Source organism: Hymenobacter humi (genome assembly GCF_042665855.1).
Taxonomy (GTDB): domain Bacteria; phylum Bacteroidota; class Bacteroidia; order Cytophagales; family Hymenobacteraceae; genus Hymenobacter; species Hymenobacter humi.
In genome coordinates this window covers 4,055,535-4,164,016 of the sequence record NZ_JBHTEK010000001.1, presented here as the reverse complement: position 1 = coordinate 4,164,016, position 108,482 = coordinate 4,055,535, and the positions used below count along the sequence as shown (strand labels likewise).

General features: G+C 59.9%; 117 protein-coding genes, 3 tRNA genes and 15 pseudogenes (2 of these 135 cut by a window edge). 52 read left to right on the top strand and 83 right to left on the bottom strand.

Going from position 1 to position 108,482, the window contains the following annotated elements; all coding sequences use genetic code 11:
- A protein-coding gene (locus tag ACFQT0_RS23520) for an IS5 family transposase (RefSeq protein ID WP_380199736.1) crosses the window boundary here: on the bottom strand, positions 1 to 126 show its start. It extends 627 nt beyond the left edge of the window; only the first 126 of its 753 coding nucleotides appear in the window; the start codon lies at positions 124 to 126; the stop codon falls past the left edge of the window.
- A 192-nt stretch (positions 127 to 318) separates the two neighbouring features.
- Between ACFQT0_RS23520 and ACFQT0_RS23515 the strand changes: the two genes are divergently transcribed.
- The 3 genes and pseudogenes from ACFQT0_RS23515 (at position 319) to ACFQT0_RS23505 (ending at position 2,241) form a co-directional block, all read left to right on the top strand.
- Positions 319 to 825 (top strand): pectinesterase family protein, encoded by a 507-nt coding sequence (locus ACFQT0_RS23515; protein WP_380205471.1) that lies wholly within the window; start codon positions 319 to 321, stop codon positions 823 to 825.
- Positions 707 to 1,143: pseudogene (locus tag ACFQT0_RS23510) on the top strand (pectinesterase family protein); the annotation flags it as partial. The gene ACFQT0_RS23515 and the pseudogene ACFQT0_RS23510, both read left to right, overlap by 119 nt.
- A 126-nt stretch (positions 1,144 to 1,269) precedes the next feature.
- Positions 1,270 to 2,241 carry a pectinesterase family protein gene (locus ACFQT0_RS23505; RefSeq protein WP_380206117.1) on the top strand — a complete coding sequence of 324 codons (972 nt, stop codon included), beginning with the start codon at positions 1,270 to 1,272 and terminating at the stop codon, positions 2,239 to 2,241.
- 240 nt (positions 2,242 to 2,481) lie between these two features.
- On the opposite strand, the gene ACFQT0_RS23500 is transcribed toward ACFQT0_RS23505, so the two are convergent.
- The 9 genes and pseudogenes from ACFQT0_RS23500 to ACFQT0_RS23465 all read right to left on the bottom strand — a co-directional run.
- Entirely contained in the window at positions 2,482 to 3,369 is an 888-nt protein-coding gene (locus ACFQT0_RS23500; protein ID WP_380205470.1) for an NAD(P)-dependent oxidoreductase, read from the bottom strand.
- Between the two features lie 382 nt (positions 3,370 to 3,751).
- Positions 3,752 to 4,198, bottom strand: coding sequence for an SDR family NAD(P)-dependent oxidoreductase (locus tag ACFQT0_RS23495; RefSeq protein ID WP_380205469.1), 447 nt, complete (start codon positions 4,196 to 4,198; stop codon positions 3,752 to 3,754).
- Positions 4,146 to 4,583: an SDR family NAD(P)-dependent oxidoreductase gene (locus tag ACFQT0_RS23490; RefSeq protein ID WP_380205468.1), complete on the bottom strand. Its 438-nt coding sequence runs from the start codon at positions 4,581 to 4,583 to the stop codon at positions 4,146 to 4,148. The genes ACFQT0_RS23495 and ACFQT0_RS23490 overlap by 53 nt, the downstream gene beginning before the upstream one ends.
- 77 nt (positions 4,584 to 4,660) lie before the next feature.
- Positions 4,661 to 5,014: an MmcQ/YjbR family DNA-binding protein gene (locus tag ACFQT0_RS23485; RefSeq protein ID WP_380205467.1), complete on the bottom strand. Its 354-nt coding sequence runs from the start codon at positions 5,012 to 5,014 to the stop codon at positions 4,661 to 4,663.
- A gap of 137 nt (positions 5,015 to 5,151) precedes the next feature.
- Entirely contained in the window at positions 5,152 to 5,541 is a 390-nt protein-coding gene (locus ACFQT0_RS23480) for an IS1 family transposase (protein ID WP_380205466.1), read from the bottom strand.
- A gap of 263 nt (positions 5,542 to 5,804) precedes the next feature.
- Positions 5,805 to 5,873 (bottom strand): annotated as a pseudogene (locus ACFQT0_RS31730) (hypothetical protein); the annotation flags it as partial.
- Between the two features lie 26 nt (positions 5,874 to 5,899).
- Positions 5,900 to 6,634 (bottom strand): abortive infection family protein, encoded by a 735-nt coding sequence (locus tag ACFQT0_RS23475; RefSeq protein ID WP_380205465.1) that lies wholly within the window; start codon positions 6,632 to 6,634, stop codon positions 5,900 to 5,902.
- A gap of 153 nt (positions 6,635 to 6,787) precedes the next feature.
- Complete coding sequence (locus ACFQT0_RS23470; protein ID WP_380205464.1) at positions 6,788 to 7,759, bottom strand: ABC transporter ATP-binding protein; 972 nt, start codon at positions 7,757 to 7,759, stop codon at positions 6,788 to 6,790.
- A gap of 79 nt (positions 7,760 to 7,838) precedes the next feature.
- Positions 7,839 to 8,093 (bottom strand): annotated as a pseudogene (locus ACFQT0_RS23465) (ABC transporter transmembrane domain-containing protein); the annotation flags it as partial.
- A 681-nt stretch (positions 8,094 to 8,774) separates the two neighbouring features.
- Between ACFQT0_RS23465 and ACFQT0_RS23460 the strand changes: the two are divergent.
- Both ACFQT0_RS23460 and ACFQT0_RS23455 read left to right on the top strand, forming a co-directional pair.
- A complete protein-coding gene (locus tag ACFQT0_RS23460) occupies positions 8,775 to 9,542 on the top strand; it encodes a multidrug transporter (protein ID WP_380205463.1) in 768 nt (255 codons plus the stop codon).
- A gap of 120 nt (positions 9,543 to 9,662) precedes the next feature.
- Positions 9,663 to 10,301: a class I SAM-dependent methyltransferase gene (locus ACFQT0_RS23455; protein ID WP_380205462.1), complete on the top strand. Its 639-nt coding sequence runs from the start codon at positions 9,663 to 9,665 to the stop codon at positions 10,299 to 10,301.
- 106 nt (positions 10,302 to 10,407) lie between these two features.
- Here ACFQT0_RS23455 and ACFQT0_RS23450 read toward each other — a convergent pair whose 3' ends face one another.
- Both ACFQT0_RS23450 and ACFQT0_RS23445 read right to left on the bottom strand, forming a co-directional pair.
- A complete protein-coding gene (locus ACFQT0_RS23450; protein ID WP_380205461.1) occupies positions 10,408 to 10,962 on the bottom strand; it encodes a hypothetical protein in 555 nt (184 codons plus the stop codon).
- A 103-nt stretch (positions 10,963 to 11,065) separates the two neighbouring features.
- A complete protein-coding gene (locus ACFQT0_RS23445) occupies positions 11,066 to 11,551 on the bottom strand; it encodes a hypothetical protein (RefSeq protein ID WP_380205460.1) in 486 nt (161 codons plus the stop codon).
- A 344-nt stretch (positions 11,552 to 11,895) separates the two neighbouring features.
- On the opposite strand from ACFQT0_RS23445, the gene ACFQT0_RS23440 reads away from it, so the two are divergent.
- Entirely contained in the window at positions 11,896 to 12,213 is a 318-nt protein-coding gene (locus ACFQT0_RS23440; RefSeq protein ID WP_380205459.1) for a hypothetical protein, read from the top strand.
- 70 nt (positions 12,214 to 12,283) lie between these two features.
- The gene (locus ACFQT0_RS23435; RefSeq protein ID WP_380205458.1) at positions 12,284 to 13,459 is read left to right on the top strand and encodes a M28 family metallopeptidase; all 1,176 of its coding nucleotides are present in this window, start codon (positions 12,284 to 12,286) and stop codon (positions 13,457 to 13,459) included.
- Positions 13,460 to 13,535: 76 nt separating this feature from the next.
- Here ACFQT0_RS23435 and ACFQT0_RS23430 read toward each other — a convergent pair whose 3' ends face one another.
- From ACFQT0_RS23430 to ACFQT0_RS23390, 9 genes are all read right to left on the bottom strand, one after another.
- A complete protein-coding gene (locus ACFQT0_RS23430) occupies positions 13,536 to 13,832 on the bottom strand; it encodes a hypothetical protein (protein WP_380205457.1) in 297 nt (98 codons plus the stop codon).
- Positions 13,833 to 13,911: 79 nt separating this feature from the next.
- Positions 13,912 to 14,214 carry a dienelactone hydrolase family protein gene (locus tag ACFQT0_RS23425; RefSeq protein ID WP_380205456.1) on the bottom strand — a complete coding sequence of 101 codons (303 nt, stop codon included), beginning with the start codon at positions 14,212 to 14,214 and terminating at the stop codon, positions 13,912 to 13,914.
- A 137-nt stretch (positions 14,215 to 14,351) separates the two neighbouring features.
- Positions 14,352 to 14,768, bottom strand: a complete 417-nt coding sequence (locus tag ACFQT0_RS23420) for a dienelactone hydrolase family protein (RefSeq protein ID WP_380205455.1) — start codon at positions 14,766 to 14,768, stop codon at positions 14,352 to 14,354.
- Positions 14,769 to 14,833: 65 nt separating this feature from the next.
- Positions 14,834 to 15,247, bottom strand: a complete 414-nt coding sequence (locus tag ACFQT0_RS23415) for an ACT domain-containing protein (protein WP_380205454.1) — start codon at positions 15,245 to 15,247, stop codon at positions 14,834 to 14,836.
- A gap of 4 nt (positions 15,248 to 15,251) precedes the next feature.
- Positions 15,252 to 15,623, bottom strand: a complete 372-nt coding sequence (locus ACFQT0_RS23410; protein WP_380205453.1) for a cupin domain-containing protein — start codon at positions 15,621 to 15,623, stop codon at positions 15,252 to 15,254.
- A 250-nt stretch (positions 15,624 to 15,873) separates the two neighbouring features.
- Positions 15,874 to 16,254: a GNAT family N-acetyltransferase gene (locus tag ACFQT0_RS23405; protein ID WP_380205452.1), complete on the bottom strand. Its 381-nt coding sequence runs from the start codon at positions 16,252 to 16,254 to the stop codon at positions 15,874 to 15,876.
- Between the two features lie 27 nt (positions 16,255 to 16,281).
- Complete coding sequence (locus tag ACFQT0_RS23400) at positions 16,282 to 16,566, bottom strand: hypothetical protein (protein ID WP_380205451.1); 285 nt, start codon at positions 16,564 to 16,566, stop codon at positions 16,282 to 16,284.
- The gene (locus ACFQT0_RS23395) at positions 16,560 to 16,811 is read right to left on the bottom strand and encodes a hypothetical protein (protein ID WP_380205450.1); all 252 of its coding nucleotides are present in this window, start codon (positions 16,809 to 16,811) and stop codon (positions 16,560 to 16,562) included. Before ACFQT0_RS23395 ends, ACFQT0_RS23400 begins: the two co-directional genes overlap by 7 nt.
- A 13-nt stretch (positions 16,812 to 16,824) precedes the next feature.
- Positions 16,825 to 17,082, bottom strand: coding sequence for a Kazal-type serine protease inhibitor domain-containing protein (locus tag ACFQT0_RS23390; protein WP_380205449.1), 258 nt, complete (start codon positions 17,080 to 17,082; stop codon positions 16,825 to 16,827).
- Between the two features lie 242 nt (positions 17,083 to 17,324).
- On the opposite strand from ACFQT0_RS23390, the gene ACFQT0_RS23385 reads away from it, so the two are divergent.
- The 3 genes from ACFQT0_RS23385 (at position 17,325) to ACFQT0_RS23375 (ending at position 18,296) form a co-directional block, all read left to right on the top strand.
- Entirely contained in the window at positions 17,325 to 17,504 is a 180-nt protein-coding gene (locus ACFQT0_RS23385) for a hypothetical protein (RefSeq protein ID WP_380205447.1), read from the top strand.
- A gap of 61 nt (positions 17,505 to 17,565) precedes the next feature.
- The gene (locus ACFQT0_RS23380) at positions 17,566 to 17,763 is read left to right on the top strand and encodes a CsbD family protein (protein WP_380205446.1); all 198 of its coding nucleotides are present in this window, start codon (positions 17,566 to 17,568) and stop codon (positions 17,761 to 17,763) included.
- Between the two features lie 179 nt (positions 17,764 to 17,942).
- The gene (locus ACFQT0_RS23375; protein ID WP_380205445.1) at positions 17,943 to 18,296 is read left to right on the top strand and encodes a YtxH domain-containing protein; all 354 of its coding nucleotides are present in this window, start codon (positions 17,943 to 17,945) and stop codon (positions 18,294 to 18,296) included.
- A 412-nt stretch (positions 18,297 to 18,708) separates the two neighbouring features.
- Here the strand turns inward: ACFQT0_RS23375 and lysS are convergent.
- The 8 genes and pseudogenes from lysS to ACFQT0_RS23335 form a co-directional block, all read right to left on the bottom strand.
- A pseudogene (gene lysS, locus ACFQT0_RS23370) lies at positions 18,709 to 20,260 on the bottom strand (lysine--tRNA ligase).
- Positions 20,261 to 20,497: 237 nt separating this feature from the next.
- The gene (locus ACFQT0_RS23365) at positions 20,498 to 21,205 is read right to left on the bottom strand and encodes a hypothetical protein (protein WP_380205444.1); all 708 of its coding nucleotides are present in this window, start codon (positions 21,203 to 21,205) and stop codon (positions 20,498 to 20,500) included.
- Positions 21,154 to 21,582, bottom strand: coding sequence for a hypothetical protein (locus ACFQT0_RS23360; protein ID WP_380205443.1), 429 nt, complete (start codon positions 21,580 to 21,582; stop codon positions 21,154 to 21,156). The genes ACFQT0_RS23365 and ACFQT0_RS23360 overlap by 52 nt, the downstream gene beginning before the upstream one ends.
- Before the next feature lie 402 nt (positions 21,583 to 21,984).
- The gene (locus tag ACFQT0_RS23355) at positions 21,985 to 22,203 is read right to left on the bottom strand and encodes a carboxy terminal-processing peptidase (protein WP_380206116.1); all 219 of its coding nucleotides are present in this window, start codon (positions 22,201 to 22,203) and stop codon (positions 21,985 to 21,987) included.
- A gap of 53 nt (positions 22,204 to 22,256) precedes the next feature.
- A complete protein-coding gene (locus tag ACFQT0_RS23350) occupies positions 22,257 to 24,020 on the bottom strand; it encodes a S41 family peptidase (protein ID WP_380205442.1) in 1,764 nt (587 codons plus the stop codon).
- A 235-nt stretch (positions 24,021 to 24,255) separates the two neighbouring features.
- On the bottom strand, positions 24,256 to 25,104 hold the full coding sequence (locus tag ACFQT0_RS23345) for a hypothetical protein (protein ID WP_380205441.1): 849 nt from the start codon (positions 25,102 to 25,104) through the stop codon (positions 24,256 to 24,258).
- 168 nt (positions 25,105 to 25,272) lie between these two features.
- Positions 25,273 to 25,641: a hypothetical protein gene (locus tag ACFQT0_RS23340; protein WP_380205440.1), complete on the bottom strand. Its 369-nt coding sequence runs from the start codon at positions 25,639 to 25,641 to the stop codon at positions 25,273 to 25,275.
- A 225-nt stretch (positions 25,642 to 25,866) separates the two neighbouring features.
- Positions 25,867 to 27,066, bottom strand: coding sequence for a proline dehydrogenase family protein (locus ACFQT0_RS23335; protein WP_380205439.1), 1,200 nt, complete (start codon positions 27,064 to 27,066; stop codon positions 25,867 to 25,869).
- Between the two features lie 145 nt (positions 27,067 to 27,211).
- Here ACFQT0_RS23335 and ACFQT0_RS23330 point away from each other — a divergent pair, with 145 nt between their 5' ends.
- Positions 27,212 to 28,339 (top strand): chorismate mutase, encoded by a 1,128-nt coding sequence (locus ACFQT0_RS23330; protein ID WP_380206115.1) that lies wholly within the window; start codon positions 27,212 to 27,214, stop codon positions 28,337 to 28,339.
- Between the two features lie 14 nt (positions 28,340 to 28,353).
- Here ACFQT0_RS23330 and ACFQT0_RS23325 read toward each other — a convergent pair whose 3' ends face one another.
- Positions 28,354 to 28,602, bottom strand: coding sequence for a hypothetical protein (locus ACFQT0_RS23325; protein WP_380205438.1), 249 nt, complete (start codon positions 28,600 to 28,602; stop codon positions 28,354 to 28,356).
- 270 nt (positions 28,603 to 28,872) lie between these two features.
- Between ACFQT0_RS23325 and ACFQT0_RS23320 the strand changes: the two genes are divergently transcribed.
- Genes ACFQT0_RS23320 through ACFQT0_RS23300 form a run of 5 tightly spaced genes read left to right on the top strand, consistent with a single transcriptional unit; the run spans position 28,873 to position 31,212 of the window.
- Positions 28,873 to 29,331, top strand: a complete 459-nt coding sequence (locus ACFQT0_RS23320; RefSeq protein WP_380205437.1) for an iron-containing alcohol dehydrogenase — start codon at positions 28,873 to 28,875, stop codon at positions 29,329 to 29,331.
- Positions 29,300 to 29,737: a 3-dehydroquinate synthase family protein gene (locus ACFQT0_RS23315; protein ID WP_380205436.1), complete on the top strand. Its 438-nt coding sequence runs from the start codon at positions 29,300 to 29,302 to the stop codon at positions 29,735 to 29,737. Before ACFQT0_RS23320 ends, ACFQT0_RS23315 begins: the two co-directional genes overlap by 32 nt.
- Positions 29,718 to 29,915, top strand: a complete 198-nt coding sequence (locus ACFQT0_RS23310; RefSeq protein WP_380205435.1) for a hypothetical protein — start codon at positions 29,718 to 29,720, stop codon at positions 29,913 to 29,915. Before ACFQT0_RS23315 ends, ACFQT0_RS23310 begins: the two co-directional genes overlap by 20 nt.
- A 32-nt stretch (positions 29,916 to 29,947) precedes the next feature.
- Complete coding sequence (locus ACFQT0_RS23305; protein WP_380205434.1) at positions 29,948 to 30,115, top strand: hypothetical protein; 168 nt, start codon at positions 29,948 to 29,950, stop codon at positions 30,113 to 30,115.
- Positions 30,112 to 31,212, top strand: coding sequence for a 3-phosphoshikimate 1-carboxyvinyltransferase (locus ACFQT0_RS23300; protein WP_380205433.1), 1,101 nt, complete (start codon positions 30,112 to 30,114; stop codon positions 31,210 to 31,212). Before ACFQT0_RS23305 ends, ACFQT0_RS23300 begins: the two co-directional genes overlap by 4 nt.
- On the opposite strand, the gene ACFQT0_RS23295 is transcribed toward ACFQT0_RS23300, so the two are convergent.
- From ACFQT0_RS23295 to ACFQT0_RS23260, 8 genes and pseudogenes are all read right to left on the bottom strand, one after another.
- Positions 31,196 to 31,849 carry a helical backbone metal receptor gene (locus ACFQT0_RS23295; protein WP_380205431.1) on the bottom strand — a complete coding sequence of 218 codons (654 nt, stop codon included), beginning with the start codon at positions 31,847 to 31,849 and terminating at the stop codon, positions 31,196 to 31,198. The two genes, ACFQT0_RS23300 and ACFQT0_RS23295, sit on opposite strands and share 17 nt — an antisense overlap.
- 288 nt (positions 31,850 to 32,137) lie before the next feature.
- Positions 32,138 to 33,209, bottom strand: a pseudogene (locus ACFQT0_RS23290) (M42 family metallopeptidase).
- Between the two features lie 112 nt (positions 33,210 to 33,321).
- Complete coding sequence (locus tag ACFQT0_RS23285; RefSeq protein WP_380205430.1) at positions 33,322 to 34,890, bottom strand: acyl-CoA carboxylase subunit beta; 1,569 nt, start codon at positions 34,888 to 34,890, stop codon at positions 33,322 to 33,324.
- A 329-nt stretch (positions 34,891 to 35,219) separates the two neighbouring features.
- A complete protein-coding gene (locus tag ACFQT0_RS23280) occupies positions 35,220 to 37,364 on the bottom strand; it encodes a S9 family peptidase (RefSeq protein WP_380205429.1) in 2,145 nt (714 codons plus the stop codon).
- Between the two features lie 125 nt (positions 37,365 to 37,489).
- Positions 37,490 to 37,852 (bottom strand): hypothetical protein, encoded by a 363-nt coding sequence (locus ACFQT0_RS23275; RefSeq protein ID WP_380205427.1) that lies wholly within the window; start codon positions 37,850 to 37,852, stop codon positions 37,490 to 37,492.
- 153 nt (positions 37,853 to 38,005) lie between these two features.
- Positions 38,006 to 40,622: pseudogene (locus tag ACFQT0_RS23270) on the bottom strand (ATP-dependent Clp protease ATP-binding subunit).
- Positions 40,623 to 40,800: 178 nt separating this feature from the next.
- Positions 40,801 to 40,887 (bottom strand): hypothetical protein, encoded by an 87-nt coding sequence (locus tag ACFQT0_RS23265; protein WP_380206114.1) that lies wholly within the window; start codon positions 40,885 to 40,887, stop codon positions 40,801 to 40,803.
- 40 nt (positions 40,888 to 40,927) lie between these two features.
- The gene (locus ACFQT0_RS23260; RefSeq protein ID WP_380205426.1) at positions 40,928 to 41,476 is read right to left on the bottom strand and encodes a WbqC family protein; all 549 of its coding nucleotides are present in this window, start codon (positions 41,474 to 41,476) and stop codon (positions 40,928 to 40,930) included.
- Between the two features lie 92 nt (positions 41,477 to 41,568).
- Here ACFQT0_RS23260 and ACFQT0_RS23255 point away from each other — a divergent pair, with 92 nt between their 5' ends.
- From ACFQT0_RS23255 to ACFQT0_RS23245, 3 genes are read left to right on the top strand one after another with little or no spacing between them, the layout of a single operon-like run.
- A complete protein-coding gene (locus ACFQT0_RS23255) occupies positions 41,569 to 41,787 on the top strand; it encodes a hypothetical protein (protein ID WP_380205425.1) in 219 nt (72 codons plus the stop codon).
- Positions 41,784 to 42,449, top strand: a complete 666-nt coding sequence (locus tag ACFQT0_RS23250) for a hypothetical protein (protein ID WP_380205424.1) — start codon at positions 41,784 to 41,786, stop codon at positions 42,447 to 42,449. Before ACFQT0_RS23255 ends, ACFQT0_RS23250 begins: the two co-directional genes overlap by 4 nt.
- Positions 42,446 to 43,345 carry a lysophospholipid acyltransferase family protein gene (locus ACFQT0_RS23245; protein ID WP_380205423.1) on the top strand — a complete coding sequence of 300 codons (900 nt, stop codon included), beginning with the start codon at positions 42,446 to 42,448 and terminating at the stop codon, positions 43,343 to 43,345. Before ACFQT0_RS23250 ends, ACFQT0_RS23245 begins: the two co-directional genes overlap by 4 nt.
- A 162-nt stretch (positions 43,346 to 43,507) precedes the next feature.
- On the opposite strand, the pseudogene ACFQT0_RS23240 reads toward ACFQT0_RS23245, so the two are convergent.
- Positions 43,508 to 44,139: pseudogene (locus ACFQT0_RS23240) on the bottom strand (L-threonylcarbamoyladenylate synthase).
- A gap of 281 nt (positions 44,140 to 44,420) precedes the next feature.
- On the opposite strand from ACFQT0_RS23240, the gene mltG reads away from it, so the two are divergent.
- From mltG to ACFQT0_RS23215, 5 genes are all read left to right on the top strand, one after another.
- A complete protein-coding gene (mltG, locus tag ACFQT0_RS23235) occupies positions 44,421 to 45,428 on the top strand; it encodes an endolytic transglycosylase MltG (protein ID WP_380205422.1) in 1,008 nt (335 codons plus the stop codon).
- 147 nt (positions 45,429 to 45,575) lie between these two features.
- Positions 45,576 to 46,067 (top strand): acyl-CoA thioesterase, encoded by a 492-nt coding sequence (locus ACFQT0_RS23230; protein WP_380205421.1) that lies wholly within the window; start codon positions 45,576 to 45,578, stop codon positions 46,065 to 46,067.
- Positions 46,068 to 46,344: 277 nt separating this feature from the next.
- Positions 46,345 to 47,145 carry a YihY/virulence factor BrkB family protein gene (locus tag ACFQT0_RS23225; RefSeq protein WP_380205420.1) on the top strand — a complete coding sequence of 267 codons (801 nt, stop codon included), beginning with the start codon at positions 46,345 to 46,347 and terminating at the stop codon, positions 47,143 to 47,145.
- Between the two features lie 111 nt (positions 47,146 to 47,256).
- Positions 47,257 to 47,342, top strand: a tRNA-Ser gene (locus tag ACFQT0_RS23220).
- Between the two features lie 73 nt (positions 47,343 to 47,415).
- A tRNA-Ser gene (locus tag ACFQT0_RS23215) sits at positions 47,416 to 47,500 on the top strand.
- A gap of 71 nt (positions 47,501 to 47,571) precedes the next feature.
- Here the strand turns inward: ACFQT0_RS23215 and ACFQT0_RS23210 are convergent.
- The 7 genes and pseudogenes from ACFQT0_RS23210 to ACFQT0_RS23180 form a co-directional block, all read right to left on the bottom strand.
- A complete protein-coding gene (locus ACFQT0_RS23210; RefSeq protein ID WP_380205419.1) occupies positions 47,572 to 48,246 on the bottom strand; it encodes a DUF4142 domain-containing protein in 675 nt (224 codons plus the stop codon).
- 557 nt (positions 48,247 to 48,803) lie between these two features.
- Complete coding sequence (locus ACFQT0_RS23205; protein ID WP_380205418.1) at positions 48,804 to 49,304, bottom strand: molybdopterin cofactor-binding domain-containing protein; 501 nt, start codon at positions 49,302 to 49,304, stop codon at positions 48,804 to 48,806.
- A pseudogene (locus ACFQT0_RS23200) lies at positions 49,273 to 50,385 on the bottom strand (xanthine dehydrogenase family protein molybdopterin-binding subunit); the annotation flags it as partial. The pseudogene ACFQT0_RS23200 and the gene ACFQT0_RS23205, both read right to left, overlap by 32 nt.
- Positions 50,325 to 50,780 carry a hypothetical protein gene (locus tag ACFQT0_RS23195; RefSeq protein ID WP_380205417.1) on the bottom strand — a complete coding sequence of 152 codons (456 nt, stop codon included), beginning with the start codon at positions 50,778 to 50,780 and terminating at the stop codon, positions 50,325 to 50,327. The gene ACFQT0_RS23195 and the pseudogene ACFQT0_RS23200, both read right to left, overlap by 61 nt.
- The gene (locus ACFQT0_RS23190) at positions 50,722 to 50,886 is read right to left on the bottom strand and encodes a hypothetical protein (RefSeq protein WP_380205416.1); all 165 of its coding nucleotides are present in this window, start codon (positions 50,884 to 50,886) and stop codon (positions 50,722 to 50,724) included. The genes ACFQT0_RS23195 and ACFQT0_RS23190 overlap by 59 nt, the downstream gene beginning before the upstream one ends.
- A 102-nt stretch (positions 50,887 to 50,988) precedes the next feature.
- A pseudogene (locus ACFQT0_RS23185) lies at positions 50,989 to 51,968 on the bottom strand (FAD binding domain-containing protein).
- Positions 51,965 to 52,597: a (2Fe-2S)-binding protein gene (locus ACFQT0_RS23180; protein WP_380205415.1), complete on the bottom strand. Its 633-nt coding sequence runs from the start codon at positions 52,595 to 52,597 to the stop codon at positions 51,965 to 51,967. The pseudogene ACFQT0_RS23185 and the gene ACFQT0_RS23180 overlap by 4 nt, the downstream one beginning before the upstream one ends.
- A 1,144-nt stretch (positions 52,598 to 53,741) precedes the next feature.
- On the opposite strand from ACFQT0_RS23180, the pseudogene ACFQT0_RS23175 reads away from it, so the two are divergent.
- Both ACFQT0_RS23175 and ACFQT0_RS23170 read left to right on the top strand, forming a co-directional pair.
- A pseudogene (locus tag ACFQT0_RS23175) lies at positions 53,742 to 53,819 on the top strand (hypothetical protein); the annotation flags it as partial.
- A gap of 72 nt (positions 53,820 to 53,891) precedes the next feature.
- The gene (locus ACFQT0_RS23170) at positions 53,892 to 54,518 is read left to right on the top strand and encodes an OmpA family protein (RefSeq protein WP_380206113.1); all 627 of its coding nucleotides are present in this window, start codon (positions 53,892 to 53,894) and stop codon (positions 54,516 to 54,518) included.
- 151 nt (positions 54,519 to 54,669) lie between these two features.
- Here the strand turns inward: ACFQT0_RS23170 and ACFQT0_RS23165 are convergent, their stop codons facing one another.
- The gene (locus ACFQT0_RS23165) at positions 54,670 to 55,902 is read right to left on the bottom strand and encodes a cation:proton antiporter domain-containing protein (RefSeq protein ID WP_380205414.1); all 1,233 of its coding nucleotides are present in this window, start codon (positions 55,900 to 55,902) and stop codon (positions 54,670 to 54,672) included.
- Positions 55,903 to 57,747: 1,845 nt separating this feature from the next.
- Here ACFQT0_RS23165 and ACFQT0_RS23160 point away from each other — a divergent pair.
- A complete protein-coding gene (locus ACFQT0_RS23160; RefSeq protein WP_380205413.1) occupies positions 57,748 to 60,030 on the top strand; it encodes a T9SS type A sorting domain-containing protein in 2,283 nt (760 codons plus the stop codon).
- Positions 60,031 to 60,466: 436 nt separating this feature from the next.
- Here ACFQT0_RS23160 and ACFQT0_RS23155 read toward each other — a convergent pair whose 3' ends face one another.
- Entirely contained in the window at positions 60,467 to 61,924 is a 1,458-nt protein-coding gene (locus ACFQT0_RS23155; protein WP_380205412.1) for a family 43 glycosylhydrolase, read from the bottom strand.
- Between the two features lie 426 nt (positions 61,925 to 62,350).
- Between ACFQT0_RS23155 and ACFQT0_RS23150 the strand changes: the two are divergent.
- The 5 genes and pseudogenes from ACFQT0_RS23150 to ACFQT0_RS23130 all read left to right on the top strand — a co-directional run.
- Positions 62,351 to 62,866, top strand: a pseudogene (locus ACFQT0_RS23150) (family 43 glycosylhydrolase); the annotation flags it as partial.
- A 185-nt stretch (positions 62,867 to 63,051) separates the two neighbouring features.
- Positions 63,052 to 63,438 (top strand): family 43 glycosylhydrolase, encoded by a 387-nt coding sequence (locus ACFQT0_RS23145; RefSeq protein ID WP_380205411.1) that lies wholly within the window; start codon positions 63,052 to 63,054, stop codon positions 63,436 to 63,438.
- Positions 63,439 to 63,558: 120 nt separating this feature from the next.
- The gene (locus ACFQT0_RS23140) at positions 63,559 to 64,821 is read left to right on the top strand and encodes a zinc dependent phospholipase C family protein (RefSeq protein ID WP_380205410.1); all 1,263 of its coding nucleotides are present in this window, start codon (positions 63,559 to 63,561) and stop codon (positions 64,819 to 64,821) included.
- A gap of 156 nt (positions 64,822 to 64,977) precedes the next feature.
- Complete coding sequence (locus ACFQT0_RS23135) at positions 64,978 to 65,205, top strand: hypothetical protein (protein ID WP_380205409.1); 228 nt, start codon at positions 64,978 to 64,980, stop codon at positions 65,203 to 65,205.
- 17 nt (positions 65,206 to 65,222) lie between these two features.
- Positions 65,223 to 65,849 carry a T9SS type A sorting domain-containing protein gene (locus tag ACFQT0_RS23130; RefSeq protein WP_380205408.1) on the top strand — a complete coding sequence of 209 codons (627 nt, stop codon included), beginning with the start codon at positions 65,223 to 65,225 and terminating at the stop codon, positions 65,847 to 65,849.
- Positions 65,850 to 66,021: 172 nt separating this feature from the next.
- Here the strand turns inward: ACFQT0_RS23130 and ACFQT0_RS23125 are convergent, their stop codons facing one another.
- From ACFQT0_RS23125 to ACFQT0_RS23105, 5 genes and pseudogenes are all read right to left on the bottom strand, one after another.
- Positions 66,022 to 67,404 carry a TolC family protein gene (locus ACFQT0_RS23125; protein ID WP_380205407.1) on the bottom strand — a complete coding sequence of 461 codons (1,383 nt, stop codon included), beginning with the start codon at positions 67,402 to 67,404 and terminating at the stop codon, positions 66,022 to 66,024.
- A gap of 201 nt (positions 67,405 to 67,605) precedes the next feature.
- Positions 67,606 to 69,992 (bottom strand): annotated as a pseudogene (locus ACFQT0_RS23120) (efflux RND transporter permease subunit).
- Positions 69,993 to 70,029: 37 nt separating this feature from the next.
- Positions 70,030 to 70,683: pseudogene (locus ACFQT0_RS23115) on the bottom strand (efflux RND transporter permease subunit); the annotation flags it as partial.
- Between the two features lie 305 nt (positions 70,684 to 70,988).
- The gene (locus ACFQT0_RS23110; RefSeq protein WP_380205406.1) at positions 70,989 to 71,447 is read right to left on the bottom strand and encodes an efflux RND transporter periplasmic adaptor subunit; all 459 of its coding nucleotides are present in this window, start codon (positions 71,445 to 71,447) and stop codon (positions 70,989 to 70,991) included.
- Positions 71,414 to 72,115 (bottom strand): biotin/lipoyl-binding protein, encoded by a 702-nt coding sequence (locus ACFQT0_RS23105; protein WP_380205405.1) that lies wholly within the window; start codon positions 72,113 to 72,115, stop codon positions 71,414 to 71,416. The genes ACFQT0_RS23110 and ACFQT0_RS23105 overlap by 34 nt, the downstream gene beginning before the upstream one ends.
- 221 nt (positions 72,116 to 72,336) lie before the next feature.
- On the opposite strand from ACFQT0_RS23105, the pseudogene ACFQT0_RS23100 reads away from it, so the two are divergent.
- Positions 72,337 to 72,654, top strand: a pseudogene (locus tag ACFQT0_RS23100) (MGMT family protein); the annotation flags it as partial.
- Between the two features lie 79 nt (positions 72,655 to 72,733).
- Here ACFQT0_RS23100 and ACFQT0_RS23095 read toward each other — a convergent pair.
- On the bottom strand, positions 72,734 to 73,621 hold the full coding sequence (locus tag ACFQT0_RS23095; RefSeq protein ID WP_380205404.1) for a hypothetical protein: 888 nt from the start codon (positions 73,619 to 73,621) through the stop codon (positions 72,734 to 72,736).
- Between the two features lie 35 nt (positions 73,622 to 73,656).
- A complete protein-coding gene (locus tag ACFQT0_RS23090; RefSeq protein WP_380205403.1) occupies positions 73,657 to 74,070 on the bottom strand; it encodes a hypothetical protein in 414 nt (137 codons plus the stop codon).
- Between the two features lie 104 nt (positions 74,071 to 74,174).
- On the opposite strand from ACFQT0_RS23090, the gene ACFQT0_RS23085 reads away from it, so the two are divergent.
- Together ACFQT0_RS23085 and ACFQT0_RS23080 are read left to right on the top strand one after the other, a co-directional pair.
- Positions 74,175 to 74,561 carry a carboxypeptidase-like regulatory domain-containing protein gene (locus ACFQT0_RS23085; RefSeq protein ID WP_380205402.1) on the top strand — a complete coding sequence of 129 codons (387 nt, stop codon included), beginning with the start codon at positions 74,175 to 74,177 and terminating at the stop codon, positions 74,559 to 74,561.
- Positions 74,543 to 76,831, top strand: coding sequence for a TonB-dependent receptor (locus tag ACFQT0_RS23080; protein ID WP_380205401.1), 2,289 nt, complete (start codon positions 74,543 to 74,545; stop codon positions 76,829 to 76,831). Before ACFQT0_RS23085 ends, ACFQT0_RS23080 begins: the two co-directional genes overlap by 19 nt.
- Positions 76,832 to 76,959: 128 nt before the next feature.
- Here the strand turns inward: ACFQT0_RS23080 and ACFQT0_RS23075 are convergent, their stop codons facing one another.
- The 7 genes from ACFQT0_RS23075 to xseA all read right to left on the bottom strand — a co-directional run bounded on the left by ACFQT0_RS23075 (position 76,960) and on the right by xseA (position 80,251).
- The gene (locus ACFQT0_RS23075) at positions 76,960 to 77,091 is read right to left on the bottom strand and encodes a hypothetical protein (RefSeq protein WP_380205400.1); all 132 of its coding nucleotides are present in this window, start codon (positions 77,089 to 77,091) and stop codon (positions 76,960 to 76,962) included.
- Positions 77,070 to 77,375 (bottom strand): response regulator, encoded by a 306-nt coding sequence (locus ACFQT0_RS23070; protein ID WP_380205399.1) that lies wholly within the window; start codon positions 77,373 to 77,375, stop codon positions 77,070 to 77,072. Before ACFQT0_RS23070 ends, ACFQT0_RS23075 begins: the two co-directional genes overlap by 22 nt.
- Positions 77,372 to 77,716 (bottom strand): sensor histidine kinase, encoded by a 345-nt coding sequence (locus ACFQT0_RS23065; protein ID WP_380205398.1) that lies wholly within the window; start codon positions 77,714 to 77,716, stop codon positions 77,372 to 77,374. The genes ACFQT0_RS23070 and ACFQT0_RS23065 overlap by 4 nt, the downstream gene beginning before the upstream one ends.
- Positions 77,716 to 77,937 (bottom strand): hypothetical protein, encoded by a 222-nt coding sequence (locus tag ACFQT0_RS23060; protein ID WP_380205397.1) that lies wholly within the window; start codon positions 77,935 to 77,937, stop codon positions 77,716 to 77,718. Before ACFQT0_RS23060 ends, ACFQT0_RS23065 begins: the two co-directional genes overlap by 1 nt.
- Entirely contained in the window at positions 77,894 to 78,190 is a 297-nt protein-coding gene (locus ACFQT0_RS23055) for a histidine kinase (protein WP_380205396.1), read from the bottom strand. The genes ACFQT0_RS23060 and ACFQT0_RS23055 overlap by 44 nt, the downstream gene beginning before the upstream one ends.
- Before the next feature lie 321 nt (positions 78,191 to 78,511).
- Positions 78,512 to 78,820, bottom strand: a complete 309-nt coding sequence (xseB, locus tag ACFQT0_RS23050; RefSeq protein ID WP_380205395.1) for an exodeoxyribonuclease VII small subunit — start codon at positions 78,818 to 78,820, stop codon at positions 78,512 to 78,514.
- A 234-nt stretch (positions 78,821 to 79,054) separates the two neighbouring features.
- On the bottom strand, positions 79,055 to 80,251 hold the full coding sequence (gene xseA / locus ACFQT0_RS23045) for an exodeoxyribonuclease VII large subunit (protein WP_380205394.1): 1,197 nt from the start codon (positions 80,249 to 80,251) through the stop codon (positions 79,055 to 79,057).
- Positions 80,252 to 80,668: 417 nt separating this feature from the next.
- On the opposite strand from xseA, the gene ACFQT0_RS23040 reads away from it, so the two are divergent.
- The 7 genes from ACFQT0_RS23040 to ACFQT0_RS23010 all read left to right on the top strand — a co-directional run bounded on the left by ACFQT0_RS23040 (position 80,669) and on the right by ACFQT0_RS23010 (position 86,446).
- On the top strand, positions 80,669 to 82,684 hold the full coding sequence (locus ACFQT0_RS23040; protein ID WP_380205393.1) for a M13 family metallopeptidase: 2,016 nt from the start codon (positions 80,669 to 80,671) through the stop codon (positions 82,682 to 82,684).
- 149 nt (positions 82,685 to 82,833) lie between these two features.
- Complete coding sequence (locus ACFQT0_RS23035) at positions 82,834 to 83,118, top strand: hypothetical protein (protein ID WP_380205392.1); 285 nt, start codon at positions 82,834 to 82,836, stop codon at positions 83,116 to 83,118.
- A 22-nt stretch (positions 83,119 to 83,140) separates the two neighbouring features.
- Positions 83,141 to 83,728: a hypothetical protein gene (locus ACFQT0_RS23030; protein WP_380205391.1), complete on the top strand. Its 588-nt coding sequence runs from the start codon at positions 83,141 to 83,143 to the stop codon at positions 83,726 to 83,728.
- Between the two features lie 56 nt (positions 83,729 to 83,784).
- The gene (locus ACFQT0_RS23025; protein ID WP_380205390.1) at positions 83,785 to 84,933 is read left to right on the top strand and encodes a M13 family metallopeptidase; all 1,149 of its coding nucleotides are present in this window, start codon (positions 83,785 to 83,787) and stop codon (positions 84,931 to 84,933) included.
- A 174-nt stretch (positions 84,934 to 85,107) separates the two neighbouring features.
- The gene (locus ACFQT0_RS23020) at positions 85,108 to 85,503 is read left to right on the top strand and encodes a BLUF domain-containing protein (protein WP_380205389.1); all 396 of its coding nucleotides are present in this window, start codon (positions 85,108 to 85,110) and stop codon (positions 85,501 to 85,503) included.
- Positions 85,504 to 85,607: 104 nt separating this feature from the next.
- Positions 85,608 to 85,931: a hypothetical protein gene (locus tag ACFQT0_RS23015; RefSeq protein ID WP_380205388.1), complete on the top strand. Its 324-nt coding sequence runs from the start codon at positions 85,608 to 85,610 to the stop codon at positions 85,929 to 85,931.
- A gap of 92 nt (positions 85,932 to 86,023) precedes the next feature.
- Positions 86,024 to 86,446, top strand: coding sequence for a hypothetical protein (locus ACFQT0_RS23010; protein WP_380205387.1), 423 nt, complete (start codon positions 86,024 to 86,026; stop codon positions 86,444 to 86,446).
- A 71-nt stretch (positions 86,447 to 86,517) separates the two neighbouring features.
- On the opposite strand, the gene ACFQT0_RS23005 is transcribed toward ACFQT0_RS23010, so the two are convergent.
- The 5 genes from ACFQT0_RS23005 to ACFQT0_RS22985 all read right to left on the bottom strand — a co-directional run bounded on the left by ACFQT0_RS23005 (position 86,518) and on the right by ACFQT0_RS22985 (position 89,499).
- Positions 86,518 to 87,255, bottom strand: coding sequence for a peptidylprolyl isomerase (locus tag ACFQT0_RS23005; RefSeq protein WP_380205386.1), 738 nt, complete (start codon positions 87,253 to 87,255; stop codon positions 86,518 to 86,520).
- Between the two features lie 180 nt (positions 87,256 to 87,435).
- Entirely contained in the window at positions 87,436 to 88,305 is an 870-nt protein-coding gene (locus tag ACFQT0_RS23000; protein WP_380205385.1) for a manganese catalase family protein, read from the bottom strand.
- A gap of 138 nt (positions 88,306 to 88,443) precedes the next feature.
- A complete protein-coding gene (locus ACFQT0_RS22995; RefSeq protein WP_380205384.1) occupies positions 88,444 to 88,662 on the bottom strand; it encodes a hypothetical protein in 219 nt (72 codons plus the stop codon).
- Positions 88,663 to 88,703: 41 nt separating this feature from the next.
- Complete coding sequence (locus ACFQT0_RS22990; protein WP_380205383.1) at positions 88,704 to 89,045, bottom strand: hypothetical protein; 342 nt, start codon at positions 89,043 to 89,045, stop codon at positions 88,704 to 88,706.
- Positions 89,005 to 89,499, bottom strand: coding sequence for a hypothetical protein (locus ACFQT0_RS22985; protein ID WP_380205382.1), 495 nt, complete (start codon positions 89,497 to 89,499; stop codon positions 89,005 to 89,007). Before ACFQT0_RS22985 ends, ACFQT0_RS22990 begins: the two co-directional genes overlap by 41 nt.
- On the opposite strand from ACFQT0_RS22985, the gene ACFQT0_RS22980 reads away from it, so the two are divergent.
- The gene (locus ACFQT0_RS22980; RefSeq protein WP_380205381.1) at positions 89,486 to 89,626 is read left to right on the top strand and encodes a hypothetical protein; all 141 of its coding nucleotides are present in this window, start codon (positions 89,486 to 89,488) and stop codon (positions 89,624 to 89,626) included. The genes ACFQT0_RS22985 and ACFQT0_RS22980 overlap by 14 nt on opposite strands.
- 298 nt (positions 89,627 to 89,924) lie before the next feature.
- Here ACFQT0_RS22980 and ACFQT0_RS22975 read toward each other — a convergent pair whose 3' ends face one another.
- On the bottom strand, positions 89,925 to 90,479 hold the full coding sequence (locus ACFQT0_RS22975; RefSeq protein WP_380205380.1) for a CinA family protein: 555 nt from the start codon (positions 90,477 to 90,479) through the stop codon (positions 89,925 to 89,927).
- 353 nt (positions 90,480 to 90,832) lie between these two features.
- Positions 90,833 to 92,107: a metal-dependent hydrolase family protein gene (locus tag ACFQT0_RS22970; protein WP_380205379.1), complete on the bottom strand. Its 1,275-nt coding sequence runs from the start codon at positions 92,105 to 92,107 to the stop codon at positions 90,833 to 90,835.
- 95 nt (positions 92,108 to 92,202) lie between these two features.
- Between ACFQT0_RS22970 and ACFQT0_RS22965 the strand changes: the two genes are divergently transcribed.
- From ACFQT0_RS22965 to ACFQT0_RS22940, 6 genes and pseudogenes are all read left to right on the top strand, one after another.
- Positions 92,203 to 92,457, top strand: coding sequence for an acyl-CoA-binding protein (locus ACFQT0_RS22965; RefSeq protein ID WP_380205378.1), 255 nt, complete (start codon positions 92,203 to 92,205; stop codon positions 92,455 to 92,457).
- 122 nt (positions 92,458 to 92,579) lie between these two features.
- Positions 92,580 to 92,951 carry a four helix bundle protein gene (locus ACFQT0_RS22960; protein WP_380205377.1) on the top strand — a complete coding sequence of 124 codons (372 nt, stop codon included), beginning with the start codon at positions 92,580 to 92,582 and terminating at the stop codon, positions 92,949 to 92,951.
- Positions 92,952 to 93,045: 94 nt separating this feature from the next.
- Entirely contained in the window at positions 93,046 to 94,080 is a 1,035-nt protein-coding gene (locus ACFQT0_RS22955) for a hypothetical protein (protein WP_380205376.1), read from the top strand.
- A 476-nt stretch (positions 94,081 to 94,556) separates the two neighbouring features.
- A complete protein-coding gene (locus tag ACFQT0_RS22950; protein WP_380205375.1) occupies positions 94,557 to 95,567 on the top strand; it encodes a S8 family serine peptidase in 1,011 nt (336 codons plus the stop codon).
- Positions 95,540 to 95,866, top strand: coding sequence for a S8 family serine peptidase (locus ACFQT0_RS22945; RefSeq protein ID WP_380205374.1), 327 nt, complete (start codon positions 95,540 to 95,542; stop codon positions 95,864 to 95,866). Before ACFQT0_RS22950 ends, ACFQT0_RS22945 begins: the two co-directional genes overlap by 28 nt.
- Positions 95,867 to 96,219: 353 nt before the next feature.
- Positions 96,220 to 97,493, top strand: a pseudogene (locus tag ACFQT0_RS22940) (S8 family peptidase).
- Between the two features lie 166 nt (positions 97,494 to 97,659).
- Here the strand turns inward: ACFQT0_RS22940 and ACFQT0_RS22935 are convergent.
- Both ACFQT0_RS22935 and ACFQT0_RS22930 read right to left on the bottom strand, forming a co-directional pair.
- Positions 97,660 to 97,884, bottom strand: a complete 225-nt coding sequence (locus ACFQT0_RS22935; protein ID WP_380205373.1) for a CDGSH iron-sulfur domain-containing protein — start codon at positions 97,882 to 97,884, stop codon at positions 97,660 to 97,662.
- Positions 97,885 to 97,990: 106 nt separating this feature from the next.
- Complete coding sequence (locus tag ACFQT0_RS22930; RefSeq protein ID WP_380205372.1) at positions 97,991 to 98,518, bottom strand: GNAT family N-acetyltransferase; 528 nt, start codon at positions 98,516 to 98,518, stop codon at positions 97,991 to 97,993.
- A gap of 134 nt (positions 98,519 to 98,652) precedes the next feature.
- Here ACFQT0_RS22930 and ACFQT0_RS22925 point away from each other — a divergent pair, with 134 nt between their 5' ends.
- Complete coding sequence (locus tag ACFQT0_RS22925; protein WP_380205371.1) at positions 98,653 to 99,102, top strand: hypothetical protein; 450 nt, start codon at positions 98,653 to 98,655, stop codon at positions 99,100 to 99,102.
- A gap of 3 nt (positions 99,103 to 99,105) precedes the next feature.
- Here ACFQT0_RS22925 and ACFQT0_RS22920 read toward each other — a convergent pair whose 3' ends face one another.
- Entirely contained in the window at positions 99,106 to 99,582 is a 477-nt protein-coding gene (locus ACFQT0_RS22920) for a hypothetical protein (RefSeq protein WP_380205370.1), read from the bottom strand.
- Between the two features lie 125 nt (positions 99,583 to 99,707).
- Between ACFQT0_RS22920 and ACFQT0_RS22915 the strand changes: the two genes are divergently transcribed.
- The gene (locus ACFQT0_RS22915) at positions 99,708 to 100,331 is read left to right on the top strand and encodes a deoxynucleoside kinase (RefSeq protein ID WP_380205369.1); all 624 of its coding nucleotides are present in this window, start codon (positions 99,708 to 99,710) and stop codon (positions 100,329 to 100,331) included.
- Between the two features lie 100 nt (positions 100,332 to 100,431).
- Here ACFQT0_RS22915 and ACFQT0_RS22910 read toward each other — a convergent pair whose 3' ends face one another.
- From ACFQT0_RS22910 to ACFQT0_RS22890, 5 genes are all read right to left on the bottom strand, one after another.
- Positions 100,432 to 100,998 (bottom strand): DUF2461 domain-containing protein, encoded by a 567-nt coding sequence (locus tag ACFQT0_RS22910; protein ID WP_380205368.1) that lies wholly within the window; start codon positions 100,996 to 100,998, stop codon positions 100,432 to 100,434.
- The gene (locus tag ACFQT0_RS22905; protein WP_380205367.1) at positions 100,892 to 101,116 is read right to left on the bottom strand and encodes a DUF2461 family protein; all 225 of its coding nucleotides are present in this window, start codon (positions 101,114 to 101,116) and stop codon (positions 100,892 to 100,894) included. The genes ACFQT0_RS22910 and ACFQT0_RS22905 overlap by 107 nt, the downstream gene beginning before the upstream one ends.
- A gap of 109 nt (positions 101,117 to 101,225) precedes the next feature.
- Positions 101,226 to 101,741 (bottom strand): MOSC domain-containing protein, encoded by a 516-nt coding sequence (locus ACFQT0_RS22900; protein ID WP_380205366.1) that lies wholly within the window; start codon positions 101,739 to 101,741, stop codon positions 101,226 to 101,228.
- 48 nt (positions 101,742 to 101,789) lie between these two features.
- Positions 101,790 to 102,050 (bottom strand): MOSC N-terminal beta barrel domain-containing protein, encoded by a 261-nt coding sequence (locus ACFQT0_RS22895; RefSeq protein WP_380205365.1) that lies wholly within the window; start codon positions 102,048 to 102,050, stop codon positions 101,790 to 101,792.
- A gap of 82 nt (positions 102,051 to 102,132) precedes the next feature.
- Positions 102,133 to 102,714, bottom strand: a complete 582-nt coding sequence (locus ACFQT0_RS22890; RefSeq protein WP_380205364.1) for a hypothetical protein — start codon at positions 102,712 to 102,714, stop codon at positions 102,133 to 102,135.
- Between the two features lie 258 nt (positions 102,715 to 102,972).
- On the opposite strand from ACFQT0_RS22890, the gene ACFQT0_RS22885 reads away from it, so the two are divergent.
- Positions 102,973 to 103,045, top strand: a tRNA-Lys gene (locus ACFQT0_RS22885).
- Positions 103,046 to 103,305: 260 nt separating this feature from the next.
- Here the strand turns inward: ACFQT0_RS22885 and ACFQT0_RS22880 are convergent.
- The 6 genes from ACFQT0_RS22880 to carA form a co-directional block, all read right to left on the bottom strand.
- Positions 103,306 to 104,268: an acetylornithine carbamoyltransferase gene (locus ACFQT0_RS22880; protein ID WP_380205363.1), complete on the bottom strand. Its 963-nt coding sequence runs from the start codon at positions 104,266 to 104,268 to the stop codon at positions 103,306 to 103,308.
- Between the two features lie 79 nt (positions 104,269 to 104,347).
- Positions 104,348 to 104,710 (bottom strand): hypothetical protein, encoded by a 363-nt coding sequence (locus ACFQT0_RS22875; RefSeq protein WP_380205362.1) that lies wholly within the window; start codon positions 104,708 to 104,710, stop codon positions 104,348 to 104,350.
- A 53-nt stretch (positions 104,711 to 104,763) separates the two neighbouring features.
- Positions 104,764 to 105,084, bottom strand: a complete 321-nt coding sequence (locus tag ACFQT0_RS22870; RefSeq protein WP_380206112.1) for a hypothetical protein — start codon at positions 105,082 to 105,084, stop codon at positions 104,764 to 104,766.
- On the bottom strand, positions 105,008 to 107,395 hold the full coding sequence (carB, locus tag ACFQT0_RS22865; RefSeq protein WP_380205361.1) for a carbamoyl-phosphate synthase (glutamine-hydrolyzing) large subunit: 2,388 nt from the start codon (positions 107,393 to 107,395) through the stop codon (positions 105,008 to 105,010). The genes ACFQT0_RS22870 and carB overlap by 77 nt, the downstream gene beginning before the upstream one ends.
- Positions 107,343 to 107,996: a carbamoyl phosphate synthase preATP-grasp domain-containing protein gene (locus tag ACFQT0_RS22860; RefSeq protein ID WP_380205360.1), complete on the bottom strand. Its 654-nt coding sequence runs from the start codon at positions 107,994 to 107,996 to the stop codon at positions 107,343 to 107,345. Before ACFQT0_RS22860 ends, carB begins: the two co-directional genes overlap by 53 nt.
- Before the next feature lie 94 nt (positions 107,997 to 108,090).
- Positions 108,091 to 108,482 carry the 3' end of a glutamine-hydrolyzing carbamoyl-phosphate synthase small subunit gene (gene carA / locus ACFQT0_RS22855; RefSeq protein WP_380205359.1) on the bottom strand. The gene runs 691 nt beyond the window's last position, so the window shows 392 of its 1,083 coding nt (coding positions 692-1,083); its start codon lies off the right edge, out of view; it ends in the stop codon at positions 108,091 to 108,093.

Below are 108,482 nucleotides of genomic sequence, written 5' to 3'. Positions count from 1 at the left end.
CGTCAACCAGAGCACCGCCTCCACGAAACGCCGGTTGTCGTGGCCCCGGCCCCCGCTCGTGCCTTCTCGACCCGGCAGCAGGGGCGCGATGCGTGCCCACTGCGCTTCCGTTAGCAGAAAATCCATGCTCCAATTTACTTCTCACTGTTAACACTTCCTAGCCAGAATACTGAAGAAAAAGCCCGGCCGTCAGGTCGGGCTTTTTTGGTGGCTCTCGTGTTTGCCACCATCGGCAACGTTGCCGGCATCGATTGCGCAGAAAAAACGCGGTTCGAGGCCAAGTAGCTGCTAGGTTTACGGAATACTAACCGCCAATCTATGAAGCAGCTTGTGTTGATGTTGGGCCTAACGTGGCTGGCGCTGGGCCGGGCCTGGGGCTACGATTTTGTGGTGGCGCAGGACGGCAGCGGCAAGTTTCGCACCGTGCAGGAAGCCATCAATGCCGTGCCCGATTTTCGCAAGAAGGTCACGACCATTTTTATCAAGAAGGGCACCTACAAGGAGAAGCTCATCGTGGCGGGCTCCAAAACTTTTGTGAAGCTAATTGGCGAAGACCGGGACAAAACCATCCTGACCTACGACGACTACAACCAGAAGAAAAACATCTTTGGCGAGGACAAAGGCACCTCAGGCTCATCGAGCCTGCTACTTGTACGCCAACGACTTTACGGCCGAGAACCTGACGTTTGCCAATTCGTCGGGGCCGGTGGGGCAGGCGGTGGCCGTGTGGGTGGCCGGCGACAGGTCGGCGTTTGTGAACTGCCGCTTCCTGGGGTTTCAGGACACGCTGTACACCTACGGCCCCGGCAGCCGGCAATTTTATAAGAGCTGCTACATCGAGGGCACCGTGGATTTTATCTTCGGCGCGGGCACGGCGTGGTTTGAAGACTGCGAGATATTCTGCAAAAAAGGCGGCCTGTACATCACGGCGGCTTCCACGCCCGATACCACGCGGTTCGGCTACGTGTTTCGCAACTGCCGCATCACGGGTGATGCGCCCAAGGGCAGCTTCGTGCTGGGCCGGCCCTGGCGCCCCTACGCCAAAACCGTGTACCTGGGCTGCTCGGCCCCATGATTCGGCCCGAAGGCTGGGACCATTGGGGCAAGGAAACCAACAAGAAAACGGCCTACTACGCCGAATACCAGAGCCGCGGCCCCGGTGCCGCGCCCAAGCAGCGCGTGCCCTGGTCGCACCACCACCGACGAGGAAGCGCGCCAGTACACCCGCGAAAACGTGCTCCACGGCTGGAATCCGCAATCAAACTAGCCATGCTCAAAACCAAGCTATTTGGCCTGCTGGCGCTGCTGAGCGCCTTCGCGGCTCAAGCCCAAGTGGCAGCTCCCAAAGCCGGCACCATCACCGTGGCCCAAGATGGCTCAGGAAACTTCCGCACCCTGCAGGAAGCCGTGGACGCCGTACCCAACCAGTCGCAGCAGCCGGTGACCATCTTCGTGAAGAAGGGCACCTACCGCGAAAAGCTGGTGGTGCCCACGCTCAAAACCCGCATCCGGTTGGTGGGGGAGGGGGCCGAGAATACCGTTATCACCTTCGATGACCACACCGGCGATGCCGCGGGCCACAATACCTACAATTCGCACTCGGTGCTGGTGCAGGCCAACGACTTTACGGCCGAGAACCTGACGTTTGAGAACACTGCGGGCTACACCGCCGGTCAGGCCGTGGCGCTGCACCTGGAAGGCGACCGCTGCACCTTCCGAAACTGCCGCATGGTGGGCAACCAGGACGTGCTGTTCCTGGCCGCCGACAACCGCCGCCAGTACTTCAAGGACTGCTACATCGAGGGCACCACCGATTTTATCTTCGGCAGCTCCACGGCGGTGTTCGACCACTGCACCATCAAGAGCAAGAAAAACTCCTTTATCACGGCAGCCTCTACCACGCCCCAGCAGCCGTTCGGCTTTGTATTTCTGAACTGCAAGCTGACGGCCGATACCGCCTTGGCTAAGAAAGTGTACCTCGGTCGGCCCTGGCGACCCAACGCCAAAGTCGTTTATATCAACACCGAAATGGGCAGCCACATCGTGCCCGCCGGCTGGGACAACTGGAAAAACCCCGAGAACGAGAAGACCGCCTATTTCGCAGAGTATAAATCCACCGGTCCCGGCGCCAACCCCAAAGCCCGGGTCGCCTGGTCGCATCAGCTCACTGGCAAAGAAGCCAGGCGCTACACGCTCAAGGCTATATTCGACGCGAAGGAACCGTGGAATCCAGGGAAGTGATGTTGGGCTAGATAATAGCTGCTGATTGAAGCAGAACGGTCATTCGGCATTTGCCGAAACATTCCTGCCACGATGGTTCCCTAATCGTCTGTCATGCTGAGCGGAGCGAAGCATCTTCTCACGTTCGAACGATACGTTCAGCGGTGAGAAGATGCTCCGCTCAGCATGACAGACGGCATGAGCGAGATGCTTCGACAAGCTCAGCATGACCGTCTGAGTAGTATGCTGGGTTTTTAATACTCAATACCCCCGGCTCAATTCCACTAGGTTCTCCAGCGGCTGGCCGTTGCGGAGCAGGGTCAGGTTGCGGAGCAGCACATCCACTTTGCCTTCGTCTTCGAAGGGCTGGCCGCCGCCGGTGTGCTGGGTCAGCAGCACATTGGGCAAGCTCCAGAGCGGGTTGTCGGCGGGGATGGGCTCGGTGGCGGTTACGTCGAGCACGGCGCCGCCGAGGCGGTTGGCTTGCAGGGCGGCGATGAGGGCCGGCTCGTCGGTGGTGTTGCCGCGGCCCACGCTGGCGAAGATGCTGCCGGGCTGCATGGCCGCCACGAGGTCGGCCGAGAAGAAGCCGTTGGCGCTGCCGGGCAGGCAGTTTACCACGATGTCAGTCTTGGGCAGCTCAGCCCGCAACTCTGCTTTGGAGTGGAGCTGGGCCTGTGGGTCGGTGCGGGCCAGGAGCTGCACGTGGCACTCGAAGCCGCTGAGCTGCTGGCGCACCGCCCGGGCAATAGCGCCCGCTCCCAGAATAACCACGTGACGGCCCCGCAGTAGCTGGGCCCGGTTGCGCACGAAGGCGCCACCCACCCATTTCTTCTCGGTCTGGAGCACGGCCAGCTCCGGCAGGTGCCGGTAGAGGGCTAGCAGGCCCGCCACCATGGTTTCGGCGCAGGGCCAGGCGAAGAAGTCGCCCATGTTAGCCACCGGCACGTTCAGGTGCACGCCCTGGTAGCGCTCAAAACCCGAGGAGTCAATTTGCCAGAAGCGCAGGTTGGGCAGGGGCGTGGTAAACCAGGCCGGTGGTGGGTTGCCCAGTAGCACTTCTGCCGCCTGGAATGCGGCTATTCGCTGCTCTTTGGGCAGGTCGTGGCTGCACGTGGGAATAACCTCGGCCGGAAGCTGGTGTTCCAAATGCTGCCGGGCAGCTGCACTCAGCGGGGAATAAACAAATAGACGCATAAGAAGCGGAGCCGCGCCGCGGGATACTAAATATTGAGAGGGGAGTAGTTCTGCTGCAAAGGTGCTGCCGCTGGGCTGCGCTTTCGTTAGGAGCAGTCAACTTTGGGTGGGTGGATTATCAAAAATTGGCTGGTCATTATGATACATCTCCTCGCAGAACCTCACCCCGGCCCCTCTCCAAAAGAGAGGGGAGCCTGACGTTAGTTAGCTCAATTTTTAAGCGAAAGCCCTGGCTCAATATTGAGCCAGGGCTTTTTTGCTTTCAGAATTAACGTCAGGCTCCCCTCTCTTTTGGAGAGGGGCCGGGGTGAGGTTCCGCCGGGGGTGAGGTTCCTCACCGCCTCGAGCGCCCTTGGTGGGCGCTTTCGTCGCCGTCCACGGGCTCGCCCATTTTGTGGAGGTTGGCGGCTACCATGCTATCTGGCGTTACGTTGCTCACTGCTACCTGTACTTTGTTCATAAAGCCGGAAATGACTTTGTCTTTGCCGGCGAGCAGGGCCTCGTAGCCGTCGCGGGCCACTTTGGCGGGGTCAGCTTTGCTGGCGCCGTCGGCCACCAGCTTCGAGCGCTCCATGTCGGCTTTGCGGAAGAAGTCGGTATCGGTGACGCCGGGCAGCAGGGCCGTGATTTTAACGTTGTGGCCTTTTACTTCTTCCCGAATGGCTTCGGTGAAGGAGGTGACAAAGGCCTTGGTGCCGTGGTACACGGTCTGCAGCGGGCCTGGCAGCTCACCACCGATGCTCGACACCTGCAGAATCATACCATCGTTGCGGGCCACCATGTCTTGCAGGAAGAGCTTGGTGAAAATGACGTAAGCCCCAATATTGAGCTGAATGATGTCGAGCCTCGCGGTTGATGTCGGTGGTCGTGAACTGGCCGTACTGGCCCTGGCCAGCGTTGTTCACCAGCGCATCGATGCGGATGCCGCGGTCCCGGATTTCGTCGTAGACTTCAAACGGGGCATCTGGATGGAACAGGTCCTTGGCGATGGGCAGCACCTGCACGCCGTATTGGTGGCGCAGCTCTGAGGCCGTTTGTTCCAGCTCCCGCTGGTTGCGGGCTACGATAACGAGGTTGTAGTGGTCTTTTGCGAAGCAGTTGGCCAGCTCGCGGCCGATGCCACTGGTAGCGCCCGTGATGAGGGCAGCTCTGGGATGGTTTGCCATAGTGTAGAAAGGTTAGGATGAAGGTTATCCTAACGCCGGCAAACCCGTTGCGGTTATCGCCGGGCTTGCCCTGCCGGCTACACCGCGGCGCCGAGCTGCTTGCGCATCTTCAGCGACAGCTTGGCCACGACCGTTTGGTACGAGTGCCGGATGTACTGCTCCCATTGCGCGTGGGTCAGCAAGTGAATGTTATCCATGTTGACCCAGCCGTAGCGCGCCAGGTACTTGTTACGGCTGAAGCCGGGACTGGATTCCAGCGTTTCAAATTCTTCGGGCGGCGCGATAAAGGAGGCCGTGGCCGGTACATCATCGGGAGATGTCACCAAATACATTTTGCCGCCCACATTAAAGCACAAATGCGTGTCCCACTTAATGTCTTCTGTGGTGCCGGGCAGGCGCAGGCAAATGGCTTGGAGCTCTTCGATGGTCATCTAAATCCGTAAAATGTCGAGCTAATTGTTGAGTAGGTAATAGTTGCTCATGTTTACTCGGTGCTATCAATTTGCTTTTCTAATTTATTAATGAATTTAACTGTTGTTGTTACATTATTGAAAATTAAGGCGGTGGTCTAAATTAGTGTGAGGTTATAATTGTCAATGACAATTTTGATTCGGGCCGTGTGCATTTCTAGCTTTTTGCTGAAGGAGCAAGACTTGCGCACGAGCACGCCGCAGCGCTGGCGCAAGGAGCAATTGACGGCTTCGACGATGCTCGTGCCGCCGTCGCCCTTGGGGCAGCGGCGGTGCTGCCAGCGCGGCAGCACGTCCGCGTAGGCGGGGAACAGGTCGGTGAAGTACCAGCAACGCCGGCGGTAGCGGCCCGGCAGCGCTTGCCACAAGCGCCGGGCCGTGGCCGCGTCCCGGCGGCCCAGTACCCAGGCCACGACGCGCCGGCTGGCGCGCTCGACGGCCAGCCAGAGCCACGCCTTGCGCTTTTTGCGGCCCACAAACTTCCACATCTCATCGGCTCAAGTGCCTCCCAGCACTTTCGTTGCTCCTTTTTCGGGCGCAGACGCAGCAAGGGCGGCCCGGGCTGCCGGGCTTTTTTTGCTAGCTTGGCCACCGTCATGCGCGAGACACCCGTGGCCCGCACGATGCTGCGCTGCGAGTTGCGCTCCACCAGCAGCTTTTCCACCTGCGCGTAGCGGGCCGCCCGCGCAGGACCAGCCGGGTGCAGGTATCCCTGGTAGGCGCACGCTTTGCACTGGTACTTGGCGCGGCCTCCGCTGCTGCCGTTCTTGCGCACTTGGTCGCTGGCGCACCGCCCGCATAATTGGCTCGTGAGTATCATAACCCCATTACGTTAATCACACCCAGTTAGACCACCACCAAAATTAATATGCTCTCATCATAATTCAATATTGGGTTATCATGCGCAAAGCTTTGGGAGTTCCGGACTTCATTAAATCCGTCAATTACATTAATTGAAAATTTTAGTATCCGCTCGCTCATTATTGATTTTATATGTCCTTGAGCAACAACATGCTTTACATACTTGCCAAAGATTCCATGAAGAGCTTCGTGAGTTTCAAATTTGATTCCGTGTTTGCCGCATAACTCTCTGACGTACTTGACTAGAAATGTATGCAGTCGGTCTAAAGCAACTTCGGGTTGATTGTCTTCAATACTTTTCCTAATTGTTTCAGATAAAAGGTTAAAGTCTTTGTCTGAATTGATAGGCTGAATAGAATCAAGATTTTCAACTGTTATATTCCTGCTTAACGCAACGGCGGTTTTCAAGCAGTCAGCTATGTTTTCTGTCTCTGCCGTTTCTACAATTACATCGTTCTCCGCATCACGATGCTTCCTGTATTCCAATAAGTCAGTGATTAGCTTGCCGACAGCATGATTCGGGGCTTTTTCCCAAAAGGTTCGTAATCTGTTTGCTTTTGAACCAGAGCCACTGGAATACTTTTCGTCTAAAATATCTAGGCCGGTACTATCATACACAAAGCTTTGCAGGCTTGGATTAGAGAAATCTAGAACGTAGCCATTACCCATTCTTAACGCTTTCTCCAATTTGTGCTTTTTAAACCCTGTTAAATCAGACATTAGATTAAAATCGTTATCAGTTCAGAGCGCGAATGTAATTACGAAGCTATATCCAGCACTTCATCGCCATCATCGGCCATCGTCTTGGCTAGCTTCTCAATATTGAGACTGCGCGCCGAGGCATCGAAAATCTCGCGATAAGTGCCTTTCATATCATACAGGCTCGTCATGGGTGCCGCTTTCCACCATGCGGCCTTTTTTCATGACGTAGATGCAGTCCGAATCCACGATTTGGGCGAGGCTGTGGGAGATGATGACCACCGTGCGGCCCTGCTTGATGGCGTCGAGCGAGTTTTTGATTTGCTCGGTGGCGATGGCGTCGAGGCTGGCGGTGGGCTCGTCGAGGAAGATGATGGGCGGGTTTTTGAGGAACAGCCGGGCAATGGCGATGCGCTGCTGCTGGCCGCCGCTGAGCTGCTGGGCATCCGATTGGTACTGACGGGGCAGGTCCAGAATCTGGTCGTGGAGGTAAGCCTGTTTGGCGGCAGCTTCAATCTGTTCCTGGGTCGAGTTGAAGTCGCCGTAGCGGATGTTTTCTTCAATGGTGCCCTTGAAAATGTGGTTTTTCTGCAGCACCAGCCCAATTCGCTTGCGCAGGGCGTGGGTGTCATAGTCGGCCAGCGGGCGGCCGTCGAGGAGCATGCGGCCCTGGTCGGGCTCGTAGAACTTGCACAGGAGGTTGATGATGGTGCTTTTACCGGCGCCGCTAAGGCCCACCAAGGCAGTGGTTTTCCCTTCTTCGATGGTGAGGCAGACGTCGTGCAGGGCTTGGGTGCCGCTGGGGTAGGTGAAGTCCACGTTGCAGATATCGAAGGTGCCGCGCACGTCGGCGGGCTGCAGGGGGCCGGTTTCCTCGATGGCCGAGTCGGCGTCGAGGATGGCGAAGAAGCCTTCGGAGTAGGTGAGGGCCTCGTTCATCTCGTCGTAGATGCGGTGGAGCTGCCGGATGGGCGCCGACACGTTGTTGAACAGCAGGATGTGGAACATGATGGCGCCGATGGAAATCTGGCGGTCGAGCACGAGGTAGGCCGTGAGCACGATGATGACGACCACGCCAATCTGCTCCACGAAGGTCTTGATGCCATCGTAGCGGAAGTTGGTTTTGCGCGTCACCAGCCTGGGCATTCACCAGCTTTTGCTGGGTGTCGGCCTGCTTTTGGCCCTCGTACTGCTCGCGCACGAAGCTTTTGATGACCACAATGCTGTCGATGATGCTGATGATGCCGTGGTTTTTCTCCTCGCGCAGCTTTTGCAGGCCGCGGCGCACGCCCTGCAGCCGGTCGGCCTGCCGGAAACTGAGCCAGAAGTACACCGGCAGGATGGCCAGCGCCACCAGCCCCACCCACACGTTGGCCACAAACATCACCACCAGGGCCACCAGGGCGTTGGCAAACAGCGGCAGGATGTCGATGAAGAAGTTTTGCACCAGTTTCATCAGGCTCTCCACGCCCCGGTCGATGCGGGTCTGGAGCTTGCCGGTCTGGTTGCCCTCGTCGGAGAAAAAGCCGAGCCTGGTAGCTCAGAATCTTGCCCACCGCCGTCTGCGACAAGGTGCTGGAGATGTTGATGCGGATTTTCTCGCCGTAGTACCGCTGCCCAAAGGTGATGAAGGTGTTCACGATTTCCTTGCCCAGCAGAATGGCGCTCACCCAGCCCAACAGTTCCCAGCCAGCGGCCAGACCCAGGTTCCGGTCGAGCAGGCCCTGCACGCTGTCCACGGTGTAGCGCAGCACAAACGGGGTGACCTGCGCGGTTAGCGAGCCCACAAGCGTGAGCAGCAGCGTGCTGATAACCAGGCGACGGTAGGGCTGCACAAAAGGCAGCAGGCGCTTAATAATCTGCCAAAGACTCATCGGCGAAGAGATAAGTTGAGCCAGTAAGACGGGTAGGGCAGAGGTTAGGTTGTTGCAGAAGCAGCTGCTTGGCTCAACCGAGTGAGTCAGTAATGCCCATGAAAATTAAGACATTATTGTGCCTGTCGTGGAGCTTGAAGCTGATATTTTCTCCTTTAACGAATTAGCATGGAGTAAACAAAAACTTGCACTTTAATTATTGCTATTCATTCCATATTTGTTATGTTTGAATAGTCGCGAAGGCCTATTTCTATTCCGCTGTTTAGAAACCTCAACTGTTAAAGAAGATGGAAACAACTTATAAGCTCAACGTTCCGGTTAGCACAGCAGCGGTTAAAAAAGCAGGGAAACTATCGATTGATCTAGTGCCGTCCAAAGTAACCAAGTGGCTCCTTGCCGTAACCGCAGTGCTGCTGCTAGCCAACATCCTGGTGATTGTGCTCAAACTCACGATGGAGCATCAAACCAGGCTGTCGTGGTACTTCGACCAGTACTTCAATTTTAATTATGAAGGCAATTTCCCCACCTTCTTTTCCTCTCTTATTCTGGCTTTGGCGGCGGGCATTCTGCTCTTCTTATATTTTATTACCAAGCAGCAGAAGAATTCCCAGGCACCGTTTCGCTGGCTTATCTTAAGCCTGATATTTACGTTTCTCGCCATTGACGAGAACATTCAAATCCACGAGCTTATTACCAAAATTGTCAGGCCTCGATTAACCACCGAATTATCGGGGTTTTTGCATTGGGCTTGGGTGGTTCCGTACTCTATTGCCTTTGTATTTATTGTTGGCTATTTCACGCCTTTCGTATTAAAGCTGCCGGCCAAGACCCGAAACATGATAATGCTGGCGGGGTTTATGTACGTTTTTGGAGCGGTAGGATTAGAATTGGTCGAAGGGCATTTATACATGAGCTATGGGGTAGAACATATTTTCAATCAATTGCTTTACTGCGTAGAAGAACTGCTTGAAATGACGGCGGTTATTTTATTTATTCACACGCTGCTGGGTTACATTGTGAGCATCAGGGTTAACTTACGCTTGAGAAGCAGGTAAATGAAGCGGCCTGATAAACTACGGTTTTAATGCGATTGATTAATTGAATTAGAGCCGCTGATTCGGGTTGATTGAAAGCAGGGGAGGAAACCAAACTAATTGCGGCGGCTACATTCGGCCATGAACGTTCAGGACGCATACAACACGTGGGCCGCCAGCTACGACACGGTAACCAATAAGACGCGGGACCTGGAGGCCATTGCTTTCCGGCAGGTGCTGGCAACGGTGCCGTTTTCGCAGGTGCTCGAAATTGGCTGCGGCACCGGCAAAAACACCGAATGGCTGGCCGCGAAAGCAGCTCAGGTAACGGCAGTAGACTTCTCGGCCGAAATGCTAGAAAGAGCTAAGGCCAAGAGTTCTCCTGCCAACGTGCGTTTCCAACAAGCGGACATTACCCAGAAATGGAATTTTGTCGCTGCTGCTTCGGCAGACCTGATTATCTGCAGCCTGATACTAGAGCACATCCAAAACCTGGATTTCGTATTTGGGCAGGCCAGCACGGCTTTGAAGTCCGGCGGCTTTTTCTATATCGGCGAGCTGCACCCCTACAAGCAGTACCAGGGAAGTAAGGCGCGTTTCGACAACGGGGACGGCACAGTTGAGCTGAATTGCTATGTGCACCACGTTTCCGATTTTACCGAAGCAGCCCGGCAAAACGGCTTTGACTGTGTCGCGCTGCAGGAATGGTTTGATGATAACGACCGGGCGGGTACACTACGCATCCTCTCTGTTCTATTCCGGAAAAGGCAGCAGCGCTAATTATTGATTTAACAGCAGGGCGCTTGTATCGCGGTTGAGCTGTTTGTACAATAAAAAAGCCCCGGCCAATCGGCCGGGGCTTTTTTATTGAGCAGCAGTGTCGGGCTTATTTGCTTGCCTTCTTAGCAGCTTTAGCGGCCTTTTTCTCGGCTTTGTCGGCTTTGATTTTAATCTTGCCTTCTTTCATTTTGACTTTGTCTACGCCGCTGCCGTCGGCTGCCTGGCCGTAGCCGCGGCCACGCTCACCGCCACCGCGGTTCATGCGGTCGGCTTGCATGGTGGTGTACTTGGTGTACTGGTCGGCCGTGAGCACTTCCTTAAACTGGGCATCGTATTTGGCGCGGTTGGCTTCCATTTGGGTGCGCATCGCGTCGCGGTTGCCGGCGTCGCGGGCCTGGCCGCGCATGGCTTGCATTTCCTGGCCACGGGCCATCAGAATCTGCTGCACTTTGGCGGTTTGGTCGGCGCTCAGGCCCAACTCCTGGGTCATGCGCTCGCTCTGGCGCTTGGCCATTTCCTCAGGGTTGCCCTGCTGCATGCGGCCGTAGCCGCGGCCTTCCATCTGGCCAGGAGCCGGAGGGGTGGTAGGGGTGGTTTGAGCAGCAGCGGTACCTACGGTAAGGGCGAAAGCGACCAACAGGGGCAAAAAATTGATTTTCATCTTGGGTGATTTTAATTGAATGGGGTGGGAAAGTAGGAAACTAAGTCCCGGCGCCTGGGTAAGACGCCGGGGCTAGTAAGAGGTTTAATGCGTTAGGATTGGGTTAGCGGTGGTCGTAGCGATGAGCGGCTTCCCAGCGGGCGCGCTCCTGGGGCGTCACGCGGTGGTTGCGGTCGTAGCCGTAGTTGGAGGAGTAGCCGTTGTTCTGGCTGGCGCGCTGCTGGGCTTCGCGCTGTTGGGCTGCCCGCAATTCGGCTTCACGCTGTTGAGCTGCCCGTAGCTGAGCTTCGCGCTGCTGGGTTTCCCAGCGGGCGCGTTCGGCCGAGGTCACGCGGTGGTTTTGCTCGTATCCATAGTTCTGGTTACGGTCATAACGGTCGTTGCGTTCGTCCCGGTCGTAGCGGTGGGCGGCCTCCCAGCGTTCGCGCTCCCGGGCCGTTACGCGGTGCCTCTTGTCGTAACCGTAGTCAAAGTCCTTGCTGGTGCGGTCGTTGTACCGGTCGTAAGGGTCGTGGCTGGCTACCGAAACAGCAGCCGGAGCAGCAGCGAAAGAAGTGGAAGAAGCCAACAGCGTGGCGGCAGCAATCAAGGAAAAAGGGAAGCTTTCATGGTTTCTAAATGCAAAAGGACGGGTGAGGGGAGAAGAGGCTGGGCTCGGATGCTGCAGGCAGCGGGCTCCTGAAAAAGCGAATCGACTTGTTCTGCCGGGGTATTTGCAAACCATCGGCCGAAAGCCGCCCAAAATCCGGAAGCTGGACGGGCAGCACCGATGTACCGACCAACTGGCAGATTCAGCAGACCGGGCGTGGGAACGGGCATTCAGCCCAATTCACTCGGCGCCAAATACCCGTGCCTGGACCGTGTGCGAAGCGTTTCAACCGGCCTTCGTTGTGCTTACCTTCGGGACCTGAACCCTTTGCTACAACCATTTCAATGAACAAACTTCTGCTTCTTACGTTGGCCGGTGCCCTGGCCCATGGCGCGCCCGCCGCAGCTCAATCCACCGAAAAACTCGACGCGGCCGCCCTGGCCAAAATCCGGGACGAAGGCATGAACCGCTCCAAGGTGATGGAAACGGCCTTCTATCTCACCGACGTCAGCGGCCCGCGCCTGGCCAATTCCGACGGCCTGAAGCGCGCCAACGAGTGGGCCAAAAGCAGGCGGCCCAATACGGCTTGTCCAATGCCAACATCGAAGCCTGGGGTGATTTCGGCCGCGGCTGGGACATCGAGAAATCGTACGTGGCCATGACGGCACCCTACTACCACACCATGGTGGGCGCCCCCAAAGCCTGGACGCCCAGCACGCCCGGCCCCTGCGCATGCCCGTGGTGGTGATGAAAGCCCCCACCACGGAGGCCGACCTCGACCAGTACAAAGGCAAGCTGCGCGGCAAAATCGTGGCCATGAACGTGCCCACGCCGCCCAAGCCCAGCACCGACCCCGACCTGCGCCGCTACTCCGACGAAGACCTGCAGAAAATGGCCGACCCCGCCGCGCCCCGCCCGGCCAGCAACATGCCCGACGCGGCCGCCATGGCCACCCGCCGGGCCCAGGCCGCCCTGCGCACCAAGGTGTCCGAAATGCTGATTAGCGAAGGCGCGGCTGCCGTGCTCAGCGCCCGCGGCGGCATCTACGGCACCTTCAACACCACCAACGGCGCGCCCTACGCCGCCGACGCCAAGCCCGCGCTGCCCGAAATCGAAATGACCATCGAAGACCAGCTCCGCCTGATTCGGCTGGTGGACGCCGGTATTCCGGTGGAAGTGGAGATGGAAACCAAAACCCGCTTCCAGACCCAGGACCTGAAAGGCTACAACGTGGTGGCCGAAATCCCCGGCACCGACCGCAAGCTGAAAAGCGAAGTGGTGATGCTTGGCGCCCACATCGACTCCTGGCACGCCGCCACCGGCGCCACCGACAACGCCGCCGGCTGCGCCGTGATGATGGAAGCCGTGCGCATCCTCAAGGCCACGGGCCTGAAGCCGCGCCGCACCATCCGCGTTGCGCTATGGGGCGAGGAGGAGCAGGGCCTGCACGGCTCGCGCAACTACGTGAAAAACCACTTTGCCGACCCCGCCACCATGCAGCTCAAGCCCGAGCACGAGAAGCTGGCCGCCTACTTCAACCTCGACAACGGCGGCGGCAAAATCCGTGGCATCTACGCCCAGGGCAACGAGGCCGTAGCGCCCATCTTCTCGCAGTGGCTCAAGCCATTTGCTGACCTGGGCGCCAGCACCGTCACGCTGCGCAACACCGGCAGCACCGACCACATTGCCTTTGACGCCGTGGGCCTGCCCGGCTTCCAGTTCATTCAGGACGGCCTCGACTACTTCCCCCAAACCCACCACACCAACCAGGACACCTACGACCGCCTCATTGCCGACGACCTCAAGCAGGCCTCGGTAGTGGTCGCCTCTTTCGCGTACGACGCCGCCATGCGCGACCAGAAGCTGCCCCGCAAGACTCTGCCAACGCCGGTCAAGCCGGCACAATAGCATTGCCCGTTGGCTCCATAAAAAATCCCGGCCGAATAGCTTTCGGCCGGGATTTTTTATGAAGCTGATTATTGAGCTAGCCCGTTTCAAAGCTGCTGGAAAGGTCAGTCAACCAGGCCCAGCGTTTTGGTGAGCTTGTTTTTGGAACCGTGATGATGATGCTTTGGTCGCCTTTCTGCGAGCGGGCCCGGCGCCGGTCTATCAGGTCCTGCACCTTGTCCTTGTTCGCATCGCGGGAAAGCAGCACCTTGGCCACGTCCGTAATCAGGGATATCGACCGGGGAACCTCCACGCTCACCTGCTGATAGTCGGGGTCGCGGGGCGGGGGAGTGGCGGGGCTTTGGGCCAGGCTACTTGTGGCTTTGAGCAACAACGCAGCAAGTAAAACGGGTAGCTTCTTACTCGGCATGAACGGCGGATGGACGCTGCAAAGATGCCGCTTTGTAACCGCTTTACCCTAGTTTTTCCTTGAAAAGTCGTAACGTGCGCTCCCAGGCCAATTTAGCCACTGCCGGATTGTAGCGCGCCGGTGAAGTGTCGTTGTTGAAAGCGTGGTTAGCGCCTTCGTACACGTAGAGCTCGTACTTGGTGCCGGCTGCCTTCAAAGCCGCTTCGTAGGCCGGAATACCGGCATTTACCCGCTCGTCGAGGCCGCCGTAGTGCAGCATCAGGGCCGCCTTGATTTGTGGAACGTCTTCGGCCTTGGGCTGCCCGCCGTAGTACGCCACCGCAGCGTCGAGCCTGGGGTCGTGCACGGCCAGCCTGGTTGGCCATGGCCCCGCCCCAGCAGAAGCCCACGGCGCCGGTGCGGCCGTTGCAGTCGGGCCGGGAGCGCAGGTATTCCAGGGCCTTGAGGTAGTTGTTCAGGTTTTTGGTTTTGTCGAGTGGCCGATTAGCTCGCGGCCCTTGTCCTCATCGGCGGGCGTGCCGCCGAAGGGGAAAGCGCATCCACTCCCAGAGCCAGGTACCCGGCCTGTGCCACCCGACGCGTCACGTCCTTGATGTGGGGCGTCAGGCCCCGGTTTTCGTGAATCACCACCACGGCCCCGCGTTTCTTGCGACCCTTGGGGTGCACCAGGTAGCCGCGCATGGTCGCACCGTCGCCCATCCAGCTCACTTCCTCAGCCACCAGCTTATCGGCTTCGGGCGCGACGGTAGCAGCCTGAGCATAGCCCGGTTCCAGCACCGAAAGCGCGGCAATGGCCAGGGCCGTGCCGCCCGCCAGCTTGGCCAGCCGGTCCAGAAACTCCTTGCGGGTAAGTGGAGCGTGGGTGTACTCGTCGAAGAGGTTGATGATGCGTTGGTCCATGGAGCTAAATGTACTGATTAGGTGCGAAATGTGGACGGGAGAGTTGGCGTTATTCGCCGGCTCAATTATGAGGCTTGCCCACCTGCTTCGGCGGACAAGGTCTGCAGCGCCGCCAATGCTCGTTGAGCATCGGCCTGAGCCACAAACAGGTGGTCGTGGAAATAAGCGGCCACCACGTTGCAGCTGATGTTTTCCCGCGCCAGGGCCCCGGCTACGGCCGCCGTCAGCCCCACGGCGGCCAGCGACGAATGCACGTTCAGCGTCAGCCAAGCCGATACATAGTCGTAGATTAACCCATGAGCATCGGCCGTTTTCCGGGCCAGAATCAGGGTGAGGCCTTCGGCTTCGCGGAACGAGCCCAACACCAATTCAGCCGGCACAGACGTTCCCGCCCGGGTCGTGCAGAACACGTATTCGCCCGCGTTCAGCACCGGCTGCATGCTAGCCAACAGGCGTGTCAGGTTGGTTTCGCCTGGCATGGCGCTACTCCTCTTCCCGGTTCACGGTGTCGGGGCTGAACGCCGGCACGCAAATCGACCAGTACTCGCACTCTTCCTCAAACGGATTGGAGTACCGCACCCGGGCCCCGCCCTTTATCAGCAAGGCCTGCCCGGCCTGCAGCTCAACCACGTCGCCATCGATTTCAAACCGCTTCCGGCCGCGCACCACAATTGTGATTTCGTCGAAGCTGGGCGTCTGGTGCGGCTCGCTCCAGTGCGGGGGCGCCACCATGTGCGCCAAACTATACGCCGAAGTACCGGTGCTGGCCCCGCCCACATGCTCTTCAATGAGCTTGCCGTCGGTGGTGGGTACTACAAAAGGGGAGGGGTTGAGAACGTAGCGTTTTTCAGCCATGATGTGAGGATTATTGAGAAGTGAGAGTTTGGGAAGTCAGAACAAAAAACTCCCCTCCTTTTTTAAGGAGGGGACGTTGCCGCGCCCGCGGCAACTGGGGTGGTGAAGTCTTTGAACGACACCCGAACGACTGGCAGCAGAACGGCGCAGTAATCCTTGTTCGCCCATCGTTCAACGACTCAACCACCCCCGTCCGAGCTAAAGCTCGAACATCCCCTCCTTAAAAAAGGAGGGGAGTTTTTTGATGTTCTTACGGCTTGAACTTCTCCAGTAACTCGAAAGCGCGCGAATTGTATTTCCAGACAAAGGAATACGGCGTTTGCACGGCTCCAAACTGCACCCGGATGCGCTCCACAGCCGGCAGCATGCTGCCCTCGAAGTCGAAGCACGCCAAGCCCAGCACCTCGCTGGCGTAGCGAATGGCTTCCCAGATGAGCAGGATGCCCGCGCCGCTCTCACGCAGGGCCGGGTCGTCGCCGGAAAGGTGGTAGTAGGCTGCTTGCTGGTCCCAGATGAGATAAGCAGCTGAGTGAATGCGGTCCTGGGCATCCACGGCGAAGAACATCTGCCGGGAGCCATTGGCGGCCAGGGCAGCGTCGTGCTGCTCAAATTGAGCCAACGAGTACGGCATGGGCAAGCCTGGCGGTCGAAACTCATTTTATTGAGCTGATAAAACCGCTCGGCCGGGAAATGGTGCACCACCCGCACCAGCCTGCTGCGCCTTCTGAATGTTGCGCCGAATGTTGCGGTTGAGGCCGTCCTCAATCAGCGAGAGTTGGTGCAGGCCGTTGAGCCGGTAGGTGTAGTAAGTGGTTTGGCGGTAGTTGAGCCAATAAAACGGCAGCCAGTTGGTGGCGGTGGGGTAGAAGTTCTGCTTGAATGCCGCAAAGTCGGGCAGCTGCTTTATCAGCTCCTCCAGCAGCGCGTGCTCCTTTTTCAGCACCCGCGGTACTCGGGCAGGAGGTACGGCCCCAGCATCTTCACGAAGGGCGGCATGGTCACGTACCGAAACGGGCCTTTCTGCTTGTAGAAGTAGGGCAGCGCAGCCACAATGCGCTCCTGGTCGTGGGCCAGCACCACGTCCCAGTCGCCGCCGGTGGCGCAGGCATCCAGATACCACGCCTGGGCAAACACCGGCACGTCGGGCGCCGAGTGGCAGAAGTCGCGGTAGCGGGCTTTGGCGGGCATTAAGGGAACCGGGTTATTTGGGCTTGGCCTCCGGGCAGGGGCCTTTGGTGTAGGTGAGCACGCCGGCATTGTCGGCCACGCAGGCATTGGAGTAGGTTTTGCCGTCGCAGCCGCACACGGGCTCGTACTGCATGGTGCAGATGGCGTCGGGGTTCACCTTTTTGGGGTCGATGCAGGCCGCGGTGCCCACCGCCGTGGTGGATGGCGTGGTCTGGCGTTGGCACGCAGGGCCCAGCCACAGGGCCACCAGGAGAAAGGGGAGCGTTTTCATGAGCAGGCAGGAAAGGAACCGGGGCGAAGCTACGCCGGACCATTCAAACAGGCCTTCGGGAAAATGACTGTCGGGAACGACCTTCAGGACAAAATTTTATTAGCCAACTCAACCCCCTGCGTTGCCATGCGTATAGTCTGCCAGACCAAACGCAGCCGCAACTCAAAATATCTATTTTTGAATTTGACTTTGCGCTTTCTCTGCAAAACTCTTCACCCTCATTCACCCTCATTACCATTACCATGTCGTACCACGAAGAAGACAACAACGCCGGCAAAATTCTCTTAGCTGCACTCGCTGGTGCCGGCGCTGGCATCATTGCCGGTATGCTATTGGCTCCCGACAAAGGCACGGCCACCCGTGAGAACTGGAAAGGCGTTGCCACCAAATACAGCGGCCAGGCTCGGCGAGCAGGCTTCTAAACTTGGTTCCGACCTCGAAGCTAAATTCAAAGAATACGCCGGCAAACTCGAAGACCTCGGTGTGACCCTGCCCGGCAGCAGCCTCAAAATCAAAGGCAACTGGGACGAGGCCAAAGGCAAGCTGAAAGCGCAGTACGCCCAGCTCACCGACGAAGACCTGACCTACGCCGAAGGCCAGGGCGACCAGCTAGTAGGCCGCCTGCAAGAGAAGCTTGGCAAAGGCAAAGCCGAAATCACCAAAATGCTGAACGACTTGTAAGTCGGCGTCAGCCTCTTACTAATAAGCCCCGCGCCGCAAGGTGTGGGGCTTTTTTGTGCGGCGTTTAGCTCAATTTCTCCGGCACGGGGCAGGGCAGTAGCTTTTTCAAATTGAGCTAACAACTGGCCGCTTTTCCCGTTACGTATTACACCGCAAACACCCTTATTTTCCTATATGTCATGAAAGACGACAAAGGCAAAGTCATCCTCTCGCTGCTGGCTGGCGCCACCGCGGGCATTGTAGCCGGCCTGCTGCTGGCCCCCGAAACCGGCGAGGAAACCCGCTCGGGCCTGCGCCGCTCGGCCACCAAGTGGGGCGACGACCTCAGCAAGCTGGTGAAAGACACCCTCGCCAAAGCCCAGGGCAGCCCCGCCGGCCACACCAACCCCGATGCGGCCGTGAGCGAAGACAAAGAAGCCGCCGACCGCCTGCTGCAAGGCCTGGGCAGCAACATTTCTACCGCCAACACCATTAACGACGACCCCGACTACGACGGTTTCGGAGACGATGCCCGCCACCGGGGCCCCATGTAAGCTCCATCAGACGGGACGAAAAAAAGCAAAAAATTTCTTTTCGAATTGTAACCCACCCTGGCGCTTTCCCGTAAAATCGTATATAATCGCCTTGAAAGAAGGCCGTTAATTTTTACCAGTAAAATTGCCGACCGTAGGAGCTTCTATCGAGATTGGTTAAACAGCTCAATAGTAAAATCAGACGTGTCCATCGCAAGCTTCTGTTAAGAACAGCGGTTTGAAGGGTAAGACGGTTATAAAAGAAAAGCCCCGCACGACATTTCGTGTGGGGCTTTTCGATTTTCAGCTATTCTCACACGCCTGTCATCCTGAGCTTGCGAAGGACCTTGTCACGCTTGCAGTAGTTGATTTACTGCCAGTTGTTCAGCGGTGAGAAGGTCCTTCGCAAGCTCAGGATGACAGGCGAATTGATTTACTCTTTCGTCTCCTGCTTGGCCTGCTGCACGTTCTCGGGCTTCATCTGCGGGAAGAACAGCACGTCCTGAATGGAGTGCGAGTTGGTCATAATCATGCTCAGACGGTCGATGCCGATGCCCAGGCCGGCCGTGGGCGGCATGCCGTACTCCAGGGCGCGGAGGAAGTCCTCGTCGAGCACCATGGCCTCGGTGTCGCCGCGCTTGCCCAGCTCCAGCTGGTCTTCGAAGCGCTTGCGCTGGTCGATGGGGTCGTTGAGGCTCGGAGAAGGCGTTGCAGATTTCCTTGCCGTTGCAGATGGCCTCGAACCGCTCCACCATGCCGGGTCGGTCGCGGTGCTTCTTGGCCAGCGGCGACATTTCCACCGGGTAGTCGGTGATGAAAGTGGGCTGAATCAGCTTGGGCTCCACGTGCTCGCCGAAGATTTCGTCGATGATTTTGGCCTTTCCCATGCTGGGGTCCAGGTGCACGTGCAGCTCCTGGGCCGTTGCGCGCTGGGCCTCGTCCATCTCGCCGATGGCCTTGCCTGTGTACTTCTCAATGGCCTCGAACATGGTGTAGCGCTGCCACGGCCGCTGGAAGTTGATGAGGTTGTTGCCCACCTGCACCTCGGTCTGGCCGTGCAGGGCCATGGCCACGCGCTCTACCATTTCCTCCACCAGGTCCATCATCCAGGCGTAGTCCTTGTAGGCCACGTAGAGCTCCATCTGGGTGAACTCCGGGTTGTGAAACCGCGACATGCCCTCGTTGCGGAAGTCCTTGCTGAACTCGTACACGCCATCGAAGCCGCCCACGATGAGGCGCTTGAGGTACAGTTCATTGGCAATGCGCAGGTACAGCTCCATGTCGAGCGTGTTGTGGTGCGTCTTGAAGGGGCGGGCCGCCGCGCCGCCGTACAGCGGCTGCAGAATCGGCGTTTCCACTTCCAGGTAGCCTTTGTCGTTGAGGAAATTCCGCATCGACTGCACCAGTTGGGTACGCTTAATGAAGGTGTCGCGTACGCTGGGGTTCACAACCAGGTCCACGTAGCGCTGGCGGTAGCGCTGCTCGGGGTCGGTGAAGGCGTCGTAGGTTACTTTCTCGCCGGTGGCTTCGTCAATCTTCTCCTTCACTACGGGCAGCGGGCGCAGGGCTTTGGCCAGCAGCTTCAGCTCCGTCACGTGGATGGACGTCTCGCCCACCTGCGTCTTAAACACGCGGCCTTTCACGCCGATAAAGTCTCCCAGGTCGAGCAGCTTCTTGAACACCACGTTGTACAGCTCCTTGTCTTCGCCGGGGCAGATTTCGTCGCGGTTTACGTACAGCTGAATGCGGCCCGAAGTATCCATCAGCTCGGCGAACGAGGCTTTGCCCATCACCCGCTGCGACATCAGGCGCCCGGCCAGGGTCACTTCCTGGAAGTTGTTGAGCTCGGGGTGGTAGTTGTCCTGAATTTCCTTGGCGTAAAACGTCACGTCGAACAGTTCCGACGGGTACGCTTCAATGCCCAGCTTTTCCAGTTCTTCGAGTTTGTGGCGGCGCTGTAGTTCCTGTTCGCTTAAGTGAATCACTGATTTTTCGGATTTAAACGGATTGCACGGATTTTGTGGACGGCGCTTTGACCCAGCTTTTGCGAAGCAAAATGTTCAAAGGGCGTCTTACCGCGTTAACCGGGGGATGAGGTAAAAAATGATTTTACAAAAGTAGCCAACGAAAAACGCCGCCCCTATTAAGGGCGGCGTTAGCCACTAAAGGCTTATCGTTCACAAAATCCGTGAAATCCGTTTAAATCCGAGCTAATCCGTGGTCTAGGCGGCCAGACGGAATTGCTGGCCTTCGGCAGCAATAGCCGGCGCCGTGGGCGGCGTGGGGGCCAGCACCGGCTCCACGCGGGTGCGCAACCGGTCTTCCACAAAGCCTGCCTGCAGGTGCACGGGCAGCTCGGCCACCAGGCGGCGGTAGCGCTCCAGCCCGAGGGCCTTGGCCACGTACGTTTCGTGCACACCGTTGAGGTAGCTCACGATGTTCAGCAGCGAGGCATGGAACAGGCGGAAGTCGATGTCGGCTTCCACGTAGCGCTCAATCTCGCGGCTGGTCTGCGAGATGCGCAGGCGGCCCAGCAGGTCGAAGATGGTGGTGTAGCCCAAGCGCCACGTAATCTGCTGCCAGTGCGCCGCCGTCCACTTATCCAGCGGGCGGCCCGTCTTCTGGCTGCGGATGGCCGTGTTGGGGTTGGCCTGCACTTGCGCGCGGGTCCACTGGGCCTTCATCTTGCGCGTGGTGCGCAGGAACTGCCCAATCTGAGCCTGAGCATCAATCTCCTTGCTGGCAATGTGCAGCCCGGCCTTATAGCCCGCCAACGGCAAGCGGTGAATGCTGAAGTCGCCGTATGCGCCAGCCGCGTAAAACGACACCGGCCGCGGATAGGCATTCTTCACTACGAGCCGCCCCACCTCGCGGCGAATCAACTGACCGTTGTTCGAGCGCACCCCCGTGGTGTATAGGAAGGCCTGCAAGCCCGAGAGGATGGCGTGGTAGGCCTGCGGGAACGTCCAGTGCAGGGCGTTGCGCAGGAAATTGTCGTCGCCCAGCTCGGCCGTGGCCCGCAGCGCGTACTCCGTGCTCCGGTGTGCAGAAGCTTGGTGAGCGTGGCTACGTCGGCGTCGTTCAGCTCCGCCGTGTGGCTGCGGAAGAAGGGCAGGTTCTGGAGCCCGCCGAGCACGTCGTCGTTCTCTTGAATGTGATAGTTGATGGCAAAGAAGTAGTTGAGGAAAACCTGCGCTGGAATGGATTTGCGCCAGGTCTCATCAGCTAGCTTCTGCTGTTGCTCGTCACCGGCAGCTTCTACCGGCGGAATGAGCGGGATGATGCGGGTTTCCTCTGTAGTCTTCATGCTAAGTAAACAGCAATCGGCAGGATTTTAGTTGCCTGATTACTAATTTTTTTGTCAAATATTCTAAGTTATTAGTGAATTGATTTACAGACACTTAGATTAGAAATATTGTAAATTGAGCTAATGCTTTAACACTAGCTGTTTACTAATTTAGTTGTCATGCCAAAAAGGTGCCAAAAAAGCCCCTGTACCAGATGGTGCAGGGGCTTTTGGCTAAGGTTGCTATTCGGGCAATAATGGCTTAAAATTGAGCCAATTAAAGGTTGCAGTGCTTTTACTTCAGTTCGTCCTTAATCACGGCTACCGCCTCGCTGATGGTGATGTCCTTTTTCAGGCCCTTGGTAATGCGCGTGGCCCGGTTAATCTTGACCGTGTCGCCGCCCAGGGCCCGTACATCGGCTGTCAGGGGGCAATATCCAGACCAGTGGTGGTTTTCTGAGCAGCCTCATAGCGGTCCGAAATGGCCTTGGATTGCTGCTGCTCGGCGCGGTAAGCACTCAGCTTAAGCGACACCACCGTCTCATCCTTGCGCTTGCGCATGCTCTTTACCATTTCGTCCATCACCTTGAAGCTCGGGTTAGCTGCCACGCGGGCTTTGCTGTTGGCGCGCAGCTTGTCGATGGCAGGGGCCCCGTTCCAGGCACGGTAGCGCGCTGGTTGAATCTCATCCCACTTCAGGGGTAGTCCGACTCCTTCTCGCCCTGGTCGAGGTAAGAATACAGGTCGGGTACCACGATGTCCGACACCACGCCCTTGAACTGGGTTGAGCCACCGTTCACCCGGTAGAATTTCTGAGTGGTAAGCTTGAGCGAGCCAATGGGCTTTACGCTGTTCAGCTCGGTAGGCAGGGCTTCATCCAAGTCGAAGATGCGCTGCACGGTGCCCTTGCCGTAGGTGCTGGTAGAGCCCATCACCACGCCGCGGTGGTAGTCCTGCACGGCTGCGGCCAGAATCTCCGAGGCCGAGGCGCTGTACTTGTTCACCAGCACCACCAGCGGGCCGCTGTACTGCACACGGGGGTCGTTGTCGGTGAGCACCTGCGTGCGGCCCTGGCCGTCGCGCACCTGCACCATAGGGCCGCTTTCCATAAACAAGCCGGCCATCGAGACAGCATCGCCGAGCGAACCACCGCCGTTGAAGCGCAAATCCAAAATCACGCCTTTTACGCCTTCCTGGTTGAGCTTGGCCAGTTCCTTCTTCACGTCATCCGACGAGCTCCGGCCGCCGTTGTCGTTGAAGTCGGCGTAGAAGCCCGGCAGGCGCAGGTAGCCGATTTTCTGGCCGTTGTCGTTAATGACAGACGACTGGGCATACTTCTCGTCCACTACCACAACGTCGCGGATGATGGGCACCACCTTCGTGCTGCCGTCGGGCTTCTTCACCGTGAGGCGTACTTCGGAGCCCTTTTTACCCCGGATTAGCGTCACGGCTTTGGCCGTGCGCCAGCCTTCGATGCTCACAGGTTCGGCCGCGCCCTGGGCTACCCGCAGAATGGCGTCGCCCTTTTTCAGGTCGCCCTGCCGGGCCGAAGCCGAGCCGGGCATGATTTCTTCGATGTAAATCAAGCCTTCTTTCTCGCGCAGCGTGGCCCCAATGCCCTCAAAGCGGCCGGTCATTTCGTAGTCGAAATCCTCCTTGGCCTTGGGCGCGAAGTATTCGGTGTGGGGGTCGTAGGTATTGGCAATGGTGTTGGCGTAGGTGGCCAGGCGCTCGTTGGCGTCGATGTCGTTGAGGTCCGCAAACTGGTCGTCGTAGTATTTGAGCACGCGCTTGCGGGCTTCGGCTTCCATCTGGGCGGGCGTGCGCACGGGTTCCGCTGCGGTAGGCGCCTCGGTATTGACCGCATTAGGCGCGGCGGTGGCGGTGCTGGGCTTAGCCTCTTTGGCTTTATCCTGCGCTTCCATCATCTCCGATACGCGCGTGAGGGTTTCGTACTTCAGCAGCTTGCGCCACAGCTCGCGCTGGGCTGCTTTATCGGCCGGGAAAGCCGCTTTCTCGAAGTCGGTCTGGAAGGTTTCCTCCGCCGTAAAATCGAAGGGCTTGGCCAGGATTTCGCGGTACAGGCCCTGCATCTCCTTGGTGCGCTCGGATATCAGCTTGGTGCTCAGGTCCAGAAACTCGTGCGAGCCCCGTTTCACCTGCTCGTCGATTTGGGTCTGGTAGCGGCGCAATTGCTCGACGTCGCTGGCCAGCAGGAACTGCTTGCGGAAGTCCAGGTTTTTGAGGTACAAGTCAAACACCCGCTTCGAGAAGGTGTCGTCAATTTTTTCGGGCTGGTAGTGCTGGGACGAAAGGCCCTGCATCATCAGGCCAATCAGCACCTGGTCTTTAGTCGGCACGGCCGAGTCGGCCCGGCGGAACAACCGGTAAGATGCCAGAACGAACACGGCTGCTACCAAAAAGGCATACAGTCCGACTTTCAAGCGGGGAATTGACATTGGCAATAAAATAAAACGGGGATGGAAATCAAATGTACGGAAAGCCTGAGGCACCGCGGCGCCTCATTCTCTACGGTGAAAACGCCCTGGCGGGTGAAATAAGTGCCCCGTTTTGCCAACGGTTACCGGCCACGTCTTATAGACCAGCTGCCACGACCATATGTTGCAACAAAAAAGCCTTTCCCGGATGGGAAAGGCTTTTTTTACTTGTTAGGCCGAAGCCTGGGGGGCAATATTAGTACTTGTAAATCTTGTCGCCTTGGTGGCGGCGGAACTCCTCTTCGAAGAAACGGGCGTCTTCTTCGTTGCGGGGCTTCACGCCCATCACGATGCCGCCTTCTTTGATGCCGCGCTCGTATTCAGCAGCGTGCTCCTCGGGGATGCCCGAGCCTACCAGGGCGCCTACCAGGCCACCTGTGAGGCCACCGGCACCGGCGCCAGCCAGAGCGGCTGCCAAGGGACCAGCGATAATCAGGCCCAGGCCGGGCAGGGCTACTGAAGTACCAATGGCCGCAATGGCGCCAATGATAGCACCGGCCGTGCCGCCAATGGCCGAACCTACGCCAGCGCCTTCCATGGCCTTATCGCCGAGGTCGGTGTGGGCAGTATGGTCGCCAAAGTGGGTTTTGCGGGTTTCGTCCGACATCAACACGTTGACATCTTCTTTGCCGTAGCCACGCGACGAGAGCGACTGATAAGCCTTCTCAGCGCTCTGGCGGTCACGGAACATGCCGGTCATGTTCGTGCCACGGCTCGAGTCATACGGCTGGCCGGTCACGGCGTGAGCAGCATGGTCGGCAGTATTCTGCACGCCGTCGATGGCGCGGCCTACTACGGCACCAGCAGTGCCAGCAGCGGCAGCACCTTTAGCAGTTGCGCTAAAGTCATCGCCGTCGGTTGCGCCGGCACCTGAGCTATTGGTTACGCCCGTGCCGCTGGTAGAGCCGGTGCCAGCGTTGTAGCTGGTGCCTTCGTTGCTCAGGCCGGTGCTGTTGCCCATACCGGTACCCGTGTTCTGGGTGCCATAGTTAGAGCCTGAGCCAGTACCAGTGTTCTGCGGGTTGTTGGGATCGTTGGTATTCATGGTGAAAGATGTGGAAAGGTGGAAATGTAAGCCAACCTATCGGCTGGTTGATGTCCTTAACGGGAGCACCCCGGTAGAGGTTACACACCGCTGGTTTCCCATCCCTTTCTACTTTCTCACGCTAGCAGCTTCCACCTGCTACTTAATTGCCCAAGTTGGGCTAAGCGTTTAGGCGTACTTCTGGAAGTTGCTTTCGTCCTGCCAGAATTCGCGGCACTCGCGAATCAGGTCTTTCAAAAAGTCCTCGTTCTGCTTGAGGCTGCGCCATTCGCCCATGCCCATCTTCTCGCAGAGCTTGTAGAAGTTGTCGCCCTGGCCTTTAGAACCCTGCACTTTCACCAGGCAGCTCAGGGGCGGGCGGCCGTCTTCGTGCTCAGCCATGGAGATTTCGGCCAGCATCTCGTTGAGCCGGGATTTTTCGTGTGATATCTCCAGATTTAACCCCAATTCCGCTTCCTGTACCAGGGTGAGGTAGCTCACCGTGCCGGTTTGTAGCCGGGAATATCGAATTAAGTACGTGCGAATACGACCAATCATGGTGGGGTATCTAGGTAAGCAAAAACCGTTTTGGGGCTGAAAATTAGCGAATTTAAACCAGAAGACACTGCTGCTTCAGGCGGTCTTAATTAGATAATTCAAGCCCTAAAGGCCTGTTTCCTGCCATAATCGTTCCGAAATGTCGCGATGCAGGAGCCAGCTCAATCGTCCCCCGCGCTCGGGAACCTGAAATACTGGTGCGTAGTACAGCCTGCTTTGCGTGGCTTAACGCCCCTGGCGACGGCGGATTTCTTTCTGGATAAGCAGAAACTCGCGGCTGCTCTGGCCCGCAATGGCCGTGTTTTCGTCGGCCCGGCGCAGGAGGTAGGGCATCACGGCGTCTACGGGGCCGTAGGGCAGGTATTTGGCGGTGTTGTAGCCGGCGTTGGCCAAGTTGTACGTGAGGTTGTCGCTCATGCCGTAGAGCTGGGCAAACCATACGCGCGGGTCGCCGGGAGCCAGGCCGGCCTGCTGCATGAGCTGGGTGAGCAGCAGCGAGGCGGCCTCGTTATGCGTGCCGGCACAGATGCTGATGCGGTCGATGTGGGCCACGCAGTAGCGCAGGGCCTCGTCGTAAAGCTCGTCGGTGGCGTGCTTGGTGGGGTTGATGGGGTTTTGGTAGCCGCGCTGTTTGGCCACGCGGGCTTCTTTTTCCATGTAGGCACCGCGCACCAGCTTGGCCCCGATGAAGTAGCCGGCTTCGGCCGCGGCGTCGTGGGCGGCTTTCAGGGCGTCAAGCCGGTCGTGGCGGTAGAGCTGGTAGGTGTTCCAGACGATGGCCGTTTCGCGGTTGTATTTGGCCATCATGTCGTAAGTGAGTTGGTCGATGGTGTGCTGAAACCAGCTTTCTTCGGCATCGACAAACAGGCGCACGCCGTGCTGGTGGGCGCGGGCGCAGAGGGCTTCTACCCGGGCCACGGCGCGGGCATGGGCGGCTTCTTCGGCAGCGGTGAGCAGGCGGCCTGCTTGAATCTTCTCGAGAATGGCCACGTTGGCCACGCCCGTTACCTTGAACACCGAGAAGGGAATGTGCTTGGAGCGGTGGGCCTCGTCGATGGTGGCCAGGATTTCGTCGCGGGTGCGGTCGTAGCTCTGGTCGCTGCCTTCGCCTTCCACCGAGTAGTCGAGGATGGTGCCGATGTTGTACTTGCCCAACTCTTCGGTCACGGCGCGGCACTCGGCAATGGTTTCGCCGCCGCAAAATTGCTCGAAGATGGAGTGTTTGATTAGGAACTTGGTGCCCGGAATGCCCCATTTTAGCGCCGTCTTCATCAGGCCGCTGCCGGTCTTCACGAGGCTGCCGTTGTTCATGGCCGCAAACAGCGCGTAGACTTTGCGCAGCTGGCCGTCCGACTTGGAGGCGAAGGCCACGCGGGTGTCGTCGAAGGAAATGGGCGGGGCCTGGGCGGGGGAAGCAGGGGACATGTTGGGCAACTGAAGGGTGGGAATTGGGGCGAAACAGAGTGGGTGAACGAAGGTAACCGGTAAACAACGTTTCGGGGAAACGAGTTACGTTTGTTCAGCTTTTCGGCAGCGCCCGAGAATGCACCTCCATTTGTTCGATACCGAAATGCCCGCTGTTGCTGATACGTTCTTTACCAAGATACTAGCCCAGAAAGGCCAGCCCCTGCTCATTGCCGGCCCGTGCTCGGCCGAAACCGAAGAGCAGGTAATGGCCACGGCGCACGGGTTGAAGGCCCTAGACAAAATTGATCTGTTTCGGGCGGGCATCTGGAAGCCGCGTACCCGGCCGGGCTCGTTTGAGGGCATGGGCGCCGTGGCGCTGCCCTGGCTGCAGCGCGTAAAGGCCGAAACCGGCCTCCCGACCGCCATCGAAGTGGCCACGCCGCGCCACGTGGAAGAAGCCCTGCGCCACGGCATCGACGTGCTCTGGATTGGGGCGCGCACCACCGTGAATCCCTTTGCGGTGCAGGAGTTGGCCGATGCCCTGGCCGGTACCGGGGTGCCCGTGATGGTGAAAAACCCCGTGAACCCTGATGTGGCGCTATGGGCCGGCGCCCTGGAGCGAATGGAGCGTGCGGGCATTAACGATTTGGCGGCCATTCACCGCGGGTTCAGCACGTTTGCGCCCAGCCGCTACCGCAACGCGCCCACCTGGATTTTGCCAATTGAGCTAAAAACGCGCTTACCGCACATCCCGCTCATCTGCGACCCCAGCCACATTGGCGGGCGGCGCGACCTGCTGCTGCCCATTTCCCAGAAAGCCCTGGACCTGGACTACGACGGCCTCATTATCGAAACCCACCCCGACCCGGACCACGCCCTGAGCGACGCCGAGCAGCAGGTGACCCCCGCGCGCCTGGGCGAAATCCTTAACGAGCTGAAGTACCGTTACCGCTCCTCCAACAACGCCGACTACCTCAACAAAGCCGAGGAGCTGCGCCAGAAAATGGACGTAGCCGACCGCGAGATTGTGGAAGCCCTGGCCCGGCGCATGGCCCTAGTGGAAGAGCTGGCCGAATACAAGAAGGAAAACAACGTCAAAATCCTGCAATTCGACCGCTGGCAGGAAATCTTCAACACCCGCTCCGAATGGGCCGGCAAGCTGAACGTGAACGAGAAGTTTGTGGCCGAGCTATACAAACTCATTCACATCGAAAGCATCCGCAAGCAGACGGAGGTGCTAAACGGCCGGCCGCAGGTAGACGGAATTACGCATATCGGGCCGGGGCTGTAATTCCGGGTGCGAGTCTAAAAGACGCGCTTGTAAGTATTGATGGGAGCATCGCAGGGGCCGCCGTAGTCCAGCACCAGAGTGTTGCCAGTCACGGTTGCCTTAGCTGCCTGTAGTGTCGAATTGGCGTTTACGTAGGCGAAGCGTATCACGGGAACCGAAGTGCTGATTCCGCATATGCTCCCCGTGCCGTAGGTGTAGTTGCCATAGACGGTTCTTTGGCCTTCCCGGTAAAACGTGAATTCGGTATTTGTGAAAACCACCATTTCGTTGGGCACGGGCGTTCTGGGGCAGTAGCACTGTCGGTCAGTAAGCTTCCAGGTACCCGCGAGGCCGGTAGGAGAGTCGGAGTCTTTTTGCAGCCTTGCAGCAGGCCGACAGACAGCAGCACTACTAGGAAGGAACGGAGTAAGGAGTTCATAAAATGTGCGGTAACTCTGAAAAAGTGTGTCTTATTTCCACCTGACCGGCCGCACCACCGGAAAGTTGCGCAATGGGTTAACGGCCCAGCCATTTTTTCTCCTGACTTTTGCCCCATGGATAGTTCCGTTTTTATCGGGCCCGAAGCCCTGCCGGCCCTGGCCGAAATGCTGAGTCGCCCGGCCGTGACCCGGGTGTTTGTGCTGGCCGATGGCAACACTGCGCGCCTGTGCCTGCCCTTGCTGGAAAAGCACCTGCCGCCCGACTATTGCCTCATCGAAATTCCGGCCGGCGAAGAATACAAGACCCTCGAAAGCTGCAACACCGTATGGTGCACGCTCACCGAGCAGCGCGCCGACCGCCACGCTGTGCTCGTGAACCTGGGCGGGGGCGTAGTCACGGATTTGGGCGGCTTTGCGGCGGCGCTCTACAAGCGCGGCATCCGGTTTGCGCAAGTGCCCACCACGCTGCTGGCGCAGGTAGACGCCAGCGTGGGCGGCAAAACGGGCGTCGATTTCCAAGGCTACAAAAACCAGGCTCGGCGTGTTTCAGGCGCCGGCCGGCGTGTTTATTGAGCCGGAGTTTCTGCAAACCCTCGACCCGCGCCAGCTCAAGTCCGGCTACGCCGAGGTACTCAAGCATTGGCTTATTGCCGACGCCGCGGCCTTCGAGCAGCACCGCCGCCTGGGCTGGCTCACCGACGACTGGACGCCCATCATCCGCGAATCGGTGGCGCTCAAGCAGCGCATCGTGGCCCAGGACCCCCTGGAAAGCGGCCCGCGCAAGCTGCTCAACTTTGGCCACACGGTGGGACATGCCCTCGAAAGCTACCTGCTCAACCAGCCCGGCCGGGAGGCCCTGCACGGCGAGGCCGTGGCCGCAGGGCTAGTGTGCGAAAGCTGGCTCTCGGTGCAGCGCGGCCTGCTCAGCGCCGACGAGGCTCGACAAAATCGAAACCTTCGTGTTTTCGGTGTTCGATAAGCTGACCTTGGTGGGCCTCGAAATGCCGGCCATCGCCGAGCTGGCGCTGCAAGACAAGAAAAACGCGGGCAGCACCATCAACTGCACCCTGCTCAACGGCATCGGCAACGGGGTTTACGACCAGCCGGTGACGGTGGCCGAAATCGCCGAATCGCTGCGCTACTACCATCGGCTGTAAAAGCCGCTACTCCTTATAACCGCTACAATCCTTTGGCCATTAACGCTTCCCTTCACCTTACCTGGCCCGGCGGCCCGCTGCGCGGCACTGCCCAGCTCCCGGCTTCCAAAAGCGAAGCCAACCGCGCCCTAATTCTGCAGGCCCTGGCCGGCGGCGGCACGCTGGGCAACCTCTCCGATGCCCACGACACGCAGCGATGAGCCGGCTGCTGGCCGCTGCCCCCAATACGTCCGTGCTCAACGCCGAAGACGCCGGCACGGTGATGCGCTTTCTTACGGCTTACCTCGCCGTTGCCAACTGGCGGGGCCAACTCACCGGCACGGCCCGCATGCAGGAGCGGCCCATCGGCGTGCTCGTCGATGCCTTGCGCCAAGCCGGAGCCAGCATTAGCTACCTGAACCATGACGGTTACCCGCCACTAGAATTGGCAGGATTCAAGGCCGTAGGCGGCACTAGCTCTGGCCCAACCGAGCTGGCTGTGCGCGGCGACATCAGCAGCCAATACATTTCGGCGCTGCTGATGGTGGGGCCACGCCTGCCCGGCGGCCTGCGCCTGCGCCTCACGGGCCACATCGGCTCACGTCCCTACATCAACATGACGGTGGCGCTGATGCAGCTTTTCGGGGCTAACGTTACTGCTGATGGGGATACGCTGCTGGTAGAAGCTGGTGCATACCGGCCCACCGACTACACGGTGGAGTCCGATTGGTCGGCCGCCAGCTACTGGTATTCACTGGTGGCGTTGGCGCCCGCCGGCTCAGAAATTACCTTGCCGGGCTTGCGCCAGCAGTCGCTGCAGGGCGACCAGGCCATCGTGGCCATGATGGCGCCTTTCGGAGTCGAAACTGCGTTCTTGCCCGATGGCATTCAGCTCAAGCAAGTGCCTGCTGCTGAAAGTGTGGCGCCCTTGTCGTTCGACTTCACCGATTGCCCGGACCTGGCCCAAACTGTGGCGGTGGTCGCGGCCGCCCGCGGTATTCCCGTAGAAATGACCGGGCTCGAAAGCCTGCGCATCAAGGAAACCGACCGCATTGCCGCCCTGCAAACCGAGCTGGCAAAATTCGGCGGCGACTTGCAGGACCTGGGAGACGGCCGCTTCCGGGCGGAGTCAAGCGGGTTTGCCGTCAAGGGGCAGTCCGTGGCGACCTACCACGACCACCGCATGGCCATGGCCTTTGCACCGCTGGCGCTGCTGGGGCCCCTCACCGTGGAGGAGCCGCTGGTGGTAAAAAAGTCTTACCCACAGTTCTGGAATGAGTTGGCAAAAGCTGGCTTCACCGTTACCGAAGCTGGCTGAAATAAGCTGCGGATTTCTGGAGCCGGCTGCCGTACCAACTGAATAGCTCACCGTCGACAATTTCAACCCTAGCTCCCGGGCAGATGGCTTGAAATTCGGCCAGGTGCTTTTCCCCGAAAGGGTAGGGCTCCGAAGATAAGAAAATGCGTTGGGGCGCGGCGGCAGCCAGCTGCTCGGGGGTAATTTCCGGGTAGCGGCTCAAGCCAGCGAAGACGTTGGCAAAGCCCGCCCGCTGCAGCATGTCGTCGATAAACGTGCCGCTGGCCGCTGCCATATAGGGCTGTTTCCAGATGAAATACTCCGCTGGTACTTTTGGCTCAAGTTCAGCTAGTGCCGCAAACGAGGCGTTAATCTCTGTCGCCATTGCCTCTGCTTTGTCCTTGGCGCCCGCAATAAAGCCGACGCGTCGAATCATATCCAGCGCCTCGGGCAAGTTACTGATGTCGCTCAGCCACACGGGGTAGTTGGCGGCAAGTTGCTCGATACCGGGCTGGTAGTTTTCTTCCTTGTTGCCGATGATTAAATCTGGCTTTAAAGCGGCAATCTTTTCGAAATCGAAGTTCTTCGTTCCCCCAATTACAGCGGCTTGGTTGCGGGCTTGGGCTGGGTGAATGCAGAATTTAGTGACGCCCACCACCTTTTCTCCCAGCCCTAAATCAAACAGCAGGCTCGGTTTGCGACGGAACGAGGGAGACGATGCGCTGCGGCGGAAACGGCACGGCCACCCGCCGCCCTAACTGGTCGGTAACGGTGAGGGGCAAGGAGGGAGTCGGGGGAAGCTGCATATAAAAACCAGCAATTGCATAAAAAAAACTGTCATCCTGAGCAGAGCGAAGGACCTTATCAACGCTGAACGATTACTGTTCTAAGGTGATAAGGTCCTTCGCTCTGCTCAGGATGACAGACGTTTAATTCGATTACAGATTTAGCTAAAATACCGGAAATCGTGGCCGTCTTCGAGGCGCAGCAGCGTCTCGTAAATCAAGCGGGTCACGCTTTCCACGTCGTCCTTGTGCACGGTCTCCACCGTGGTGTGCATGTACTTGAGCGGCAGCGAAATCAGGGCCGAAGCGACGCCCGAGCCGGAGTAAGCGAAGGCATCGGTATCGGTGCCGGTGGCGCGGGTGGCAGCGGCACGCTGGAAGGGAATGTCGCTCTTTTTGGCGGTGTCGATGATTAGGTCGCGCAGGCTGGTTTTGCACGGCTGGGCCGTAGGTAATCACCGGGCCTTTGCCGCAGGAAATGTCGCCTGCGGTCTTCTTCTCATACATCGGCGACTGGCTGTCGTGTGTCACGTCGGTGATGATGGCCACGTCGGGGTTGATGCGGTGGGCCACCATCTCGGCGCCGCGCAGCCCAATTTCCTCCTGCACCGCATTCACAATGTACAGGCCGAAGGGCAGCTTTTTCTTGTTCTCCTTCAGCATGCGCGCCACCTCGGCTATCATGAAGCCGCCCACGCGGTTGTCGAGCGCCCGGCCCACGTAGAACTTATCGTTGAGCACGGTAAACTCGTCTTCGAACGTGACCACGGAACCCACGTGCACGCCCATCTCCTCCACCTCCTCGGCGCTACTAGCCCCGCAGTCCAGAAACACGGTTTCGATGGTGGGCGCCTTGTCCTGCTCCACCTTGCGCACGTGAATGGCGGGCCAGCCGAACACGGCTTTCACAATGCCTTTTTCGCCGAAGATGTTCACCCGCTTGCTGGGGGCCACCAGGGGGTCAGAGCCGCCGTTGCGCCGCAGGTATAAGTAGCCTTCTTTGGTGATGTAATTCACGAAATAGGAAATCTCATCGGCGTGCGCTTCGATGACCACCTTGTACTTCGCTTTGGGGTTAATAACGCCCACCACCGTGCCGTAGGTGTCCACGAAGTACTCGTCGATGTACGGCTTGATGTACTCCAGCCACAGTTTCTGGCCTTCTTTTTCGAAGCCGGTGGGCGAGGGGTTGTTGAGGTAGGTTTGGAGGAACTTGAAGGACTCGGGACGCATGGTAGTGGAGTTGTTTCGCACAGAGTTAGGAGAGGTAAAGGAGTTTCACTGAGTAGAAATAAAAAGCTCTGTGTGACTCCTTTTACCTCCTTTTACTCTGTGCGAAAAGAAATTACAGTGGAATGTTGCCGTGCTTCTTACGAGGCATGGTGTCGACTTTATTCTCCAGCATCTTGAAAGCGCGGATGAGCTTCTGCCGGGTTTGCGAGGGCAAAATCACCTCATCTACGAAGCCACGGTGGGCGGCGCGGTAGGGCGTAGCAAATTTCTCCTGGTACTCGTCTACCTTCTCCTGCAGCTTGGCGGCAGGGTCTTCGGCGGTGGCGATTTCGCGCTTGAAGATAATTTCGGCCGCGCCCTTGGCGCCCATCACGGCGATTTCGGCGGTGGGCCATGCGTAGTTCATATCGGCGCCGATGTGCTTGGAGTTCATCACGTCGTACGCCCCGCCGTAGGCTTTGCGGGTGATGACGGTGATGCGCGGCACGGTGGCTTCGCAGAAAGCGTAGAGCAGCTTGGCGCCGTTGGTGATGATGCCGCGCCACTCCTGGTCGGTGCCGGGCAGGAAGCCGGGCACGTCCTCGAGCACTAGCAACGGGATGTTGAACGAGTCGCAGAAGCGTACGAAGCGGGCAGCTTTGGTGCTGGCATTGATGTCGAGCACGCCGGCCAGCACCGCGGGCTGGTTGCCCACAATGCCGATGCTGCGGCCGGCCAGGCGGGCAAAGCCCACCACAATGTTTTCGGCGAAATTCTGGTGGACTTCGAGGAAGGAATTGGCGTCGATGATGCCCTCAATCACCTCGCGCATGTCGTAGGGCTGGTTGGCATTGTCGGGAATCAGCTTGTCGAGCACGGGGCGGCTTTCGTCGCTGCTGGCGTCGTAGGGTTGAGCCGGCGCAGTTTCCTCGCAGTTCTGCGGCATATAGCTCAACAGCTGCTTGAGGTGCGTGATGCAGGCTACTTCGTTGGCGCAGGCGAAGTGCGTGACGCCGCTTTTGGCCGAGTGGGTGCTGGCGCCGCCCAGCTCTTCGCTGGTTACTTCCTCGTGGGTCACGGTCTTCACAACGTTGGGGCCGGTCACGAACATGTAGCTCGTGTTTTCCACCATCAGAATGAAGTCGGTGATGGCCGGCGAGTACACCGCGCCGCCCGCGCACGGCCCCATGATGGCCGAGAGCTGCGGCACCACACCCGAAGCCAGGGTATTCTTATAAAAGATGTCGGCGTAGCCGCCCAGGCTCACCACGCCTTCCTGAATGCGCGCACCACCCGAGTCGTTTAGCCCAATAACCGGGGCGCCGTTCTTCATGGCCAGGTCCATGATTTTAACGATTTTCTCGGCGTGGGTTTCGCTGAGCGAGCCACCAAACACGGTAAAGTCCTGGGAGAAAACGTACACCAAACGGCCGTTTACGGTGCCGTAGCCGGTCACCACCCCGTCGCCGAGGTAGTGCTCTTTATCGAGGCCAAAGTCTTTGGCCCGGTGCATCACAAACTTGCCAATTTCTTCGAACGAGCCTTCGTCCATCAGCAAATCAACCCGTTCGCGGGCGGTGAGCTTGCCTTTTTGATGCTGGGAATCGATGCGGGCCTGGCCACCGCCGAGCAGGGCTTCTTCGTTTTTACGGGCCAGCAGTTCGGTTTTGGAAAGGTGGGCGTGAGCGTGCGGGTCGGGCATGAGTCAGGGTAAGCGCGCTGGTGAGAATGGAGCGCGGGAGTGGGAAGCCAAAGGTAGGTTACAGGGGAATTACCGTCGCGTTATGAGAAGGTTTAAATAGCAGAACGACTTGCGGCGCGCAGCCAAAGGAACCTCACCCCGGCCCCTCTCCAAAAGAGAGGGGTGCCTGACGTCGATTCAATAAAACAGAAAAAGGCCCAGCTCAATTGAGCCGGACCTTTTTGCTTAAAATTGAGCTAAAACTTATGCCGTGGCTCCCCTCTCTTTTGGAGAGGGGCCGGGGGTGAGGTTCCGCTCTGCATGACTTTTGACGAGGTTCTTAAAATGGCCTACAGGTTCTTACCCAGCAGCATGAGCATAAATGCGTACTGCCGCGCTGTATCGTCGATGGACTTAAAGCGGCCGGAGGCGCCGCCGTGGCCGGCGCTCATGTCGGTGTGCATCAGGAGTAGGTTCTTGTCAGTCTTCATGGCGCGCAGCTTGGCTACCCACTTGGCCGGCTCAAAGTACTGCACCTGCGAATCGTGGAGGCCGGTGGTAACCAGGGTATTGGGATAAGCCTGGGCCTTTACGTTGTCGTAAGGCGAGTAGGAGAGCATGTACTTGAAATACTCCTCGTCGGCGGGGTTGCCCCACTGGTCGTACTCGCTGGTGGTGAGCGGGATGCTGGGGTCCGACATGGTAGTCACCACGTCTACGAACGGCACGGCCGCAATCACGCCCTTGTAGAGGTCGGGCCGCATGTTCATCACGGCGCCCATGAGCAGGCCGCCGGCGCTGCCACCCATGGCAAACAGCTTGTCGGGAGCGGTGTACTGCACCTTGGTTTTAGCCCCCGCCACGGGCGACTCCTGCGGCTTGGTGAGGTAAATGGAGCAGTCGATAAAGTCGTTGAAGCTGTTTTTCTTGTTCAGCATGCGGCCGTTTTCAAACCACTGCCGGCCCATTTCCTGGCCGCCGCGAATGTTGCAGAGCACGTAGATAAACCCGCGGTTGAGCAAGCTCAGGCGCGCCGCGCTGAAGGTGGGGTCCTGCGAGAAGCCGTAGGAGCCGTAGGCGTATTGTAGCAGTGGGGCAGTGCCATCCAGCTTCGTGCCCTTCTTATACACGATGGACATGGGGATGAAGACCTTGTCGCGCGACTTCACAAACACCCGCTCCGTCACGTAGTCCCGCTTGTTGAAGCCTCCCAGCACGGGCTGCTCCTTGAGCAGCTTGCTGGTGCGCGTGCTCATATCATACTCGAATACCGAGGGCGGCGTGGCCAGCGAGGTGTAGTTGTAGCGCAGCAGGGGCGTGTCCTGCTCGGCGTTGATGCCGATGGTGGCGGTGTAGGCCGGCTCGTCAAACTGCAGGTAGTGTTCCTGCTTGTCTTTCCAGCTCACCACGCGCAACTGGCGCAGGCCGCCTTTGCGCTCGTTGAGCACGAGGTAGTCGCGGAACAAGTCGAAGTTGTCGAGGAAAATTTCCGGGTGCCGGGTCAGCGCGTCCTGCCAGGCGGTTTTGGCGGTGTTGGCCACGGGCGTCACCATCAGGCGGTAATTGGGGGCCTGCCAGTTGGTGCGCACGTAGAACTTGTCGCCGAGGTGCTCCACGTTGTAGAGGTGGTTTTTCTCGCGGCCCAGGAAAGTCTTAAACTGGCCCGTGGGCGTGGCGGCGTCCAGGTAGCGGTATTCCGATGAGAGCGAGCTCACCATCTCAATGCCAATGAATTTCTTGGATTTCGAGCGTCTCACGTGCACGTTGAAGGTGTTGTCGCGCTCCTCAAAAATCAACGCGTCGGCCTTGGGGTCGGTGCCCAGCGTGTGCCGGTACACCTGGTAGGGCAGCAGCGTGGTCACGTCCTTTTTGGTGTAGAAAACCGTCTTGTTATCGGCTGCCCACACCACTTCGCCGCCCGTGTTGGCAATGCGCTCGGGGTAGAGCTTGCCGGTAGCTAAGTTTTTGAACCGTAGCGTGTATAGACGGCGGCTCACAGTGTCCGCGGTGTAGGCCAGCAGCTGGTTATTATCGCTCACCGCCCAATCGCCGATTTGGAAATAAGACCGGCCCGCCCCCATTTCATTGGCATCGAGCAGGACTTCTTCTGCTTCGATGGTGCTGCCTTTCTTGCGGCAATACACCGGGTACTCGGCCCCGGGCTCGAAGCGGGAATAGTAGTAATAGCCGTTGTCGCGGTACGGCACCGAGGCATCTTCCTGCTTGATGCGGCCTTTGATTTCGGCCACCAGCTTTTGCTGCGTGGCTTTTGTGGCCGCCATCTGCTTGTCGTAATAAGCGTTTTCGGCGTTGAGGTACTTGAGCACCTCCGGGTCGGTGGGCTGGTTCAGCCAGTAGTAATTATCGGTGCGCGTGATGCCGAAGTTGGTAAAGACCTTGGGCTTGATGGGGGCTACCGGAGCTCCTTGGCCCAGTGCGCTGCTAGCGAGTGCGGCACCGGCACTGGTTAGAACGGCTCTTTGCACAAAATTCATGACGAGTGAGTTAGAGGTATTTCAAATTTTGGAAGGGCAGCATTCGAGCCCAAGGAAGCGGGGTAAGCACAACTGCTGATTCTAACCAAGGCCTACTGCGAGCTCAAGAGGAAGGCGCGTGTCAGTTAATCGCGTTGCACGTCGCTCTTGGATACTTTGCCGGTATCGGCATTTACCTCGGCAAACGTGCGGTCTCCTACCGTGACGAAAATCGTTTTGGAGCTCAACACCACTTTCCGGATTTTTGGCTGCCCAATAATAGTGGAGCAGGCGGCTACCACGTCGGTTTTCCAAGCCAGCCGGTTGCCCTGATACGCCAGCAGTTGCCGGTTGTCAGACGAAACCCAGTAGACGGTGCCATCGGCCAGGGACTTCATGCCCCGGACCTGCGGCGAGGGCACAAAGGATGGACTCCCCAGCCCAACCTCGGGCTGGCGCACCACCAGCTTGGCGTTGTAGGGCAGCTCAGGCTTTTGGTCTTGGGCCACAACAGTGGCAGGAATTGCAATCAATAAGGCTAAGGCCAGCAGGTTAGTAAGCGGTTTAGACATCGGTTATGAATTAAAATAGATAACAGCAGCACCAATGTAAAGCAAAAACGGCTGGCTCCCTTTCGGAAACCAGCCGTTCTCATGCATTTTCTACTTGATTACTTCTTCGCGTCCGTGTCGGGCGCTTCCGGCGTTTCGGCCGGGCGCTCGTCGCTGGCGAGGTTCTGGTCCTCGCCGCTCTTGGTTACACTGAACACCAGGCTCCTCAGCACCATCCACATAGTCGGCCGTGATGACGTCGCCGTGCACCACTTGGGCTTTGAGGATTTCCTCGGCAATTGGGTCTTCGATGTACTTCTGAATGGCGCGGTTCAGGGGCCGGGCACCGTACTTCGGGTCGTAGCCTTTGTCGGCCACAAAATCCTTGGCCTTTTCGGTCAGCTCAACACGGTAGCCCAGGGCCTGCACCCGCGAGAGGAGCTTGCTGAGGCTGATGTCGATGATTTTGTGGATGTCCTTTTTCTCCAACGAGTTGAAGACGATAACGTCGTCCAAACGGTTGAGGAATTCGGGCGAGAACGTCTTCTTCAGGGCGTTGGTGATGGTGCCCTTGGTCAGCTCGTCCATGTTGTCCTGGCGGGCCTTCGTGCCGAAGCCGATACCGGCGCCGAAGTCCTGCAGGTCACGCGCCCCGATGTTCGAGGTCATGATGATGATGGTGTTCCGGAAGTCCACCTTGCGGCCCAGGCCGTCGGTCAGGATGCCATCGTCCAGCACTTGCAGCAGCAGGTTGTACACGTCCGGGTGCGCCTTCTCAATCTCGTCGAGCAGGATTACCGAGTATGGCTTGCGGCGGATTTTCTCCGTTAGCTGGCCGCCCTCTTCGTAGCCCACGTAGCCGGGAGGCGCGCCCACCAGGCGCGATACACTGAATTTCTCCATGTACTCCGACATATCGACGCGCACCAGCGCATCTTCCTTGTCGAAGAGGTAGGTAGCGAGCACCTTGGCCAGCTCCGTCTTACCCACGCCCGTTGGGCCGAGGAATACGAACGAACCAATTGGCTTCTTGGGGTCCTTCAAACCCACCCGTGTGCGCTGAATAGCTTTCACGAGCTGCTTGATGGCTTTTTCCTGCCCGATTACCTTGCCCTGCAGCTCCTCGTTCATATTGAGCAGCTTCTGGCTTTCGTTCTGAGCCACGCGCGAAACGGGGATGCCGGTCATCATGGCGATAACCTCGGCCACGTTCTCCTCTTTCACCGTGTAGCGCTTCTTCTTGGTCTCCTCTTCCCACCCTTTTTTGGCGGCTTCAAGTTGGTCCAGAAGTTTCTTCTCGGTGTCGCGGAGCTTGGCGGCCTCCTCGTATTTCTGCGATTTCACCACGCGGTTTTTCTCGCCCTTGATGTTCTCAATCTGCTCTTCGAGCGTGAGAATGTCCTCGGGCACCACGATGTTGTTGATGTGCACACGGGCACCGGCTTCGTCGAGAATGTCGATGGCCTTGTCCGGCAGGAAACGGTCGCTCATGTAGCGGTCGCTCAGCATCACGCACTGCTCAATGGCCTTGTCGGTGTACACCACGTGGTGGTGGTCCTGATACTTGTCCTTGATGTTGTGCAGGATTTCGATGGTCTCCTCGGGCGTGGTGGGGTCCACCATCACCATCTGGAAACGACGGGCCAAAGCACCATCTTTCTCGATGTACTGGCGGTACTCGTCCAGCGTGGTAGCGCCGATGCATTGAATCTCGCCCCGGGCCAAAGCCGGCTTGAACATGTTGGAAGCGTCGAGCGAGCCCGAAGCACCGCCAGCGCCCACAATGGTGTGCAGGCTCGTCGATGAACAGAATCACATCGGGCGACTTCTCCAGCTCGTTCATCACGGCCTTCATGCGCTCTTCGAACTGGCCGCGGTACTTGGTACCAGCCACTAGCGAAGCCAAGTCCAGCGTCACCACGCGCTTGTTGAAGAGCACGCGGCTCACCTTCTTCTGGATAATGCGCAGGGCGAGGCCTTCGGCAATGGCCGTTTTGCCCACGCCGGGCTCACCAATGAGGATGGGGTTGTTCTTTTTGCGGCGGCTCAGAATCTGGGCCACGCGCTCAATTTCTTTTTCGCGGCCCACAATGGGGTCGAGCTTGTCGTCTTCGGCCAGCTTGGTGAGGTCGCGGCCGAAGTTGTCGAGCACCGGGGTGCGCGATTTTTCGCCCGGCTTCTTGGCCGAAGCGCTGCCGGAGCTGCCGCGTCCGCCGGGGCCCGACGAGCCAAACAGCTTGTCGTTGTCGTCGTCGTCGGTATCGGGGCCGGCTTTGGGACTCGGCGAGGCGTTACCATGGTAATCCAGCGAGTCGCGCACAGTTTCGTAGTTCACGTTAAACTTGGAGAGAATTTGAGAGGAAATGTTGTCCTCGTCCCGCAGAATGGACAACAGCAGGTGTTCGGTGCCGATGATTTCGGACTTGAAGATTTTAGCCTCCAAATAGGTTATTTTCAACACCTTCTCGGTCTGCTTCGTGAGCGGAATCGAGCCGGTGATGCTGGTGCCCTGGGTCGCGGTGTTGCGCGTGGCCTGCTCCAGCGAAAACTTGAGCTCGTCGATGCTCACGCCCAGCTTGCGCAAGAGCCCAAGAGCAGTGCCCTCCGCTTCGCGAATCATGCCGAGCAGCAAGTGCTCGGTACCGATATAGTCGTGGCCGAGACGGATGGCCTCTTCCCGACTGAGGGAAATAACCTCTTTGACGCGGTTTGAGAATTTAGCTTCCATGCCAATAAACGTAGTAAAAAAATCAAATAGCCCCGCGTCGGGAGTAATACACGCAAAACGGGTTGGGCCGATGTTGCTTGAAAACAAGCTGGCTCGGGCGAAGGTTCGGGCCGGTTACGGCACGTAAGTACTTAATTTAACGTCGGCACAATTTGCGGGTTGCTGTAATAAATACAGATTACAGCAAAAAGGCACCGGCCGCCGGACCCTGCGAAAACAACAGGTCCAGGACACTTAGCCCAGGCTCAAAACCTGGGCCAAACACTTGGGGGTACGGCCGCACCACGGGAGGGGCTGCCGGACTGTCAGGTTCTGCCGCATTTGCGTGGCCTTTGGGTGTCAGCCAGTCGCGCCGGTCGGCCAGGAGCAGGCTGGGCACTAGGAAGACCGAATTTTTGCAAAGAAGGTTGCGCGGAGTTGTGGGGCAGGTATTCGTCGGTGAGGTGGAGGGGCAGGGTCAGTCGAAAACAGCGCAGCAGTAACCGGAGGAATTGCAGGTTTAGGTCAAAAAGCAGAGCAGGCTTGCCTACGTAAATATCGTGCAAATAGTCGGCATAATACTCAAAATAAGGACTATTGCCGTAGGCGGTTTGCAGGGTGCGCCAGTGCCGGTGAATCCAATTCTGACGGTAATCGATTTCGATGGCCGAAGATTTCACTTTTTCGGCCCGGTTGCCGTCGATAACCGGCACCGTGAGCGGCTGCACGCCCTGGGCCGTGCGGATGAGGCAGCGGTTGCGGTACGTTTGCTTGCGGTAGTGCTCGTGGGCTTCCAGCAAAATGCCGTCGGCCCGGAGCAGCTCGGCAAACAGGGCAGCCGGCGGGTGGTAATGAAGTTCGGTAAGGATAATCACGGCAGGAGCGGGGATAATTGGCGGATGGCACGGATTTTCGGTAAAGAACGGGCTGCGGGCAGGGCCCGCCTTCAACTCCTTACTTTTGTGCCATGCGTTTCTTCCTACTAATTACTGCCTTCGTGCTTTCGTGGGCCATTGTGCCAGTGGCTCAAGCGGGCCCGCCCCAAATTCTGCTCGACGTGGCCCGGTTCCGCAACCTCAACAAGGTAGAGAAAGGCGCCGAGGTGGAAATCTACGTGACCGTGCCCACGCAGTCGCTCACCTACCGGCAGCGGGCCCCCGGGCCTTCCAGTCGTCGGCCACAGTGACCCTGGAAATCCTGAAAGCCGACGGCAAGCCCGCCTACCGGGAGATTATCACCCTGAAGCCCCCGGTGCTCAACGACACCACCATCGCCATCAAAAACCCGCAGAGCTTCCTCAAGCGCGTGCTGCTGCCCGATGGCAAGTACACCCTGCGCGGCACCGTGCGCGACCAGTACCGCAGCGCCGGCGGCAAAACCACCGTGGAAAAGCCCCTGGTACTGGAAGCGCCCGCCGGGCCGTTTCTGTCCGATATCGTGCTGCTGGCCCGGCCCGCCGTGCGCAGCGGGGGCGACGACAACTTTGCCCGCGGCGGCTACCGCCTCACTCGCACGCCCGGCAACGGCTATGCCCGCGGAGCCGAGAACCTGTTTTTCTACACGGAGCTGCACAACGCGCCCGCCGGAGGGCCTCTGCGCGTGCATTACCACCTGACTACGCCCGACGGCTCGGCCGCTGACGCCGACGCCACGCTCACGCCCCAAACCGGGCGGCCCACCACCATCATAGGCCAGCTGCCCATGGGCCCGCTGCCCGATGGGCCTTTCACGCTGTTTGTGGAAGTATATGGCGGCCCGGGTACCAAAAAGCTGATAGCCGGCCACCGGGCCATTGGCGAGCGCAGCTCGGGCGAATACGCGCCGGCCGGCGCCGCCGTGCCGCGATGAGCGGAGTAAGAACGGCGACACGGCCGTATTCCTGGGCCTATGTGCCGCTGCGGTGGCTGCTGCTGGCTTTGGCGCACCTGCCCCTGCCGCTTCTGTATGTAGTGGCCGATGGCGTTTACCTGCTGCTGGCCTACGTGGTGCCGTACCGCAAGCGGGTGGTAGTTGAAAACCTGCGCAACTCTTTTCCTAAAAAGCCGGAAGCCGAAATCCAGCGCATTTGCAAGGCTTTCTACCGGCACTTCTCGCAGGTAGTGGTGGAGATAGTCCGGCTGCCTGCAATGCCCCGGGCCGAGCTGAAGCAGCGCATGGTGCTGCTGAACCCGGAAGTGGCCGACCGGCACTTTGCCGAAGGCCGCACGGTGCTTGGGCTGGCCTCGCACGCCGGCAACTGGGAATGGGTGCTGGCCGCAGGGCCGCTTTGGCTCGCTGCGCCCATCGATGGCGTGTATAAACCGCTCAGCAATCCTTTCTTTGAAGAGTTTATGCGGTTTGTGCGCTCCCGCACGGGCGCAGGCCTGGTGCCCATGAGCCAAGTGATGCGTGAAATGGTGGCCCACCGGGGCGAAGCCCATTTGCTGAGCCTGGTGTCGGACCAGGCCGCGGGGCCCGAAGACCGGCCTTACTGGACCCAGTTTCTCAACCAGGATGCCGGCTTCTATACCAGTACCGAGCGCCTGGCAACCCGCTTTCAATGCGCCGTGCTCTCGGTCAGCATTCGGCGCCGGCGCCGCGGCTACTATGAGTTTGAATTCACAGAGCTATACGACGGCACCTCGCCACTGCCACCCACAGAGGCTCCCATTATGGAGGCCTTCGCCCGGAGGCTGGAAAAGGATATTCAGGCCGCGCCCGAACAGTACTTGTGGACGCACCGCCGCTGGAAGCACAAGCGTTAACCTCACCCCTGACCCCCTCTCCAAAAAAGAGGGCACCAGTTCCGAAGTTTAGCCTACCGACAACACAAAAGCCCCCTACTGATGCAAGGGCCTTTTAATTTAAACGAGGACAAGACAGGTGCCCCCTCTTTTTGGAGAGGGGGTCAGGGGTGAGGTTAACGCTTACAAATACTGCTCAATATCCCCAGCGCCCTGGCGAATCAGCTCAAAGTCATCGTTGGTGCAGTCGATGATGGTGCTGGGGGTGTTGCCGCCGAAGCCGCCGTCGATAACGAGGTCCACCAGCAGGCGGTATTTCTCGAAAATCAGGTCGGGGTCGGTTACGTATTCGTCGAGCGTGTTTTCGTCTTCGCGCACCGATGTGCTCACGATGGGGTTGCCCAATTCCTTCACCAACTGAAGGATAATCTGGTTGTCGGGCACGCGGATGCCGACCGTTTTGCGCTTGGTGCCACCGAAACGCGGCGCATTGGCGCTGGCTTCGAAGATGAACGTGAAAGGCCCGGGCAGGGCTTTTTGATAACCTTATAGGTCGACGTGGTGATGCCGTGGGCGTAGTCGGAGATGTGCGACAGGTCGTGGCAGATAAAGCTCAGGTTGGCCTTCTCGGGGAAAAGTTTTTTGATGCGGCACACCTTGTCCACGGCCTTGGCATTGGTTACATCACAGCCGATGCCATACACGGTATCGGTGGGATAGATGATGACTCCACCCTTGCGCAAAACGTCAACTGCTTGCTGAATACGGCTATGAGGTGGATTCTCGGGGTGGATGCGGAGGAGGGTGGCTGGCATAGATTGAGCTGAGAAATAGAAAAATAACGGCGTGCAATGACCGGCTATAGACGGCTGGGGCCCGCAACGAGTTACCGGCCCCCAGCCGAAAGGCGCGGGCAAGGTACTACGCCCGGCCGAAACGAAACAACTAACCCCGGCTTGCGCGCTACGGTTGCCGGCTTTCGTACTTTTGATGTTGCTCCCCCGATTCTCTTATTCATTCCCATGTCCCAGCCTGCCAAAAAGTCGGCCATCGAATACCGCGACCAAGCCTGAAACGCCGCCGGCGGTGGGCTACCGTGAGCGTCATTTTCACGCTCGCACTGGTGTGCTTTTCTTATTACTTCTACCAGGTGTTCTTCACCGCTAACATCGAAACCAAGGGCAAGCCGACCTACGTCATCGTGCACCGCGGCGACGACTGGAAAGCTGCCCTGAAGACTATCGACGCCACCGGCGTGGTAGTCGACAAGCTTTCGCTGCACTTCGTGGCCAAGCTGATGAAGTACCCCGAGCACGTGAAGCCCGGCCGCTACGAGCTCAAGGACGGCTACACCAACCGCCAGCTCATCAACGTGCTCAAGGCCGGGCTGCAGTCGCCGCTCAAGCTCACCTTCACCAACGTGCGCCTCCGGCGCGAGCTCGCCGACAAGCTCTCGAACCAGATTGACGCCCAGCCGCGCCAAATCGACTCCCTGCTGAGCAGCCCCGCCTACACCCGCAGCCTGGGCTTCGATACCACCAGTGTGCTCGGCATGTTCATCCCGAACACCTACGAGCTCTACTGGAACACCTCCGCCGACAACCTAATGAAGCGGATGAAGAAGGAGTACGAGAAGTTCTGGACGCCGGCCCGCGACGCCCAGCGCGAAAAGCTGAACCTCTCCCGTGCGCAAGTGAGCACCCTCGCCAGCATCGTGGAAGCCGAGCAGCAGCAGCACGCCGACGAGCGGCCCCGCATCGCGGGCGTGTACCTCAACCGCCTCAAGCGCGGCATGAAGCTACAGGCCGACCCCACCGTGGTGTACGCCAACCGCGACTTCACCATCAAGCGCGTGCTCAACGTGCACCTGCAGAAGGACTCGCCTTACAACACCTATAAGTACAACGGCCTGCCGCCCGGCCCAATCAACCTGCCCAGCATCACCAGCATCGATGCTGTGCTCAAGCCGGAAAGCAACAGCTACCTCTACTTCTGCGCCAAGGAAGATTTCAGCGGCTATCACGCCTTCGCCGCCAACGAGCGCGACCACATCATGAACGCCCGCCGCTACCAAGCGGCGCTGACCCGGGCGGGAATTAAGTAAAGTGCTTAATACAGCCCGTCATGTCGAGCGCAGCCGAGACATCTCGCTAGCGGTAGTAGCCATTAATTAGTGTTGGCACGCAAGATGTCTCGGCTGCGCTCGACATGACGTTCTAACCGTGCCGACACAACGGTCTAAACCTTTCTCATGTTTACCTCCGATATCCAAATCCGCGTGCGCTATGCCGAAACCGACCAGATGGGCTACGTCTATCACGGCAACTACGCGGCGTTTTTTGAAGTCGCCCGCACCGAGGCCTTCCGCAAGCTGGGCATCAACTACAAGGACATGGAGGCGGATGGGGTAGGGATGCCGGTGGGCGAAATCCGCACCCGGTTTCGCCGGCCCGCGCGCTACGACGACCTGCTCACCGTGCGGCTGCTGCTGCGCCAGCCGCCCGAGGGCACGCGGGTGCTCTTCGAGTATGAGATTTACAACGAAGCCGGCGACCTGCTCACCGAAGGCCACACCCTGATGGTGTTTGTGAAAACCACCACCGGCCGGCCCGTGACTATGCCCGTGAGCATACAGGAGCGCCTGGCCCCGTACTTTTCCGACGACGACCTGGAGAGCCCCGTGCTGCCCACGCCCGGCGCCATCCCGCCGGATGCGCCCGCCCCGGCCGCGTTCCGGAAGTAGCCAATGAACATTTGACGGGCCAGCACGTGTTTTAAGCACGCACTTGCCCGTGCTGCGAGTACCTTGCCTTTCGCCCTTGTTCCCACCGCTTTGAAAGCTCCCGCCGCCATCCAACGTGCCCGCTTCCCCGATGTGCGCAAACAGCGGCCCTACCGGCGGCTGATTGTGGGGCTGAAGCGGCTGCGGCTGCCCGGCGGCCACGCCTCGGTGTACGACGTGCTCGACCGCATCATGCACGAGCCTGCGCCTCGACAGCCTGGAAAAGCGGGCGGCCTACATGGCCTTCAACCTCACGGTGGCCCTGTTCCCGACCATTATTTTCCTGTTCACGCTCATTCCGTACATCCCCGTGCCGAACCTGAACGTGGACATCTTGCTGTTTCTGAGCGACTTTATGCCGCGCGAGCTGTATGCGGCCACGGCCTCCACCATCGAGGACATTGTGAACATCCCGCACGGCGGCTTGCTCTCCTTCGGTTTCGGCACGGCGCTAGTGCTCAGCTCCAACGGCATTATGGCCCTGCTCGACGCCTTCGAGAAGAAGTACCCGTGGTTTAAGCACCGCAGCTACCTACGCAAGCGCATGATTGCCACGGCCCTCACCTTTGTGCTGTCCTTGATTCTGGTGCTGGCCATTGCGGGCATCTTCTTCGGCACCTACCTCATGGACTGGCTGGTGTTCTATGAGATTGTGCCCGAGCGGTTCACCGATTTGGTGCTGACGCTTATCCGCTACGGCTCCCTGGTTGGGCTGTTCCTGAGTACTACGTGCGTCATTTATTATTTCGTGCCGCCCGTGCACGACAAGTGGCCGCTGCTGTCGGTGGGGGCCATCGTGGCCACGCTGCTCATCTTCCTTGTGTCGTTTCTGTTCACGCTCTACGTCCGTATTTTCGATTCCTACAACACCTTTTATGGCTCAATCGGGGCGCTGGTGGGCTTTATGGTGTGGCTCGAGTTTGTGTGCATGACCTTGATTATCGGCTTCGAGGTGAACGTGAGCATGGACGCCGTGACGGGTCGCCGCCGCGAGATGCTGAAGGAGCAGCTCGCCCTGCGAACCCACGAGCAGCATTAGGGATTGGTGCTGAGGCCGGTAGAAGAAATTTTGCAAATATTCCGCATTCCCGCTTTCTCATTCCTCATTCTTTCCTACTTTTGCACTCCCCAATCACTCGGGGAGCCTGTTAGAGAGGTGGCAGAGTGGTCGAATGCGACGGTTTCGAAAACCGTTATACCGGCAACGGTATCGGGGGTTCGAATCCCCCTTCTCTACAAAAGGCTTTTTCTGCGCTGGGAAAAGCCTTTTTTGTTGATTTGAATACCACAGCGCAAGCGTTGTTGACCCAGAGAGCTGGCAGAGTGGTCGATTGCGGCGGTCTTGAAAACCGTTGAGGGTCAAACCTCCGGGGGTTCGAATCCCTCGCTCTCTACATAAAAAGCCCCGTTTCCTAAGTGGAGACGGGGCTTTTGCTTTTTGCGCGTGCCAGGCCATGGGCCTGGGCTAATCGGCTCTTTTCTCCAGCTCGCTGGCCATCGTGAGGTGAGATTGCAGGACGGGCAGGTTATTGGCCGCAAATGTCTGAACACTGGGGTTTTCGGCCGCCTTGCTCTTCACTTCGAACATGGCAACGTCCAGCTTATGGGCGGTTTCCATGAGGTCCATGTAGGCCTCGTCGAAGTTCTTGCCGCTCTTATTCATCAGCTGGTCGGCCAGGGCCTGGTGAACCGGCAGCATGGTTTGCGGCATTTTTACGCCCAGCGGCATGGCCACGGCTTTCACCTCCTGAGTTGAGCTGGAATGGTGGCTCACCATCATCTGCGCAAACTTTCGCACGTCGGGCCGCGTGGCTTTCTGGGCAGCCATTTGGCCAGCCCGGACTTCCAGCATGTTGCTGCTGGCCGCATTCATTAGAAAAACGGGGTCCTGCATGGTGGCAAATGTGGCCATGAAGGCTGTTACGTCGGTCGAAGCATCGGTGCCTGTACCGGCGGCCCCGCTGGGCGCTACCCCAGCGTTGGCATCAGGGGCAGGAGTGGGGTTCATGTCCGTGCCCGTGCGGGCGCCCATGGCGGCGCTTTCGGCCGTGCCATCGGCGTTGGCACCGGTCTTGGTGCTGCTACAGGCTGTGCCAATCAACAGCAGGCAGACTACCAGGAAATGAGAAAGAGTTTTCATCGTCTTCGGGTGGTTTAGGGTTTGTAATCAACGGGCTTTTATACGACGAGCCTGGAAATTGGGAGATTCTGCGTGAAGTTGCTCAGTAAAAAATGCTAAGGTTGAGCTGGTTTGCCATGCTCGGCGGTAATGGTTTCAGGCTGAGTAAGCAGCTGCTTTTTCAGTTGAACAGTCGGGGAGGATGGCGCCTACGCCAGCGTTCCGCTCAAGCAAAAAGCCCCAGTTTCAATTATGGAACCGGGGCTTTGCGCGTGTAAAGACTAGAATCCGTCCCCATTACATGGAGCGGCTTTGCGGTTGTTAGAAATGTAGCGTGGACTCTGCGAGTCCGCGCGTGGCGATGCGGACCAAACAACGCGCGGACTCGCAGAGTCCGCGCTACACTACACTATCCCGAAAAGCGCTCTAAATCAGCTTGTCGGGGGTGATGGGCAGCTCGCGAATGCGCTTGCCGGTGGCATTGAAAACCGCATTGGCAATGGCCGGGGCCACGCCGATGATGGCGATTTCGCCTATGCCTTTCGTGCCCAGCGCGTTGACGTGCGGGTCGGGCTGGTTTACAAAAACACTTCCACGGCCGGCGCGTCGGCGTGCACGGGCACGTGGTAGTCGGCGAGGTCTTTGGTGACGTAGCGGCCAAACCGGTCGTCCATCACCGCGGCCTCCATCAGGGCCATGCCGATGCCGCCGACCGCGCCGCCTTTCATTTGGTTGCCGGCCGTTTTCTGGTTCACAATGGTACCGGCATCGGCGCAGGACACAAGCTTACTCACGCGCACCTCGCCCGTGAGCGGATGCACCCGCACCTCGACAAAATGCACCGAGTACGAGTACATAGAATACTTCTTCTGCTCGTCGCCATCGGGCTTCGACTCCACGGTAACCAGGCCGCCATCCGCTTGCTTGAGCAGGTCGGCGTAAGTGGCCTTGGAGGCGGGGTTGCCGGCCAGGGTCAGGTGGCCATCGGCGAACACGATGTCTTCTTTTAGCTGCCGCGAAGGCCGCGTTGCCCGCGCCGGCCAGGGTACGCAGCTTTTCCTTGAGGGCCATACAAGCATCCTGTACGGCCGGGCCCACCGTGTTCACAATGGCCGAGCCGCCCTGCGTGGGCGCTGGCGCGTACTGCGAGTTGCCCCACTCGAATTTGATTTTATCGGGCGAGAGGCCCAGGGTGTCGGCTGCAATCTGGGTCATGGCCGTGCCCGTGCCGGGGCCGATGTCGGTCACGGCGCTTTGCAGCAGCACCGTGCCATTGGGCAGCAGCCGCACGTTGGCCTGGGAGGTGCCGCGGTGCGCTCCGAAGGTGCCCACGCCCATGCCGTAGCCCACCAGCCACTCGCCGTCGCGCAGGCTGCCGGGCTTGGGCTGGCGTTTGCTCCAGCCAATGCGCTCGGCCCCCATCTGGTAGCACTCCTTCAGGAATTTGCTCGACCAAGGCAGGCCTTTTTCCGGGTCCTTGTCGGTGTAGTTGCGCAGGCGAAACTCCATCGGGTCGAGGTTGAGCAAATGGGCCATTTCGTCCATGGCCGACTCCAGGGCAAAGGCGCCGGTGGCCTCACCGGGGCCGCGCATCCAGATGGGCGTGCTCACGTCCAGCGCCGCCAGGCGGTAGCGGGTGGTTACGTTGGGCGCGGTGTACATCATGCGCGTCTGCTGCACCGTCGACTCCGTGAACTCCTCGTAGCTCGACGTCTGTCCCGTGGCTTCGTGCGTGATGGCCGTGATTTTACCGTCGGGCGTGGCGCTCATCCCGATTTTCTGCCAGGTGTGGGGGCGGTAGCCCACCATGGTCGTCATCTGCTCGCGGGTGAGCACCAGCTTCACGGGGCGGTTCACTACCCGGGCCGCGATGATGGCCGCCGACTCGTGCGGCCAGCTGTGCAGCGCGTTGCCGAAGGCACCGCCCACGAATGTGGCGATGACCTTCACGTTGGCTTCGGGCAGGCCCCACTCTTTGGCGAAGTCGCGCCGCGTGGCCATGGTGCCCTGCGTCTTGTCGTAGATGGTGAGGCGGTCGGGCGCTTCCCAGTGCGCCACAATGGACTGCAGCTCCATGGGATGGTGCACTTCCGTCGGAATCACGTACTCCGATTCAAGCTTGAACGCGCCCGTTTTGTAGGCATCGGCCGTGCCGCGCACGTAGTCGGCCACCGCCGACTTGGGGTTTTCTTGGCCTGAGCGGGCACAAAGCCCTGCTTTACGCCCACCGCCATGTCGGTTTCGTGCTTTTCCTGCTCGTACTGCGTTTTCACCAGCCGCGCCGCGAAACGGGCGCGCTCCAGCGTGTCGGCCACCACCACCGCAATGGGCTGGTCGTTGAAGCGCACCTTGTCGTCGTTGAACACCTTCAGCCGCCCGCCCAGGGTCTGGGGCTGCGAGGGGTCCTTGCCCGTGGGCACGAAGCCCGGTACCTTGGGCGAGTTGAGGTGCGAGATAACCGCCAGCACGCCCGGCGCGCCCGCGGCTGCCTTGGTATCAATGCTTTTGATGCGGCCCTTGGCAATGGTGCTGCCCACGAGCACGGCGTAGCTCATGTTGGGCAGGCTGGTACTCGGCCGAATACGTGGCCGCGCCGGTTACTTTCAGGCGGCCATCAACGCGGTTCATGCCGGCTCCGATGTGCTTATTTGGCTCTTTCATAACTGAGTAAGATATAGCGAGGACAGTAGCGCGGAGTCTGCGAGTCCGCGTGTAGAAGAACGTTCCTCCACACGCGGACTCGCAGAGTCCGCGCTACTGTTTTCAGGCGGCGGCCGCGGTTTTCAGGGCCTGAATAAGGGTGTTGGGCGCCAGCTTCAGCTTGTATTCGTTGTGCTTGAAGGCTTTGGCGCCTTGCATGGCCACGGCGGCCGCCTGCCGGAAAGTTGCTTCGGTGGCCGGCTTGCCCACCAGCATCTGCTCGGCGGCCGTGAGGCGCCAGGGCTTATGGGCCACACTCCCAAAGGCCAGCCGCGCGGCCTTGATGGTGGTGCCGTCCAGGTCCAGCGCCGCGGCAGCCGACACCAGCGCAAAGGCGTAGGAGGCGCGCTCGCGCACCTTGTAGTAGCTCACGTGCTTGGTAAAGGGGCTGTTGGGCACGTCCACGGCGGTGATGAGCTCGCCGGGCTCGAGCGTGGTGTCCTTCTCGGGGGTGTCGCCGGGCAGGCGGTGCAGCTCGCCGAAGGGAATGCGGCGGTCGCCTTTGGGGCCACTCACCAGCACGGTGGCGTCCAGGGCCACCAGCGCCACGCTCATGTCGGAGGGGTGCACGGCAATGCACTTATCCGAGAAGCCGAAGATGGCATGCATGCGGTTGATGCCTTCCAGGGCGCCGCAGCCGGTGCCGGGCTCGCGCTTGTTGCAGGGCATGGCCGTGTCGTAGAAGTAGGGGCAGCGGGTGCGCTGCAGCATGTTGCCGCCCACGGTGGCCATGTTGCGCAGCTGCGCCGACGCGCCGGCATTGAGGGCCTGCACCAGCAGGGGTGCTGCGCTTGCACCTGGCGGTCGTCGGCTACGGCAGCGTTCAGGGCCAGCGCGCCGATGCGCAGGGCGCCCTGCTGCGGCTCAATTTTGGCCAGCGGCAGGCGATTGATGTCGACCAGCTTTTGGGGTGCCATCACGCCGCGCTTCATCAAATCGACGAGGTTGGTGCCGCCGGCGATGAACCTGGCGTTGGCGTCTTTGGCCACGGCCTCAATGGCCGCCTGCTGCTTGGTGGGGCGGAGGTACTGGAACTGGTTCATACTTTCTGGCCTCCGTTTTTCACTTCCTGAATGGCCGCCACAATGTTGGTGTAGGCGCCGCAGCGGCAGATGTTGCCGCTCATGTACTCCCGGATTTCGGCTTCTGAGTCGGCGTGGCCCTCGCGCACGCAGGCCACGGCCGACATAATCTGCCCCGGAGTGCAGTAGCCGCACTGGAAGCCGTCGTGCTTCACAAAGGCCTCCTGCATGGGATGCAGCTTGTCGCCGTCGGCCAGGCCCTCGATGGTGGTGACTTTCTTGCCGTCGTGCATCACCGCGAAGCTCAGGCAGCTGTTCACGCGCTGGCCGTCGACGTGCACGGTGCAGGCGCCGCACTGGCCGTAGTCGCAGCCCTTTTTGGTGCCGGTGAGGTTGAGCTGTTCGCGCAGGAGGTCGAGCAGCGTGGTGCGCGGCTCCACTTTGAGCTTGTACTTCTTGCCGTTGATTTCGAGCTTGAGGGGTACTTTTTCGAAGGCGGCGGCTACTTTTTCATCAAAGTTGGCCGAGGCGGCGTGCACCACCGGGCCGGGCACCATCGCCATGGCCGTGAGCAGCGACGACTGCTTGAGAAAACTGCGTCGGGCCTCGTCGTGGTTGGCCGGCGTATCGGGTTCGGGATTCATCGCCATGGGAAGGGAAGAAGGGAATAAGGAAGTAATTTAACCAACGGCGGGCTAGTGGCTGGCTTGACTACCATTCGGCAGCGAAGCCGTGGCCTACCGGGGCCGCGCAGGTTAGTCAGCCAAAACTCTCGCCGCCGAGCGCCCGGCAGATGCTTTGGGAGCCGGGTTGAGCTGGAAGCAAGACCACCACGGGAAGCATTCTGTTTTGGAGCAAAGGCTTCTTATACGCGCCCGACTTTTTAGCGGCCGATGGGGCATGGTTCATTTATCCCGCTTTTCACAGCCCAAAACGCGCCTACTGTTAATCAATGCGCCCGAAAGCCCGGGGCCTGCTTGGGACTGGGGCGGCTATTTCTTTTATAACAATCTCAGCCATAACCTTCTGGAAAAGTCCAAGTATATACCTATATCCTGACTAGTGCGGACCTTTTTGGGTCCGGCAATCGGGCATACTAATCACCAAAAAACGGTTTTGTATGAGACACTTTCTTACCTCTTTGGGGCTCTTTCTGTGCGTGATGGCAGCCATCCCGCGCAGTTATGCCCAAAACGCCGACCGCAAAACGGCCGTCAGCCTCTACGGCAGCGCCTACCAGTACAAGGGCAACTACGGCTCTGATTTCTGGGACAACAACAAGTACGGGCCCGGAATCGGGCTCAACCGCTACCTAACGTCCGGGCTGGACCTGGGCCTGCACCTAGGCTACGTGGAGCTGAAAGGCAGCCAGCCCGGGTTCCCGCTCAACACCTTTAGCACCAATGTGGTGAATGCCAATCTGGCCTTCAAGCTCAAGCTCAACAACGGCTGGGCGCTGAAGGAAGAGGCCCGCATTCAGCCGTATCTGCTGCTGGCCCCGGGCCTGGCCTTCATGAGCCGCGAAGGCTCGGTGCGGGGCCGTAGCACCAACGGCAACGACACGTATTTCGACGCCTTCGGAGCGGCGGGCATCAACTTCCAGCTCACCGAAGGCCTCGGTCTGTTTCTGCAAACCGGGCAGCACATTCCGCTCGGGGCCAACATTGACGGCGAGCCCAACCGCGACGACAACAGCTTCGACGACCGCTACCTGCAGCACACCGCGGGCCTGACCTTTGCCCTGGGCAAGCCCAAGGACACCGACGCTGACGGCGTGCCCGACCGCAAAGACAAGTGCCCCGGCACGCCCGCCGGCGTGGCCGTGGACCCCAACGGCTGCCCCTCGACGGCGACGCCGACGGCGTGCCCGACTACCAGGACAAGTGCCCCACCGAGAAAGGCCTGGCTACCCTGGAAGGCTGCCCCGACCGTGACAGCGACGGCGTGCGCGACGGCGACGACAAGTGCCCCGACACCCCCGGCAAGGCTGCACTCGGCGGCTGCCCCGACGCCGACAACGACGGCGTAACCGACCTGAGCGACAAGTGCCCCGATACGCCCGCCGGCACGCAGGTAGACGCCAACGGCTGCCCCCTGGTGGTCGACCAGGACAGCGACGGCATCATCGATAGCCTGGACCGCTGCCCCGACACCCCGGCCGGCGCCCGCGTGGATGCCAACGGCTGCCCCAAGGTGGTGAACCCCAAAGTCAAGGCCCTCGAAAAGCCCATCCGGTTCAAAACCAACAGCACCATCATCGAGCGCAGGCCGTACCCGGCCATCAACAAAATGGTGCAGGTGCTGAAGGACAGCGCCGATTACAGCCTGCGCATCACGGGCCACGCCGACAGCCGCGGCACCGACGAGTACAACCAAGGCCTGTCGGAACGCCGGGCCGAAGCGGTGAAACGATACTTCACGAGCCGAGGCGTCGACGCCAGCCGCATTATCACCGAAGGCAAGGGCGAGTCGGAGCCAGCCGCACCCAACACCTCGCCGGCCAACATGTCGCGCAACCGGCGGGTCGAGTTCAAGTTTGACTTCGTGCCCACACCGGCACCGCTGCCCTAATCCGGAGCGGTAGTAAAGAAGGGCCGGTTGGCGGCGAAAGGGTTGAGCTCCTTTCGCCGCCAACCGGCCCTTCTTTTTTGAAAATTGAGCTATAAGCCCTAGCGGCCCGTGGTGCCAGAGTCTGGGGGAGCAGCAGGGGCGGTGCTAGCATCTACCGGGCGGCTACGACCGGAGAAAAGGGCATAAAAGCCCAAAATCTTGCGCTTCTCGACCAGAAAAACAAGATGGTGCACAGCACGGTGGTGGCCATGATGATGGCGAACGTCAGGGTCTGGATAATGGGACCGGTGGGAATGCCCCGCTGCACGGGCAGGGTGGCCAGCACGGCCGCGCCGAGGCCTTTGGGAATCATGATGCTCATCACGGCCACGTCGAACTGCGGCGTCTGGCGGTCGGCAGTGGCCAGCACCACCGGAATGCGCACCAGAAACAGCACCACGGCCATGCCCACGCCCAGGGCAATGAGGTAGCCGTTGTCGAGCACGATGGACATGCCCACGTACACGAAAAAGAACGTGCGCAGCAGAAAGACGATTTCCGCGAAAAAGTCTTTTTCCATGGCCGTCAGCTCCACGTGACGCGAGGGGAAGTACTCGCGCAGCGTGTGCGGGCGCAGCAGCGTGACGTTGGCCAGTGTCACGCTAAAAAACAGCACCGCAATGGGCCCGCTGAAATTGAGCATCTCCACCAGTCCGTAGAGAATAAACACGAAAGCCGGCGTAGAAAACCGCGTTTTGAGCAGCATCGGCACCTGGTTTAGCAGCACCGACCACAGGTAGCCGCCGCCGGCCCCAGCCAGCACCGCCACAATGAGTGACGAAACTATCTGGCTGAACAAGGTGACCAGGTTGAACGACGAACCCGTGTAAAAGCTGATGAGCGCAATGGGAATGGCCAGGGTGAAGATGTCGCTCAGGGCCGATTCCATGACCAGCGTGGTGGAGGTCTGCTCCGACACGTTCACCTTGCGCACCAGCGTGGTGACCACCGCCGAAGAAGTGCCGCCCAGAATGGTGCCCAGAATGAGGGAGCTGAGCAGGTCGAGCCCGCCGAAGAGTTGAGCCAGCACAGCCACTACCAGCGTGGTCACCACAAAGTTGAGGGTGGTGAGCCCCATGGTGCCCCGCAGCGCCGACCGCAGCTGCTCGAAACGTACTTCCAGCCCACTTTCAAAGAGAATGAACACCAGCACCAGGTTGGAAAACACGCGCCCGCCCTTGCCAAAAGCCGCCGGGTCAATGAGGTGAAAAACCGGCCCCAGCAGCACGCCCACCAGCAACAAACCCACCACATCGGGAATCTTGGTGCGGTCGAATAACTGAGCCAGGTAGTGGCCCAGAAATATCAGAAACCCGATAAGGATGATAAGGAGAGGAGTAGTCATAGGCCGCTGATGCCGAAGAAACGGAAGTGGGCTTTAGCGCAAGCTCGGCAAATTAGGTTGCCCGGCATCAGTATCGCGCCTGAGCAAGATTAGCTCTAACGCTGCCGGCGCCTTGCCTAAGAAGGGGATGCGTTTGGCAAGGAATAATGAGTGTCACCCTTTCCCGGCAAGGTGAATCTGCCAAAGCTTCAGGGAAGCGTAACTAGTTATTTGTCCATAGAGCTAAAACATAAGGTGATAAGAACCCATGCTGTGTTAATAAATTATATGATTATTAGTATTTAAATTGTTGCCAAATACTTTAATAGTAAAAAAATTATTGAAAAAGTATGATTACGCAAGTTTTTCTATTAAATTAGGATAGTTAAGAAGCTTGCGGCCTCACTTCTAGGTATGAAGACCGCAGCCGGTGACCTCGTGTACCGCTCCGTTCAACGGGTGGTCTTACCATTGACGGCCCTGTGGGGCATCGGCACAGCCGAATTCGAGTGCTTTTCATGGTTTGCTCACGCCTGGTTTCTAAGCGCGCCTTAGAGCCCATGTGAGCAGCCACCCCCTCACTAATTAAGGGTTTTCCCTATAGCCGAAAGCTATGGGACGGGACGGCTTTGTCCCGCGATTTCTGCAACCTAAGCACTACGGGCCATCTAGCATGCGCCTCATGTGCTACTGCTCGGCAGCCGTTTGGAATACCTGCGTTAAAAAACACGCTTTAATATTACCACCATGAAACCGACATGTCATACTACTAATTACTTAAAAGAGCTAGATGTCGATAATAGAAGGGGGAAAAGCTTGCTGCTATTCCTTATGCCTTTATTCTTCAGCTTTCTATTGCCTTTTGCATCCTTAGCACAAATAATACCGGCAGGAACACCGTGTACAGCCCACAGGTGGGATTCTGGGGATGGCTGGCGGTATAATACGAGCACACAAAAGTGGGAAGCCACAAATCCAACGGGGTCAGACAAGTCGCCACTTGGCATTGTTGCCTGCGCTTCCGCAGCTTCTACGGAAAGTGGTTTACAAGCTTATGCTAAAACGTATGATGGTGTTTTCCCAATTGGTGACAAAACGGGTTGCTTCAACCAGCAGACTGAAGTTCGTGGCTCAAATGTATCTGGTCCTATAGCTGGCCAAACAGATATTGTTTGGTTTAACTATGATATTCGTCCGCTGGCAGGGACCTATCAATTTCAAATTGTAACCAACCAAACGGTGGGGTGGGTGCTCTATTACAGCACTGATGCCCAGCCAACTGGCGGCAACACCAGCACGGGTAAATACCCTGTAGGGACCGCTCCGTCAGGGAACTGCAACACACTGGTATATGCTGATTGCGGTATCAGTGGCAATGGCTGGTCAACCATTAAAGTCCCCTCCTTCCTGAAGCCTACTAACTATTATTTGGCAATGTTTCCCTTGGATGGGGGCACATTTAATAGTAGTACCAACCTGATTTACAAAGCCAGATACGGCTGTGGTGGTGCAACCTGCACCCTAGAAAAGGCAGGCACTGACCGGGTTACTTGCAACAGTGACGGAACGTACACGGTGTGTGCAGATTACAATGGTAGTGCAGGTAAGTGGTTGCTTTCAGATGGAGCATCCACAAAAGCTACGTCTTATACTGTTACTACCTATGACGCCAACGGTGCACAGGTAACTTCACAATCTAGTTCGAATCTTTCAACTAACCCTCTTTACGTTGAGTTAGGAACCCTTAATGGTACTTCTCCGCAGAATGATATTAAGGCTACCATCTGTGCCACGTATGCATTAGGCGGTGGTTATGACATCTCCTTAACCCCTTCTGGAACACCGGCAGGGGCCCCAAGCAATTATGTGGATTGCACCAGTTCAGGCCAGTTCCAAGGGGCAGGCTTATCGACGGCCACCGTCACGCCGGGCAGCTACGGCCCGTACTGCGCAACTGACGCCGCCGTGACCTTGGGCGGCACGCCCTCGGGCGGCACCTGGAGCGGCACCGGGGTGACCGGCTCGATTGCCAACGGCTTCACCTTCAACCCGGCCACGGCCGGCGTGGGCACCTTCGTGCTGACCTATTCCGTGCCCACGAGCAGCACGGCCTGCGCCAACTCGGCCACGACCTCCGTCACGGTCAACCCGCTGGCCACCGTCACGCCGGGCAGCTACGGCCCGTACTGCGCAACTGACGCCGCCGTGACCTTGGGCGGCACGCCCTCGGGCGGCACCTGGAGCGGCACCGGGGTGACCGGCTCGATTGCCAACGGCTTCACCTTCAACCCGGCCACGGCCGGCGTGGGCACCTTCGTGCTGACCTATTCCGTGCCCACGAGCAGCACGGCCTGCGCCAACTCGGCCACGACCTCCGTCACGGTCAACCCGCTGGCCACCGTCACGCCGGGCAGCTACGGCCCGTACTGCGCAACTGACGCCGCCGTGACCTTGGGCGGCACGCCCTCGGGCGGCACCTGGAGCGGCACCGGGGTGACCGGCTCGATTGCCAACGGCTTCACCTTCAACCCGGCCACGGCCGGCGTGGGCACCTTCGTGCTGACCTATTCCGTGCCCACGAGCAGCACGGCCTGCGCCAACTCGGCCACGACCTCCGTCACGGTCAACCCGCTGGCCACCGTCACGCCGGGCAGCTACGGCCCGTACTGCGCAACTGACGCCGCCGTGACCTTGGGCGGCACGCCCTCGGGCGGCACCTGGAGCGGCACCGGGGTGACCGGCTCGATTGCCAACGGCTTCACCTTCAACCCGGCCACGGCCGGCGTGGGCACCTTCGTGCTGACCTATTCCGTGCCCACGAGCAGCACGGCCTGCGCCAACTCGGCCACGACCTCCGTCACGGTCAACCCGCTGGCCACCGTCACGCCGGGCAGCTACGGCCCGTACTGCGCAACTGACGCCGCCGTGACCTTGGGCGGCACGCCCTCGGGCGGCACCTGGAGCGGCACCGGGGTGACCGGCTCGATTGCCAACGGCTTCACCTTCAACCCGGCCACGGCCGGCGTGGGCACCTTCGTGCTGACCTATTCCGTGCCCACGAGCAGCACGGCCTGCGCCAACTCGGCCACGACCTCCGTCACGGTCAACCCGCTGGCCACCGTCACGCCGGGCAGCTACGGCCCACTCTGTGTGGGCGGCTCGGCCATCAGCCTGAGCGGCACGCCCTCGGGCGGCACCTGGAGCGGCACGGGCGTAAGCGGCAGCGTGGCTGCGGGCTTCACTTTCACGCCAAGCAATGCAGGGAGCTTTACGCTGACCTACGCGGTGGCAGCTACCGCCACGGCCTGCGCCAACTCGGCCACGACCTCCGTCACGGTCAACAACTGCTACGGGCATATCTTCCCAACGCAGACTACTTGCAACGACTACAAGAACCAGACGGCAACGCCGCTGACGCAAGTATGCTTCACCAAGAAAGGGCAGTCAATAACCAACGCTACTCCTGGTGTCTTCTTCTACTATGCTACCATAACGGCGCCAAGCTCCAGTTTCTGTGTTAACGTATTGCAAACCAATCCTTGCACCTCTGGTTACTTCGCACTTCAACAGGACCAGTTGATTGCCTGGAGCAGTTCCTGCACCAAAGTAGGTACTACCCAAACCGTTACCAAGACTGCTGACGGCCAGTATAAGGTCTGCATAACTGGGGCAACACTTGGCGAGACGATTATCATCTCCGCCAAGTATGACACGAAATCGATAGTAGGGACAACGCCGCCGAAGTCGGATTGCACGTACGGATTTGCTACACAAATTGGAGGTGTAACCCAATCGGGTAGCGAAGGCAGCTTGAAGATTACAAGCAATTGCACTTCTTCTAGTGTTGCGGCTGCTACAGCTACCGGTGAGCCTGTAGCGGACGCAGCTAGCCTGACCACCAGTGTGTACCCGAACCCCACTCACTCCGATGCAACCATCACTTTCTCGGCTCCTAATGCAGGCCGCGCAGAACTGGTGGTGTACAATGCACTGGGTGCTAAAGTAGTGACGCTCTATGACGGGCAGGTAGCAGCCGGTGAAGTGAAGTCGGTAGCGCTGAAAGGTGCTAACCTTGCCACTGGCACCTACTTCTACCGGGTGAACGTCAATGGTGTAAGCAAGACCAACCGCTTCGTTATCATGAAGTAGCCAGTTGCTCTTGCCTTATGCTTGGAAAAAAGGCCCGCCTATTTAGGCGGGCCTTTTTGATATTGGGAAGTCCGGAAGCGCAAGAGATGCTGCCTACCAGCTTCGGGATTATCGATTGCTCTTAAGTACTCCGTCATAAGTAACCGTACCTACATAAGGTTCTCATGCTGAACTGCTAGAAGCATCTCGCCCGTGCCTCTTGTCATGCTGACGCAGGAAGCATCTTATCGCCGCTGAACGAATTGTTCGAACCTGATAAGATGCTTCGTGCCTCAGCATGACAGACGATTGAGGTTAGTATTGCGGTCGAGGTGCTTCGACTGCGCTCAGCATGACGTTCAATAAAGTGCAGTTATATATGCACGGGGACTTAAAATGCGAGAAGCAATAAGCCTGACTGACATCGGGGGCGAGTTGGTTGGAAGACGAGGTTATACTATAGCTGGCTGCTCAACGCAAATCGCTCAAACGAAGCCGTGACCGAGGTTGGACCCTGAGCCAGCACGCCCACGCGTACGCCCCGGTCCCAGGGCGGCAGGAATTGGCCGCTGATGGCACCGTCGTTGGCCAGTGGGTTGGTCCAGGTGGTGCCGTCGGTGCTGTAGGCGAAGCGGTAGCTGTTGCCGCCGCTCACCTGCATGCGCATCTGCACGGCTTTGGCAGCGGTGGCGGGGAGGGCGGTTTCGGCTAGTACTTTTTGCTGGCCGTCGCGGCGCTCCCAGAGCTGGAGCTTGCCACCCCCGGCGGTGAGGGCCAGCATGTTTTTGGGGTCGCCGTGCGCGGCGATGCCGGCGGTGGCGCTGGTGGGCAGGGCCGCGGGCATGAGTAGGGTGGTGGAAGCAGTATAATTGCCGGTGAGGGTATGACGGCCCAGGGCAGCGCCGCCCTTATGGGGGTGAGCGGTGAGGCGCAGGCGGCCGCCGCGCAGGGCGTATTGGGGCTTGTCTTCGATGGGCCACTGCCAGTCCAAGCCTAGCTTGGCGCCTGTAAACTCATCGGCTACGGGCTGGGTGGCTGCCGGATTGGGGGCGGGAGCGCTGGGTTGGGCTACGAAGGAGGGCCAGCCTTCGGCGGTCCAGGCAAATTCGGTGAGCACACCCTGGCGGCCCACGTTTTCGAAGCTGCCGGCCGCGTAGGCGTGGTGTAGCAGGAACCAGCGGCCGTCGAAGCCCTGTGTGACGGTGCCGTGGCCGGGGCAGCGCCAGGCTTCGGTGGCGGTGAGGATAGGGTTGCGCGGGCTTTTCTCCCAGGGGCCAAGCAGCCTTTTGGCGCGGGCCACGCCGGTGCCGTAGGTGCAAGCGGGACCGCAGCAGCCGTTGGCGGCATAAAAGGCGTAGAAATAGTCGCCGTAGCGCACCATGCTCACGCCTTCCACGAGGTTGCCTTCCCAGGCTTTGGTGTTGCGAAACAGCTCCTTTTTCTCGCCCGTGAGGGAAGTGCGCGTTTCGTTGAGCGGCTGGGCCCAAATGGGCGTGGGCTGATTGACGCTGTTGCCGTCTTCTTTCCAGATTAGGCACAGCTGACCCTTTTCGTCGCGCATCGGAAAGCCATCGATGGAGCCGGCGGCCTGGCTCACCAGCGGGCCGTGGTCGCGGTAGGGGCCTTCGGGGCGGTCGGCGCTGGCCACGCCCACGGCGAGGTTGCCGCCTTTTTTGTGGGCCGTGTAGAACACGTAGGTTTTGTTGCCTTCCTGCGTGATTTCCGGAGCCCAGAAATAGTAGTCGGCCCAAGCCGGCAGCTTATCGGGGAACACATGCCCAACCAATTGCCAGCTGGTTAAATTATCGGACTTAAGCAGCGGAAATGCCGGCCCCCAGTTCGACGACGTGGCCGAAGCCCAATACGTGTTGCCCACTTTCGTCACGGAAGGGTCGGGGAAGTCGCCGGGCAGCACAGGGTTGGCAAAGCTGACGGGGAAATAGCGGGGGCCGCCGTGGCGGTAGCACCTGTGGCAGCTGCTTCCTTGCTCGCCTGCTCAGTTGCCTGGGAGCTTGTGGGTACTCGCTGGCAGGCAATAGCCAGAAACCCACTAAGAAGCAGCAGGGGCTTAAGTTTAGGACTGGTAAAAAGCATGTCTCAACTCTTGGTTTTCTGCGCGTAGGAATCACTGGAAGTCAGCATTATCAGCAAAAATAGGATTGCCTTTTTCATCCATTGAGTGGATTTGGCCGGCCGGAATGCGGTGTTGCCCTCGGTACAGTCACAATTATTACTTTCGGTGGGTGGGCCCATGTGTTATCGGTAGGTCGGTTGTTGAAGCAGCTTCAACGCTTCGCCGCCCTGGCTCAGCCCAACTTCTTTTAGCCAGCGAATTCCCACCATGCCTTCCCGTCAAGACTTTATGTTGCAAGCCGCTGCGGGCTTGGCGGCACTAGCCGCTGCCAGCCAGCAGGCGCTCGCGGCCGCCCGCACGTACACCAACCCGGTGTACGCCGGCCAGTTTCCCGACCCGTTTGTGCTGCGCCATCAGGGGCGCTACTATGCCTTCGGGACTACCGGCCAGGGGAGGACCCGCGACGGCCGCATTTTCACCCTGCTCACTTCCACCGACCTTGTGAGCTGGAAGAATGCCGGCGGCGCCCTCACGCCACCCGCCGGCGCCGAAGGAGTCAACTTCTGGGCACCCGAAGTGGTGTACCACCAGGGGACCTTCTACATGTACTACTCCATGGGCGGCGGCGCCATTGCAGCCACGGTGGGCCACCGCCTGCACGTGGCCACCAGCAAAAAGCCGGAGGGTCCCTACACCCAAGTAGCCTTGCTGGACGTGCCCACCAGCAAGTTTACCATCGATGCCCACCCGTACCGGGACACCGACGGGCAGTGGTACCTGTTCTACGCCCGCGACTTCATCGACACCGACGACGGCTACCGCCCCGGCACTGGTCTGGTAGTCGACCGCCTGCTCGACATGACCCGGCTGGCCGGCGAAAGCCGCACCGTGATGCGCGCCCGCCACGACTGGACGCTGTTTGAGAAAAACCGCACCATGCCGCTCTACGGCAACAAAATCTTTCCCGAGTGGCACACGCTGGAAGGGCCTTTGTGCGGCAGCACGGCGGCAAATACTACTGCTTCTACAGCGGCGCCAACTTTCTCACGCCCCGCTACGGCGTGGACTACTGCGTGGCCGATTCCATCATGGGGCCGTACTCGGACGCTGGCGCGGAAAAAGGCCCGCGCGTGCTGCACGCCGTGGCCGGCCACGTGCGCGGCCCCGGCCACCATTCCCACGTGCTGAGCCCCAACGGCAAAACCGAATACCTCGTGTACCACGCCTGGAACAAGGCCATGACCGAGCGGCAGCTGTGCATCGACCGGCTGGCCTGGACGGCCCAGGCCCGCGCTGCGTGGGGCCCACCTACACGCCCCAGCCGCTGCCCGCGTAGCTGGAAAGTGCTACCTTAAGTACGTTTTTAGCCGGCGAGTTACCTTGAGCGTTTCGGGTTGAATGCCTGAGGGCAACGGGCGGCAACGGTGGAGCACCGTTTGCCGTTGCAGGCGCAGTATGTAGTGCACTTCTTGCCCATGTTTCGTTTCTACACTTTGTTGTTGGCCGTGGGGCTGGCTTTTGCCTCCCGCCCGGCCGCGGCCTACTCCGTACTCACCCACCAGGCCAACATCGACTCTACCTGGGAGCGCAGCCTGGTGCCGGCTTTGCAGAAGCGCTACCCCGGCGGCACGGCCGAAGAGCTGGCCGCCGCCAAAGCCTATGCCTACGGCGGGGCCATTCTGCAAGACATGGGGTACTACCCCTTCGGTAACGTGCTGTTTACCAACCTCACGCACTACGTGCGGTCCGGCGACTTTGTGCGGAGCCTCATCAACCAATCCGAAAACCGCAACGATTACGCCTTTGCGCTGGGCGCTCTGGCCCATTACGCCGCCGACGTAAGCGGGCACCCCGAAGGCACCAACCGCGCCATGGCCAGCGTGTACCCCGACCTGGCCAGGAAGTTCGGCCCCGTCATCACGTACAACCAAGCCCCCAAGCAGCACACCCAGGCTCGAATTTGCTTTCGACGTGGTGCAGCTGGCCAGCGGCAAGTACCACACCCAGGACTACCACCAGAAATTCGGCTTTCAGGTGAGCAAGTCGGTGCTGGAGCGGGCGTTTCTGGAAACCTACGGGCTGGAATTGGGGCAGGTGTTTGCGAATGTGGACCTGAGCATTGCCTCGTTTCGTTTTTCGGTAAGCCAGCTGATTCCGACGGCCGCCCGCGCCGCATGGCACTCAAGCGCAAGGACATTCTGAAGCTGAGCCCGGGGCCCGGCGCCGCGACTACCTCAAGCGCATTAGCCCCCGGCAGTTCCGCAAGGAGTTCGGCAACGAGTACCAGCGGCCCGGGTTCGGGGCCCGTATCATTTCCTATTTCATTCGGGTGCTGCCCAAGATTGGGCCGCTCAAGCCGTTTGCCTTCAAGCTGCCTACCCCCGAAGCACAGGCTTTTTCCGGTCCAGTTTCAAAACCGTGATGGCCAACTACCGGGCCGACATTGCCCGGCAGCCCTCCGATACGGCCGTCGCTTCCCCGACCCTGCCCAATACCGACTTCGACACCGGCCACCCCACGCACGCCGGCGAGTACCCCTGGCCGACGAAACCTACGGGGAGTGGCTGCGCAAGCTGGCCGCCAAGAAATTCGAAAACATCAATCCCAGCGCCCGGAAAAATATCCTGGCCTTTTACAACAGCGCTACGCCCAAAGCCTCAGCCTCGCCCCAAGAGATGAAGGAGGACAAGCAGCGCGAAACCAAGGAGGCGCTGGAGCAGCTCAGGGCCCTGCAGTAGGGCGTAGTTGAATGGGCAAGGAGCACGGGTAGTGGCCGGTGGTTGGCGCCGCGTGCCCAGGGGCAGCAAGTTTTTGGGTAAGCTCTTAAACCTGTTGCAGGCCGGGGCATCTATGGCAGTAAAAGCGGCTATTTATTAATACCCCCGATTATTGCCATGAAAACGAAATCCTCCACATTTCTCATGCTGGTGCTACTGGCGGTGTTGTCGGCCTCCGGGGCTAGCCTGGCCCAAGGCGGCCCCGCTCGCCGCGAAGTTCAAGCCTACTACCAGGCCAACATTCTGCCCACAGTGCAGCAGCAGCGCCAGAAGCTGGAGCCCCAGGCGGCTTCCGCCGACCGCGCTCAGGCTCGCCAGCTATCGCACCCAGGCTCAAAGCCCTGAAACAGCAGGGCAAAGCCTTGCGCCAGAGCATTGCCCCGGCCGGCCCACAGCCCGGCGCTCGCCCCACGCTCACCGAAGCCCAGCGGCAGCAGATGCAGCAGCTCCGCTCACAAACCAAAACCATCATGCTGAGCGTGGCCCAAATGGCTCAGAAATACGAAGCACCCATTCGGCAGCTAACCCAGGAAGTGCAGCCCCAGAAGGAAAAATGGGCCGCCGACCTGAAATCCATTGCCAACAAAAATGCTACGCCCGAGCAGCGCGAGCGCATGGCCGCCCACGGCGGCCGGATGCGCGAGCCCGGCGGGATGCGCCGCTTTTTCCGGCCCGCCATGTTCCTGCTCATGGACCCGACTGCGCCCGCTGCCAGCAGCGAAGAGCGCAGCGTGGGCAGCACCAGCTTCTATCCCAACCCCGCCGCGGCCACCAGCAACCTGGAGTACGAAGTGAAAAAAGCCGGCCCCGTCACGGTCGATTTGCTGGATAAAAACGGCAACAAGCTCCGCACGCTGCTCTCCGAAACCAAAGTTGAAAAGGGCGCCTACACCAAGCAGCTTGATTTGTACGACCTGCCGCCTGGTACTTACTTCTATAAAATCACCACGAAGTCGGGCAGCGAAACCAAGCGGTTTGTGAAGGAGTAACCTCACGCCGCCTGGTTAACCACACCCCCGGCCCCTCTCCAAAAGAGAGGGTGCCACGGCACAAGTACCACTCAATTCTTAAAAGAGAAAGCCCCAGCTCAATCTTGAGCCGGGGCTTTTTCATTGGTAAACGTCTGGCTCCCCTCTCTTTTGGAGAGGGGCCGGGGTGAGGTTACTGCGCCTGCACCAGGTCGCCGCTCAGGCGTCGAAGCTGAATCTCCGCTTGCTTGGCGGCGTAGCGAATGTCCAGCAGGCGGGTTTCGGCGTCGAGCTGGGTGCGTTGGGCTTCGCGCAGGGCCAGGGGCGTGAGCAGGCCCAGGCGGTAGCGCTCCAGCGCAATTTCCACGTTTTGGCGTGAGAGCAGGATGTTGGCTTCTTCCAGCTCCAGCAGCTGCAGGAAGTTCTGGTATTGGGCAAACGCCGTGGCCGCCGCGGCATCCAGCTGCAGGGAAGTTTGGGCCAGACTGAGCTGGCTTTGCTCTTCCACCACCCGGGCGTTTTGCTCCTGGCGGCGCAGGTTGAAGCCGTCGAAGATGGGCACCGAAGCCGTGATGCCATAGTTCAGGCCCTGCACCTGGTTGACGCTGCTGGTGAGCACCGTGCCGGCGAAGGCAGCGTTGTTGATGTTGCGCGTGAGGCCATAGCCCGATACCAGCCCCACTTGCGGAAAGCGCGATGCCCGCACCAGGCGGCGGTCGTAGGTAGCCACCTCGGTGCCGAGGCGGGCCTGGGCCAGGCGCGGGTTGCGGGTTTTGATGCCTTCGGTGATGGCGTCTTCGCGCAGGTCGCGCGTCACCGTCAGGCTATCGGAAGGAGAGAAGTCGAGGCGCGGGCTGCGGCCCAGCAAGTTGTTGAGCGTGATTTTGGCGGCAGTTAAGGCCTGCTGCTGCTGCAGAAGCGAGCTGCGGTCGGCGTTGTAGTCCACCTGGGCCGTCAGCACTTCCACCTTGGCGCTCACGCCTACGTTTACCCGGGCCTGGGTCAGGTCGATGCGGGCTTGCCCAATCTTGAGCGCCGCCTCGAGCGAGGTGATTTTGCCAGCCTGGCGCACCACGTCGTAGTAGGCATTGGTTACGTCTTCCACGGTTTCTTCCACCGTGGCGCGGGTGATTTGCTGCTGCTGCTGGCGCAGGGTTTTCAGGCGGTCGTAGGCGATGAACATCCCGAAGCCGTCGAAAATCGTCCAGCCCAACGTCACGTTTGTGTTGAAGGCGTTCGACGTGGCCCCGTTCACAATGCGCGGGGAATTCTCGCCGAATTTCTGGTTGATGTTGTTATTGTTGAACGTCCGGGTGAGGTTGCCGCGGAGGCTGGGCAGCTGGCCGGCGTTGCCACGCGTCACATTGTTGCCCACAATGGTTTCGTCCTGTCGCGAGAGCAGAATGCCGAAGTTGTGCTGCAAAGCTTCCGTGATGGCTTGCTGCAACGACAAGGGCGTGGCCGGGGCTACGCTGGTGGGTTTGGTCAATTGCGAGGACCGGGCCGGAGGTGTTTTCACCTGAGCCTGGCCAGCCAGCGGAAGTAGGGAAAGAAGGAGGAGCGAAAAGCGTTTCATGTAAGAATTCAGAACATCAAGCTCCCCTCCTTTTTTAAGGAGGGGATGCCGCAGCTTCAGCTGCGGCCGGAGTGGTTGAGCCGTTGCACGACTAACGGAACGAGTTGAGTGGCATCGTTCGGGTATCGTGCAACGAGGGCAACCACCCCCTCAACTTAGCAGTTGAGCATCCCCTCCTTAAAAAAGGAGGGGAGTTTTTAACTATGCAGTCACGGCCTCGGCTACTTTGGGCTTGTGCTTCTTGGCCGTGGCGAAGTACGAGTACATTACCGGCACCACGTACAGGGTGAGGGCCGTGGCGAATATCAGACCGCCCACCACGCCGATGCCCATGGCCCGGCGGCTAAGGGCACCCGCGCCGGTGGCAATGGCAATGGGCAGAATGCCCAGAATGGCGCACAGCGACGTCATCAAAATGGGGCGGAAGCGGGCTGTGGCGCCTTCAATCAGGCCGGTCATGTAGTCCACGTTGTGCTTCTCCACGCGCTGGTTGGCAAATTCCACGATGAGAATACCGTTTTTGGTTACCAGGCCAATCAGCATGATGATGCCAATTTGGGAGAACAGGTTCAGCGTCTGGTTGAAGTACCACAGGCTAAACAAGGCACCCGACAAGGCCAGCGGCACCGTCACCATGATGATGACCGGGTCGCGGAAGCTCTCGAACTGCGCCGCCAGAACCAGGTAAATCAGCACCAGCGCCAGGCCAAAGGCAAAGAGCAGGGAAGAGGAGCTTTCCTCGAAGTCCCGCGAAGGCCCAGACAGCTCGGTGGTGAAGGTGTCGTCGAGGTTCTTTTCGGCAATGGCGCGCATGGCCGCGATGCCGTCGCCCAGGGTTTTGCCGGGCGCGAGCGAGGCCGAGAACGTGGCCGAATTGTAGCGGTTGAAGCGGTAGAGCTGGGGCGGCGTGCTGCTTTCCTCCAGCCGGATGACGTTGTCAAGCTGCACCAACTCACCCGCGGCGTTTTTCACCGACAGCAGGCGCACGTCGAGCGGCTGGTTGCGGTCTTCGCGCGCCACCTGCCCGATAATCTGATACTGCTTGCTGCCCCGGATGAAGTAGCCGTAGCGCTGGCCGCTGAGGCCGGCTTGCAGGGTCTGTGAGATGCTTTGCACCGAAATGCCCAGGCTTTGGGCTTTTTCGCGGTCGATGTTCACGCGCAGCTCGGGCTTGTTGAACTTGAGGTTCACGTCCACGAACTGGAAGGTGGGGTCCTGGCGGGCCAACTCCAGAAACTTGGGCACCACTTCCCGCAGCTTTTCAAAGTTCTGGCTTTGCACCACAAACTGCACCGGCAGGCCGCCGCCACCGCCGCCAATACTCTGGTCCTGCGACACCGAGGTACGGGCGGCGGGCAGGTTCTTCACGCCCGCGCTTAGCTTCGTAGCCACCTGGTCCTGGGTTATCTTCCGCTGGTCGGCCTCCGTGAGCAGCACCCGCGCAAAGCCCGAGTTGGAGCCGCCGGCAAAGCCCGGCGAGGTCACCGTAAATACACTGTTCAGGTTCTCGGTGCCTACCGAGTCAATCGCCAGCTTGGTGAGCTGGCTGATGTAATTATCCATGAACTCAAACGAAGCGCCTTCCGGGCCGGTGGCGTTCACGTTCACGCGGCTGCGGTCTTCCACGGGGGCCAGCTCCGAGGGGATGATTTTCATAAAGCCCCAAATGCCGCCAACAGTCACCACTATCATCGCCCAAGCCAGCCAGCGGTTGCGCAAAAAAGTGCGCAGGCTGTCTTGGTAGGCGCTAATCATCTTCTCGAAGAACGGCTCGGTTTTGCGGTAGAGCCAGTTGTGCGTCTCATGGCGCTTCAGCAGCTTGGCGCACATCATGGGCGTCAGCGTCAGCGACACAAAGGCCGAAATCAGTACCGAGCCCGCCACCACAATGCCGAACTCGCGGAACAGGCGCCCCGTGATGCCCGTGAGGAACACCACCGGCAAAAACACCGCCGCCAGCACCACCGTGGTGCTCACCACGGCCATCAGAATTTCCTCGGTGCCCTTGATGGCGGCCTCCTTGGGCTCTTCGCCGTCCTCGATGCGCGAGTAGATGTTTTCCAGCACCACGATGGCGTCGTCCACCACCAGGCCAATGGCCAGCACGATGGCCAGCAGCGTCAGCACGTTGATGGAGAAGTCCAGCAGGTACATCACGAAGAAAATACCCACCAGCGACACCGGAATGGCCACCACCGGAATGATGGTGGAGCGCCAGTCGCGCAAGAACAGGAAGATGATGACCACCACCAGCACAAACGCCTCGATGATGGTGTGCTCCACCTCACTGATGGAGTTGCGGATGAAGATGGAGTTGTCGATGCCCGTCTGCAGCTTCAGGTCGGGGGCAGGTCTTTGCCAAAAACCTTCAAGCGCCGGTTGAACTCGTCGGCAATGTCAATCTGGTTCGAACCCGGCTGCGGCACCACGGCCAGGGCCACGCCGGGCATGCCGTTCACCCGGAGAATGGTCTGGTCGTTTTCCGGATACAGCTCGGCGTAGCCGATGTCGGACAGGCGCACGAGCGAAACCGCGTCCTTGCGGATAATCAGGTTGTTGAAGTCCTCTACCGAGGTCAGGCGGCCCATGGTGCGCAGCGTGAGCCTGCGTGGCCTCGCCCTGCACCGAGCCGCTGGGCAGCTCCACGTTTTCGCGGGTGAGGGCCTGCTGCACGTCTACCGGCGACACGCGCAGGGCCGACAGCTTCACGGGGTCCAGCCACAGGCGCATCGAGTATTTCCGCTCCCCATATATCCGGATTTCCGACACGCCGGGAATGGTTTGCAGGCGTTCCTTCAGGATGTTGTTGGCGTAGTCCGTGAGTTCAAGCAGCGTGCGCTTGTCGGAGATGACGTAGGTGATGACGATGGGCTGCGAGTCGGCATTGGCCTTGCTCACGATGGGCGGGTCGATGTCGCGCGGCAGGCGGCCCTGCGCGCCCGAAACCTTGTCGCGCACGTCGTTGGCCGCCGTTTCCAGGTCGGCGTCGAGGTCAAACTCCACCGTAATCTGGGTGCGGCCGTCGCGCGAGTTCGACGTCATGTTCTTGATGCCCGCAATGCCGTTCAGGGCTTCCTCCAACGGTTCGGTCACCTGGCCCTGCATCACATCGGCCGAAGCGCCAGTGTAGCTGGCCTGCACCGTAATAATGGGCGGGTCGACGCTCGGGTATTCCCGAACGCTGAGATACCGAAACCCGATAACACCAAAAATGATGATGACCAGGCTCATCACAATGGCGAGAACCGGGCGGTTGATACTGGTGCTGGATAAGCTCATGGGATAGGAGGTGTTATGCTTGTCAGAACCAAAGCTCCCCTCATTACCAAGGAGGGGATGTTCGCACTTCAGCGCGGACGGGGGTGGTTGAGCCGTTGCAAGATGCCTGAACGGCCCTGCCGCGAGTCGTTCAACGAGGGCAACCACCCCAGCTCAACTTAGCAGTTGAGCGTCCCCTCCTTATCCAAGGAAGGGAGTGAGGTTCTTACTTAATTATTCTAACGGCGTCGCCGGGCTTCACTTGCAAAATGCCGGTTCGAATCACCGTGTCGCCCACGGCAATGCCTTCGGTGATTTGAATGACCTTATCGGATCGAATGCCGATTTTCACTTTCTTGGGCACCATTTTGCCGCCCTTCACCGTGTACACGTTGTAGCCGCTGGCTTCCGGAATCACGGCTTCGGTGGGCACCTGCAGGGCCGTCGTGCTTTCGCCGAGCTTCAGGTTGACGCGCACGAAGGCGCCGGGGCGCAGGCTCGTTGTTGGTGTTGGCGTAGCGGGCGCGCACGGGCTGGGTGCGGCTCACGGGGTCAATCTGCGGGTCGATGGCGTAGACCTTGGCGTCGAACTTCTTGTTGGTCGTTTCGTCTACCACGCTCACCACGTCGCCCACGCGCACGTTGGCGGCGAAGCGGCCGGGGACGGCAAAGTCAATCTTCACGGGCCGCACGCGCGACAGGGTGGTGATTTCGGTGCCGGGGCTCACGTAGGTGCCCAGGGTGGCGGTGGTCAGGCCGAGCACGCCGGAAAACGGTGCCCGCACGTAAGCCTTGGCCAGCGTGGCGCGCAGGGCCTGCAGGTCGGCCTGGGCCGTGAGCAGGCTGGTTGTTGGACTGCTCGTATTCCTGCACGCTGATGTACTCCTTGTCGAGCAGCGTGCGCTGGCGGCGCTCCTGGTCGCGGTAGAGCTTGATGTTGTATTCCTGCTTGCGGATGGCCGCCTGGGCCTCGTCGGCGTTGATGCTGAACAGCAGGCTGGCCCTTGCTCACCGACTGGCCTTCGCGGATGTTGAGGGCCGTGATTTTACCTGACAGCTCGCTTTTGATAACCACCGATTCTTCGGGCAGAACCGAGCCCGTAGCGGCCACTTCGTTGTCCAGGTTGGTGGCTGCTACCACGTACACCTGCACCGGCAGGCGCTGCCCGCTGCCCTTGCCGCCGGGGCCTCCGCCGCCCTTGGCTCCACCGCCGGGGCCGCCGGCCGCGCCGCCTTTTTTATCGCCTGCGGCATTGCTCGGGAAATACTTCATCTTCACGAACACCAGGCCGGCAATCAGCAGTGCCGCAATCAGCCAGCCCAACCAGCCTCGGCCCTTGGACGGCGGCGTTTCCGGCGTATGGTTAGGGGTGGGAGGGGCAGCGGTAGGTCCGGGCGTGGTGGTGGTGTCCCACGTCGGAGCAGGAGCAAGGGTGTTGGTTTCGACTGGCATAGGTGGCAAGAACGCGCGAGCGGTGGCGGATGTTTAACGGACCAGCCGGCGCCGAAGAGTAAGCGGTGCGGTAGTTGGGCAATGAGAACTGATAAAGGGCAAATTTCGGCTGAAAGGTTGCGTACTCGTAGCATAAAATAGACGTAGGGCAGCATCACGCGGACCGAAACTATCTTCGCCCCGATGAAGCCAAACGCCCCAACGGCCCCCGAGCCGCGCAATTTTTTCAGGATGTGCACGAAGTCGTGCGCCTTATCCCAACTGGCCGCGTGAGCACCTACGGCACCATTGCCCACTACCTCGGCGCCCGGCACGGCGCCCGCACCGTGGGCTACGCCATGATGGCCGCCCACACCGCCGAGCAGTACGTGCCGGCCCACCGCGTGGTAAACCGCCTGGGCCACCTCACTGGCCGCCTGCACTTCGCCAGCCCCACCGCCATGCAGGAAGCCCTGGAAGCCGAAGGCGTGCGCGTGGAAGAGGACCGGGTGGTGGACTTCGCCCGGCTGTTCTGGGACCCGGCCGTGGAGCTGGTGTAGCTGCCAGCTTACTGAGCCGACTTATTGTGCACCCGAAGTACCCGCAAATCGAAAATGCCCTTTTTAACGGCCACGCGTTCTAGCAGCGGTTTGGCCGGGTCAGCGAGGTTGCGGGCAATTTCGACGTAGGACGCGGTGCCGAAAGGGGGATGAATGCCAGGCAGCGTCCGGGGGCCGTTTGCAGGCACAGGCTCACCTCGTTCACCTTGTCCAGGTAAGGAATGGCGACAACTTGGTAGGCGTCGAGTTCGGCCACCAGCTTGTCGTTGAGCAGCACCTGCACCGGCCCCGGGGTGCTACTGGCGCGGCGGTACACATAAATCATGGCTGTGTCGGTCGGAGCGCCGCTGCTGGCTTCTGCAAAGGGCGAGACGGCGCCCGTCACCATGTCCAGGGTCAAGTCGCCGGGCTTGCCCGAGGTGGCCGCTGCCGCAATGGCCCCGCCCACGGCCCCGCCCAGGAAGCTGGCCGTGCCCACTGCGCCGGGGTCGGGCCCCATAAAGCCCACAAAGTGAAACGAGTTGCCGGCCCGCGTGAGCGGCAGGTAGTGCCGGTTGTGCCAGATGTACACCTGCTGCCCGTCCGAAAATCCCCAAACGTTGCGCAGGGCGGTGGGCGTACCGGTGGCCGCGGCCAGAGCCGGCTCCACTTCCAGCGTGCCCACCCAGCCCTTGGCGGTGCGCGGCGTGGACCTAACGGTTAGGGCCGGCTCGGTCACGGGTTGGTTGTTGCGAAACGCCAGAAAGGTGGGGTAGTAGCCTTTGGGCCGCACCGAATCGATGAGGGCGGAGTAGCGGAGCGCCACGGCGGCCGGGCGGCTCAGCTGTTGCAGTTCGGCCAGGGTGCGGGCCGGCTGGGCCGGGAGCTTGTCCCAGTTCACGCTTTGGCACTGGGCCAGGCAGCGCTGAAACGCCAGGGCCAGGTTGGCGGGGTGCTGCGCCGTGGTTTCCATTCCCTTGCTTTCCACCAGGCTCGGTGGCGTTCAACACGTAGTGGTAGCCGTCAGCGAGGCGCGCGTACACGTCCACAGACACGCCAAGGGAGGCTTTTTCTGAAAATGCATTGATTTCTTCGGCCAGCTGCAACTGCCGTAGCACCAGCACCACGGGGTGGTCGGTGGGGCGCGCGGGCAGGCGGGCCTGCAGCCAGGTGGTCAGGGCATGTGGCACCGAAGGGCGCAGGTCGGCCAGCCTGCGGCAGGTTGTTCAGGCCCCGGTGCACCGTGCCGATACCCTCGCGGCGGGGTCGGGCATCGAGCACTTGCTCCACGTGCACGGCCCGGTTGGGCAGGACGAGCGTGGTCTTGCCCAGGTCGATGTAGTGGTAGTACAACTGGGCATGGCTCGCGGCCGGGAAGACCAGCCATAAGGTGGCCAGAATTAAATAGTAGCGGGGCAGAGGGCGGCTAAGTTTCATTAGTCAAATATTGCATTTGTTGGGCTAACCATAACGCAATGCTCGTCAGTAGTAAGGCTGTATATTTGTTGTCCCCGGAGTGTGCCGGGGCTTTTTTATCTGGTATGAAGCACGTTTTTACTTTACTTTTTACTGTTCTGCTCACCTTGCCGGCCCTGGCGCAGAACACGTTTTCCATCCGGGGCCGCGTGCTGGATAAAGTGACTGGCGAAACCCTGCCCGGCGCCACCGTGCAAGTGACCGGCGGCCAGAACACCGGCACCGGCGCCGAAGCCGACGGCTCCTACAAAGTACCGAACCTGCCCGCCGGCACCTATACCGTGCAGGCCAGCTTCATCGGCTACAAGCCCTCGACCCAGACGGTAAAAATCTCGACCCAAAGCGTGGTCGCCACATTCCTGCTTGCCTCCGACAACGCCAGCCTCGGCGAGGTGCAGGTGGTGGCCTCGCAGGCCCAGGAGCGCCAAACCCCGTGGCCTTCGCGGCCGTGAGCGAGGTGAAGCTGCGCGAAACGCTCTCCAACCGCGACCTGCCGATGATTCTCAACGAGACGCCCGGCGTGTACGCCACGCAGGGCGGCGGCGGCACCGGCGACTCCCGCATCAACATCCGCGGCTTCGACCAGCGCAACGTGGCCGTGCTCATCAACGGCGTGCCCGTGAACGACATGGAAAACGGCAACGTGTTCTGGTCGAACTGGGACCTGGGCGACGTCACCCGGTCGCTGCAGGTGCAGCGTGGCCTGTCGGCTTCCAAGATTGCCGTGCCCTCGGTGGGCGGCACCATCAACGTGCTCACCAAAGGCTTCGACGACAAGAAGTCGGTGCTGGCCCGCGTCGAAACCGGCTCCAACAACTACCAGAAGTACTCGCTCATGCTCAGCTCGGGCCAGCTTAAGGGCGACTGGGCCTTCACGGTGTACGGCTCGCGCCGCACTTCCGACGGTTGGGTGGATAAGGCCTTCGACGATGCCTACACCTACTTCGGCACTATCAGCAAGCGCGCCGGCAAGCACAGCCTGTCGCTCACCGGCCTGGGCTCGCCCCAGCGCCACGGCCAGCGCTCGTTTGCCAGTCAGGTGGCGGTGTACTCAGATGAGAAAGCCCGCGAAATCGGGGCGCGGCCTATTGTTAACGGCAACCGCGGCTTTCAGTACAACCCGTACTGGGGCACGCTCGACCGCTTTTCGGTGGATGCCAGCGGCCAGAAAGTAAGCAAGGGCGCCGAGGTCCTAAACGAGCGCACCAACTTCTACCACAAGCCCCAGGTGAACTTCAACGACCTGTGGCAGGTGAACGATAAGCTGTTCGTGTCTACCGTGCTGTACGCCTCGTACGGCACCGGCGGCGGCTCGAGCGGCCTCACCAGCGGCAACTCCACCACGCTGCCGCTCAACAACGCCACGGGCCAGACCGACTTCCAAAAAATCTACAACGACAACATGGGCTTTGGCACCATCGCCAACCCCACCCGCAAAGCCACGGCCTTCCTCATCAACAGCGTGAACAGCCACCGCTGGTACGGCTTCGTGGTGGGCGGCGACTACCTGCTCAACGACAAGCTCACGCTCTCGGCCGGCCTGGACGGCCGCAACTACACCGGCCTGCACTACCGCGAAGTGCGCGACCTGTTGGGCGCCAACTTTGCCACCAACAACGGCGACCGCAACGCCGCCCCCAACACGCAGCTGCACGTGGGCGACAAGTTGGGCTACAACTACGACGGCAAAACCAACTGGCTGGGCGGCTACTCGCAGCTGGAATACAAGACGCCGCTACTCTCGGCCGTGCTCAGCGCCACGCTGTCGCAAGTGGCGTACAAGCGCATCGACTACTTCCTGCAGCGCAACGCCGACGGCAAGCCCGTCGAGACCGAGTGGACGCGCTTTAACGGCTACAGCGTGAAAGCCGGCGCCAACTACAACATCTCGGAGCACGACAACATCTTCGCCAATATCGGCTACAACAGCAAGGTGCCGTTCTTCAACCTGCTCTACACCAACGCCGGCCGCAAGTACGACAACGTGAAGCCCGAAGGCATTTCGAGCGCCGAAATCGGATACGGCATCACCTATCCCAGCCTGAAGGTTAGCCTGAACGCCTACTACACGCTGTGGGCCAACAAAACCACCACGTCGTTTTCCAGCGCTACCGGCGAGGCCGTGTACAGCAACGTGCGCAACGTAAACGCCCGCCACGCCGGCGTGGAGCTGAGCGTAGCCCAGGAAATCAGCCGCCGCGTGCAGCTCAACGCCGCCATCGCGCTGGGCGACTGGCGCTGGACTGGCCAGGGCCTGCTCAACCAGACCCGCGAAGATGGCTCGCCCGTGAACCCCAGCCTGATAGACCAGCCCGTGTACCTCAACGGCAACCACGTGGGCGACGCCGCCCAAAACCAGTTCCAGATTGGCCTGCGCTACGAGCCGTTCCGCGGCGCCTACATCCGCCCGTCGTTTCTGCTCTTCACCAAGTACTACGCCGACTTCAACCCCGAAACCATTCTGGACCCGGCCACCAGCACCGACTCCTACCGCCTGCCCACCTCGCGCAACTTCGACCTGCACATGGGCTACGAGTTCAAGCCGGTAATTAACGAAAAGGTCCGCCTCGCGCTCAAAGGCTCGGTGCTGAACGTCTTCAACGAGTTCTACTTCACCGACGTCTCGAACCGCTCGAACTCCAACACCGGCAGCCCCGACCTGCTCCAGGCCTTCTTCAACCGCGGCCGCACGTTCACCGTCGGCCTGTCGGCTACGCTGTAAAGCATTACGGCAACAACCAAGCAAAAGCCCCGCTTCCTGTATTCAGGAAGCGGGGCTTTTGCTTGTGTAATCAGGCTGCCGACTACGTGTGAATTTCCTCGTGCGTGCAGTTGCTCGCGGAAGTTGAGCTAGGCGTTGGTGCCGGCGGCCGCGGCGGCCAGGATGGCGCTGCGCATTTCTTCGGGCGAGGTGTTTTTTACGAGGTAGCTGTGGGCGCCCTCGGCCAGCACGGTGCTCACTAGGGAGGGGTCGTCGTGCATGGAGATGATGACCACGCGCACCCCGGAAACTGCGTGCGCAGCAGGCGGGTGGTTTGCAGGCCGTCGAGGATGGGCATCTGCATGTCCATCAATATCACGTTGGGCCGGATGCCCTGGTCGAGGTGCTCGAGCAGCTCCTGCCCGTTGCCGGCTTCGCACACCACCTCAATGCCCGAGTAGCCGCTGAGCAGCGCCCGCAAGCCTTTCCGGAACAGAATGTGGTCGTCGACGATGGCCAGCCGCACGGGCACGGCCCCAGCCGCTGGAGCGTTTTTGGATATCATGTATTAAGCGTAAATGTGGGAACTGGCATGCCGGCGGGCAGCAGCGTAACTGGTAAAATGGCCTCAACGCGGGTACCCACGCCAGGCTCGGAATGATAGTGGAGCTGGCCGCCAAGCACGGCCACGCGGCTGCGCAAGTTGATAAGGCCCATGCCCACGGGCTGGCCGTGGGGGCCGGGTGGCGGCAATTCTTCCAGCGCGGCGAGGTCAAAGCCCTGGCCGTCATCGGAGTAGGTAAGGGTAAGCATGCCGGGCACCGCGCCCACGCGCAGCACAATGTGCGAGGCATCGGCGTGCTGCAGGCCGTTGGTGAGCAGCTCCTGGGCGATGCGGTACACCATCACTCGTGCGGGGGATGAGCCGGCCCAAGGGGCCTTCCTGCTCGAGGCGCACGTCGGGGCCGCTTTCGGTGGGCACGGCCTGCACCAGGGCGCGCAGGGCCTGGGCCAGGCCCAGCCTGCTGGAGCGTGGCCGGCTGCAGGTTGCGCGAAATGCGCCGGACTTCGGCCACGGCCTGGTCAATCAGGGCGCTGGCTTCGGGGGCGGGGGCTGCCGGGGGCAAACAGGTGCAGCTTGGCCAGGGCCAGAATGGTGCCCACGCCGTCGTGCAGCTCGCCCGCAATGCGCTGCCGCTCGTCTTCCTGGGCTACCAGCGCGGCCGCCAGGGCCTGCTGCTGGGCGGCTTCCTGCAGTTGAGCCAGCTGCTGCTGCTGCCGCATCTGCACCCGTTGGTAGCGCACCACAAACCACACCAGCCCCAGCACCAGCAAGAGTAAGATAGGGAAGAGCAGCAACAGGGGTAGATGGTCGTTCACACGCAGGCTCCTGAGAGTCAGGAAGCACAAAAGAATAGGAAAATAACTGCCCAGTCAATTGCCTGGGCTACAAACAAAGCAGGGCGTGTAGCGCAAGCGGCAAAGCTCAGGTTGCAGGCAATGGAGAGAAAGGCACTTTCGGTAGTCGCAAACTGCTCCAGCGGGCCGCAAAGCCCCGGCAAAAGCTGACGAACAAGTCGGGGCAATGCGTTATTTTAACCTTTGAGGGCTTCAGGGAAAATGGAAAAAAGAAGTTTGGACTGAATGAATCCATCAAATATAGGGAATGGCACGAGGTTATTATTGGCGCCTTGCCAATTTCTACCACCTCCGGCCGGGGCCGCCGGGCAGGTGGTCGTGCTCCTCCGCGTCATCGTCTTCTTCCTCATCCTCAATTTCGTCGTCTTCGGTCTCCTCTTCCTCGGTCAGCTCGTCGGCTTCGTCCTCATCGTCCAGCGTGTCGAACACCCGGTCAAGCGACGCCTCGGCGTGGCGCAGCTTATGGCGACAAAGCCGAATCAGCTCCGCCGAGCGTTCGACGCGGGTGGTGAGGTCGTCCACATCCACGGCATCGGTTTCCAGGGCGCGGAGAATGGTTTCCAATTCCTCAATGGCTTCGCGGTAAGTCATCTATTTACTGTATTGATTAGTTGTTGGGCTGATTTAGGTTTCAAGCAGGCACAATGGGCGCTCGGGCAGCAGTGGCGTACTATTTCTTGGTCAAACTACCGAGTGGTTGGCGGGCTACTGCTACGGCCAAGCGTAGCTCGGCGCGGTGCAGGTGGCGCTCCAGGGCCAGCTGTAGTTGAAAGCGCCGGCGCAGCACGTCTTCGCGGCGCCGCCGGTGGTGGCGGATGAAGCGGCTCAGCAGTGCCCGGCCGCGCTGGCGCAGCCGGCGCTGCTCGTGAGCCAGGGCGCGGCGCGCGGCCCGCGGCCTGGTGCCGGAAACGCTCGAGGCCCACGCCCAGCCGCAGCTGCTCGCGGGGCCCCTGGGCCGCCTGCCGGGCGCGGGCATGCAGGGCGTCGCGAGCCGTGTCGAGCCTGGCGGTGGGCGGCGTAGCGGCTGCGACCGCTGAGTTGGTCGAGGCGGGCGTGGCGCTGGCTCAACTGGCGGCGGGCCAGGGCCACCACTTGCTCCCCTAGGCCGAGCAGGGCCGCTTCGAGCCGGGCCAGGCGCTCGACCAGAAATGCGGCCACGGCGGTAGGGGTTTTCAGGGCGCGGTGGGCGGTAAGGTCCACTATCGCCTCGTCGCGCTCGTGGCCGATGCCCGTGAGCACCGGCAGCGGAAACGCGCCCACCGCGGCCGCCAGCCCGTATTCGTCGAAGGCCAGCAAATCGGTGCGGCTGCCCCCGCCGCGGATGATGACCACGGCATCGAACTGGCTGCGGCGGGCGCGCACACCATCCAGCGCCGCGCGGATGCTGGCCGGGGCCTCGTCGCCCTGCATCATGGCCGGAAAAAGGGTGAGGGCAAAGTCGTAGGGTGCCTCGTCGAGGTGCTGCACAAAATCCTGAAACCCCGCGGCGGTGGGCGAGGAGATGACGGCCAGCCGCTGCGGCGCGAGGGGCAGCGTAAGCAGCTTCTGGCGCTCGAGCAAACCTTTTTCTTCCAGCTGCCGCAGGGTGCGTAGGCGCAGTAGGGCCAGCTCGCCCACGGTATAGCTGGGGTCGATGGCCACCACGTCGAGGCTCAGGCCGTACTGCTCATGAAAGCGTACCTGCACCCGCAGCAGCAGCTTGAGGCCCGGGCGCAGCGGCTGGCCGGTGTGCCGCTCAAACGCCGGGGCCGCCTGCTGGTAGCGCTGGCTCCAGAGCGTGGCGCGGGCCTGGGCTTTCACGGGCGTGCCGCGGCTGTCGGTGGTTTGCTCGGTGAGGGTGAAGTAGCAGTGCGCGCCCGCAAAGCGCGGCACGGTAATCTCGGCCACTTCGGCCACCACCCAATACGAATCGGCCAGTTGCTGCTGCAAGGCCTGGCGCACGCGACTGAGCAAGTCGGCCAGGCCCAGCGGGGGAGGAGGCTGAATGGGTGGAAGCTCGGGGCGGCGGTTGTAAAGCGGCATTGGCGCAAGTTAAGGGCGAGGGGCGCTGTGGGGCTGGGAAGAACATCAAACTCCCCTCCTTGGATAAGGAGGGGACGCTCAACTGCCAAGTTGAGCCTGGGGTGGTGGCACCGCAGGGGATTCGTTGAACGATGGGCGCACGACTAGCGGCAGAACGATTCCAGCTCAAGCTGTACTGCCGCCAGTCGTTCGGGTATCGTTCAACGAGGGCAACCACCCCCGTCCGAGCCTTTGGCTCGAACATCCCCTCCTTAAAAAAGGAGGGGAGTTTTGTGGTTATGCTTTTCTATTTGTGCAACCGTGGTGAAGCTCGTGTGTCTGTAACTTCACGGCATCATTTCCCAACCCAACACTTCTTACATGGTTTTAACTTCTATTGCACGGCGGCTCAGTTTGGCCGTATTAGGCCTGGGTAGCATGGCTACCACGGCAGCGGTGGCCCAAACCACCAAGTCTGCACCTGCTGCCACTGCCAAAGGCTTGGGCATCAACATTGCCAACATCGACCCGACGGTGAAGCCCTGTGAGGACTTCTTCCACTTTGCCTCGGGCAACTGGCTCAAGAACAACCCAATTCCGGCTTCCGAAAGCCAGTGGGGCTCATTCCACGAGCTTTTCAATTCCAACCAGGCCATCCTGCGTAGCATCCTCGACGATGCCGCTAAAAACGCCGGCAAGGCCGCCAAGGGCTCGAACGCGCAGAAAGTAGGCGACTTCTACGCCTCGGCTATGGACTCGGCTGCCATCGAAGCCGCGGGCCTGAAATACCTGCAGCCTCACCTCAACCGCATTGCGGCCATCAAGGACCTCGGCGAAATGCAGCGGTTTCTGGCCGACCCCAAGGCGCACGCGGGCAGCGTGTGGTACGGGTTTGGCGTGGGCCAGGACGAGAAAATCAGCACCCAGTACGCGGTGCAGATGAACCAGGGCGGCCTCACGCTGCCCGACCGCGACTATTACCTGAAGGACGACGCCCGCTCGAAAACCATTCGTACGGCTTACGAAACCAACCTCGTCAACACCTTTAAGCTCCTGGGAGACGACGCCGCCACGGCCAAAGCCAACGCCGCCGCCGTGCTGCGCATCGAAACGCGCCTGGCCAAGGCCAGCAAGAGCCGCGTGGACCTGCGCGACCCCATTGCCAACTACAACAAGATGACGGTGGCCCAGGCCAACGCCGCCTTCCCCAACCTGAACCTGCCGCTCACGCTGAAGGAAAACGGCCTGGGCGCTGCCAAGGAAATCATCGTGGGCCAGCCCGAATTCCTGAAGGAAGCCAGCGCCATGATTAAGGAGGAGCCCATTGCCGACCAGAAGCAGTACCTGCGCTTCCACTTGGTGAATAGCGTAACGGGCGCCCTGCCCAAGGCTTTCGGCGACGAGGCCTTCCGCTTCTCGCAGGTGCAGAGCGGCGCCAAGCAGCAGCAGCCCCGCTGGAAGCGCATGCAGGCCTCGACGGACCGCGCCTTGGGCGAAGCCTTCGGCCAGCTCTACGTCGACAAAGCCTTCTCGCCCGCGGCCAAGGCCCGTGCCAAGCAGATGATTGAGAACCTGCGCGTGGCCTACGCCGAGCGCATCAAGGCCACGGACTGGATGAGTGCCGCCACCAAAACCGAGGCGCTGAAAAAGCTCAACGCCTTTGCGGTGAAGATTGGCTACCCCGATAAGTGGAAGGACTACTCCAAGCTGAGCATCAGCCGCGAATCGTACCTCAACAACCTGCTGGCCGCGCGCGAATGGGCTAGCAACTACGAAACCAGCCACTTCGGCAAGCCGATAGACCGCGGCGAGTGGGGCATGACCCCGCCCACAGTGAACGCCTACTACAACCCGCCGATGAACGAAATCGTGTTCCCGGCCGGCATCCTGCAGCCGCCGTTCTACGACCCCAAGGCCGACGACGCGGTAAACTACGGTGGCATCGGCGCCGTGATTGGCCACGAAATGACCCACGGCTTCGACGACCAGGGCCGGCAGTACGATGCCAAAGGCAACCTGCGCGACTGGTGGACCAAGGAAGATGCTGAGAAATTCAATACTCGCGCTGCGGTAGTGGGCAAGCAGTTCGACGCCTTCTCGCCGCTGGATTCGGTGCACGTGAACGGCAAGCTGACCATGGGCGAAAACCTCGCCGACCTCGGCGGCCTCACCATTGCCTACGCCGCTTTCATGAAGACGCCCCAGGCCAAGGCCGGCAAGGCCATTGACGGCTACACGCCCGAGCAGCGCTTCTTCCTGAACTGGGCCCAGGTGTGGCACAGCAACACCCGCCCCGAAGCCCTGCGCCAACGCATACAAGTTGACCCGCACGCGCCCGACCAGTACCGCACCATCGGCCCGCTGCAGAACATGCCCGAGTTCTACAAGGCGTTCAACTGCCAGGACGGCAACAAGATGATGCGCGCCCAGGCCGAGCGCGCCAAAATCTGGTAGGTTAAGCCATTGCCTATGAGTAAAGGAAGAATGAAGGATTTCAGCTCAATTGCTAATCTTTCATTCTTCCTTTTGCTTTGCTGAAAGTTTTAACCGCAAGCGGCGGTTGTATATTGCACTTCATAACGTTTCGCCCATTTTATTTTCATATGCATCAATTCTCTTTTGTTCGGCGCGCGGCCCTGTCTGCGGCCCTGCTGGGGCTGGTGGCCGGAGCGGCCCAAGCCCAGCAAACCAAGATTAAAACCAAGTCCAGCGCGGGCAAGACCAAAACCACGCTGCCCGCCATCCCGGGTCAGTCGGGTGTGGGCGTGACGCTGGCTAACCTCGACCGCTCGGTAGCGCCCTGCGACGACTTCTTCCAGTTTGCCAACGGCACCTGGATAAAAAACCACCCCATTCCCGCCGCCGAAACCCTGGGGCTCTTTTATTGAGCTGCGCGACCGCAACCGGGGCGTGGCCCGTCGCATTCTGGAAAAAGCTGCCGCCGACCGCACGGCCAAGCCCGGCTCCAACATGCAGAAAGTGGGCGACTTCTACGCCGCCGCCATGGACAGCGTGGCCGTGGAAAAAGCGGGCCTGAAGTACCTGCAGCCCCGGCTCGACCAAATCAACGCCATTCAGGACCTGGCTGGCGTGCACGCCTACCTGGCCGACCCGAAGAACATCGGCAAGGGCTGGTACAGCCTGGGCGTGGGGCAGGACCCCAAGAACAGCACGCAGTATGCCGTGCAGATGCGCCAAGGCGGCCTCACGCTGCCCGACCGCGACTACTACCTGAAGGACGATGCCCGCTCCAAGTCCATTCGCGCCGCTTACCGCACCTACCAGGTCAACCTGTTTAAGCTGCTGGGCGACGACCAGGCCACGGCCGAGAAAAACGCCGACGCCGTAACGCGTATCGAAACCCGCATGGCCAAGGCCAGCCGGGACCGCGTGGCCCTGCGCGACCGCGAAAGCAACTACAACAAGATGACCGTGGACCAGGCGGCGGCGGCTTACCCCAACCTGAACCTCCCCTGCGCCTCAAGGAAAGCGGCCTGACGGGTGCCAAGGAAGTCATCGTAGGCCAGCCGGAGTACCTCAAAGAGGCCAGCGCCATGATGAAGGAGGAGCCCATCGCCGACCAGAAGCAGTACCTGCGCTGGCACCTGGTGGAGTCCGTTACGTCGGCCTTGCCCAAAGCCTTTGGTGACGAGGAATTCCGCTTCACCAAGGTACTCTCGGGTGCCAAGCAGCCGCAGCCCCGGTGGCGCCGGGCCTTTGCGGCCACGGATGGCTCGTTGGGCGAGGCGTTCGGCCAGCTCTACGTCGACGAAGACTTCTCGCCGGCAGCCAAGGCCCGCGCCAAAGCATTGGTTGAGAACCTGCGCGTGGCTTATGCCGAGCGCATTCAGTCCACCGAGTGGATGAGCGCCGCGACCAAAGCCGAGGCCCTCAAGAAGCTCAATGCCTTCGTGGTGAAGATTGGCTACCCCGACAAGTGGAAAGACTACTCGGCGCTGAAGGTGAACCGCGAAAGCGCCCTGAACAACTTGTTTGCTGCCGCCGAGTGGAGCACTAAAGACAACCTGAGCAAGTTTGGCAAGCCCGTGGACCGCACCGTGTGGGGCATGACCCCGCCCACGGTGAACGCCTACTACAACGCCAGCCTGAATGAGATTGTGTTCCCGGCCGGCATCCTGCAGCCCCCGTTCTACGACCCCAAGGCCGACGACGCGGTAAACTACGGTGGCATCGGCGCCGTGATTGGCCACGAAATGACCCACGGCTTCGACGACCAGGGCCGCAAGGTGGACTCGCAGGGCAACCTGCGCGACTGGTGGACCAAAGAAGACGGCGAGAAGTTTATGGCCAAAGCCGACGTGGTGGGCAAGCAGTTTGATGCCTTCACGCCGCTGGACTCGGTGCACGTGAACGGCAAGCTGACCATGGGCGAAAACCTGGCCGACCTCGGTGGCCTGACCATCGCCTACGCGGCCTTCATGAAAACGCCCCAGGCCAAGGCCGGCAAGCTGATTGACGGCTTCACGCCCGAGCAGCGCTTCTTCCTGAACTTCGCCCAAATCTGGCGTGTGAATATGCGCCCCGAGACCCTGCGCCAGCAGGTGCAGACCGACCCGCACTCGCCCGGTCAGTTCCGCACCATCGGGCCGTTGCAGAACATGCCGGAGTTCCACAAGGCGTTTAGCTGCAAGGAAGGCGACAAGATGGTACGCCCAGCGTCCAACCGCGCCAAAATTTGGTAAGCTATTTGTGTGTAGCTTTTTGAATCGAGAGTGAGAAACTGTTCTCCCTCCTGATAAGAGAAGGCCCGTTCCCCTTGGGGACGGGTCTTTTTATTGGGTATTAGCGCCATCCGGTGGTTGCGGTTGTGCATAAATGGGCTCTAGCTTTGCTGGCCCATTTATTTTGGCGTTGGCATGCACCACCTCGTTTATACCAGTACGGCGACTGTTCTGCTCACCGAAGCAGACCTGCATCGCCAGTTGAGCCACTGGCGCGAAAAAAATGCGCGCCTGGACGTGACGGGGGTACTGCTCTACAGCGAGGGCCATATTATGCAAGTGCTGGAAGGCGCTGCCGATACGATACACGCCTTGTTTGATACCATCGAAACCGATATCCGGCACCGGGGAGTGACCAAACTGGCCGATGGGCCCGTGTCGGAACGCGCTTTTGCCGACTGGTCGATGCGGTTTCGGACCGTGGATTTGGCCGAGTATAACCGCTTTGTGCACCACATGAAATCAGCTCCAACCCACGCCAGCAACTTAGCCCCATTACTGGAAGTGTTTATGGGCCCCGAGCTTTTGTAGCTGGCTCAAAGGTAGTTTTAGTAGGGCCGTTGGGCTGAATTGAAGAGCGCGGAAATTCCGGGTTCGACTGGACCGGGGAGTGGTAGTGCTGCTTTCAGTTCGACGTGTTGGGCGGCATGACGCTGGAGCGCCACACGTTCCGGGGCACCGGATTTAACCCCGACTACGACCAGCCCACCGGCTCCGTGGCCTTCGACCGCCGCTCGAGCAACAACCGCTACCTGCTCACCACCGGCGCCAGCGTGCGCTACCAGCTCCGCCCGCGCTTCGAGCCTGCTGTACACGGGCACCGTCAACACCGACATCAGGAGCTTTCAGCAATTGACTACTTCTTCGGCCCTCGGTGTGCGTTACCGCTTCGGGCGCCGCTAAGCCAGCCCGAGAACCAACCAGGAAAATCGGGACCAATGCTTTTTGCTGCCAAATAACTTGAGCTGTTTCAAACACCTTACGCCTTAAGCCGGTTACTGCCAACAACCGTCCAGCCCAGGTCCGGTTTTTTCTTTGTTGCTTTGGCGTAATGCTTGAAACTTCTGAATGCGCTTCGCGCTCCATCGTTCACCGGCCGGATTTGGGCGTGCTGATTGTGCGCTGGCATCACGATGCCGAACTAGCCGTGTTGCAAGCCGACTACCAGGCCATGCTGGCCATGGCCCAACAGTTTGGCTGCGCCCGCTGGCTGCTCGACGTGCGCCGCCGCGAAGGCGCCGACCCGGCCATGAGCGCCTGGGCCAGCACGGTATTCTACCCCGAGGCCGCCGCGCGCCTGCTGCCCCAGAAGCTGCATCTCGCCGTGCTCACTTCCACGTACATCGTCGACCGATTTCTCAACGACCCGGTGCAGAAAGAATACGTCGAGTACATGATGGCCCCCGAGCGGGCCTTTCTCACCCGCATGTTTGCCGACGAAGGCGAGGCCACCCGCTGGCTGAGCGCCAACTAACGAATAGTCATATTGAAAAAGGCCTGCTCTGTTTCAGAGCAGGCCTTTTTTGTGATGGGCCGGCAGGGGCATTATTTCAAGACTTCCACTTTGAGGGGAATGTCGGTAACGGGCCACTTGTCGGGCTCCACGGGCTCGTTGGCAATTTTATCGACCACCTCCTGCCCCTCAACTACTTCGCCGAACACGGTGTACTGGCCGTCGAGCGAGGGCACGCCGCCCACGGTGGCGTAGGCTTTTTGCTGGGCCGGGGTGAGTTTGCGGCCGGCCATGGCCTGCGATTGGTTGGGGGCCAGCTTTTCGCCCACCACAAAATAGAAATCGGTGTTGGAAGACAGGCGGCCGGGGTTCTGCTCGTCGTCGTAGCGGGCCATGCCCAGGGCGCCTTTCCGGTGGAAGTGCCCGGGCCGGAACTCCGGCGGCAGGCGGTAGCGCTTCAGCCGGATGGTGCGCGGGCCGTAGGTCTGGCCGCCCTGCACGGCAAAGTCCTTCACCACGCGGTTGAACATGGTTTCGTCGAACACGCCTTTGCGGGCCAGCAGCAGGAAATTGGCCTTGTGAATGGGCGTATCGTCGTACAGCTTCACGCGGATGTTGCCCAGGCGCGTGCGTATCAGCACTTCGGAGCCGGGGTATTGGCGGCCGTAGGCCAGCAGCGCGGCGGGCGCGGTGCTGTCGGTGAGGGTGGCCAGGTCGGGGCCAGGCACCACGGGCTTTTTGACGGGCTCCGTGGCGGGCGGCGCCTGGTTGCAGGCCGCCAGCAGCGCCAGGCCCAGAAAAGCAAAGCGGCAGTGGGAGAGAAGGAACATAGCAGCAGGAGTAAGAACTGGCCCAAAGGCCGGGACAAAATAAGCGCGGGTCGGCGCCGCTTGGTGCTCTTATACGGCCACAAAAAAGCCCGCGCCGGAGCGCAGGCTTTCGAGCAAAGCAATGCCAGTTGTTAGCGGTAGTTTTTCAGTTCTTTTTCCAGGCCCAGCTTCTTGGCCATGTCACCAAACATTTCGGGGTCGAAATCGTCCTCGCCGGGCGAGTTGAGCTGGGGCTCTTCTTCCAGCACGGGGTAGGGCACGCCCTTTTTGGCCCCGGGTATCACCACCCTCCGAGCCGTCTTCGGGGTGCTTGCCGTTCCAGATAACGCCGGCTTCCATGTAGGCGTTGGGCGAAAAGGTGTACAGCTCGCGGTGCAGGCCGTGCTTCATAAAGGCGCGCGCTTCCGGAAATTTGGCGTTCGATAGGGTAGGGATGGGCATGAGTTTCTTGACGTCGACGCCAGTGAGTTTTTCCAGTGCCAGGGCGTAGGCGTACACGTGCAGGCCGCCGCGCACCAGCAGGTAGCCCACCATGGTGCGGGCGCAGGGGTCGCTCACCATTTCGTACACCCGCATTTTGTTGGCGCGGGCGCCGCACTCCAGGAAGAAGTTGTGGAGCAGGTCGAGTCGCAGATTGCCGGAGCTGAATACGTTGTCGCCGGTCCAGGGGCGGCCCATGGAGTCGATGGGCAGCGACGCTTGGCCGCTGGCGATGAAGTGGTGGGTGTTGCGGGCATCGGCCGCGCCGGCCAGCGGCGCGGAGGCAGGGTCGGGGTTGCGCTTGCTCACGCCGGTCAGCAGCAGGTTGATGGCGTAGCTCACCGCTTCGATGTGAGAGTATTCTTCGGCCGCGATGGCCGCCGTGAGGGAATAGAACGGCCGGAGCCGGTCGCGCCCCCGGAAGTTGAACGACTGGAACGTGTAGTTCATCAGGGTGCTCATCTCCCCAAACTGGCCACCCAGCAGCTCCTGCACCGCGGCGGCATCGTTGGCAGAAGGGTTTTTGGGCTTGGGCAGGTCGAGGGCCAGCTCATCGAGGCGCAGTATCATAAGCAGACAGGGATAAGGTGAAAAAATAGAAAAGCCGGCCCCGCTACACGCGAAGCCGGCTTTTGCATACGGCACCTTTTTTATCCCCGGCCAGGCCTGGTTTTATAGGCTAAACCGTAGTTCAGAGCGGTTTACAGCTCAATAATCACGGGCTGTGGCTACTTCAGGCTCGTCGCCCTTCTGCTTAATTTTTTCGCTGCCGCTGGCGCTTTTGCTCTTCACCTTCAGCTTATCGATTTTCTGAGTGGGGGCGTCTGCCGCCGCGGTCGGAACTGGTTCGGTCGGTACGGTTTCGCGCACGGCGGAGGGTGCCTCGCCCATGTCCTTGGCCGACTTGATTTCATCGGCTACTTCCACCTTTTTGGCCTTTTGCTGGGCCAGCAGCAGCTGGTCCTGGCTCAGGGTGTTCTTCTTCCAGGCGGTGAGCTCGGTGTTGATTTTTCCTTCTCTTCCTTGGTGGCCCGGGGCGGGGTCATCAGGCCGTTCAGGTCGGGGCGGCCGGCGTCTTGCCAGGCCGTGAGCCAGAGCGACGAAATCATGGTGGGCGCGCCCTTGAGGCGGTAGTTTACCATGCCGCCCACGGCCTTTTCGTACTCGTCGGCAAAGGCGTCGGAGTACCGGCGCGTGGTTTTGCCGTAGCGGTGCGAGAAGGTGAAGCGCACGTCGGGCTTCATCGTTTTCTCGATGATGCTGGCCCGGTCAAAGGTTTCGCCCACAAAGCCGTAGCTCTCCTGCAGCACGCCCCAGATGGCGCCCAGCGGGTCTTTTACGTACTTGGCCGGTTCGCCCGCCAGCTTGTAGTCGTTGATGAACCGCTCGGGCAGGCTGGCTTTCCCAGAGGCTGTGCAGGCCCTTCTGCTCGGTGAGCTGGCCGTCGTAGTTGACGGTGGTGTGCAGCGGCACGAAGGCGTCGCCCACGTAGTGGCTCAACTCGGCCGAGTACTTGATGATGGCCAGCGTGTCGCGCTGCCGGAACGCCTCGGTGAGATGGTCCTTGGTTTCGAGCACCACCCACGGCACGGTGCCGTATTTCTTCAGCGTGTCGGCCCCGAATTTCTCCACCGCCTTTTCGTAGCGCCGGGGCATCTTCCCGAACGGGTCCGACTCGGAGTAGTGGTCGATGTCGATAAAGTGCTTGGGCGCCTCGGTGGGGTCGTCGTTGCGGCGCTCGTCGGGGGCCGTGCTCAGGCGCACCAGGCTCGGCCAGGTGCCGGTAGTAGAAGGCCTGCATGGACGACGGCAGCTCGTACACCGCCACTTGCGTGATGGTGCGGTGGCCGAAGAACCCCCAGGCGCCGGCGGTGCCGTGGGCAAGCATTAGGGCCGCAAGCAGCAGCGGCAAAAGGGTTTTTTCATGAAAAATTGAACAATTGCGCGGGGCATAAAAGTTGCCCTGGCCAAAGTTCGGCAATGGCCGCCATATTCCAGAATTCTGCCAACTATACTGTCCGCTATGAGGTTTGCCAGCTCAACTTTCGCCGATTAGCGGGCGCTATTGACTGGCTAGCCAACAGGCAGCGACATAGGTTGATTAGGATATTATTGAGCTGAAAGCTGGCTCAACCAGCGAAGCAAATTCCTGCCTGTTGCTATAATACGGGCAAGCCATCTGGCCGCAACTACACGGTCCGGACCCGGACCTGGTCGGACAGATTCTTGTTAGTGGGCTGGGCCGCCCCGGCCATGTCCTGGCGGCGCTGCAGGAAGTCGCCCAGCTTTTCGTAGATAAAATTGGCGGCCTGCTCGCGCAGCTTGTCGGCGCTGCCGGTGAACTGCTCGCGGTACTCGTAGGCGTGGCCTTCCGCCAAAATGGTGAAAAACATGGTGCCCACGGGCTTGTCGGGCGTTTCTGACGCGCCGGGGCCGCACAGGCCGGTCACGGCCACGCACACGTCGGCGGAGGGCAGGGCGCGGTGCAGGCCCACGGCCATTTCGTTGGTGGTTTGCTGGCTTTCGGCCGAGTAGGTGGCCAGGGTTTCTTTCTTCACGCCCAGCAGCTTCTGCTTGGCTTCGATGTTGTAGGTGACCACCGACCCGAGCAGAACCTCGCTCACGCCCGTAGCCGGCGCTAGTTGGGCGGCTACCAGACCGCAGGTGCAGCTTTCTGCCAGGGCCAGGGTAAGCTTGTGTTGTAGGAATTGCTGGACGAGGACGTTTAAATCTAATTTTTTCATAAAAGGTATAGCGCTGCTAAGCCGCTGCATACGCCGTAGCCCACCGCTGAGGTTGCGGCCGAGCTTACTTTAAACAGCGTTGAAAAATGAGGAATGAAGAATAGGCGAACGACAACTCCCCTCCTTTTTAAGGAGGGGATGCTCAACTGCCAAGTTGAGTGGGGTGGTCGCCCTCGTTGAACGATACCCCAACGATTTCAGCTCAACTCGTCCTGCCGTAGTCGTTCGGGTGTCGTTCAACGACTCAACCACCCCGTCCGAGCTAAAGCTCAAACATCCCCTCCTTAAAAAAGGAGGGGAGTTGTCGTTCGCCTATTCCTCACTCTTCATTCCTCATTCAGCATAGCGCAGCGCTACTCTTTCCGGTAAGTCACGCCGGCTTTCATCACGAAGCGCGGGCGCATCATGGCCGAAATGTCCTGGAGCGGGTCGCCTTCGAAAGCCACGATGTCGGCGTACTTGCCGGCCTCGAGCGTGCCGAGGTTGGGTGTTTCGCCCAGCAGGTCGGCGGCGTACACTGTGGCGGCCCGAATGGTTTCGATGGCTGGCATGCCGGCGTCCTTCATGTAGCCGAATTCCAGCGCGTTCACGCCGTGGCGGTACACGCCCGCATCGGTGCCAAAGGCGATTTTGACCCCGGCCTTGTAGGCGCGGCCGCAGTTGGCCTGAATCAGGGGCCCGATGCTGAGGGCCTTGCTAACCACGGCCGGCGCAAAATACCCGGCAATGCGGGCCGAATCGGCCACCGACTTGCCGGCCACGATGGTGGGCACGTACCAGGTGCCTTTCTGCTTCATCAGCTTGCGGCATTCGTCGTCCATCAGGGTGCCGTGCTCGATGCTGACCACGCCGGCCCGCACCGCCCGCTTGATGCCTTCGGCGCCGTGGGCGTGGCAGGCCACCTTCATGCCCAGGTCGCGCGCGGTTTCTACCACGGCCCGGATTTCTTCTTCGGAGTACTGCGGGCCGCTGCCGTCCTTGCTCAGGTCGAGCACGCCGCCGGTGCTGGCAATCTTGATGACGTCGGCGCCGCGCTTGAACTGCTCGCGCACGGCCTGGCGGCACTGGTCGGGGCCGTTGGCAATGTTGGCGGGCTGGCCGTAATGCGCCATCTGCTCACGGCTCAGGCCATCGGCTTCGTCCATGTGCCCGCCGGTGGCGGAGATGGCGTCGCCCGCCGTGAAGATGCGAGGCCCTTCGACCTGGTTGCGGTTGATGGCGTTGCGCAGGGAGATATTTACGCCGCCTTCGCCGCCCATGTCGCGCACGGTGGTGAAGCCGGCGCGCAGCGTGAGCTGGGCATCGCCGATGGCGCGGTAGGCGTAATCGGCCGGGTTCATGGTGAACTGGTTCATGCTGCTGCCCTTGCCGGGGTGCGAGAGCATGTGCACGTGGCAGTCGATGAGGCCGGGCAGCACGGTGCGGTTTTCGAGGTTCACCACCTTGTCCTGGGGGCCACCGGCAGCCGTGTAGCCGCTTTGCACGGCCACAATCCGGTCTTTTTCTACCACAATCGTTTGCTGGCTCAGCAGCTTGCCGCTGCGCACATCCAGCAGGCGCCCACAGTGTAAGTATGTTTTTGGCCAAAAGCCGCCGGCGCCGACAGCAGCAGCGCGGCCGTAGCCCATGCGTGAATAGATTTGCGCGTCATACGTTTGTCTTAGTGAGCTGCCAAGGTACAACGCCGCTCAGCACTTACCAGAACAGTATTTTACCCTTTTCCATGACCACGCAAGAAGAATTTGACGCCGCCAGCCAGCGCGCCCAGCAGCTGCCCACCAAGCCCTCCAACATGGTGCTGCTGCAGCTTTACGCCCTCTACAAGCAAGCCACCGAAGGCGACGTGTCCGGCGACCGCCCGGGTGGTTTCGACTTCAAAGCCATTGCCAAATACGACGCCTGGGCCGGCCTGCGCGGCACCAGCAAAGACGCCGCCCGCCAGCAGTACGTAGAGCTGGTAAGCGAGCTAGCGGGGTAGGGAGTGACTGAGTGGCGGAATGACTGAGTGAGCTAGGACGAGCGAGCTAGAGACGCAGCATTTGCGCCTCTAGCTCCTTCCAAACACTAGGGAATAACTCGAACAACTTCTGAGTGAACTGTATGGAGGCAGCGGAAAAGGCGGCATTAAACGAAGCATTTCGTAACCGCACCAAAGCGGCGGCTTTGCGAGTAATTCGGTTGTACCAGCAGTTGCCACGCACCGGCGATGCCCAAGTGCTGGGAAAGCAACTGTTACGTTGTGCCACCTCAGTCGCTGCAAATTATAGAGCCGCGTGCCGGGGCCGTTCGGCCGCGGAGTTTTTTGCCAAAATCAGCATCTGTGTAGAAGAAGCGGATGAAGCTCAGTTATGGCTGGAGCTGCTAGGCGACGCCGGTATTGTGCCCCAGGAACGATTAGTGGAGTTGAAGAAAGAATACCTTGATATCGTGTCGGTATTGGCTAAATCCCGTAAGACAGCATCCGCAAGTTGAGTAAGCCACAAAGGATGAGCCTTATCAAGGCACTGAGCCATTTAGTTATTCCGTCATAAATCACTCAGTCATTCCGCCACTCAGTCACTCCTCCGTGGACATCTCCCGCAAAAAGCCTTCGTACCCGCTCACGCCCGAATTGCGCCAGTACCTGCGCAACTACGACCGGGAGGCGCCGCTGCCTATCACCTACGACGACCTGCGGCACTTCAGCAACTCGTTTCCGCTGCTCGACCGCACGGGGCACGATACGCTCTGGCAAACCGTGTTCTTCGAGCCCCAAACCCTGCGCGAGCTCAGCCAGGGGCTGACCGAAGTGTATGCCCTGCTGAAAACCGCCGGCGACCTTTCGTTTACTGAGCATCTGATTGCCGACCGCATCGACTACTGCCAGTTCGGCAACTCCAACCCGTTTCGGGTGCGCATCGTCAACCAGTTCAATGACAACTACGACTACTTCTACGTGAAGCGGGCCGACGCCTCGCGCCTCTACGGCCTGGAGCTCGAGCACCTGCTGTCGCCCAATTCCATGAACTTCCTGGTGAACGGCGACACCCTGATTGAAGAACACATTGCCGGCATTCCCGGCGACGACTTCATCCGATTGCGCCTGAGCCAGCCGCACATCAACCAGGTGCGCATCGCCAAGGAGTTTGTGAAGTTCAATGAGCGCTGCTTTGTGCGCCTGCTCGGCGACATGCGCGCCTATAACTACGTCATCGACGTGACGCCCGACTTCGAAGACGAGCAGTACCGCGTGCGGGCCATCGACTTCGACCAGCAGAGCTACGAAGGCCGCCGGGTGATGTACCTGCCGCAGTTCTTCAAAGACAACGCGGCTGTGGTGGGCATGTGCGCCAGCCTGCTCAAGCCCGAAACCGTGCGCCAGTACCAAACCGAAGAGCGCGCCCTAATGGCGCGCCGGGCCCGCGCCGAGCGCCACCGCCTGCGCGACCTGCTCGACGTGATGCGCAGCCACGACCTGGCCCCGCCCGACAAAGTAGCTCAACTCAAAGCCGAGCTCAATCGCTACCACCACACCGAAGCCTTCGACAAGTGTGATTCCATGGGCGACATCGTGCGCCAAAACCTGTGGCTGATGCTCGGCGCCGGCGCCAGGCCCGCCTAATAACAAGGCTACTGCGCCAGAACGGCGGCTATCCACCGCATGAAAATGATTTTCGCCGGATTGGGCTAGCAGCAAAAAGGCTTTAAATGACCTTCTGGGCTATAAATCAGGCCACTACTGTAGTGGGCTGAAAAAGGTTGCGCGGGTTTAATTAGAAACTGACTGAATTGTTTCGGCGGAGGGGCCTTGTATATATTGGTTGTAATATGTAAGCGTTGAATTATTTTTTGTTGGAATTTAACTTATTGATTAATTAATAATTTATTCGGGCATTTTTTATAAAAATGATATTGATATGAAAGATATACCCATACATTGCTGATGTCTTTTCAATACCCACACCCAAATATTTTTTTCGTCAACCCCAAAAAAAATGTCCTTTATGAAAATGAACTACCTCGCCTTAACCGGCAAACCCCTGATGGCTGCTGCAGCCTTGTTTTCGGCGTTCGCTTTGTCGAGCCTGCGAAAAGAATGTGGAAGCTCCCGAGGCTACTGCCACGGCAAGTGCCGTGAGCAGCGATGCTAAACAGTACGGTCAGCCCGGTGTAAATTATGTGGCCAACGAAGTGTTGGTGAAGTTTAAAGCCGGCACGTCGGCCACGGCTCGTGGTGCGGCCCTGTCCCGCGTAAGCGGCCAGGTAGCCGAAACCATCCTGACCAAAGCCATGCAGCGCGCCGGCGACCGCGAAGCCCTGCTGCTGGTGCGCACGCCCCTGGCTGCCACCGACGCCATCGGCCGCCTGCGGGGTGCTGAAGTGGAGTACGTTGAGCCCAACTACATCTACACGCACAGCGCTGCTACCAACGACACCTACGTAGCCAACGGCTCGCTGTGGGGCATGGATGGCAACATTTATGGCAGCCAGGCCTCAACGGCCTGGGCCGCCGGCCATACCGGCTCGGCTAACACCTTTGTTGGCGTCATTGATGAAGGCATTCAGTTTGACCACCCCGACCTGGCCGGCCAAATCTGGACCAACCCCTATGACGCCGCTGATGGCATCGATAATGACGGCAACGGCTATATCGACGACATCCACGGCTGGGACTTCGACGGCAACAACAACAGCATCTACGACGGTACTACCCGCGGCAGCTCCGATGACCACGGCACGCACGTATCGGGCACCATCGGCGCCAAAGCCAACAACGGCGCCGGTGTAGCCGGCATGAACTGGAACGTGACCATCATCTCGACCAAGTTCCTGGGCCGTCGGGGCGGCACCACGGCCAACGCTGTGAAAGCAGTGGACTACCTCAACGACCTGAAAAGCCGTCATGGCTTGAACATCGTGGCCAGCAACAACTCTTGGGGCGGCGGCGGCTTCTCGCAAGCCTTGTCCGATGCAGTTGACCGTGCCAATACCCAAAACATTCTCTTCATCGCTGCAGCCGGCAATGGCGGCTCGGATGGCGTAGGCGACGACAACGACGCCGTAGCCAGCTTCCTTCCAACTTGCCCCAGGCCAACGTTATTGCGGTAGCGGCCATCACCTCGGCAGGCGCAAAGTCTTCGTTCTCTAACTACGGCGCTACCACGGTAGACATCGGCGCTCCCGGCTCGGGCATCTGGTCCAGCACGGCCTACAACATTTACGAGTCGTACAACGGCACTTCCATGGCTACCCCGCACGTAACGGGTGCCGCCGCTCTGTATGCCTCTTCGCACCCCGGCAGCACTGCGGCTGCCATCAAGGCTGCTATCCTGAACAGCGCTACGCCCACGGCTTCGTTGGCGGGCAAGTGCACCACCGGCGGCCGCCTCAACGTGAGCGGCTTCTAAGCAACCCACAGTGGCTGGCTAACGCCGGCTGCAACACACAAAAAACGCCTGCTGAATAAGCAGGCGTTTTTTATGCCCACTGCTCAGCTTGGTAAGGGGTGGAATGGTCGCACGGAATGCTCAGGAATCAACGCTGCTTATCAGGTTCGATTGATTATTCGATAAAAATGCTAACTTCATCAATACGTGAAGCTTACTATCTGTTTCTGCTAACCCTTTAACCCAATACCAGCTATGAAAGTCAAGTACAGTGCCTTTGCCGGCAAACCCCTGATGGCTGCGGCCCTCCTGTCCGTCTTCGCGTTGGCGAGCTGCGAAAAAACGCAGAATCCCCAGCGCCTACCCTAACCGAAGTGAGCAGTTCCGCCACGGCGTATGGCGAGCCTGGGCTGAACTACGTGCCCAACGAGGTGCTGGTGAAGTTCAAGGCCGGCGCTTCGGCCACAGCCCGAGCAGCGGCCTTGTCCCGGGTGAATGGGGAAGTAGCCGAACGCATCCTGACCAAAGCCATGGAGCGTGCCGGTGAGCGCGAAGCCTTGCTGCTGGTGCGCACGCCCCTTGCTGCCACCGAAGCCCTTGGCCGCCTGAGAGGGGAGGAGGTGGAGTATGCCGAACCCAACTATATCTACACGCACAGCGCCATCACCAATGATACTTATGTAGCTAATGGCTCGCTGTGGGGCATGGACGGCAACACATATGGCAGCCGAGCCTCAACGGCCTGGGCCGCCGGCCATACCGGCTCGGCCGCTACCCTAGTGGGCGTAATCGACGAAGGCATTCAGTTTGACCACCCCGACCTAGCCGGCCAAATCTGGACTAATCCCTATGACGCCGCTGATGGCATTGATAATGATGGCAACGGTTATGTGGATGACATCCACGGCTGGGATTTTGATGGCAACGACAATACCATCTACGACGGCGGCACGCGCGGCAGCCTCGACGACCACGGAACGCACGTGTCGGGAACTATCGGCGCCAAAGCCAACAACGGGGCCGGCGTAGCGGGCATGAACTGGAACGTGACCATCATCTCCACCAAGTTCTTGGGCCGTCGCGGCGGCACTACAGCTAATGCCGTGAAAGCAGTAGATTATCTAACAGAATTAAAAGTGAGCCATGGCCTGAACATCGTGGCCAGCAACAATTCGTGGGGTGGGGAGGCTTCTCGCAAGCCCTCTACGATGCCGTGAACCGCGCTAATGCCAAGAGCATTTTGTTCATCGCCGCAGCCGGCAACGGTGGTAGCGACGGCGTAGGCGACAACAACGACGCCGTGGCCAGTTATCCTTCCAACATGGACCTGCCCAACGTCATTGCGGTGGCCGCCATTACCTCTACCGGCGCGAAGTCTTCATTTTCCAATTATGGTCTGACCACGGTTGACTTGGGGGCTCCCGGTTCGGGCATTTGGTCGAGCACAGCTTATAGCGGGTACTCATCGTACAACGGCACTTCCATGGCTACCCCGCACGTAACGGGTGCTGCCGCTCTGTATGCCTCTTCGCACCCCGGCAGCACTGCGGCTGCCATCAAGGCTGCTATCCTGAACAGCGCTACGCCCACGGCTTCGTTGGCGGGCAAGTGCACCACCGGCGGCCGCCTCAACGTGAGCGGCTTCTAAGCAACCCGCAGTGGCTGGCTAACGCTCGCCGCAACACACAAAAAACGCCTGCTGAACAAGCAGGCGTTTTTTGTTTTTAACCTTGTTTGATTCCTGACGCTGTGATTTAGCTCAATTCGAGCTTTAGCAGGCTGCACTCCATCAGAAATGCCGGCGCGGGTCCTGGCTAAACCTTAGGCGCGGGCAAATCGAACGCCACGGCAGCGTGCTCGAAATGGCCTTTGTGCGAGCCGTCGCAAAACGGCTTTTGCTTCGACAGGCCGCAGCGGCAGATGCTGATGCGCTGGCGGCCGCCCAGCCCGTACGGCTGGCCTTCGGCGTCAACTAGCTCAATGTCTTCGCCCTCTACGCGGAGGGAGCCATTGGAAAGAACGGTGATTTTGGTGGGCATTTTTAGAGAGGGTTAAGTTTTGAGGGTTGAATGTTGAATTGTCAGATTTGAAACGAGATAAGCAAAAAGGAGTTGAAGGGATAACTCAACATTCAGCCCTCAAAACTCATAACTCCTTTCGCATGATGTAGTCGTTCATGAAGTACGGCCCGATGGCCACGTCGACCTCGCGCTGCCGGGCAAAGCCGCGCCGCTCGTAGAAGGCGATAGCGGGGTTGTAGCGGTTCACGTTCAGGTCCAGAAAGTTGCCGCCGGCCTGGCGGGCAGCGTTCTCAACGGCCTCGATGAGGTGCACGCCCAGGCCCTGGCCCTGCTTGGTGGGCAGCACGTAGATTTTGTGAAGCTTGTAGCCTGCCCCGCCGTCTTCGTCGGCCGGCAGGGGGCTGAACGACGCGAACCCGGCCGGCTCGCCCTGCACATACGCCAGCAAAAACGAGTGGTGCTGCTCGTCCATCTGCCGCTTGAGCGATGCCGGCGTGTAAATCACGCGGTACATGTAGTCAATCTGCTCGCGCGAGATGATGAACCGGTACGTGGGCTCCCACGTAGCCTCGGCCAGCTGAATAATGGTCGGGATGTCGTTGAGCGTAGCGGGCTCAATGCGCGGCGGCGCGGTAGGGGCGTCAGGAGTCATAAGCGGTAAAACACGAAATTGCGGCGAAAAAACGAAACCGAGCCGCCTTTTCGATACGGTTGGCCCGCTCATTGCGTTAGAGGGCCCATTCTCTGGTTTTCTTTCTGCTCTTTTATGAAATCTGCATCCCTTTTTTGCTGCTGGCCGGTCTGCCCTTTGCCAGCTACGCCCAGTCCACTACCGCCGCCGACAGCCTGCGCCAGCGCGGCGAGCTCACCGGCGCCCGGCCTTCGGGCGATTTGCTGGCCAAGCCCCGCACCCAGGCGGCCCCGCGCCGTGCTGCGGCTTCCTCTGACCCCATTCAGCAGCACTTGCTGAACTCCGACGTGAACCTGGCCCGCGTGAGCGCCGACCAGCTGCCCGACCTCTACGAGCGGTTCATTGCCACCACCCGCGACGAGCGCCGCAAGTGGAGCTACGCCGACTGGGACAACGCCGCCACCGTGCTCGCGCGCCTCAACCAGCGCTACCAGCAAGTAAGAACCACGCTGCCCGTCGAGGAGCGCCTGCGCATTCGCACCTACCAGGGCGAGTTTCATACCCTGCGCGGCGCCCGCCAGGTAAAAGATAAAATCGACGAATAACGGCTAGGCTGGGCGCGGGGCCAGCACCGCCGGGCTGCTTTCCGCGCGCCCGGGCTGGTACTGCTGCAGCCAGGCCAGGGCCACGTCCACGTCCTCAAACAGTTCAATGGCCATGTGGGGCCGCAGGGCCGCGACGAAGTGCTGGCTGGCAAAGCGGTTTTCGCGGTCGGGCGAAAACACGTAGGCCATGGCCTTTACGCCGGCTTGCAGCGCCAGCGGCAGCCATTCGTACTGCAGCCAGGGCAGGGCCTCGCTCCAGTCGCCGCCGGTGTCGCTCTTGTCGTTCAGAATAAGGGAGAAATTCAATGGCATTGTCCATGCGCCGGCCTCCTGCACGCCGCGGATAATCTCGGCGCCCGTCAGGTGGCCGTGCCAGCGCACGTACATCAGGTCTTTGCACGCATAGAAGGCGTATTCTGCCAGGGCGGCGTGGTGGTCGTCTTCGACAGTAAGCTGTTGGGTAGGAAGGGTAGAGAGCATGGCAGAGAACAGCTAAATTCCTCGAGATATACCAAATATAGCTAAACAGTAATGAGTAGGATGGATTTCGGTCGTGCGCTACCTTTGAGGTTCAGCTTTTCTCTCGTCTTTTTCGTTCGTAGCGCATGCACATTGCCATCGTCGGCAACATTGGGGCCGGTAAAACCACGCTGGCCCATAAGTTGGCCCAGCATTTCCGCTGGGAAGTATTTCTGGAAGACGTGGACGACAATCCTTACCTGAAGGATTTTTACCACGACATGCCCCGCTGGGCCTTCCACCTGCAGGTTTATTTCCTCAACGGCCGGTTTCGCCAGACCCAGCGCATCAAAGAGCTGCAGAAGGCGGGCAAAGGCATCATTCAGGACCGCACCATCTACGAAGATGCGCACATCTTCGCGGCCAACCTGCACGAGTCGGGCCTGCTCGAAACGCGGGACTACAGCAACTACTACGCGCTGTTTGAGTCGATGGTAGACCTGGTGGCGCCGCCCGATTTGGTGCTCTACCTGCGCGCCGACCTGCCCAAGCTCATCAGCCAGATTGAGAAGCGCGGCCGCGACTACGAGAACACCATCAGCATCGAGTACCTCAAAAACCTTAACGAGCACTACGAGAAGTGGATTGGCACCTACAGCGCCGGCCGCCACCTCATCGTGGACGTGAGCGAGCTCGACTACGTGCGCAACCCCGAGGACCTGGGCACCATCATCGACAAGATAAATAACACGCTCTTCGGCCTGTTTTAGCCCAAGGCCCCAGCACAGCTGCAGCCCTGAATCAGCTCAACTTCAAGAAAAAAGCCCCGCCGTCGATTTTCGATAGCGGGGCTTTTTTCTTGAAGTTGAGCTATTGGCGCTCGGCGATTGGCAGGGCTTCGTTGAAAAAATCGACCAGGGGCCGGGCCGCGGCAATGCCTGCAACTACCTTGTCCACAAAGTCGGGCGCCAGCACCTCGGCATCGGAATAAAAGCGGCCTATGCCGTAGGTCTTGAGCCGCAGCCAACCTAGGTCGGGGTCGTCGGCGGAGTACCCGCGCGGCGGGCGGGTCAACTGAGGGCCCGTGGTGTCCAGGCCTGCCGGGAAGTAGCTCAGTAGCGTGGGCGCCTGCCGCAGCCGGTGAAATTCGGAGCTGTTGTAATGAATTTCCTGCCGAATGGCGGCCAGCATGGCCGGAGTAGGGTGGAAGGTGCCGGCCCCCAGCCAGCTCCGCCCTTCGGGCTGAATGGCCAGGAAATACCCCGCCCGGGGCGCGTGGCGGCCGCCCAGCTTGAGGCCCGCGCCCATGCGGCGCTTGTAGGGCTCGGGGTCACGGTGGGCGCGGTCGTTCTTGTGCAGCCGGAACATCACGTCCGCCGTGCTGAGGCCGGCCAGGTCGGGGTCGGTGGCAGCAGCCTGGGCCAACACATGGCCCACCAGGCTCGGTGCATGCGGCGCGGGCGCGCTGGTAGTCGGGGCGGTGGTCGGCCATCCAGGCCGTGGTGTTATTGGCCGCGAGCCGGGCCAGAAAATTGAGCAAGTAGTGCAGTTCCATGTAAAAGCCAGGCCTTGAACCCGGAAAAACGGAACGCTACGGCCGCCGCCAGAGTTGCGGCGGGCTGCTTTAGCGGGAAACGGCTAAGCGGGATTCGGCCAGCCGAAGGCTATTTGGTGCTCAGGACCGTTAGCGCATCGCCCACCCGGAGGCGGCCCAGGCCGTGGCCCGTCACATTCTGGCCAAACATGGCGTTGTTATCCACCTGGCGATAGTTGAACAGGGTGCGCAAGGGGTCGCCCACGGGGTTTTTGGTGGCGGTTTGCTGGTCGATGGTGGTGAGCACGCAGCGGCCGCAGCCCCGCACAGCCCGGAAGGGCAAGGTGCCAATCTGAAATTCAGCCCAATTATCGTCTTCGTACGCCACGCCGCCCCCAAACACGAGGTTGGGCCGGAAGCGGTTCATGTGCACGGGTTGGGCAAGGCGGGTGTTCAAATCGGCCAGCGCCGCCTCCCCGATGAGCAGAAACGGGTAAGCATCGGCAAAGCTCACCAGTTGGCCTTCGGGGTTGAGCTCGGGCTCCACGTCGCGGCGCACCATGTCCGACATATACACCAGCCGGCAGGGGCGGCCCAGGGCCTCGGCCATCCACTCATCGGCCTCGGGGTGCCGCGCCAGGCCCACGCGATGTCGTCCCAGATGGTGACGAACAGCGTGCGGTCCGGCGTGGCCTCAAACGGCACAAACAGAGGCAGCAAATCGGGCCGCTGGCGGTGGCTGATGAGGAAGCCGTTGTAAGCCGGCGCCACGGTCAGCAAGGCCAGGCTCGGGCTGCTGGCGCTGGGTCATGAAGCGGTTGCGCTCGTCCACCAGCAGCCAGCGGCGGTCGTGCCGCAGGCCGCGGGCCGTCACCTCGGCGTCGGGCACCGCGTAGCCGCCCAGGGACTTCACAGGGTAGAGGTACAGGCCAGTGAGGGTAAGCGCGTCGGACATGGTGCAAAGGTAGGGGAGGCCGCAGGGTAACATCAGCACGGCCGGCTGGCGAATTCAATAGCTCTCGAAGCGCTTCAGGGCCTTATTCTACCAAGAGCAAATCGGCTTCCCGCACATACGCCTCGCGCTGCTGCCACCGCACCCGGTACCAAATGTCCTGGCGGCCCAGCACCAGCAGGCGGTCGCCGATGGCGGCGGTACTCAGCCACGCGGCCCCGGCGCTTGGCCCAGCCATAAGCGTCGTGCCAGCGCGAGCTACCAGCCCCGCTGGCTTTGGCCGCAACAGATGCAGGTAGATGCCCACCAACCCCACGCCGGCCGCGTAGCCCAGCCAGGCCGTGCGTGGACTCCGGCGCCAGAGCAGCCAGATGGCGGTCACCACGGCACCGGCCAGCAGCACCTGCAACCCCGGGTAGTAGTAGCGCTGGGCCTGCACCCGCAGCTCCTGCTGCCAGGTGGCCGGGTAGCCCACCAGCCGGTGCTGGGCTGCCAGGGTGGCCAATTGGCGCCAGGTGCGCACGCGGGGCTCGCGGGCGTGGGCCAGACTCAGGTAGAGCAGGGCGGCCGGGTAGCGGCCCAATTGCTGCTGCGCATAGGCCAGTTTCAGGAGCAGCTCCGGCGAAGCGCGACGCTGCTGCCACACTTGTTGCTTAAAAGCGGGCACCGAAGCGGCATATTTTCCCGCCGCAAAGAGCGAATCGGCCTGCTGCAGCGCCTCGGTTGGGTCGTGAGTAACTTTTTTGCGAATTTATTTTCGGCTGGTTTTGCACCCAAGGCCCAGAGAGGCAGGAAGATTAAGCTCAGCAAAAAGGTCCGTGCTGAAAGAAGAGAGACTTTTTTGAATCAAGGTTGTGTAGTTCCGGAGGTGCTCGTACTTTTGTGCCCACAAACAGGGTATCGCCCTTGTGAAGTGAAAGGTACCGATTCTGTAGCTCAGCTGGTAGAGCAATACACTTTTAATGTATGGGTCCTGGGTTCGAATCCCAGCGGGATCACAGCAAAAAGGCCCTCTCTGGAAACAGGGAGGGCCTTTTTCTTTGGGTTGCTCCAGCCCAGCCTCTGGCAGCTTGCGTCGCGGCGCTGCTCCTGCCGAGCACGACTTCAGTACTCTGCTGCGGAAATCGTGACCCGGTATGTGACAGTAATCAGGCAAGATGGAAGCTATGGCGAAATAGAATTGGGCACATATTTTTAAATACAAAGCCTGGGAATATAAAAGCCCCGCAAAATCTGATTTTGCGGGGCTTTTATTATTCTATGAAGTAGAGGTGGCTACTTCAGCAGGCTCGTGCAGCACAGTTTGCATGGAAATGGTGCGGTTGCCAGCTTCCTGGATGATGAGCGAGCCCGGCGCGTCGAGCACGGCGTCGGACACTTCCACGTTGCGGCGCACGGGCAGGCAGTGCAGGAATTTGGCGTTGTCGGTGTAGGACATGTGCCGGGGCGTCAGCATCCAGTCGGGGTCGTTCTGGAGCACTTGGCCGTACTGCTGGTAGCTGCTCCAGTTCTTGGCTTGCACGTAGTCGGCTCCTTCCAAAGCTTTGCGCTGGTCGTATTCGATGCGGGCGCCTTTCGTGAACTTGGGGTCGAGCTCGTAGCCTTCGGGGTGGGTGATGACGAAATCGACCCAGTCGATTTCCGAAAACCAGTCGCAGAATGAATTGGGCACGCACTGCGGCAGGGCACGCACGTGCGGAGCCCAGGTGAGTACCACTTTCACGCGCTCCTTTAGCTTGGTTTCGGCCACCGTGATGAGGTCGGCAAACGACTGCAGAGGATGCAGGGTCGCGCTTTCCAGGCTGATGACGGGCACGGTAGCGTATTGCAAAATCTTATTGAACACTACTTCCTGGTAGTCCTCGTCGCGGTCTTTGAGCGTAGGGAAGGTGCGGACGCCCAGCACGTCGCAGTACTGGCTCATCACCGCGATGGCGTCCTTGATGTGCTCTTGGGTGCCGCCGTTCATCACCGCGCCGTCGGCCATTTCCAGGGTCCAGGAGTCGGCGCCGGCGTTGAGCACCCAGGCCTGCGCGCCCAGGTTGTAGGCGGCCTTCACCGAACTTAGCCGGGTGCGCAGGCTGGGGTTGAAGAAAATCAGCCCAACGGTTTTGTTTTTGCCGATGTGCTGGAAGCCGTAAGGATTGGCCTTGATTTTCAAGGCTTGCTGTAACAGGGCTTGGTAGTCGCCCGCATCGACGAAGGAGGTGAAGTTTTTCATAGGGAGGTGTCGGGTGAAAGCAATCAGAGCATCGTGCTGTGTGTGGCAAGGTTTCGCCGTCGCTTCAATCATTCAGGCATTAGTTAGCAGACAAGCTTAGCACAATAGCTTCGTCAGCAACTATCATGGCTTCTAGGCCACTATCAGAAATAAAAGTTGCCTTGATTAAGCTTCCTCGTTCTTCAAACAGCAATTCGTGAAGCACATTTTGTCCCCTGAAATTTTCAAAAACCATTTCTTGAATTCCACTGAATTGAATCTGCAATTGACAATCTTTCTGATGGCTTAACGTGAACGTTACGGAGCCGCGTCCAGTAGGATGCGTTTCAAAAATTGCCTTTGAAACCTCAAAATGAGCGAAGATTGGCCATTGGCCAAAGTGCTGATAAATCAGTTCAGAATTTATCAGCAGGTCCATTGCCGGATAATCCTCGTTTTCCATCAGATGCAAGGTCAAATCGGTTCATTAGCAACGATACCTAAAGGAATCTCACGCTACATCGCCTTGTACTCGTTCCAGCTCTTAATCTTCAAATCCTTCATCTCCAGCGTGCAGAAGGCTTGAATAAACGCCTTCGCCAGCCGCGCATTGGTCAGCAGCGGGACCCCGAAGTCTACGGCCGTGCGGCGGATTTTATAGTCGTTATCCAGCTCGCCTTTCGAGAGGTTCTTGGGGATGTTGATGACCAGGTCGATTTTCTTCTCCTTGAGGTAGGTCAGTACGTTGGGCTCCTGGAGTTCATCGGGCCAGTAGAGCAGGTTGCTGGGTACGCCGTTTTCGGCGAAGAAGCGGTGCGTGCCTAGCGTGGCGTAGATGGTATAGCCCTTTTTGACGAGCAGGCTCGGTGGCCGAGAGCAGGGCCACTTTCGACTTAATGGGTCCGCCCGAAATCAGCACCGATTTCTGGGGAATTTTGTAGCCCACGCTCAGCATCGATTTCAGCAATGCTTCCTCGGCGGTGTCGCCCAGGCAGCCTACTTCGCCGGTGCTCACCATGTCGACGCGCATCACTGGGTCGGCGCCGGGCAGGCGGGTGAAGGAGAACTGCGGGGCCTTCACGCCCACGAAGGGCAAGTCATAGACCCGCTCGCTTTCGTCGCGCTCTACTTTCTTGCCCAGCAGCACCTGGGTGGCCTTCTTGATAAGGTTGTTGCCCGATACTTTGGACACGAAGGGGTAGCTGCGCGAGGCGCGCAGGTTGCATTCGATTACCCGGATTTCGCCGTCTTTATCCAGGAACTGGATGTTGAACGGGCCGCTGATGTTGTAGCGCTTGGCAATCTTTTCGGCGATGATTTTCAGCTTGCGGATGGTGCGCACGTACACCTTTTGGGGCGGGTAGTACATGGTGGCATCGCCGGAGTGCACGCCAGCAAACTCCACGTGCTCGGAAATGGCGTAGCTCACGATTTCGCCGTGGTCGGCCACCGCGTCGAGCTCAATTTCCTTGGCGTCCTGGATGAATTCCGACACTACCACCGGGTATTCGGCGCTAACTTCCACGGCGGTTTGCAGGAAGGCGTCCAGCTCGTAGTTGTTGGAAACCACGTTCATCGCGGCGCCCGACAACACGTAGGAAGGGCGAATTAGCACCGGAAAGCCCACTTCCTGCACGAATTCGTGCATGGCTTCCAGCGAGGTCAACTCCTTCCAGCGGGGCTGCGCAATGCCCAACTCGTCCATGATGCTGGAGAACTTGTGGCGGTTCTCGGCCTGGTCGATGCTGGCCGCGGTGGTGCCCAGAATGGGCGCGTGGGCCTCTTCCAGGCGCATGGCCAGGTTGTTCGGAATCTGGCCGCCGGTGGAGAGAATCACGCCGGTGGGCTGCTCAAAGTCCAGAATGTCCATCACCCGCTCGTAGCTCAACTCCTCGAAATAGAGCCGGTCGCTCATGTCGTAGTCGGTGCTGACCGTCTCGGGGTTGTAGTTGATGATGATGGTTTTGTAGCCTTCCTCGGCGGCGGTTTGCACAGCCTGCACGCCGCACCAGTCGAACTCCACGGAGCTGCCGATGCGGTACACGCCCGAGCCCAGCACAACGACAGACTTGTTGGTTTCGGGCTCCAGGTCGTTTTCGGTGCCGTGGTAGGTGCTATAGAGGTAATTGGTTTTAGCCGGGAATTCGGCCGCCAGCGTGTCAATCTGCTTGATGACGGGCAGCACGCCCAGGGCCTTACGGCGGGCGCGCACCAGCAGCTCATCGGCTTTCACGTCGCCTTCGCCCAGCAGCTTTACCGCAATTTGCTGGTCGGAGAAACCAGCTTTCTTGAGGTCGCGCAGCAGCCCAGTTTCTAGCCCATCAAGGCCATTAGCGCGGCCTTCGGCGAGCTTGTTGCTAAGCTGAAAAATGGTGTAGAGGCGCTGCAAAAACCAGTGGTCAATGCGGGTCAAAGCATGCACTTGCTCCAGCGTATAGCCCGCTTCAAAAGCATCATTGATGGCGAAAATGCGCTCCTCGTTGGGCTCATTGAGCAGCTTGTCGATGGTGGCGGCATCGATGTTTTCGGGCTTGTTGGCCACGAAGCCGCGCTTGCCGGTGTCCAGCATCCGCAGGCCTTTCTGGATGGCTTCCTCGAAGGATTTGCCGATGGCCATGACCTCGCCCACGCTCTTCATGGCGCTGCCAATCTGCCGGTTCACGCCTTCGAACTTGCCCAGGTCCCAACGCGGCAGCTTCACTACCACGTAGTCCAGGGCTGGCTCGAAAAAGGCCGAAGTCGTCTGCGTTACGCTGTTTTTCAGCTCCGACAGCGAGTAGCCCAGGCTCAATTTGGCCGCTACAAATGCCAGCGGGTAGCCCGTGGCTTTAGAAGCCAGCGCCGAGGAGCGGGAGAGACGCGCATTCACCTCAATTACGCGGTAGTCTTCCGAAACGGGGTCCAGCGCGTACTGAATGTTGCACTCCCCCACGATGCCGAGGTGGCGAATGGTCTTGATGCCGATGGTGCGCAGCTTATGGTACTCGCGGTTGCTGAGCGTCTGCGACGGGGCTACCACGATGCTCTCGCCAGTGTGAATGCCGATGGGGTCGAAGTTCTCCATGTTGCAGACCGTGATGCAGTTATCGTACTGGTCACGCACTACTTCGTACTCCACTTCCTTCCAGCCCTTCAGCGACTCTTCCACCAGAATCTGGTCGGAAGTCGTGAAGGATTTCTGGGCCAGGGTCCGCAGGCTCGTCCATGTTATTGGCGAAGCCGCTGCCCAGGCCACCCAGCGCAAATGCCGCTCGCACGATGATGGGGAAGCCGATTTTCTCGGCTGCCGCCAGCGCGTCGTCCATCGTCGTTACGGCCACGCTGCGGGCCGAAAGCACGCCAATCTGCTCCAGCTTTTCCTTAAAAATGTCCCGGTCCTCGGTGTCGATAATAGACTGCACGGGCGTACCCAACACCTTCACGTTGTACTTCTCAAATACACCGTCGCGGAACAGGGCCACGGCACAGTTCAGCGCCGTTTGACCGCCGAAGGCAACCAGAATACCGTCGGGCTTTTCCTTTTTGATGACTTCCTCCACGAAGAAGGGCGTCACGGGCAGGAAGTACACGTCGTCGGCAATGTTGTCCGACGTTTGCACAGTGGCAATGTTGGGGTTGATGAGGATGATGCGGATGCCTTCCTCTTTCAGCGCCTTGAGGGCTTGCGAGCCGGAGTAATCGAATTCCCCGGCTTCGCCGATTTTGAGGGCGCCGGAACCGAGGATGAGAACTTTATTGGGTTTGTTCATTCTAAGGGTTGGGTAACAGACCACCAAGATGGTCGTGTTAAAAAGGCAGTCGGGTTAAGTAGCTCGTAATGCTGCGCCCTGCATGACGGGCTTTTTACTTCGGCTGAGCAGCCTTGTATTTCTCTACTGCCGTGAGGAATTCATCAAACAGGTACTCCGTATCCTCGGGGCCGCCGGCGGCTTCGGGGTGGAACTGGGTGGAGAAGAATGGCTTGGTCTTGTGGCGAATGCCTTCGCAGGTGCCGTCGTTCAGGTTCTCGAACAGCATGGTCCACTCGTCGGGCAGCGTAGCGGTGTCCACCGCGAAGCCGTGGTTTTGGCTCGTGATGAAGCTGCGCTTAGTACCCGTGAGCAGGACCGGCTGGTTGTGGCTGCGGTGGCCGTATTTCAGCTTAAAAGTGTCGCCGCCCGCGGCCAGGCTCATGAGTTGGTTGCCCAGGCAAATGCCGAAAATGGGCTTGTCCTGCTGCAGCGCCGTTTGGAGGT

What these genes read in the sequence shown, in the direction of transcription:
- ACFQT0_RS23515 (WP_380205471.1), top strand. Translation starts at nt 319, where the DNA reads ATGAAGCAGCTTGTGTTGATGTTGGGCCTAACGTGGCTGGCGCTGGGC.
- ACFQT0_RS23505 (WP_380206117.1), top strand. Translation starts at nt 1,270, where the DNA reads ATGCTCAAAACCAAGCTATTTGGCCTGCTGGCGCTGCTGAGCGCCTTC.
- ACFQT0_RS23495 (WP_380205469.1), bottom strand. Translation starts at nt 4,198, where the DNA reads ATGGTGGCCCGCAACGATGGTATGATTCTGCAGGTGTCGAGCATCGGT.
- ACFQT0_RS23490 (WP_380205468.1), bottom strand. Translation starts at nt 4,583, where the DNA reads ATGGCAAACCATCCCAGAGCTGCCCTCATCACGGGCGCTACCAGTGGC.
- ACFQT0_RS23485 (WP_380205467.1), bottom strand. Translation starts at nt 5,014, where the DNA reads ATGACCATCGAAGAGCTCCAAGCCATTTGCCTGCGCCTGCCCGGCACC.
- ACFQT0_RS23480 (WP_380205466.1), bottom strand. Translation starts at nt 5,541, where the DNA reads ATGTGGAAGTTTGTGGGCCGCAAAAAGCGCAAGGCGTGGCTCTGGCTG.
- ACFQT0_RS23475 (WP_380205465.1), bottom strand. Translation starts at nt 6,634, where the DNA reads ATGTCTGATTTAACAGGGTTTAAAAAGCACAAATTGGAGAAAGCGTTA.
- ACFQT0_RS23470 (WP_380205464.1), bottom strand. Translation starts at nt 7,759, where the DNA reads ATGCCCAGGCTGGTGACGCGCAAAACCAACTTCCGCTACGATGGCATC.
- ACFQT0_RS23460 (WP_380205463.1), top strand. Translation starts at nt 8,775, where the DNA reads ATGGAAACAACTTATAAGCTCAACGTTCCGGTTAGCACAGCAGCGGTT.
- ACFQT0_RS23455 (WP_380205462.1), top strand. Translation starts at nt 9,663, where the DNA reads ATGAACGTTCAGGACGCATACAACACGTGGGCCGCCAGCTACGACACG.
- ACFQT0_RS23450 (WP_380205461.1), bottom strand. Translation starts at nt 10,962, where the DNA reads ATGAAAATCAATTTTTTGCCCCTGTTGGTCGCTTTCGCCCTTACCGTA.
- ACFQT0_RS23440 (WP_380205459.1), top strand. Translation starts at nt 11,896, where the DNA reads ATGAACAAACTTCTGCTTCTTACGTTGGCCGGTGCCCTGGCCCATGGC.
- ACFQT0_RS23435 (WP_380205458.1), top strand. Translation starts at nt 12,284, where the DNA reads ATGCCCGTGGTGGTGATGAAAGCCCCCACCACGGAGGCCGACCTCGAC.
- ACFQT0_RS23420 (WP_380205455.1), bottom strand. Translation starts at nt 14,768, where the DNA reads ATGGACCAACGCATCATCAACCTCTTCGACGAGTACACCCACGCTCCA.
- ACFQT0_RS23415 (WP_380205454.1), bottom strand. Translation starts at nt 15,247, where the DNA reads ATGCCAGGCGAAACCAACCTGACACGCCTGTTGGCTAGCATGCAGCCG.
- ACFQT0_RS23410 (WP_380205453.1), bottom strand. Translation starts at nt 15,623, where the DNA reads ATGGCTGAAAAACGCTACGTTCTCAACCCCTCCCCTTTTGTAGTACCC.
- ACFQT0_RS23405 (WP_380205452.1), bottom strand. Translation starts at nt 16,254, where the DNA reads ATGCCGTACTCGTTGGCTCAATTTGAGCAGCACGACGCTGCCCTGGCC.
- ACFQT0_RS23395 (WP_380205450.1), bottom strand. Translation starts at nt 16,811, where the DNA reads ATGCCCGCCAAAGCCCGCTACCGCGACTTCTGCCACTCGGCGCCCGAC.
- ACFQT0_RS23390 (WP_380205449.1), bottom strand. Translation starts at nt 17,082, where the DNA reads ATGAAAACGCTCCCCTTTCTCCTGGTGGCCCTGTGGCTGGGCCCTGCG.
- ACFQT0_RS23385 (WP_380205447.1), top strand. Translation starts at nt 17,325, where the DNA reads ATGTCGTACCACGAAGAAGACAACAACGCCGGCAAAATTCTCTTAGCT.
- ACFQT0_RS23375 (WP_380205445.1), top strand. Translation starts at nt 17,943, where the DNA reads ATGAAAGACGACAAAGGCAAAGTCATCCTCTCGCTGCTGGCTGGCGCC.
- ACFQT0_RS23360 (WP_380205443.1), bottom strand. Translation starts at nt 21,582, where the DNA reads ATGAAGACTACAGAGGAAACCCGCATCATCCCGCTCATTCCGCCGGTA.
- ACFQT0_RS23350 (WP_380205442.1), bottom strand. Translation starts at nt 24,020, where the DNA reads ATGTCAATTCCCCGCTTGAAAGTCGGACTGTATGCCTTTTTGGTAGCA.
- ACFQT0_RS23345 (WP_380205441.1), bottom strand. Translation starts at nt 25,104, where the DNA reads ATGAATACCAACGATCCCAACAACCCGCAGAACACTGGTACTGGCTCA.
- ACFQT0_RS23340 (WP_380205440.1), bottom strand. Translation starts at nt 25,641, where the DNA reads ATGATTGGTCGTATTCGCACGTACTTAATTCGATATTCCCGGCTACAA.
- ACFQT0_RS23335 (WP_380205439.1), bottom strand. Translation starts at nt 27,066, where the DNA reads ATGTCCCCTGCTTCCCCCGCCCAGGCCCCGCCCATTTCCTTCGACGAC.
- ACFQT0_RS23330 (WP_380206115.1), top strand. Translation starts at nt 27,212, where the DNA reads ATGCCCGCTGTTGCTGATACGTTCTTTACCAAGATACTAGCCCAGAAA.
- ACFQT0_RS23325 (WP_380205438.1), bottom strand. Translation starts at nt 28,602, where the DNA reads ATGGTGGTTTTCACAAATACCGAATTCACGTTTTACCGGGAAGGCCAA.
- ACFQT0_RS23320 (WP_380205437.1), top strand. Translation starts at nt 28,873, where the DNA reads ATGGATAGTTCCGTTTTTATCGGGCCCGAAGCCCTGCCGGCCCTGGCC.
- ACFQT0_RS23300 (WP_380205433.1), top strand. Translation starts at nt 30,112, where the DNA reads ATGAGCCGGCTGCTGGCCGCTGCCCCCAATACGTCCGTGCTCAACGCC.
- ACFQT0_RS23285 (WP_380205430.1), bottom strand. Translation starts at nt 34,890, where the DNA reads ATGCCCGACCCGCACGCTCACGCCCACCTTTCCAAAACCGAACTGCTG.
- ACFQT0_RS23280 (WP_380205429.1), bottom strand. Translation starts at nt 37,364, where the DNA reads ATGAATTTTGTGCAAAGAGCCGTTCTAACCAGTGCCGGTGCCGCACTC.
- ACFQT0_RS23255 (WP_380205425.1), top strand. Translation starts at nt 41,569, where the DNA reads ATGCGTTTCTTCCTACTAATTACTGCCTTCGTGCTTTCGTGGGCCATT.
- ACFQT0_RS23245 (WP_380205423.1), top strand. Translation starts at nt 42,446, where the DNA reads ATGAGCGGAGTAAGAACGGCGACACGGCCGTATTCCTGGGCCTATGTG.
- ACFQT0_RS23230 (WP_380205421.1), top strand. Translation starts at nt 45,576, where the DNA reads ATGTTTACCTCCGATATCCAAATCCGCGTGCGCTATGCCGAAACCGAC.
- ACFQT0_RS23225 (WP_380205420.1), top strand. Translation starts at nt 46,345, where the DNA reads ATGGCCTTCAACCTCACGGTGGCCCTGTTCCCGACCATTATTTTCCTG.
- ACFQT0_RS23210 (WP_380205419.1), bottom strand. Translation starts at nt 48,246, where the DNA reads ATGAAAACTCTTTCTCATTTCCTGGTAGTCTGCCTGCTGTTGATTGGC.
- ACFQT0_RS23205 (WP_380205418.1), bottom strand. Translation starts at nt 49,304, where the DNA reads ATGCTTGTATGGCCCTCAAGGAAAAGCTGCGTACCCTGGCCGGCGCGG.
- ACFQT0_RS23195 (WP_380205417.1), bottom strand. Translation starts at nt 50,780, where the DNA reads ATGAGCTACGCCGTGCTCGTGGGCAGCACCATTGCCAAGGGCCGCATC.
- ACFQT0_RS23190 (WP_380205416.1), bottom strand. Translation starts at nt 50,886, where the DNA reads ATGAAAGAGCCAAATAAGCACATCGGAGCCGGCATGAACCGCGTTGAT.
- ACFQT0_RS23180 (WP_380205415.1), bottom strand. Translation starts at nt 52,597, where the DNA reads ATGGCGATGAATCCCGAACCCGATACGCCGGCCAACCACGACGAGGCC.
- ACFQT0_RS23165 (WP_380205414.1), bottom strand. Translation starts at nt 55,902, where the DNA reads ATGACTACTCCTCTCCTTATCATCCTTATCGGGTTTCTGATATTTCTG.
- ACFQT0_RS23140 (WP_380205410.1), top strand. Translation starts at nt 63,559, where the DNA reads ATGTTTCGTTTCTACACTTTGTTGTTGGCCGTGGGGCTGGCTTTTGCC.
- ACFQT0_RS23135 (WP_380205409.1), top strand. Translation starts at nt 64,978, where the DNA reads ATGAAAACGAAATCCTCCACATTTCTCATGCTGGTGCTACTGGCGGTG.
- ACFQT0_RS23125 (WP_380205407.1), bottom strand. Translation starts at nt 67,404, where the DNA reads ATGAAACGCTTTTCGCTCCTCCTTCTTTCCCTACTTCCGCTGGCTGGC.
- ACFQT0_RS23105 (WP_380205405.1), bottom strand. Translation starts at nt 72,115, where the DNA reads ATGCCAGTCGAAACCAACACCCTTGCTCCTGCTCCGACGTGGGACACC.
- ACFQT0_RS23090 (WP_380205403.1), bottom strand. Translation starts at nt 74,070, where the DNA reads ATGAAACTTAGCCGCCCTCTGCCCCGCTACTATTTAATTCTGGCCACC.
- ACFQT0_RS23085 (WP_380205402.1), top strand. Translation starts at nt 74,175, where the DNA reads ATGAAGCACGTTTTTACTTTACTTTTTACTGTTCTGCTCACCTTGCCG.
- ACFQT0_RS23075 (WP_380205400.1), bottom strand. Translation starts at nt 77,091, where the DNA reads ATGCACGACGACCCCTCCCTAGTGAGCACCGTGCTGGCCGAGGGCGCC.
- ACFQT0_RS23070 (WP_380205399.1), bottom strand. Translation starts at nt 77,375, where the DNA reads ATGATATCCAAAAACGCTCCAGCGGCTGGGGCCGTGCCCGTGCGGCTG.
- ACFQT0_RS23065 (WP_380205398.1), bottom strand. Translation starts at nt 77,716, where the DNA reads ATGGTGTACCGCATCGCCCAGGAGCTGCTCACCAACGGCCTGCAGCAC.
- xseB (WP_380205395.1), bottom strand. Translation starts at nt 78,820, where the DNA reads ATGACTTACCGCGAAGCCATTGAGGAATTGGAAACCATTCTCCGCGCC.
- xseA (WP_380205394.1), bottom strand. Translation starts at nt 80,251, where the DNA reads ATGCCGCTTTACAACCGCCGCCCCGAGCTTCCACCCATTCAGCCTCCT.
- ACFQT0_RS23040 (WP_380205393.1), top strand. Translation starts at nt 80,669, where the DNA reads ATGGCTACCACGGCAGCGGTGGCCCAAACCACCAAGTCTGCACCTGCT.
- ACFQT0_RS23035 (WP_380205392.1), top strand. Translation starts at nt 82,834, where the DNA reads ATGCATCAATTCTCTTTTGTTCGGCGCGCGGCCCTGTCTGCGGCCCTG.
- ACFQT0_RS23025 (WP_380205390.1), top strand. Translation starts at nt 83,785, where the DNA reads ATGATGAAGGAGGAGCCCATCGCCGACCAGAAGCAGTACCTGCGCTGG.
- ACFQT0_RS23020 (WP_380205389.1), top strand. Translation starts at nt 85,108, where the DNA reads ATGCACCACCTCGTTTATACCAGTACGGCGACTGTTCTGCTCACCGAA.
- ACFQT0_RS23010 (WP_380205387.1), top strand. Translation starts at nt 86,024, where the DNA reads ATGCTTGAAACTTCTGAATGCGCTTCGCGCTCCATCGTTCACCGGCCG.
- ACFQT0_RS23005 (WP_380205386.1), bottom strand. Translation starts at nt 87,255, where the DNA reads ATGTTCCTTCTCTCCCACTGCCGCTTTGCTTTTCTGGGCCTGGCGCTG.
- ACFQT0_RS23000 (WP_380205385.1), bottom strand. Translation starts at nt 88,305, where the DNA reads ATGATACTGCGCCTCGATGAGCTGGCCCTCGACCTGCCCAAGCCCAAA.
- ACFQT0_RS22975 (WP_380205380.1), bottom strand. Translation starts at nt 90,479, where the DNA reads ATGAAAAAATTAGATTTAAACGTCCTCGTCCAGCAATTCCTACAACAC.
- ACFQT0_RS22970 (WP_380205379.1), bottom strand. Translation starts at nt 92,107, where the DNA reads ATGGGCTACGGCCGCGCTGCTGCTGTCGGCGCCGGCGGCTTTTGGCCA.
- ACFQT0_RS22965 (WP_380205378.1), top strand. Translation starts at nt 92,203, where the DNA reads ATGACCACGCAAGAAGAATTTGACGCCGCCAGCCAGCGCGCCCAGCAG.
- ACFQT0_RS22960 (WP_380205377.1), top strand. Translation starts at nt 92,580, where the DNA reads ATGGAGGCAGCGGAAAAGGCGGCATTAAACGAAGCATTTCGTAACCGC.
- ACFQT0_RS22935 (WP_380205373.1), bottom strand. Translation starts at nt 97,884, where the DNA reads ATGCCCACCAAAATCACCGTTCTTTCCAATGGCTCCCTCCGCGTAGAG.
- ACFQT0_RS22930 (WP_380205372.1), bottom strand. Translation starts at nt 98,518, where the DNA reads ATGACTCCTGACGCCCCTACCGCGCCGCCGCGCATTGAGCCCGCTACG.
- ACFQT0_RS22920 (WP_380205370.1), bottom strand. Translation starts at nt 99,582, where the DNA reads ATGCTCTCTACCCTTCCTACCCAACAGCTTACTGTCGAAGACGACCAC.
- ACFQT0_RS22915 (WP_380205369.1), top strand. Translation starts at nt 99,708, where the DNA reads ATGCACATTGCCATCGTCGGCAACATTGGGGCCGGTAAAACCACGCTG.
- ACFQT0_RS22905 (WP_380205367.1), bottom strand. Translation starts at nt 101,116, where the DNA reads ATGGAACTGCACTACTTGCTCAATTTTCTGGCCCGGCTCGCGGCCAAT.
- ACFQT0_RS22895 (WP_380205365.1), bottom strand. Translation starts at nt 102,050, where the DNA reads ATGTCCGACGCGCTTACCCTCACTGGCCTGTACCTCTACCCTGTGAAG.
- ACFQT0_RS22880 (WP_380205363.1), bottom strand. Translation starts at nt 104,268, where the DNA reads ATGAAAAACTTCACCTCCTTCGTCGATGCGGGCGACTACCAAGCCCTG.
- ACFQT0_RS22875 (WP_380205362.1), bottom strand. Translation starts at nt 104,710, where the DNA reads ATGGAAAACGAGGATTATCCGGCAATGGACCTGCTGATAAATTCTGAA.
- ACFQT0_RS22860 (WP_380205360.1), bottom strand. Translation starts at nt 107,996, where the DNA reads ATGAACAAACCCAATAAAGTTCTCATCCTCGGTTCCGGCGCCCTCAAA.